Annotated in this window: 86 protein-coding genes and 7 pseudogenes (1 of these 93 running past the window's edge); 40 read left to right on the top strand and 53 right to left on the bottom strand. The window is 58.0% G+C overall.

Annotated features, from left to right (window positions below):
- Together JO965_RS13400 and JO965_RS13395 are read left to right on the top strand one after the other, a co-directional pair.
- Positions 1-941, top strand: partial view of an aspartate:alanine exchanger family transporter gene (locus JO965_RS13400; RefSeq protein WP_203439399.1) — the 3' portion only. It extends 628 nt beyond the left edge of the window; 941 of the gene's 1569 nt are visible here — the last part of the coding sequence; its start codon lies beyond the left edge, outside the window; its stop codon occupies positions 939-941.
- Between the two features lie 157 nt (positions 942-1098).
- Entirely contained in the window at positions 1099-2541 is a 1443-nt protein-coding gene (locus JO965_RS13395) for a porin (RefSeq protein ID WP_203439398.1), read from the top strand.
- A gap of 68 nt (positions 2542-2609) precedes the next feature.
- Here JO965_RS13395 and JO965_RS13390 read toward each other — a convergent pair whose 3' ends face one another.
- A complete protein-coding gene (locus JO965_RS13390) occupies positions 2610-5414 on the bottom strand; it encodes an SH3 domain-containing protein (protein WP_203439397.1) in 2805 nt (934 codons plus the stop codon).
- Positions 5415-5489: 75 nt separating this feature from the next.
- Positions 5490-6140 carry a hypothetical protein gene (locus JO965_RS13385; protein ID WP_203439396.1) on the bottom strand — a complete coding sequence of 217 codons (651 nt, stop codon included), beginning with the start codon at positions 6138-6140 and terminating at the stop codon, positions 5490-5492.
- Between the two features lie 254 nt (positions 6141-6394).
- Here JO965_RS13385 and JO965_RS13380 point away from each other — a divergent pair, with 254 nt between their 5' ends.
- Positions 6395-7393, top strand: a complete 999-nt coding sequence (locus JO965_RS13380; RefSeq protein WP_203444177.1) for an IS481 family transposase — start codon at positions 6395-6397, stop codon at positions 7391-7393.
- Between the two features lie 200 nt (positions 7394-7593).
- Here the strand turns inward: JO965_RS13380 and JO965_RS13375 are convergent, their stop codons facing one another.
- The 3 genes from JO965_RS13375 to JO965_RS13365 form a co-directional block, all read right to left on the bottom strand.
- Complete coding sequence (locus JO965_RS13375; RefSeq protein ID WP_246776546.1) at positions 7594-8415, bottom strand: DMT family transporter; 822 nt, start codon at positions 8413-8415, stop codon at positions 7594-7596.
- A gap of 86 nt (positions 8416-8501) precedes the next feature.
- The gene (locus JO965_RS13370) at positions 8502-10898 is read right to left on the bottom strand and encodes a PIG-L family deacetylase (RefSeq protein ID WP_203439394.1); all 2397 of its coding nucleotides are present in this window, start codon (positions 10896-10898) and stop codon (positions 8502-8504) included.
- Entirely contained in the window at positions 10888-12141 is a 1254-nt protein-coding gene (locus JO965_RS13365) for an ROK family transcriptional regulator (RefSeq protein WP_203439393.1), read from the bottom strand. Before JO965_RS13365 ends, JO965_RS13370 begins: the two co-directional genes overlap by 11 nt.
- Positions 12142-12308: 167 nt before the next feature.
- Between JO965_RS13365 and JO965_RS13360 the strand changes: the two genes are divergently transcribed.
- From JO965_RS13360 to JO965_RS13335, 6 genes are read left to right on the top strand one after another with little or no spacing between them, the layout of a single operon-like run.
- Positions 12309-13562: an extracellular solute-binding protein gene (locus JO965_RS13360; protein ID WP_203439392.1), complete on the top strand. Its 1254-nt coding sequence runs from the start codon at positions 12309-12311 to the stop codon at positions 13560-13562.
- Between the two features lie 25 nt (positions 13563-13587).
- Complete coding sequence (locus JO965_RS13355; RefSeq protein ID WP_203439391.1) at positions 13588-14514, top strand: carbohydrate ABC transporter permease; 927 nt, start codon at positions 13588-13590, stop codon at positions 14512-14514.
- Entirely contained in the window at positions 14514-15365 is an 852-nt protein-coding gene (locus JO965_RS13350) for a carbohydrate ABC transporter permease (RefSeq protein ID WP_203439390.1), read from the top strand. Before JO965_RS13355 ends, JO965_RS13350 begins: the two co-directional genes overlap by 1 nt.
- Before the next feature lie 5 nt (positions 15366-15370).
- Positions 15371-16879, top strand: coding sequence for an argininosuccinate lyase (argH, locus tag JO965_RS13345; RefSeq protein ID WP_203439389.1), 1509 nt, complete (start codon positions 15371-15373; stop codon positions 16877-16879).
- Complete coding sequence (locus tag JO965_RS13340; RefSeq protein WP_203439388.1) at positions 16879-17949, top strand: ABC transporter ATP-binding protein; 1071 nt, start codon at positions 16879-16881, stop codon at positions 17947-17949. Before argH ends, JO965_RS13340 begins: the two co-directional genes overlap by 1 nt.
- A complete protein-coding gene (locus JO965_RS13335; RefSeq protein ID WP_203439387.1) occupies positions 17946-18842 on the top strand; it encodes a carbohydrate kinase family protein in 897 nt (298 codons plus the stop codon). The genes JO965_RS13340 and JO965_RS13335 overlap by 4 nt, the downstream gene beginning before the upstream one ends.
- A 93-nt stretch (positions 18843-18935) precedes the next feature.
- On the opposite strand, the gene JO965_RS13330 is transcribed toward JO965_RS13335, so the two are convergent.
- Genes JO965_RS13330 through JO965_RS13320 form a run of 3 tightly spaced genes read right to left on the bottom strand, consistent with a single transcriptional unit; the run spans position 18936 to position 22072 of the window.
- Positions 18936-19760, bottom strand: coding sequence for a carbohydrate ABC transporter permease (locus JO965_RS13330; protein WP_203439386.1), 825 nt, complete (start codon positions 19758-19760; stop codon positions 18936-18938).
- Positions 19757-20701 carry a carbohydrate ABC transporter permease gene (locus JO965_RS13325; protein ID WP_371826786.1) on the bottom strand — a complete coding sequence of 315 codons (945 nt, stop codon included), beginning with the start codon at positions 20699-20701 and terminating at the stop codon, positions 19757-19759. The genes JO965_RS13330 and JO965_RS13325 overlap by 4 nt, the downstream gene beginning before the upstream one ends.
- 36 nt (positions 20702-20737) lie before the next feature.
- Positions 20738-22072, bottom strand: coding sequence for an ABC transporter substrate-binding protein (locus tag JO965_RS13320; RefSeq protein WP_203439384.1), 1335 nt, complete (start codon positions 22070-22072; stop codon positions 20738-20740).
- 140 nt (positions 22073-22212) lie between these two features.
- Between JO965_RS13320 and JO965_RS13315 the strand changes: the two genes are divergently transcribed.
- From JO965_RS13315 to JO965_RS13305, 3 genes are all read left to right on the top strand, one after another.
- A complete protein-coding gene (locus tag JO965_RS13315; protein WP_203439383.1) occupies positions 22213-23100 on the top strand; it encodes a dihydrodipicolinate synthase family protein in 888 nt (295 codons plus the stop codon).
- On the top strand, positions 23097-23771 hold the full coding sequence (locus JO965_RS13310; protein WP_203439382.1) for a GntR family transcriptional regulator: 675 nt from the start codon (positions 23097-23099) through the stop codon (positions 23769-23771). The genes JO965_RS13315 and JO965_RS13310 overlap by 4 nt, the downstream gene beginning before the upstream one ends.
- Positions 23772-23845: 74 nt before the next feature.
- Entirely contained in the window at positions 23846-24784 is a 939-nt protein-coding gene (locus JO965_RS13305; protein ID WP_203439381.1) for a PfkB family carbohydrate kinase, read from the top strand.
- A 63-nt stretch (positions 24785-24847) separates the two neighbouring features.
- On the opposite strand, the gene JO965_RS13300 is transcribed toward JO965_RS13305, so the two are convergent.
- The 6 genes from JO965_RS13300 to JO965_RS13275 all read right to left on the bottom strand — a co-directional run bounded on the left by JO965_RS13300 (position 24848) and on the right by JO965_RS13275 (position 35165).
- Positions 24848-29500, bottom strand: a complete 4653-nt coding sequence (locus JO965_RS13300) for an S-layer family protein (protein ID WP_203439380.1) — start codon at positions 29498-29500, stop codon at positions 24848-24850.
- Positions 29501-30034: 534 nt separating this feature from the next.
- Complete coding sequence (locus JO965_RS13295; RefSeq protein ID WP_203439379.1) at positions 30035-30931, bottom strand: NAD(P)-dependent oxidoreductase; 897 nt, start codon at positions 30929-30931, stop codon at positions 30035-30037.
- 60 nt (positions 30932-30991) lie between these two features.
- Positions 30992-32506, bottom strand: coding sequence for a tripartite tricarboxylate transporter permease (locus tag JO965_RS13290; protein WP_203439378.1), 1515 nt, complete (start codon positions 32504-32506; stop codon positions 30992-30994).
- A 25-nt stretch (positions 32507-32531) separates the two neighbouring features.
- Complete coding sequence (locus tag JO965_RS13285; RefSeq protein ID WP_203439377.1) at positions 32532-33011, bottom strand: tripartite tricarboxylate transporter TctB family protein; 480 nt, start codon at positions 33009-33011, stop codon at positions 32532-32534.
- 81 nt (positions 33012-33092) lie between these two features.
- On the bottom strand, positions 33093-34088 hold the full coding sequence (locus tag JO965_RS13280; protein ID WP_203439376.1) for a tripartite tricarboxylate transporter substrate binding protein: 996 nt from the start codon (positions 34086-34088) through the stop codon (positions 33093-33095).
- 57 nt (positions 34089-34145) lie between these two features.
- A complete protein-coding gene (locus JO965_RS13275; protein WP_203444176.1) occupies positions 34146-35165 on the bottom strand; it encodes a 4-hydroxythreonine-4-phosphate dehydrogenase PdxA in 1020 nt (339 codons plus the stop codon).
- 211 nt (positions 35166-35376) lie between these two features.
- Here JO965_RS13275 and JO965_RS13270 point away from each other — a divergent pair, with 211 nt between their 5' ends.
- From JO965_RS13270 to JO965_RS13245, 6 genes are all read left to right on the top strand, one after another.
- Complete coding sequence (locus tag JO965_RS13270; protein ID WP_203439375.1) at positions 35377-36066, top strand: GntR family transcriptional regulator; 690 nt, start codon at positions 35377-35379, stop codon at positions 36064-36066.
- A gap of 54 nt (positions 36067-36120) precedes the next feature.
- Complete coding sequence (otnC, locus tag JO965_RS13265) at positions 36121-36840, top strand: 3-oxo-tetronate 4-phosphate decarboxylase (RefSeq protein ID WP_203439374.1); 720 nt, start codon at positions 36121-36123, stop codon at positions 36838-36840.
- A gap of 4 nt (positions 36841-36844) precedes the next feature.
- Positions 36845-37654 (top strand): hydroxypyruvate isomerase family protein, encoded by an 810-nt coding sequence (locus tag JO965_RS13260; RefSeq protein WP_203439373.1) that lies wholly within the window; start codon positions 36845-36847, stop codon positions 37652-37654.
- Positions 37651-38916, top strand: coding sequence for a 3-oxo-tetronate kinase (gene otnK / locus JO965_RS13255; RefSeq protein WP_203439372.1), 1266 nt, complete (start codon positions 37651-37653; stop codon positions 38914-38916). The genes JO965_RS13260 and otnK overlap by 4 nt, the downstream gene beginning before the upstream one ends.
- Before the next feature lie 80 nt (positions 38917-38996).
- Positions 38997-40391, top strand: coding sequence for an NAD(P)H-dependent oxidoreductase (locus tag JO965_RS13250; protein WP_203439371.1), 1395 nt, complete (start codon positions 38997-38999; stop codon positions 40389-40391).
- Between the two features lie 24 nt (positions 40392-40415).
- Positions 40416-41408 carry a bile acid:sodium symporter family protein gene (locus tag JO965_RS13245; RefSeq protein ID WP_203439370.1) on the top strand — a complete coding sequence of 331 codons (993 nt, stop codon included), beginning with the start codon at positions 40416-40418 and terminating at the stop codon, positions 41406-41408.
- 31 nt (positions 41409-41439) lie between these two features.
- Here the strand turns inward: JO965_RS13245 and JO965_RS13240 are convergent, their stop codons facing one another.
- The 6 genes from JO965_RS13240 to JO965_RS13215 form a co-directional block, all read right to left on the bottom strand.
- Positions 41440-42303: a PPC domain-containing DNA-binding protein gene (locus JO965_RS13240; protein WP_203439369.1), complete on the bottom strand. Its 864-nt coding sequence runs from the start codon at positions 42301-42303 to the stop codon at positions 41440-41442.
- A 29-nt stretch (positions 42304-42332) separates the two neighbouring features.
- On the bottom strand, positions 42333-43136 hold the full coding sequence (locus JO965_RS13235) for an SDR family NAD(P)-dependent oxidoreductase (protein ID WP_203439368.1): 804 nt from the start codon (positions 43134-43136) through the stop codon (positions 42333-42335).
- A gap of 7 nt (positions 43137-43143) precedes the next feature.
- A complete protein-coding gene (locus JO965_RS13230) occupies positions 43144-43944 on the bottom strand; it encodes an SDR family NAD(P)-dependent oxidoreductase (protein WP_203439367.1) in 801 nt (266 codons plus the stop codon).
- 60 nt (positions 43945-44004) lie between these two features.
- Positions 44005-45630: an acyl-CoA synthetase gene (locus tag JO965_RS13225; protein WP_203439366.1), complete on the bottom strand. Its 1626-nt coding sequence runs from the start codon at positions 45628-45630 to the stop codon at positions 44005-44007.
- A 100-nt stretch (positions 45631-45730) separates the two neighbouring features.
- Positions 45731-47605: a TRAP transporter large permease subunit gene (locus tag JO965_RS13220; protein ID WP_203439365.1), complete on the bottom strand. Its 1875-nt coding sequence runs from the start codon at positions 47603-47605 to the stop codon at positions 45731-45733.
- A 111-nt stretch (positions 47606-47716) separates the two neighbouring features.
- Positions 47717-48736, bottom strand: coding sequence for a TRAP transporter substrate-binding protein (locus JO965_RS13215; protein ID WP_203439364.1), 1020 nt, complete (start codon positions 48734-48736; stop codon positions 47717-47719).
- A gap of 200 nt (positions 48737-48936) precedes the next feature.
- Here JO965_RS13215 and JO965_RS13210 point away from each other — a divergent pair, with 200 nt between their 5' ends.
- Positions 48937-49791 carry an IclR family transcriptional regulator gene (locus tag JO965_RS13210; RefSeq protein WP_203439363.1) on the top strand — a complete coding sequence of 285 codons (855 nt, stop codon included), beginning with the start codon at positions 48937-48939 and terminating at the stop codon, positions 49789-49791.
- An 885-nt stretch (positions 49792-50676) separates the two neighbouring features.
- The gene (locus tag JO965_RS13205) at positions 50677-51522 is read left to right on the top strand and encodes a calcium-binding protein (protein WP_203439362.1); all 846 of its coding nucleotides are present in this window, start codon (positions 50677-50679) and stop codon (positions 51520-51522) included.
- 62 nt (positions 51523-51584) lie between these two features.
- Here the strand turns inward: JO965_RS13205 and JO965_RS13200 are convergent.
- Both JO965_RS13200 and JO965_RS13195 read right to left on the bottom strand, forming a co-directional pair.
- A pseudogene (locus JO965_RS13200) lies at positions 51585-52552 on the bottom strand (IS630 family transposase).
- A gap of 130 nt (positions 52553-52682) precedes the next feature.
- A protein-coding gene (locus tag JO965_RS13195; RefSeq protein ID WP_203439361.1) for an IS630 family transposase occupies positions 52683-53737 on the bottom strand; the annotation gives its coding sequence in 2 pieces (ribosomal slippage) (positions 52683-53251 and positions 53251-53737; 1056 coding nt in all).
- Between the two features lie 197 nt (positions 53738-53934).
- Here JO965_RS13195 and JO965_RS13190 point away from each other — a divergent pair.
- A complete protein-coding gene (locus tag JO965_RS13190; protein ID WP_203439360.1) occupies positions 53935-54768 on the top strand; it encodes an IS5 family transposase in 834 nt (277 codons plus the stop codon).
- A gap of 15 nt (positions 54769-54783) precedes the next feature.
- Here the strand turns inward: JO965_RS13190 and JO965_RS13185 are convergent, their stop codons facing one another.
- The 10 genes and pseudogenes from JO965_RS13185 to JO965_RS13140 form a co-directional block, all read right to left on the bottom strand.
- Entirely contained in the window at positions 54784-55896 is a 1113-nt protein-coding gene (locus JO965_RS13185; protein WP_203439359.1) for a hypothetical protein, read from the bottom strand.
- The gene (locus JO965_RS13180; RefSeq protein WP_203439358.1) at positions 55893-56828 is read right to left on the bottom strand and encodes a hypothetical protein; all 936 of its coding nucleotides are present in this window, start codon (positions 56826-56828) and stop codon (positions 55893-55895) included. Before JO965_RS13180 ends, JO965_RS13185 begins: the two co-directional genes overlap by 4 nt.
- Positions 56806-57075: an acyl carrier protein gene (locus JO965_RS13175; RefSeq protein WP_203439357.1), complete on the bottom strand. Its 270-nt coding sequence runs from the start codon at positions 57073-57075 to the stop codon at positions 56806-56808. The genes JO965_RS13180 and JO965_RS13175 overlap by 23 nt, the downstream gene beginning before the upstream one ends.
- Positions 57076-57092: 17 nt before the next feature.
- Entirely contained in the window at positions 57093-58730 is a 1638-nt protein-coding gene (locus tag JO965_RS13170; protein WP_203439356.1) for an HAD family hydrolase, read from the bottom strand.
- 223 nt (positions 58731-58953) lie between these two features.
- Positions 58954-60246, bottom strand: a complete 1293-nt coding sequence (locus JO965_RS13165; protein ID WP_203439355.1) for an O-antigen ligase — start codon at positions 60244-60246, stop codon at positions 58954-58956.
- A 54-nt stretch (positions 60247-60300) separates the two neighbouring features.
- The gene (locus JO965_RS13160) at positions 60301-61482 is read right to left on the bottom strand and encodes a glycosyltransferase (protein ID WP_203439354.1); all 1182 of its coding nucleotides are present in this window, start codon (positions 61480-61482) and stop codon (positions 60301-60303) included.
- Complete coding sequence (gene asnB, locus JO965_RS13155; protein WP_203439353.1) at positions 61472-63436, bottom strand: asparagine synthase (glutamine-hydrolyzing); 1965 nt, start codon at positions 63434-63436, stop codon at positions 61472-61474. The genes JO965_RS13160 and asnB (JO965_RS13155) overlap by 11 nt, the downstream gene beginning before the upstream one ends.
- Before the next feature lie 593 nt (positions 63437-64029).
- Positions 64030-64213: pseudogene (locus tag JO965_RS47870) on the bottom strand (transposase); the annotation flags it as partial.
- Positions 64214-64430: 217 nt separating this feature from the next.
- Positions 64431-65272, bottom strand: a protein-coding gene (locus JO965_RS13145; protein ID WP_371826785.1) for an IS5 family transposase whose coding sequence is annotated in 2 segments (ribosomal slippage) — positions 64431-64903 and positions 64903-65272 — 843 coding nt in all. Because the reading frame shifts where the segments join, the coding sequence is not laid out codon by codon here.
- Positions 65273-65348: 76 nt separating this feature from the next.
- Positions 65349-65516 carry a hypothetical protein gene (locus tag JO965_RS13140; protein ID WP_203439350.1) on the bottom strand — a complete coding sequence of 56 codons (168 nt, stop codon included), beginning with the start codon at positions 65514-65516 and terminating at the stop codon, positions 65349-65351.
- A 338-nt stretch (positions 65517-65854) separates the two neighbouring features.
- On the opposite strand from JO965_RS13140, the gene JO965_RS13135 reads away from it, so the two are divergent.
- The 7 genes from JO965_RS13135 (at position 65855) to JO965_RS13105 (ending at position 73669) form a co-directional block, all read left to right on the top strand.
- A complete protein-coding gene (locus JO965_RS13135; RefSeq protein WP_203444173.1) occupies positions 65855-66841 on the top strand; it encodes an IS481 family transposase in 987 nt (328 codons plus the stop codon).
- A 307-nt stretch (positions 66842-67148) separates the two neighbouring features.
- On the top strand, positions 67149-67859 hold the full coding sequence (locus tag JO965_RS13130) for a class I SAM-dependent methyltransferase (protein WP_203439349.1): 711 nt from the start codon (positions 67149-67151) through the stop codon (positions 67857-67859).
- Positions 67860-68261: 402 nt separating this feature from the next.
- The gene (locus JO965_RS13125; protein WP_203439348.1) at positions 68262-68978 is read left to right on the top strand and encodes a nucleotidyltransferase family protein; all 717 of its coding nucleotides are present in this window, start codon (positions 68262-68264) and stop codon (positions 68976-68978) included.
- Between the two features lie 276 nt (positions 68979-69254).
- Positions 69255-70397 (top strand): DegT/DnrJ/EryC1/StrS aminotransferase family protein, encoded by a 1143-nt coding sequence (locus tag JO965_RS13120; RefSeq protein ID WP_203439347.1) that lies wholly within the window; start codon positions 69255-69257, stop codon positions 70395-70397.
- Positions 70390-71127: a sugar transferase gene (locus tag JO965_RS13115; RefSeq protein WP_203439346.1), complete on the top strand. Its 738-nt coding sequence runs from the start codon at positions 70390-70392 to the stop codon at positions 71125-71127. Before JO965_RS13120 ends, JO965_RS13115 begins: the two co-directional genes overlap by 8 nt.
- A gap of 98 nt (positions 71128-71225) precedes the next feature.
- Positions 71226-72692, top strand: a complete 1467-nt coding sequence (locus JO965_RS13110; protein WP_203439345.1) for a nucleotide sugar dehydrogenase — start codon at positions 71226-71228, stop codon at positions 72690-72692.
- Positions 72689-73669, top strand: a complete 981-nt coding sequence (locus tag JO965_RS13105) for an NAD(P)-dependent oxidoreductase (RefSeq protein WP_203439344.1) — start codon at positions 72689-72691, stop codon at positions 73667-73669. Before JO965_RS13110 ends, JO965_RS13105 begins: the two co-directional genes overlap by 4 nt.
- Positions 73670-73979: 310 nt before the next feature.
- On the opposite strand, the pseudogene JO965_RS13100 reads toward JO965_RS13105, so the two are convergent.
- The 4 genes and pseudogenes from JO965_RS13100 to JO965_RS13085 all read right to left on the bottom strand — a co-directional run.
- Positions 73980-74438 (bottom strand): annotated as a pseudogene (locus JO965_RS13100) (IS3 family transposase); the annotation flags it as partial.
- Positions 74439-74626: 188 nt separating this feature from the next.
- A complete protein-coding gene (locus JO965_RS13095) occupies positions 74627-76147 on the bottom strand; it encodes an IS66 family transposase (protein ID WP_203439343.1) in 1521 nt (506 codons plus the stop codon).
- 79 nt (positions 76148-76226) lie between these two features.
- A complete protein-coding gene (tnpB, locus tag JO965_RS13090) occupies positions 76227-76583 on the bottom strand; it encodes an IS66 family insertion sequence element accessory protein TnpB (RefSeq protein ID WP_203439342.1) in 357 nt (118 codons plus the stop codon).
- Positions 76580-76975: a transposase gene (locus tag JO965_RS13085; protein WP_203439341.1), complete on the bottom strand. Its 396-nt coding sequence runs from the start codon at positions 76973-76975 to the stop codon at positions 76580-76582. Before JO965_RS13085 ends, tnpB begins: the two co-directional genes overlap by 4 nt.
- 85 nt (positions 76976-77060) lie before the next feature.
- Here JO965_RS13085 and istA point away from each other — a divergent pair.
- Positions 77061-77624: pseudogene (gene istA / locus JO965_RS13080) on the top strand (IS21 family transposase); the annotation flags it as partial.
- A gap of 9 nt (positions 77625-77633) precedes the next feature.
- Here istA and JO965_RS13075 read toward each other — a convergent pair.
- The 4 genes from JO965_RS13075 to JO965_RS13065 form a co-directional block, all read right to left on the bottom strand.
- A complete protein-coding gene (locus tag JO965_RS13075) occupies positions 77634-79718 on the bottom strand; it encodes a recombinase family protein (protein WP_203439340.1) in 2085 nt (694 codons plus the stop codon).
- Complete coding sequence (locus JO965_RS47865; RefSeq protein ID WP_246776545.1) at positions 79708-79902, bottom strand: hypothetical protein; 195 nt, start codon at positions 79900-79902, stop codon at positions 79708-79710. Before JO965_RS47865 ends, JO965_RS13075 begins: the two co-directional genes overlap by 11 nt.
- Positions 79903-79999: 97 nt before the next feature.
- Positions 80000-80449: a helix-turn-helix domain-containing protein gene (locus JO965_RS47860; RefSeq protein ID WP_246776544.1), complete on the bottom strand. Its 450-nt coding sequence runs from the start codon at positions 80447-80449 to the stop codon at positions 80000-80002.
- A 190-nt stretch (positions 80450-80639) separates the two neighbouring features.
- Complete coding sequence (locus tag JO965_RS13065; RefSeq protein ID WP_246776543.1) at positions 80640-80852, bottom strand: DUF5372 family protein; 213 nt, start codon at positions 80850-80852, stop codon at positions 80640-80642.
- 122 nt (positions 80853-80974) lie between these two features.
- Here JO965_RS13065 and JO965_RS13060 point away from each other — a divergent pair, with 122 nt between their 5' ends.
- A complete protein-coding gene (locus JO965_RS13060; RefSeq protein WP_203439339.1) occupies positions 80975-81721 on the top strand; it encodes a transposase in 747 nt (248 codons plus the stop codon).
- 13 nt (positions 81722-81734) lie between these two features.
- Complete coding sequence (gene istB / locus JO965_RS13055) at positions 81735-82478, top strand: IS21-like element helper ATPase IstB (protein WP_203439338.1); 744 nt, start codon at positions 81735-81737, stop codon at positions 82476-82478.
- A gap of 213 nt (positions 82479-82691) precedes the next feature.
- Here the strand turns inward: istB and JO965_RS13050 are convergent, their stop codons facing one another.
- Positions 82692-83771, bottom strand: coding sequence for an IS630 family transposase (locus JO965_RS13050; RefSeq protein ID WP_203439337.1), 1080 nt, complete (start codon positions 83769-83771; stop codon positions 82692-82694).
- 417 nt (positions 83772-84188) lie between these two features.
- Here JO965_RS13050 and JO965_RS13045 point away from each other — a divergent pair, with 417 nt between their 5' ends.
- Together JO965_RS13045 and JO965_RS13040 are read left to right on the top strand one after the other, a co-directional pair.
- Positions 84189-85562 carry a lipopolysaccharide biosynthesis protein gene (locus JO965_RS13045; protein ID WP_203439336.1) on the top strand — a complete coding sequence of 458 codons (1374 nt, stop codon included), beginning with the start codon at positions 84189-84191 and terminating at the stop codon, positions 85560-85562.
- A gap of 30 nt (positions 85563-85592) precedes the next feature.
- The gene (locus JO965_RS13040) at positions 85593-86687 is read left to right on the top strand and encodes a glycosyltransferase family 2 protein (RefSeq protein ID WP_203439335.1); all 1095 of its coding nucleotides are present in this window, start codon (positions 85593-85595) and stop codon (positions 86685-86687) included.
- 171 nt (positions 86688-86858) lie between these two features.
- On the opposite strand, the pseudogene JO965_RS13035 reads toward JO965_RS13040, so the two are convergent.
- Both JO965_RS13035 and JO965_RS13030 read right to left on the bottom strand, forming a co-directional pair.
- Positions 86859-87210: pseudogene (locus JO965_RS13035) on the bottom strand (IS3 family transposase); the annotation flags it as partial.
- Between the two features lie 17 nt (positions 87211-87227).
- Positions 87228-88195: pseudogene (locus JO965_RS13030) on the bottom strand (IS630 family transposase).
- 1008 nt (positions 88196-89203) lie between these two features.
- Between JO965_RS13030 and JO965_RS13025 the strand changes: the two are divergent.
- On the top strand, positions 89204-90907 hold the full coding sequence (locus JO965_RS13025; protein WP_203439334.1) for a GNAT family N-acetyltransferase: 1704 nt from the start codon (positions 89204-89206) through the stop codon (positions 90905-90907).
- Positions 90908-91096: 189 nt separating this feature from the next.
- Here JO965_RS13025 and JO965_RS49345 read toward each other — a convergent pair whose 3' ends face one another.
- The 8 genes from JO965_RS49345 to JO965_RS12985 form a co-directional block, all read right to left on the bottom strand.
- A complete protein-coding gene (locus JO965_RS49345) occupies positions 91097-91915 on the bottom strand; it encodes a metallophosphoesterase (RefSeq protein ID WP_203439333.1) in 819 nt (272 codons plus the stop codon).
- 42 nt (positions 91916-91957) lie between these two features.
- The gene (locus tag JO965_RS13015) at positions 91958-92923 is read right to left on the bottom strand and encodes an ATP-grasp domain-containing protein (protein WP_203439332.1); all 966 of its coding nucleotides are present in this window, start codon (positions 92921-92923) and stop codon (positions 91958-91960) included.
- Positions 92924-95045: 2122 nt separating this feature from the next.
- Positions 95046-97043, bottom strand: coding sequence for an asparagine synthase (glutamine-hydrolyzing) (gene asnB / locus JO965_RS13010; RefSeq protein ID WP_203439331.1), 1998 nt, complete (start codon positions 97041-97043; stop codon positions 95046-95048).
- A gap of 71 nt (positions 97044-97114) precedes the next feature.
- Positions 97115-98158 (bottom strand): glycosyltransferase family 4 protein, encoded by a 1044-nt coding sequence (locus JO965_RS13005; RefSeq protein WP_203439330.1) that lies wholly within the window; start codon positions 98156-98158, stop codon positions 97115-97117.
- Between the two features lie 1045 nt (positions 98159-99203).
- Positions 99204-100309, bottom strand: a protein-coding gene (locus tag JO965_RS13000; protein ID WP_203439329.1) for an IS630 family transposase whose coding sequence is annotated in 2 segments (ribosomal slippage) — positions 99204-99889 and positions 99889-100309 — 1107 coding nt in all. Because the reading frame shifts where the segments join, the coding sequence is not laid out codon by codon here.
- Positions 100310-100694: 385 nt separating this feature from the next.
- Positions 100695-101966, bottom strand: a complete 1272-nt coding sequence (locus JO965_RS12995) for a polysaccharide biosynthesis/export family protein (protein ID WP_203439328.1) — start codon at positions 101964-101966, stop codon at positions 100695-100697.
- A gap of 205 nt (positions 101967-102171) precedes the next feature.
- Entirely contained in the window at positions 102172-103251 is a 1080-nt protein-coding gene (locus JO965_RS12990; protein WP_203439327.1) for an IS630 family transposase, read from the bottom strand.
- Between the two features lie 396 nt (positions 103252-103647).
- Positions 103648-104742, bottom strand: a complete 1095-nt coding sequence (locus JO965_RS12985; RefSeq protein WP_203439323.1) for an IS110 family transposase — start codon at positions 104740-104742, stop codon at positions 103648-103650.
- A 473-nt stretch (positions 104743-105215) separates the two neighbouring features.
- Between JO965_RS12985 and JO965_RS12980 the strand changes: the two genes are divergently transcribed.
- Entirely contained in the window at positions 105216-106106 is an 891-nt protein-coding gene (locus tag JO965_RS12980) for an aldo/keto reductase (protein ID WP_371826879.1), read from the top strand.
- Between the two features lie 398 nt (positions 106107-106504).
- Positions 106505-106852 carry a hypothetical protein gene (locus JO965_RS49340; protein WP_203439325.1) on the top strand — a complete coding sequence of 116 codons (348 nt, stop codon included), beginning with the start codon at positions 106505-106507 and terminating at the stop codon, positions 106850-106852.
- Positions 106853-107061: 209 nt separating this feature from the next.
- On the opposite strand, the gene JO965_RS12970 is transcribed toward JO965_RS49340, so the two are convergent.
- Complete coding sequence (locus tag JO965_RS12970) at positions 107062-107634, bottom strand: heparin lyase I family protein (RefSeq protein ID WP_203439324.1); 573 nt, start codon at positions 107632-107634, stop codon at positions 107062-107064.
- 675 nt (positions 107635-108309) lie between these two features.
- Between JO965_RS12970 and JO965_RS12965 the strand changes: the two are divergent.
- Positions 108310-109383: pseudogene (locus JO965_RS12965) on the top strand (IS630 family transposase); the annotation flags it as partial.
- Between the two features lie 331 nt (positions 109384-109714).
- On the opposite strand, the gene JO965_RS12960 reads toward JO965_RS12965, so the two are convergent.
- The gene (locus tag JO965_RS12960) at positions 109715-110809 is read right to left on the bottom strand and encodes an IS110 family transposase (RefSeq protein WP_203439323.1); all 1095 of its coding nucleotides are present in this window, start codon (positions 110807-110809) and stop codon (positions 109715-109717) included.
- 174 nt (positions 110810-110983) lie between these two features.
- Between JO965_RS12960 and JO965_RS12955 the strand changes: the two genes are divergently transcribed.
- The 3 genes from JO965_RS12955 (at position 110984) to JO965_RS12945 (ending at position 114861) form a co-directional block, all read left to right on the top strand.
- A protein-coding gene (locus tag JO965_RS12955) for an IS5 family transposase (protein WP_203439322.1) occupies positions 110984-111753 on the top strand; the annotation gives its coding sequence in 2 pieces (ribosomal slippage) (positions 110984-111296 and positions 111296-111753; 771 coding nt in all).
- 171 nt (positions 111754-111924) lie between these two features.
- A complete protein-coding gene (locus tag JO965_RS12950) occupies positions 111925-113193 on the top strand; it encodes a GNAT family N-acetyltransferase (protein WP_203439321.1) in 1269 nt (422 codons plus the stop codon).
- 702 nt (positions 113194-113895) lie between these two features.
- Positions 113896-114861 (top strand): polysaccharide deacetylase family protein, encoded by a 966-nt coding sequence (locus JO965_RS12945; protein WP_203439320.1) that lies wholly within the window; start codon positions 113896-113898, stop codon positions 114859-114861.
- Positions 114862-115343 lie beyond the last annotated feature (482 nt).

Raw genomic sequence — 115343 nt, 5'->3', positions numbered from 1 at the left:
CCGACATCAAGATCATCGCGGTGCGCCAGCACCATGTGAACGCGCCGCCCCTTGCAGGGACGAGATTACATGAAGGCGATGGACTGCTTCTGGTCGGCAGCCCGGCGAGCATCGAGCAGGCAAAGGCAGCCATGGGGCACGAGGACCCGGGGCGTATAAGCCGTGATCGCGCCAATTACGATGTCGTGCGTGTCTATGTTTCGAAAGCGGCCTTCGTCGGTAAGAACATGCGCGAAATCGCGCTTCCCGATTTTCCCGTCGTCATTTCGCATATCCGCCGGGGCGACGTCGACATTATGGCGTCATCCGATCTGACAATCGAGTTCGGCGATCTGCTCGTGGCTGCGGTGCCATCGGATCGGAAAACTGAAGTCCAGCGGCACTTCGGGGACAGCATCAAGGGCAATGCCGAGCTGTCCTTCGTTTCGATCGGCGTTGGGATCGCTCTTGGCCTTCTCCTCGGCATGATTCCCGTGCCTTTACCGGGAGGTGGCACCTTCAGCCTCGGCGTTGCTGGCGGGCCGCTCGTCATGGCGCTCGTTCTGGGCTGGCTCGGTCGCACCGGCCCCTTGGGCTGGAGAATACCGGTAGTCGCCAACCTGGTTCTGCGGAACCTCGGCCTGTCGGTGTTCATCGGCTCGGTCGCCATTGGCGCTGGAAGCCCCTTCGTCCAGACCGTGGCGACCAATGGGATTCAGATCCTTCTTGGCGGCGCTGCCGTTCTGTTCACGCTGGTGCTGATCGTGTTGGCAGGGGGATACCTGTTGCGCATTCCCTTCGACGACCTGCTCGGCGTCTGTGCAGGCTCGACCGGCAATCCCGCCATCGTGGTTGCGGCCGGACGTCTGGCTCCGACCGAAAGAACCGACATCGGCTATGCAATCTGCTTCCCGAGCATGACCATCGTCAAAATCATCGCCGTTCAGGTTCTGCTGAGTTGAAGAGCGCTCGGCGCCCGGCGGCATGATGCTTCTCGGCAACACGTCAGAGGATTAGGGCGAAGCCGGATAAGCGCCTTCTGAGACTCGCTTGACGGCCATTCGCCTGTCTGCACAATCTTTCATCAGCACGGCTAGGCTTTGTCTTGGAGCTTGTACCATGGCGTCAGTTCGAACTCTGTTGCTTGGAGGCGCGGCGATTATCAGCGGTGGCGCACAGGCCGCCGACCTGCCGGCCAAAACCGCAGCTCCCGTCGAGTATGTCCGGATCTGCTCTACCCATGGCGCAGGCTTCTTCTACGTCCCCGGCACCGAGACCTGCCTCCGTGTCAGCGGCCGCGTTCGCGCCGAGTATCTGTATGTCGAACCGGTTGATCGCTCGCAGGACACGATCGGGTTCCGAGGGCGAGGCCGTATCAACCTCGACGCGCGGACTGCCACCGCCTATGGCATGCTGCGCACCTATATCCGCATGGAGATGACCCGGAACACCGGTGCTTACGGCTTCAGTTCCACGACGCCTGAGATTTCTCAGGCCTTCGTCCAGTTCGGCGGCCTGACCGCAGGTCGCGCGGTTTCGTTCTTCACGAGCCCGGACTTGCCGACCCCGAACTTCGGCGACCTGCGCTTCGACGATCCGGCCAATGCCGAAGTGAACCTGTTCGCTTACACCTTCTCGTTCGGCAATGGCTTCTCCGCGACTTTATCGTTCGAGGACGGCACGGAGCGCCAGGTCAACAACGAGCTCGACTTCCCGCTGTTCGGGGTCGCCAGCCCGTTCCCGGTCTTTGCTCCGATCGCCTCCACCTATGCGGGCGAGCGCATGCCGGATGTCGTCGCCAACATGCGCTACAAAGGCACCTGGGGCGAAGTGCAGTTGTCCGGCGCCCTGCACCAGATCCGCGACGTGGCGGCCGGCCTCACGACGGTGGACGGTGTGACCGTCCCGGTCATCAACCCCATTACCGGCCTGCCCAATCCGACCCACGCGGACACGGATTACGGTTTCGCCCTGGCCGCCCTTGGCTATGCCAACGTGCCCGCCCTCGGGGTCGGCGATACCGTATGGATGATGGCAACCTATACGGACGGAGCGATCGGCTATCTCAACGCCGGCCAGGCTGGCCCGATCAGCAATGGGTTCATAGGCGCCGGTTCGCTCGCCATGCCCTTCACGGACGCCTTCGTCGATCCGTTTACGGGCGACTTCAAGACCAACAAGGCCTATGCCATTGCCGGCGGTCTCAATCACAATTGGACGCCAACCATCCAGACGAACGTCTTCGGGTCCTGGATGCGCTTCGATGCGCCGGGAGTTGCGCAATACGTGGTGCCTACGACCATCGCGACGATCGCTGCCGGAACGGCAGGGACAACCACGGGCCTCGTCGACTTCGACGAGTATCGTGTCGGCGCCAACGTGATCTGGACACCGGTGAAGGATCTCCTCATCGGCGTCGAGGCACTTTACATCAGGGTCGATCCGCGCGAGCGCGTGGCCGTTCCACTGACAACGGCTTCCGGCGATCCGACGGGAACATTCCGATCAACCGGATCGGAAGATACGTGGGAAGGCCGTCTGCGCGTCCAGCGCGACTTCTGAATGTTTGATGTGAGCGAACAGATTGTGAGATCGTGCGGACAAGTGACTCCGCTTGTCCGCAAAATGCTTTAGCGACGTCCTCCTCGTCCGCCCCCGAAGCCTCCGCCGCGCCCGCCTCCCCCGAATCCGCCTCGCGGACCCATGCTCCGTGACGGCCCAAAGGATGCCGAACGGGAGAACTGCGCCGGCGGCCGGGAAAACTGGCGGCTCGCCATCTGACGCTGATTGCCGACATGACGGGCCTGGACGTCACGCATGACGTTCGACGGCAGCTGCTGGCGGGCTGCGGGACGCTGTGCGGCAGGCCGCTGCGCCTGAGCCGGACGCTCCCGTGTCGCTTGCCGCTGCTGTGGTGCCGGCCGTTGCTGAGCGGCTGGGCGATCCTGCGTCGCGCGGCGCTGCTGAACTGCCTCGCGTTGCTGCTGTGAGACCTGACGCTGTTGCGTTGCTGGACGCTGCTGGGGCGTTTGGCGCTGCTGCGTCCGCTCGCGGATCGCATCGCGGTCGGCAGCGTCCCGCCGGACCTGCTCACCACCGCTCAGGCGCTGACCGAGTGCCGCGCCCGCCGCACCGGCGGCTCCGGCTCCGGCGAGACCTCTGAGCGCCTCTCCGCCGCCCCGCTCCTGGAACCGCTCGCGCGCTTCCGGCGAAAGGCCTTCGCGCCCCTCGCCACGCTGGAGCAGGTCTCCGCGTTCCGGCCGCGCCACATCCTGCCAGCCGCCATCGAAGCGCTGCCAGCCATCGCCGGTGTTGCGATAGACATTGCCGTCGCGACCGGCATAGAGGTCGCCACGCCGGCCCTCGCGGACGAAGCCTTGGCCGTTGGACGTGTTCCAGCGCAGCGACGAGCCGCCGGCCACGTTGTCGCGCGCCGTCACCCGCGCCCATTCGGATCCGCGCTTCACGCCGGCCGATTTCCACGCGCCGTAGACATTGCGACCGCCCGCGACAAACCCGCCCCCGTCCGTGCGTGGATTGTACGCACCGACAAATCCAGCCGAGCCGCGCGGCCCCCAGGCTGCTCCGGCTCGAGCATAAGTATCCGTGCGCGGGTTCCATGCCCGTGCGCCTGCAATCCCCCGATAAGGACCATAGGCATAACCATAGCGGCCATACATGCCTCGGACCGGATTGTAGTAGGCCCCGAGGCCCCAGGTGACGGGTCGGGGATAATAAATCGGGTAACCGTAACCCGCCCAATTGTACCAATACGGCGGATAGGGCCAGCCAGTTCCGTAAACATAGGTGCCCCAAGCCGGGAAGCCGTAGAGGTAGCCCATGGTGTAGCTGTACCAGACCGCATCGGGCTCGGTATCGTACACGCGCACATAGGTGGCATTGTAGACAGGGGAGGATGGCGGGATCTGGTAGATCGCTTCCGGTACTTCACGGGCAATCTGCCACGGGCCGTTCGGATTGTCGGCCACGAACCACACGCCATCCTGCAGCAGGAAGTAGCGCTCTCCGACCTTGATCACGGTCTCGGTCGTGTTCGTCGCATAGGCAAGATCGGTTGTTTCGATCGGCGCGAACTGAGCGTCTCCGGCATAGGCAATCGTTGGCGTGATCGAGCCGGTCTCGACCCGTGCCGTCGTGGGAATGCTGGCCTTCAGCCGCGCCTCCTCGCTCTCCGAGGTTCCCGGCACGGATGAGCGCACGGCATAATAGGGCGCGTCTTCCGGGATATTGCGAAAATCCGCCGGCAGGTCAGGGGTGGCAAACGTCCACGGCCCCTCCAGTGTCGTCGCGCGGAACCAGCGGCCGGACAGGAGCACGTACCACTGCTTCCCTGTCCTGTCGAAAAACACGTCGGACTCGCTGTTCGACGCCCATTGGAGCGCCGTCCCGGGAACATCCTGGAGAGCGGGCTCACCCTCGAACAGGATCAGCTCGGCTGGCTTGTCCGTGGTGATCACCTTCGGCATGGCACCGCCGGTGTAGGCCTCGGGCGGCATGGCGCCGCGAGCATCCGCCCAGTTGCCGTCGTCCGGCAGGTCCTTCAGCAGTGCGGGCAGTTCGGACACCGATGTCCACGGACCTGTCATGGCGCTCGCGCTCAGCCAATGTGTGTCGTCGCGCAGATAGAGGGCGCCACCGTCATCGATGCGGAAGAGATCCCAGTTCGTATTGACCACGAAGGAGAGCCCTGTTTTGCCCTTGACCGGCGCATAGGCAGTCTCACCATCGGTCTGCAGCAGGATCGCCGGAGATTTCGACACGAAGATCGGCGGCGGGTCGGCCTTAAGCCCCTGCACGTCGGTCATGCGCTTCTGTTCGGCGAGACTTGCCGTTATACGTGTCTCCGATACCGTGATCGGGCCTGTCGGCAGAATCTTGCCGGTCTCGACCGCAAGCGCCGTCAGTTCGTCGCGGTCGAGACCCGAGAAGTTCAACTCGGTAACGGTGATGTCAGTGATCACGACCTCACCGGCATCCTCGTCATAGGACGTCTTGCCCTTCAGTCCGATCACGCCGAACACCGGGTTGGCCTCGGGTGTTCTCAGGAATTGAGCCGCCACCAGTGCCTCAATGGACTTGAAGTCGTTCCATTCGGTGAACTGCGGCTGGTAGAGGATCATACGCCCCTTGCCGGTCTCGTACGACCGCGGCCAATCCTCGGATTCCTTGTTCTCCTGGAGGTAACGACCGCTGACGAAGCCGCTTCGTCCATCCACGGTGATGGCGCACCAGCTTCCCGCATCCTCGCAATCGCCGATATCGACGGCAGTGCCGGCCGGAAGGGTGCGAAGGGAGGAAAACTGCGTTCCCGGGCCTGAGCGGAAGTTGACGCTGGTCGTGGTGACGCCTGGAGCTGCAAGTCCCGGCACCGTGGTGACGATTGGGACGAGCGCGAGCGCGATGATCATTCTCATCGGTAATCAGTCCTCCCGGTATCGGCCGGCTTCCGCGAAATCACCGAAGGGATGACCCTTCGCGACCGGCAGCCTTCAATAATTGCAGACCTGTTGTCGCCGAATGACGACCCGTCCATTCGCATTGACGACACGGCGACGGACCCAATAGCAGTCCTCGGCGGCCGCCACGTCGTACGGATAAGCGCCGTAGTACGGGTAATTGTAGCCATATCCGTAATATGGGTAGCTCAAAGCGCCAAGCGTCAGTCCTGCGGCCAGTAATCCGCCGTAATACGGATAGCCGCGATAGTAGTTGCCATAATAGTTGCGATAATACGGGTAGCGGCCGTAGTTGCCCCGGTAGTAGGGCCGATAGGCACCTCCGACGCGGCCGTAATACGGGGCTCGGGCGCCAAAGCCGGGCCTCCCGATGGCGGCCATGCGAAAATCCCCTCGACCGGGCCGAGGAGCCGCAATTGCTCCGGTACGGAAACCACCGCCTCCGATCGCGACTCGGGAACCACCCATACCTCCTCGAGGAATGAACATTCGTTGGCCTCCGCCGAAGTTGCCACCTCTGAAGGCGCCACTGCCACGGAAACCTCCACCTCCGCCGAAACCGCCGCCGCCGATACGGGCGCCACCGCCGCCACCGCGGCCGCCGAACCGCTGAGCGTAAGCGTCACCCGGAATGAGAAGAGCGCTCACTGCGAGAGCGCAGATAGCCAAGAGAGTCCTGTTCACCGCCATCCTCCCTTTCGCCAGTTCGTGCACCCAAGGCATGAGCCCGGGAGTACAAGGAAGACATATTGTGATCACTTCCCGTGATCATGCTTGATCGTTTGGGACAAGCACTTGGCATTTTTGACGAACGGAATGGCGCGAGCCCGGTGTCTGGTGGCGGAACGTTGTTGGGACCAAGTGCGTTGCGCGATTGAGGAGTATGCTTGGCGCTTTGACGGCCTGCGGCGCCGAGCTCCTCATCGCAGGAGGACATGATGCACTCCCTTCATCCGCAAGCCCGCACCACTCCAGCCGTCCGCCAGGAGATTGCCCGCTCATCCGAGCCGACGGGCGTGCTGGCCCAGCGCTTCAGTGTGAGCACCGAGACGGTCCGCAAATGGCGCAAGCGCGGCCCCAAAGACTGTCAGGACCACAGCAGCCGGCCGCACAAGCTGCCCTGGAGGGCCACCGAGGAGGAACGCGCCATCGTCTGCGCCCTGAGGCAGGCCACCGGCTTTCCGCTCGACGATCTGACCTTCGTGGTCACGCATTTCCTGCCGCATCTCAACCGTGATGCGGTCTACCGCATCCTCAAGGCTGAAGGCTTAGGCCGCCTGCCACCGGCGCAGCAGCGCCAGCGCCGGAGCGGCACCTTCAAGGACTACGATCTCGGCTTCGTGCACATGGACATCAAACACCTGCCCAAGCTGAGAACCGCCAATGGCGAGAGCCGCAAACGCTTCCTCTATGTCGCCATCGACCGCTGCTCGCGCTGGGTGCACCTGGCCGTCAAAGACGACGAGCTGGCCATAAGCGCGATTGCCTTCCTCAAAGAAGCGATCCGCGCGTTTCCCTTCAAGGTCACCCACGTGCTCACCGACCGTGGCTCGTGCTTTACCGCTGATGGCTTCGAGGACGCCTGCCACCAGTTGAAGGTGGAGCATCGCAGGACCAAGCCCTACACGCCGCAAACCAACGGTCTCGCCGAGCGCTTCAATGGACGGGTGCAGCGTGAAGTGCTCGGCATCACGATCTACAGCCATGGGGATCTGGAGACGCTGCTCAAGGGCTTCAACCAAGCCTACAACAGAAGACGCCAGCGCGTGCTCAAGGGGCGATCACCGGACGAGGTCGTGCGAAGCCGCTTGGTCGCTGAGCCGAAGCTGGCCAATCGGCGCGCGAAGCCACCCGATCCACACGCTTTGCCTCAAGCCCTCCAGGTCGTCGCTCACGCCAAGGAGGTCTCGCATCCAGACACCCGGCATGGCAAATAAGTGGGACCGGGGTGTTGTGGGCGGGCCTCCCGGACCAGACGCAGCGGAGGCTGGCACTTGACCGTCGGGGCGGGTTGGCATGCCCCGAGCAGGGCTTCAGCTTGTTCGCGGATCAACGCAAACATCAACAGCGATCTTTCTCCCAAGCTCAGGTGCGGCAGCCCTGGCTGGGATAAGGAAAGTCGCTTCAATGAAGCCTTCTACGCCTCTTTCCTGTTCACGAGCCAGCGCTCAGTGGATGTGGCCAGCAGTGTGGTCAGGACCACGATGGCGGCGCCAATGCCGAGGGACAGGGACGGGATCTCGCCAAAGTAGAGCCAGCCTGCGAAGCCTGAAAAGAGGATCGACAGATAGCCGATCGGTGCAAGGAGGCGCGCCTCCTGCTTCTGATAGGCCTGCAGCCAGCAATATTGGCCGAGCTGCGCCAAGGCGCCGATGAGGATGATGTTCGGTGCCGCACTCCACGGGATCGGCACCCAGACGAATGCAGCCGGGATCGATGTCAGGATCATCAGACCGACCGTATAGAAGAGCATCAGGATGACAGTATTTTCGCCGGCAAGCCGCCTTGTCTGAACGACGGCGAGGGAGCCGAAGAAGACCGATCCGAAAGCTGCGAGAAGCCCCATGTTCCACGGAATCGCATCCGGCTGCACCATGATGATGACGCCGAGAAAGCCGAGTGCCGTGAAAACATAGCGCGTCCGGCTCACGCTCTCTCCCAGCATGATCGCCGCCATCACCAGCAGCATGAGCGGCCGGGTGAATCCGATGGCGGTGACCAGCGCCAGAGGCAAAGCAGCAAAGGCCGCGAAATTGAGGGTCAGCGCGGCGGAGTTGAAGGCGACGCGGGCGAGATGGCCGCGAATGTTCGACAGGTCAGTCAACTTCCGACGATGGCGCCACACCAGCGGCGCCACCGAAATGAATCCGATGAGCGAGCGCAGGAAGACAAGCTGGATCGCCGGATAGGTCTCGCCTTCGGCCTTGACGATGGCCTGCATGGTCGTGACCAGCGCCATGTCGAGCAAAAGCCATCCTGCGCTGATCCACAGAGGAACAGGAGGCGCGCTCGACCTGCTTTCCGGCTCGGGTTCCATGTCCTCTGTCAGACAGGCTGAACGAGATTCGCTAGAAGGCGGAAGGCACCGGGCACGAGTTTGTCCAACTGATGATGCAGCACGAGCGCCACATGCGTGTGCCGCCCTCGACCGATGCGGGCCGAAATCAGCGAACCTTTCAGCGGATTCTCGCCCGGATCGTTGAGCGACAAAAGCTCTTCATATGCAGGGTCGTAATCGGCCGCGAAATAGAGTCCCCTCTCCTTGTCCCAGCCCTGCCAGTCACTCGACTCAATCTTGTTCGGAGAGGTCAGCAGAGGACTATCCGGCTCCAGAACCGTCACTGGAGCGGATGGATCGGTGACGCGCCACCGCAGCGACGGCGAGCCGATAGCGAGGCGGCGAGGCGGCGTTCGATCCGGATCCCAGCCATCCGTCGGGCGATGGTAGAGCGTCACCAGATGGCCGCTCTCCTCTACGAACCGATGCAATCGGCCGGTCGCAGCCTGGAGGTCGCGCCTCAAGCCGAATGCGAAGATGCCGACGACGATGGTGGTGAATTCGGAGAGGGAACCTGCCTTAAGATCCGCCTCTGTCAGATCTGTCACATCGAGCCCGAGATGGCGCATATGTGTTCCGACATTGTCGCTGCCGCCGCCGACATATCCGATGCGCGCGCCTTTTGGCAGAGCTACGTCAAGGGCCAGAACTTTCAGCTCAGCCGGTGCAATGAACGCGGTCGGCCGGATGTGCGGATAGGCGATGGTCCGAATGGTGCTAGCCGGCCTGCCGTCGAGGATCGGGGTAAGGGTTGAAACGCCGGGATTTATCTCGCGCGGCGGGTCGATCATCCAATCGTTGTCCTGACGCCGGATGGTCCAGCCCTGCGGCATCTGCCAGTTGGTCGGCTCCGCCCCCAATGTCTGGACCCGGATGCCGGATGCCGGTGCATCGGTCCTCACGATCACGACGGCTGGATCGAGCGACAGGGACTGTTGCGGGCCGATCGTCAGAGGCACCTCGGGATCCAGATCGATCGTGGCTGTGCGGCCATGGATCTCGCCCAAAATGCGAAGGCCGGCCGGGCCATTGCCACCCATGGGATCGAAGGTCGCCGGGTACTGTCCTGTGTAAGAGGCCGTTTCAGGAATCGTGATCGCATAGCGGACACGTCCAGATTCGCGGGAAACCTCCGTCGCCTCGATCCCGTCGGGAAGCCGCGGCACGACCTTGAGGTTCGCAAGGCTGGGCGCATCGACGGCGACATCCAGCTCGACCCGTGCTCCCGGATGCCCAACCCCGTAGAGGACCGCTCTTGCAGTGTTAGCATTCGCTTCGAAGATCGCCGCATCGATCTCGCGAAGCTTGCGGTCGAGACGATGCCCCAGCAGATCCCTGGCTGAGCGATCCATGCCCGTCTGTGCTTCCTCGATTAACCGTGCCGCATGACCGAGTGTCTCGCTGATCGCTCTGCGATCAGGAAACGCCGCGATAGCAGCATCGATGTGCTCCTGAGCGTACCGCAGAGCAGCGCTCGCAGCTTCCGCTAGGCCCAGCGTGCCGGCGAGATCGCGAAGGTTTGCAGGCAGGTGATCACGGACGTCGCGCTCGTGGTCCGGCGAAGCACCAGCCTGGAGTTTCAGATGAAGGCTCCATTGATCGGTCGGATTGTCGCGCCATACGCCCATGCCCTGCGAAGCGTGCGCTGCGCGCGACCACTCGCCGAGCTGCTTATATGCCAGGCCGGTCACCGGATCTCCGCCGATAACCTGAATGCTGAGCGTTGCGGGCGGCGGAGGCAACTCGTCATCGTAGGCATAGCCAGCGCCCGACCATGCCGGCAGATAGAACTTCGAAACCTGCCACGACGTGAGGCCGCGTTCCGCATGTTCTGGAAAGGCCGCAGGATCGGCCGCCAAAGCCAACGCGGTTTCGGCGGCACGGGTCATCGCACGGTGATGGCCGTGCTGTCCCGGCACGTCTAGGAAGGTGGGAATCACGATGTCGGGCCGATATTGGCGATAGGCCTGCACGAGCCGCTCAATCATCCGCTGCTCGCCCCACCGCCGAAGGGTGGCGTCGCCGTTTTTGGAGAATCCGAAATCGTGAACCGGATCGTCCGGTCCATGGCCGAGCCAGGCCACATCGGCATCGATGCGGCGAGCGGCTTCCTCCATCTCGGCGGTTCTTAAAGCCCCGAGCGCGCCACCTCGCTCCGGCCCGAGCGCATTCTGACCGCCCTCACCCCGCGTCGAACACGCAACCACGATCCGCATGCCATAGGCAAAGCGCATGGCTGCCAGTATGCCGTTCATCTCATCGTCCGGGTGCGCTCCCGTGTTCATCACGGTCAGCACGGACGGGAGCCGGCTCAAGGCACGGTGCAGGCGGACCAGGGCCGGCTGATGAACGGCGCGGGCAAGACGGCTATGGTCATCCAGCAAGGGAGATCTCCTCGTTTGGTTGGTCACGTCGGGTCGCATGGGCGGTATCGAGACGCGGGGTCATCGCTTCCAGGAGCGGCAGCGCGGCAGCGCCGAGCGCTGCCGTGAGACGGCCGGTGCGCCCATGGATCAGGCGGGCGTCGCTCCGGTTCCTGCGCCGCGCGACCGATAGGGGAAGCGGCTGCATGGCTTGCACGAGATCCTCCAGCAGACCCAGCGGAAGAACGCCGCCAAGGACGATGGCCTCCGGATCGAAAAGGTTCTCGAGCATCGCGACCTGGGGTGCCAGATAGCCTGCAGCTTCCTCGATCCACGCCAGGACGACGGGATGCTTCTCCCGATGCAGGCGTTCCAGATCCGCGTATTCGATCTCGTGGATGCCAGCCTTTGCCAATTGCTGCGCGAGGGAATGGAACGAGGCATAGGCTTCGAGACAGCCATGCTGTCCGCACGAGCAAAGGCGTCCGCCTTTTTCGACCAGCACATGCCCGATCTCGCCCGCATTGCCGTTCGCCCCGCGAAACGGCCGGCCGTCGATCATGATGCCTAGACCCAGCCCTTGCCCGAAATAAATCAGGCAGAAATTCTTCAGGTCCTTGGTTGCGCCGTGCAGGCGCTCGCCGACGGCAGCGGCTGTGGCATCGTTCTCCAACGTGATGGGGACATCCAGCATGTCGCCGATGCTGGCGACCGCGTCGAAGTCCAGCCACCCGGACAATGTCGTCGGCCCGACCGACGTCATGCCCTCGACGTTGAATGGACCGGGCATCACGACTCCGACGCCGAGGAGTTGCGGGACAGGCGACTTCAATTGCGCCTGCGCGGCTTCGACCTCGGCCTTGATGACGGGAAGCACCGTTTCGGGATCGTTGCGCGGAATCGAGACGCTCCGCTGGGCGCGGACACGACCGCCGATATCGACCAGAAGCGTGGAGATATGGTCGGCAGCAATCTCGATTCCGGCGGTCATTCCGCCATTCGGATTGACAGCGAACTGGATCGGCGGCAGGCCACGACCCGCCCTGAGACGCCCCGTTCTGATCAGCAGTCCATCCGCGACGAGATCCTCGACGATGTTCGAGACGGCCTGGGTACTTAAGTGCGCATGGCGCGAAATTTCCATCCGCCCGACCGGCCCGAGCTGACGCACCACATCCAGCACAACACGCCGGTTGTGGGAGCGGTTCCGCTCCGGATTGCTTCCGATCGTCGATGGCGTCCCGGCTTTGGCTTTTCTCGGCATCTCCACCACTCCGTGCACAGGACGATGAACCGGAGCAATGAATAACTCAAGTGAATTATCTTATTGACAGTCTCATGACTCTAAGGGAGCCTTGGCCCCGGAACGGCCCTTTCGAAGGCCGCACCAGAGAAATGTCGGCGCCCCGCGCCAGAAGAATGGAGAGGGATATGCGTTTTCGTCACATGCTTGCGAGCGTCGCCCTAGGCGTCGTCACCTTGGCCACCTCCGGCGCGAAGGCCGTCGAGATCGAATACTGGCAGTATGTCTTTGACACACGCGTCAAGGCGATGACCCAGCTGATCGCGAAGTTCCAGGAGGCCAATCCGGACATCAAGGTCAAGCAGACCACCTTCCCCTATGCCGACTATCAGACGAAGGTCGCTGCTGCGATTCTCGCCGGTCAGGGACCGGATGTCGTGCAGCTCTTCTATGGCTGGACCGACAATTTCATCGCCGGCAAGATGATCCGTCCTCTGCGTGCTGAGGCTTTCCCGGCGGCGAATATCGAACGCGATTTCTTCCCGATCGTGAGCGCCATGAAGCGCGGCAACGACTATTACGGCCTGCCGACCGCTGTGCGGTCTCTCGCGCTCTTCTACAACAAGAAGGCCTTCAAGGACGCCGGCCTCGATCCCAACAATCCGCCGAAGACGCTTGAGGAGCTTGTCGCTGCCGCTGAAAAAACCACCAAGCGCGACGGCAGCGGCAACATCACCTCCGCCGGCATGACGCTCGACATGGGCGGGCAGGATCACCAATGGTGGCGCGAAGTCCTGATCCGCCAGTTCGGCGGCGTTCCCTACACGGAGAACGACACGAAGGTCGCCTATAACGACGAGGCGGGCCTGAAGGCCCTCACCTTCTACACGGACCTCCAGAAGAAACATAAGGTTGGTCAGACCGGCTTCATGGATGAAGGCCAGGCGGCCTTCCGCGCAGGCCTTGCCGCCATGACCATCGACGGCACGTTCCGCCTCGGCTCCTTCGGCACGATCAAGAGCTTCGAATGGGGCGTGACCGAACTTCCCGCCAACGCCCAGGGCGTGCGCAGCAACTATGCGAGCTATTTCGCTAACGCCATCACCACGAAGGCGGAGGGCGAGAAGCTTGCGGCTGCCGAGAAGTTCCTGACCTATGTCTCCTCGCCGGAAGCCATGAAGATCTGGATGGAGGTCGTGGGCGAATTGCCGGCACGGCGCGCTGCAGCTCTCACGCCCGAGAATGCCGCTCACCCGATCTACGGTCCGTTCCTCAAGGGGCTGGAATATGCCCACACGACCCTGTTCAAGGATGAGGCTGCCCAGCGTCAGGTCGCCATCGACATGGCGAACCGTGTCCTGATCGGCGGCGAGGACCCGAAGACCTCGCTGGCCAAGGCGGCCGAAGCCGAACAGGCGATTCTCGACCGCGCCAAGCGCTGAGCCATAGCCCGCGAGGATCGAACCAATGTCCGTTGTCGCACATCGAGAGGCCGCCTCCGGCGGCCTCTGGTCGAGGATGAGCCTCGGCCAGAAACAGGTGATATGGGCGTGGGGCTTCCTCGCGATTCCGCTGATCTTCTATGTGGTGATCCGCTTCTGGCCCACCTTCCAGGCCTTCTACCTGTCGGTCACCGACTGGACCATCACGAAGCCCGCCTCCTTCGTTGGTCTGGAGAACTACACGAGGCTGTTTGCGGATCCCCTCTTCTGGCAGGTGTTCCGCAACACCTTCCTGTACCTGATCCTCGGCACGCCGATCAGCCTACTGATCTCGTTCGTCGTGGCCTATTATCTCGACCGGGTGCGGTTCATGCACTCGTTCATTCGCGCACTGTACTTCCTGCCGTTTCTGACGACGGCAGCCGCGATGGCATGGGTGTGGCGCTGGTTCTACCAGCCCGTGCCCATCGGCGTGATCAATGACATCCTCGCTGGCTTCGGCATTCCGCAGCAGCCGTTCCTGCGCTCGACCACTCAGGCGCTGCCGGCCGTTCTCGCTCCGGCCGTGTGGGCGGGCCTCGGCTTCCAGATCATCATCTTCCTCGCCGGATTGCGCGCCATTCCGGTGACCTATTACGAAGCCGCGCGGATCGACGGCCTGTCGGAAGGTGCGATCCTGCGCAAGATCACCATTCCGCTGCTCAAGCCAACCCTCGTCTTCCTGGTCGTCTTCTCGTCGATCGGCTTCCTGCGCATCTTCGATCAGGTCTACAACATCAACACGAACGATCCCGGCGGTCCGTTGAATTCGACCAAGCCGCTCGTGCTGATGATCTATCAGACGGCCTTCAGCTCCTACGAGATGGGATATGCGGCCGCCCAGACCGTGGTGCTGTTCCTGATCCTGCTCGCGATCTCCCTCGTCCAACTGCGCCTCATGAGAGACCGCTGATGAAAGACGCTACCTCTTCTCAGGCTCTACCCATGGCGCGGATCCGGCCCGGCAGGATCATCGCCTGGACACTCCTGTTCATCGGCGGCGGCGTCATGGTGACGCCCCTCCTCTTCATGCTGTCGACATCTCTTAAAGATGCTTCGCAGGTCTACGATTTGCGCGTCATTCCGGCGGTGCCGACCCTCGACAACTATATCGAGATCCTGGGCGACGGCCGCTTCACGCGCTGGTTCATTAATTCGATGATCGTGGCGGTGATCGTCACCCTCTCGAACGTCTTCTTCGACAGCCTCGTCGGCTATACGCTGGCAAAGTTCAAGTTTCGCGGCCGGTACATCGTTTTCATCGCCATCCTGTCCACGCTGATGATCCCGACCGAGATGCTGGTGCTGCCCTGGTATCTCATGGCGAGCCAGTTCGGATGGCTCGACAGCTACTGGGGCATCATGTTCCCGGGCATGATGACGGCTTTCGGCACCTTCCTGATGAAGCAGTTCTTCGAGGGCGTGCCGGACGACTTCCTGGAGGCGGCGCGGATCGACGGCCTGAACGAGTTCACCATCTGGTGGAAGATCGCCATGCCGCTCGTGACCCCTGCCTTGTCGGCGCTGGCAATCTTCACGTTTCTCGGCAATTGGACGGCCTTCTTCTGGCCGCTCATCGTGACGACGAGCGCAGAGCTCTACACGTTGCCGGTTGGGCTCTCCAGCTTCGCGGTCGAGCAGTCCATCCAGTGGGAAAAGATCATGACAGGCGCGAGTATCGCCACCCTTCCCACCCTCCTCATCTTTCTGTTCCTCCAACGCTACATCGTCCGAGGCGTAATGCTGGCCGGACTTAAAGGCTGAAGCCGATGAATGCAGGCCCCTTCAACGACACATCCAAATTCCCGGATCCGGTCTACAAGGAGACCGTGCTGCGCCCACTGTTCGACGGCGCCAAGAATCATCACGTCGAGGGCTTCCGCCTCATCGACAGGGCGCATCTCGTCATGCTCCACGAGACCGGGATCCTGACCATCGAGCAGGCTCGTCCCATCGCTCAGGCATTAGAGGCCATCGACCGCGAGGTCGATGTCAGCACCCTGACCTATACCGGTGAGGTCGAGGACTTCTTCTTCCTCATCGAAAAGCAGCTTCGCACCCGCCTCGGACCGGACCTCGCCGGACGCCTGCATACCGCGCGCTCGCGCAACGACATTGACCACACCCTGTTCAAGCTCGGTCTTAAAGATCGGATCGATCCGTTGCTGGAGCGTCTGGTGCGTCTGGTCGAGACCCTTGCCTCCGTGGCGGAACGCGAAAGCAAGACGCTGATCGTCGCCTATACGCATGGCCAGCCGGCACAGCCGACCGTTCTGGGTCATTATCTCTCCGCCGTTCTCGAGACCCTGCTGCGTGACATCGCCCGCCTGGAGGCGGCGCGCGACATCGTCGACCGGAGCCCGATGGGGGCCGCCGCCATCACCACGAGCGGCTTTCCCATCGATCGCGAGCTGATGGCGCATCTGCTCGGCTTCAGTCGGCCGTTGCAGAATTCCTATGGCTGCATCGCATCCATCGACTACATCACGTCGACCTATTCGGCCATCGAGCTGATCTTCCTGCATCTCGGCCGCTTCATCCAGGATCTACAGTTCTGGACGAGCTTCGAGGTCGGGCAGATCTATGTTCCCAATGCCTTCGTGCAGATCTCCTCGATCATGCCGCAGAAGCGCAATCCCGTTCCGATCGAGCATATGCGCCACCTCGCCTCGCAGACTGTCGGCCGAGCGCAGGCGATGCTCACGATCATGCACAACACGCCCTTCACCGACATGAACGACAGCGAAGGCGAGAGCCAGGGCTTCGGCTATGGCGCCTTCGAGAGCGGCGGCCGTGTCCTCGATCTGCTAGCATCGCTGGTGCCATCGCTGCGGGTCGATGCCGACAGGGTCCGTCAGAACATCCGTCGCAGCTGCATCACCGTGACGGAACTCGCCGACAGCCTCGTGCGCCTGGAGGGATTGTCGTTCCGCGAAGCGCACGAGATCGCAGCAGAGGTCGCGCGCGCCATCGTTGCGATCGGCGGCAACATCGCCAGCGATGGGTTCGAGGCGTTTAAGGAGGCCTTCAACCGCTGTACGGGTCGCGGCACGAGCATCGCCCCCGCCCAGTTCGCCGAGATCGTCTCAGCCGAAAACTTCGTTGCCGTCCGCGACCGGTTCGGCGGACCAGCGCCAAAGGCACTGTCCCAGGCAATTACCGGTTACAGTCAGGAAATCGCGGGCTTCCGCACCCGGATGCAGAACGCGAAGAGCCGCACCGAGGCATCCGCCCAGGATCTTCAATCCCGTTTCAACGCACTGCTCGGAGACCGCTAATGGCGACCATCGAAATCGATCGCCTCGTCAAGAGATATGGGCAGACGGCGGTCGTCCATGGGATCGACCTCGCGATCCAGGACGGCGAGTTCGTCGTTCTGGTCGGCCCCTCGGGATGCGGCAAGTCCACGACGCTTAGGATGATCGCCGGTCTCGAGGAGATCAGCGGCGGCGAGATCAGGATCGACGGACGCGTCGTTAACGACCTCCAGCCCAAGGACCGGAACATCGCCATGGTGTTCCAGAACTACGCCATCTATCCGCACATGAGCGTGGCCGAGAACATCGCCTTCGGTCTCTACCGCTCGAAGCTCTCGAAAAGCGAGAAGCGCGCGCGAGTGGAACAGGTTGCACAGACCCTCGGTCTGTCGCATCTCCTGGAGCGCCGTCCCTCGGCCCTGTCGGGCGGCCAGCGTCAGCGCGTCGCCATCGGACGCGCAATGGTCCGAGATCCCGCGGCGTTCCTGTTCGACGAGCCTCTTTCCAATCTCGATGCTCAACTGCGCACCCAGATGCGCATCGAGATCAAGCGGCTGCACCATCGGCTCGGCACCACATCCGTGTTCGTGACTCACGATCAGGTCGAAGCCATGACCATGGCCGACCGGATCGTCGTGATGCGCGACGGCCGAATCCTGCAGGTCGGCTCGCCGCTGGAGCTCTACGAGAAGCCTGTCGACGTCTTCACCGCGCGTTTCATCGGCAGCCCGACAATGAATCTGCTTCCCGCTTTATTGAAGGAGAAACAGGCCAATCTGTCGATCGGCGGTTCCGTCAAAGTTCCATCCTTGTCGCCATCGACCGCCGAGATCCTGGTCGGCATTCGTCCGCAGGACCTCGTACCGGCATCTTTTGGAACGCCGGGCCTGGCCGTGTCGGGTGCCGTGGTCGTCGTGGAAACGCTTGGCTCCGAGACCCTCGTACACATCGAAAGCGGCAACCAGACCATCATCGGCTCGGCGCCCGGACGGCAGATTCCGAAAATCGGCGAGCAGCTGACCCTGCACGCCCCACCTGAGAGGCTCTATTACTTCGACAAGGCGACAGAGAAGGCATTGTCTGCCCAATGATCGGGACGACTCATGAGCGGAACAAGGTTCTGTGCCTTGGTCGGATCTATTGCGACATTATCTTCACAGGTCTGCGCGACATGCCGGCACTTGGTCGCGAGCGCTTTGCTGAGGACGTAACGATCGTCGCAGGCGGTGGCGCCTATATTACCGCGGCGCATCTTGCATCTCTTAGCCGTCCTTCAGCGCTGCTCACACGCCTTGGAACCGATCCTCTCTCACAGAGTCTCAACCCGGAGCTTGAAGGCAGCGGGATTGATCTTGCTTTCGTCGAGCGGTTCCACGATGCCGGGCCTCAGCCAACCGTTGCTCTGGTGAAGGATGGCGAACGGGCCTTCGTGTCCCGCCGCGCCGGCACGTCCCGTCCGGCCTCGCTCGAGAAGGCCCTCTCGGCACCTGAGATCGCGCATCTGCACATCGCGGAATTTGCCACTCTCAAGGACAATCCCGATGTAATCGCGATGGCGAAGGATAGGGGTCTGACGGTCTCGCTCGATCCGAGCTGGGACGATCAACTGATCCGTCAGGATGCCGGCTTCTTTGAGGCGTGTGCAGGAATTGACGTCTTCCTCCCGAATGTCGAAGAGGGAGAGGCGCTGACCGGCGAAACATCGGTCAAGGCCATCCTGCGCGTTCTGCAGCAGCATTTTCCCCTAGTGGTGCTGAAGCGCGGCGAGTATGGCGCTATGGCATCCCACGCGTCGACCTGCGTTTCGGCAGAAGCACTCCCCGTCAAAGTGGTTGATACCACCGGTGCGGGCGACGCCTTCAATGCAGGCTTCCTACATTCCTGGCTCGGAACCTTCGATCTCAGGAAGAGTCTGGCGGCCGGCATCAAGGCAGGCGCCCTCTCCGTTCAGTCAGCGGGCGGAGTCCCACCACGACAGTTGTAAGAAGAGCCCCTCGGACACGGCTCTTGATTCGCCTACATTGAGGTAATCGAAAGCACTGATCTTGCGCAGGGAGCCTGCCACTCAGGCTCCTTATCATCCACCCTTCACGGCGCCGGCTGTAAGGCCCGCCACGATCTGCCGCTGTGCAATGATGGTCAGAATGAGGACCGGCAAGGTGACGATCAGTGCCGCAGCGGCCAAAGGCCCCCAGCTTAGCTGCTCGAAAGAGAGCATGTTGTAGACTGCGACCGGCAGGGTTCTGGTTTCCCGGCCTGCCAGCACCACGCCGAAGACGAAGTTGTTCCAGGAGAAAATCACCGCGAGGATGAAAGCGACTGTGATGCCTGGCTTCGCAATCGGCAGTGCAATGTGGCGAAAAACATCCCACCGGTTGGCCCCATCGATGACAGCAGCCTCTTCGAGCTCGAGAGGAGTTGTCTCGAAATAGCCGATCATGATCCAGATGACGATCGGGACCGTGATCACGAGGTGAGCGATGATCTGCGGCACGAGCGTGCCCATCAGACCCAGCCACTGAAAGAGCAGAAAGAGCGGAATCAGATAGGACAGTCCAGGGGTCATGCGCGCGATGAGAACGACCACGGCCGCCTTGGTCGCCTTCATGCGAGCGATCCCGTAGCCGGCTGGAACGCCGATGAGGAGGGCGAGCCCGGTCGCGGCACCGGTCACGATCAGGCTGTTGATGAAGAAGAGGCCGAAGCGGTTCGTTTCGAACACGCCCGTATAATTCTTCCAGGCAAATCTTTCAGGGATCAGGATCGGCGGATAGGCGGCATTGTCGACCTCGAACTTCAGCGAGAGCGAAATCATCCAAAGGAAGAACAGCACGGCCGGCGAGACCAGCACGAGGCCGACGAACAGCATGCCGAGCGAATTAGCGGCTTTCCGGAGGTTCATGCACCACCCTGAAGATCGGTCCACTTCGTGCGCTGGCGAAGATGGAGCATGAGAAGGGACAGGACGATGACGATGGCAAAGAACACGACCGCGATCGCCGATCCGTAGCCCACGTCGTAATAGGCGAAGGCGACGCTGTAGAGATAGAGATTGATCGTTTCCGATGCGGTGCCCGGACCGCCCTGGGTGATGGCGTAGATGATATCGAAGCTCTTCAGGGCATCGATGGTTCTGATGATCACAGCAACCATCAGGAACGGTGCGATCATCGGCAGCGTGATGTAGCGAAACCGCTGCAGGATGGTTGCTCCGTCGATGGCGGCGCTTTCGTAAGGCTCCGTCGGAATGGCCGCGAGTCCACCCAGGACGATCAGCATGACAAGCGGCGTCCACTGCCATGTTTCGACCAGAACCAGCGACGGGATCACCGTCGAGGGATTGAAGACCCAGGCCTGCGGGCCGATACCGACCAGAGACAGGAGATAGTTCAGCACCCCCAGTTGTGGATGGAACATCATTGTCCAAACCAGGGCGATCGCGACGGGCGTGGCCATCATCGGCATGACGAACACGCCGCGCAGGATGCCTCGGAACGGCAGGCGAGAATTGAAGATGAGGGCCGCCAGAGTACCGAAGATCAGCGGCAGGATCACGGCCAGGAACGTGTAGACGAGCGTATGGCCGACGGAGGTCAGGAAGCGCTCATCCGACACAAGACGCATGTAGTTGGACAAGCCGGTGAAGCGCCGGGCTCCACCGACCGTCCATTCCTGCAGGCTCATCCATATCGTAAAGGCCCACGGGAAAACGATCACCGATCCCACCACGGCCACGGCGGGAACGACGAAGGGCCAGTAGATGCTTTTCGGGCGAGCGTCCGTAGCGGACGCTGCCTTTGTCAGCGGGGCGACCTGGTGTTCAGCGATGGTGGCCATGGACATGCTCCACCATGCTGATCTTCTCCCGTGCGAACCGCATCAAGCCTTCTCGCTGCGCTCGAGGATAGGCCTGAACTGTTCCGTCGCCTTCTTCATCTCGGCGGCCGGGTCCCCTCCTCCCAGAAGGTTCGTCAGGCCGATGCCGATGATATCGCGGAACTCCGTCACCGGCTGGATGACGGGAAGGCCGAGCTTGCTGATCTTGCCCGAGTCCACCACCGCGTCGATCCAGGCCGGCGGCATCTTCACGCCCTTACGGGTTTCTGCATCGCTGAGGATCGACTGGCGGAACGGAACGCCGCCGCCTGCCTGCAGCAGACGTGCGCCCATCAGTTTCGAAACCGCCCATTGGCAATAGAGATAGGCGGCTTCCTTGTTCTTGCTGGCGGCGGTGACGCCGATCCCGTCGCCGAAGGTTGCGGAGGCCTGAGCCTTCGGTCCGCGCGGCATGACGCCGTAGCCAACCTTGCCGACGACCCTCGACTTTTCCGGATCTTCCAGCGGAGGCGCAAAGCCGACGCCATCGAGCCACATGCCGATCTTGCCCTGCAAGAAGGCGGATTGGCATTCCGACCAGTTGAAGCCGGCGACACCCGTCGGTGCAGACTTGGTGAGCAATCGCTGATAGAGTTTTGCAGCCTCGATCGCCTCGGGTGAATCCGTCATCAGATTGCCGTTGGCGTCGACAGGGTCGATGCCGTAGCCGAGCAGGAAGCTCGTCCAGACGGGAACATTAGCGTTCTTCAGACCGCGTGCGACGAAGCCGTAAGTCCCCTCCTTCGAATCCGTCAGCGCCTCCGCGACCTTCACCATCTCCTCGAAGGTCTGCGGATAGGAAAGGCCCTTCTTCGCAAAGAGGTCCTTGTTCCAGTAGACCATCCAGTAATCGACCGAGAACGGCAGCGACAACATCTGTCCCTGCGGATTCTTTGCATAGAGCAGGCCAGCCTGCGAGAAGTCGCTTTCGGTCAGGCTCGCTTCCGTGAGTTCCGGGTTCTTCATGAACGCGCTGAGATCGGCCAGCCAATTGGCCTTCTCGAACTGGCGCTTCTGAACGTGATAGCTGATATGAACCACATCGAAGCTCGGGCTACCTGAGTTCAGCTCGATGACTGCTTTCTGCCGTTGCTGCTGCTCCGGCGTCTGCTCGGATGAGACCTCAATGCCAGTCAGGTCGGTAAATTCCTTCTCGTACTTTTGAAGAACCTCACCGCGCGGGCTCTTGACGAGATTCACTCCGATCTTCGTGCCGGCGTATTTCTTCCAGTTCACATCCGCAAAGGCAGGCATTGTGCCGCCGAGGCCATATGCGGCAGCCGCCGCTGTGCTTGCGAGAAATGTACGACGCGTAACCGATCCGACTGTTGCAGCCATTGCCCATTTCCTCCGTGATGTAATGTAACGGTCCTTTCGGACTCTTTTCAGAGCTTGCAACCGATTAAGCACCATGTAACATGTTAGTGTCAACACAGCACTTGCTCGGCCCGGCGCCGAAGCTGTTACCGGAGGCTCTCTTGTCGCTCAGCTTTGGCATCAGTCCCGCCCTTGTCACCCCCTTTCTGGATGGAAAGGTCGACGTTCAACGTCTGGTCATACACGCCAAAGACTGCCTCGCTCGCGGGTGTCGGACGGCGACGCTGTTCGGGACGACCGGTGAAGGTCCCTCCGTCGGCGCAGCCGAGCGCGAGCGTGTCGCGGCCGAAATCGTCAATCTTGGCATCCCGGCGGAAAAACTGGTGGAAGGCGTGATCGCCTGTTCGCCTGAGGAGGCTTCTATCAGCACGAGCCAAGCGTTGCGCCGCGGTGTCCATGCCGTCCTGCTCGCGCCGCCCTTCTACTTCCGCCCAGCTCCGGACGAAGCCGTGTTCGGCTGGTATTCCGCCGTGTTCGATTCCGTTGGGAGCGATCTTCGCGATGTCATTCTCTATCATATCCCCGCCATGACCGGCGTGCCCCTGTCACACACGGTCATATCGCGCCTGAAGGATCGCTATCCGGGTGCTATTAGAGGCGTCAAAGATAGCGCCTGTGATCCCGACGCGACATTCGCCCTGATCAAGGCCTTCCCCGATCTCGATATCCTGGTCGGCGATGAAACCTATCTTGGTCGGGCGTGTGCCGCAGGTGCCGCCGGATCCATCTGCGGAGTCGCGAATATTCTGCCGGAAGCCGTGATTGCCCTTGCGGAGAGTGGCCGGGACGACCCGCGCGTCGTCGAATTGGTCCAGGAGATTTGCCGTCACCCGATCATTCCCATGGTGAAAGCGCTCGTGGCTCATGTGCGCAGAGACCCTGTTTGGGCGGTTGCAAGGCCACCGCTTCCGACACTGGACGAACAAGCCGCGGCACGAGCCGTCTCACTGCTCGAGCCATTCGGAAAAGTCATTAAGGCTGTTGCATGAACATGGCCCGCCACGCGCCCCGCTCGGAGCTCAAGCTGCGTGAGCGGGCCTATGACGCCTTCACCGAACAGTTATTGCGAAGTGAGATCAAACCCGGTCAGTTCGTGACCCAGCGGGAATTGGTCGCCCTCACAGGACAACCTCTTGGCGCAATCCGTGAGTTGATCCCGCGATTGGAGGCGGAGGGGTTGATCGTCACCGTCCCGCAGCGCGGATTGCAGATCCTGCCCCTCGACATCACGTTGATCCGAAACGCATTTCAGTTTCGGCTTATCCTCGAGCGCGAAGCAATCGCGTCATTCAGCCAGGCAGCCAGCGATGCCGCAATCGAGCGGATTGAAGCTGCGCATCAATCCATTGTCGCTTCCGCTCAGAACGGGCTGACGGAAGGACTCGTCGCGGAGGCTCAGCAGGTGGACCGGGAGTTCCACGAAAAGATCATTGACGACCTCAACAATGATATCATCTCGAAAGCCTACCGCGTGAACTGGATCAAGGTCCGCCTCATTCGCCAGAACGAGACGAGCCTCGACGAGGATCTCGTGATCCCGGTCATGCGAGAACACCTCGCCATCATCGCGGCCATGAAGCGGCGGGATACCCCGGCTGCCGTGGACGCTGCAATTGCGCACATCATGAACGCTCGTGCGCGGGCGCTCAGGCTTGAATAGCCACCTTCCCTCCTCCAATGTGCCGATCGGCGGTGCGATCTGACCCAGGGTGAGAATCGATATTGATGAAAGCGATGAACCAGAAGCCGGTGATCTGCCTCGGGTGCGCTTTCTGGGACACCATCTTCAAGATTGACCGGATTCCGGGACATGGCGCCAAGGTGCTGCCGGAAAAGGCCGTCCAGGCAGCCTCCGGGATGGCGACAGCCGCGGCAGCTACCATCGCTCGCCTCGGGGCCAATGTCGAACTCTGGGCACGCGTTGGCAACGATTCAACCGGCGACAGTTTTCTACGCGACCTGTCCCGTGAGAGTGTGCGCATCGACCGGATCCGTAGGATCCCGGATGCCCGTACCGCCTTCTCGACCATTCTCGTCGACAGCGCTGGTGAAAGGCTGGTGGTGCCGTACACCGATCCGTCACTCGATTCCGATCCGAGTTGGCTCCCGCTTCACGAAGTCGCGAATGCCGCTGCCGTTCTCGTCGACATGCGGTGGCTTGAAGGTGCAAAGGCTGTGCTGACGGAGGCACGTCGTCACGGTGTTCCAACCATCCTCGACGCCGACGTTGCACCTCCCGAATTGCTTCGCGAGATGATCGCTCTTGCAGACCACGTTCTGTTTTCGGAACCTGCCCTGGTCTCCCTGGCTCCAAGCACCTCGCCCCGAGAGGCGTTGATGGAGGTCGCAGCGCGCCTCGAAGCAAACGTGGTCGGAGTGACTCTCGGCGCGGCAGGCGCATTGATATCGCAGAGGGGAAGTGCAGCAAGCGCACTGTATGAATTCCCGTCGGTCCCCATTCGTGCTGTAGACACCTTGAACGCTGGCGACGTCTGGCACGGCACCTACGTCTATGGTCTCGTCAACGGCTGGGGCCTGTCACGGACCATTCAGATGGCCAACGTCGCGGCCGCCATGAAGTGTGAACATTTCGGGGGCCGCCTCGGCTCACCTCGGCTCCCGGACTTGTTGGAACGCAGCCGCGGGCTCCTTCCGGATAATATCGGGAACTGAGAGTTCAAACGGCCAATCGATCCCCTTTCCATGTTCAGAAAGGGGATCGCCATTGGAACCGGCTCAGATGATGTAGAAATCTTTCTCCGTCATCTTCAGATTCTTCGACAACTTAGCAAAGGCGATTTGCGCCTTCGACCCGGAGCCGTCGCTATCGTAGTAGAGAATGCCCTTCTTACTATCATAGATGATGCGGTCATCCTTATCGGAGGCTCTGGAACCGATGTGGAAGGCATCCGCGTCCAGCCAGCCGCGACCACCAACCTTCGTGAAGATCGCGTTCTCAAGCCGGATAGTGTCCGGACCGACATTAAAGTTCTTGATCGTGTCTATCTCGCCCTTGCCGAGCCGTGTGTTGAACACGAACGTGTCGCGCCCATAGTTGTCCTCGAGCACGTCTGCTCCGAGTCCGCCATAGATCACATCGTCGCCGAAGCCTCCGAAGATGCTGTCCCGGCCATCGCCTCCGATCAGGGTATCGTTACCCGAACCGCCGGATAGGGAGTCGTTTCCGGCACCACCGTCAAGGCGATCCCTGCCGGAAGAGCCAGTCAGATAATCGTGACCGTCCCGCCCATAGACCCTATCGTTTCCGGATGAACCATGGAGGCGATCATCGCCCTTGCCGCCGTAGAGGGTGTCATTGCCGCCCTGGCCATAGAGGCGACTGCCCTGGTCTGTGCTGCGGAGGACGTTGTTCAGGCCGTTGCCATAGCCGAAGAGGGCACCATCCGAGAGCGTGAGGTTCTCAACATTGACAGCCAGGCGGTGATTCACCGATGCGAGCACAGTGTCGGTGCCGGCTTTGGCAACTTCCGCGATTCGATCGCCTGCATTGTCGACGATATAGGTATCGTTCCCCCGGCCACCGATCATCACATCGGTGCCAGTTCCGCCATCGATCCGATCATGGCCGTCGCCGCCTTCAAGTCGATCGATACCGGCACCGCCGAAGAGGAAGTCGTTACCGACACCGCCGGAAACGGTGTCGTTGCCATCGTCGCCGTAGAGCCAGTCATTGCCACTAAGCGAGCCGACATAGTCGTCGCCTGCTCCACCATGAAGTGTATCGTCATCCGCTCCAAGCACGATAGACTGGCTTGAGCCGTCGCCGTAAACCACCTGCGAACCAGCGCCGCCGGTGACTTGCACGCTGCCGATGACCGTCGCGAAGGCGATATCCTGAAGCTCTATGACAGTTCCTGCGGCGAGGCCACGGGCGTCAATCACAAGCGCAGTCGCTGGGGCATCTGGATCTTTGCTGCCGCTGATGACGAGGGGCACGCCGGAAGTGGCGCCACTCTGATTTGCGACGATGCTCTGCACAAGAAGCGGTCTGTCGGTCGGAAGGCTCGCGAGAAAGCCCGATCCGCCGCCGGTCAGGGATGTTTGGTCGGTCGATCCCGCGGCCGTGTGGGACTGAATCTCGCGAATCAGATCATCGAGCGATGAGCCAGCCGTCTTCGGAGCGGAAAGCCCGGTGACGGTCAGGCCAATACCGACGCCGAGCTGAGCGGTCAGCAGGTTGCGCCCGCCGACATTCACGAGCGGGATGTCGGCGTACTGTCCGTCACCGTCCGTCTCGCCTCGACCACCGGTTACGACAGGGATCGTGATGACCTGCGAGAACGTGCCATCGCCGTTGTCAACCTCTGTCCGCACTACGTCCACGCCGTCGATCACATCGGCATCCTGAGTGCCGTTGACCGTGATGGTAACGATTCTTTCGGTTCCGTCCGATGATTTCACGGTGAAGGTGTCGTGCTTTACCTCGCCCTCCCGCAGAGCCTGGACTGCGCTGAGGGCGTTGTCGAGTTCGTAAGTCCACGCACCCGTCAGATGATCGAAAGAGAAGGTACCATAGGTGCCCTGCACGTCAGCCATGGGAAGGAACGCATCCTCGCCGACATCTATATCGGCCACCGTCAGCACGCCGGAGGCAGTCGTGACGGCGTCCTCCTTGACTGATCCTCCGAGATCGCCGCCGATGACTGCTGCGTCGTTCACCGCAGTCACGTCGATACGCATCGCGTAGGGAATGGATGTGTTGCTGCCCCCGTTCGCCGCGCCACCATCGTCCTTCACCCGGAACGTGAAGCCGCTGTACTGGGATCCCGCCCCGTTTTCATTGGCACCGGGCGTGAACACCAGCTTGCCGATATCGTCAAAGTCGATTTCGCTTCCCGCCGTGACCATGGCACCATCGAGCGTCAAGGTGCCGCGCGCCGGCAGGGTCTCGATCACGATGGACATGAACGCATTGGACGGAGGAGCGTCGCTCGGATCGGCGAAGGTGAAATCCCCGGCCTTGAACGTGTACGACGTGTCCTCGAGCAGGGTCACGGCACTGTCGGCGGATGTCGGCGCGTCGTTGACCGGGATCACGTCAAGGGTGATGACGCCGTCCGCCGGGCCGGTTCCAGCCGCATCGCGGATCTGGGTCGTGATCGTGACGTCCTGGCTCCAGTTGGCCGCCGGCGAGAAGGCCACGGCGGCAAGCGCCGCGTTGACATCGGCGACCGATCCGGTGACGGTCCAGACACCCGTCACGGCGTTGTAGGTCGCGGTCGCAGCTCCGAACGTGCCTACCGACAGGCTGCCGGCGGCTGAGTGGCTCAGGGTGAGCGTCGCGGTGACGGTCTCACCGGTGTCGACATCGCCGACCACGATGTCGTTCAGCGCGATGCTGGCGCCGGAATCCTCCGTGTAGCTTACGGTCCGGATCAGATTGGTGGCGGTCGGCGCATCGTTAACCGGAGTAACGGTGACCGTAATGATGCCGTTGGCAGGCCCAGCTCCAGCAGCATCGCGGACCTGAGTCGTGATCGTCACATCCTGGTCCCACTTAGCTGCAGGCGTGAAGGCCACGGCGGCCAAGGCCGCGTTGACATCTGTAACCGATCCGGTGACGGTCCAGACACCCGTCACGGCGTTGTAGATCGACGTGGCCGCGCCGAAGGTTCCGGTCGACAACCCACCTGCGGCCGGGTTGCTCAGGCTCAGGACTGCGGTGACGGTCTCGCCGGTGTCGACATCGCCGACCACGATGTCGTTCAGCGCGATGCTGGCGCCGGAATCCTCCGTGTAGCTCACGGTCTGGACCAGATTGGTGGCGCTCGAGGCGTCGTTGACGGGGACGACGTCGAGGGTGATCGTGCCATCGGCCGGACCGGTCCCAGCGGCATCCCGGATCCGCGTCATGATCGTGACGTCCTCAGCCCAGTTGGCCACAGGCGTGAAGGCGACGGCGGCGAGCGCGGCATTGACGTCGGCAACCGATCCGGTCACCGTCCAGACACCCGTTGCAGCATCGTAGGTCGACGTGGCCGAGCCGAAGGTCCCGATCGACAGGCTGCCGGCGGACGGAAGGCTCAGGGTGAGCGTCGCGGTAATGGTCTCGCCCGTGTCAGCGTCGCTGACCACGATATCGGCCAGCGCGATGCTGGCGCCGGAATCCTCCGTATAGCTCACGATCTCGGCCAGATTGGTGGCGCTCGGCGCGTCGTTGACCGGGGTGACGTCGAGGGTGATCGTGCCATCGGCCGGACCGGTCCCAGCGGCATCCTGGATCTGGGTCGTGATCGTGACGTCCTGAGCCCAGTTCGGCGCAGGCGTGAAGGCGACGGCGGCGAGCGCGGCGTTGACGTCATTCACGGACCCGACAACGGTCCACACGCCGGTTACGGCGTTGTAGGTCGCGGTCGCGGCCCCGAACGTGCCGGTGGATAGGCTGCCGGCGACTGGGTTGCTCAGGGTGAGCGTCGCGGTGATGGTCTCGCCGCTGTCGACATCCGTCACGACGATGTTGTCGAGAGAAATCGCTCCACCATCTTCCGCACCGTTTTTGGATTGGGTCAGATTGGTGGCCGTCGGCGCATCATTGACGCCCTCGACGGTGAAGGTCGCAGTGGCAGTATCGGACCGTCCGGTCGAGTCCGCTACCGTATATACGAAGGACGTGGTGCGTGTCTGTCCTGCCCTCAGGTCGGCAAAGTCGCCGTCATCGGAGAACTGCAAGGTGCCATCCGCATTCAGCAGAGCGCGCCCGCCACCAGCCAGATTGACCCATTGACCGACACCGGCCGCGGATCCATTGATCGCAGTAATCGTCTGCAAATCGACGACACCAAGCGGACCGCCATTGTCGAGGTCCGTGTCGTTCGCGAGAACGTTCTTGCCCGTCAGCAGCACACCCGCCGTGGCATTGAACGCATCATTGACCGCGTCCGGGGCATCTTCCAGAAGATTGTCATAGAAGACCGTCTGATTGACATTCGTTCCGGGCTGGAACCCTAGGAAGTACCAGTCCAGATCCAAAGTCTTGGTCTCAGCATCATAGGTCGGGGCGTAAACCGTGTTGACGCCACTCATCGAACCTTGCTGGGCAATCGTCCCCGGAGCCACGCCTGCTGGCGCCAAGCCTTCGATGGTGATGTTGAATCCGGCCGCTTGAGCCGTTCCTTGGAACTGGGCGAAGACCTGATTGCCGGAAATGTCTATAGTGACGGTGCCACTCAAAAGGCCGTTCGGCCCTTGAACCGGCTCCATGTCGCCGTCTCCATCCGTGTCGGACAGGATCCTTGCGGATAGCGGCACAACGAGTTCAGCCCCCTGACCGACGAGTACTGAGGTGAACACGTATGGAGGCGCACTTTCGAAAAATCCCTGTAAAGTCAGGGTGATCTTAACCTGGATTCCCTCGAGACTACCTGCCATGTCATGCCCCCTGGCCGATCACAAGGTCTGGAGCCCTGGATGGCCGTGCCGTCACGCGACACTATTGATCGTTATCGTTGAGGTGTTCGGCAGTCCCCGCCTGAAACTGCTGTCGCGAGGGCAGTAATAAGAATTGGTGCCTACAGGTCGAGTCGTTTTACTGTGGATTTCTATTTTATTAACCTATGTTACCCTACGGCAACATAAATACTAAAAGTTGAGCTCGACACGCAACCTGTTTGGCTTGATGAGGTCGGAGGCCTGGAATGTCTGCGATTTAACATCAACATCATAGACATCAGCCGTAGAGACGGGCTGATGCCTCAAAACGGTTCAAAGCATTGATTTTGACTTAGGGTACGGTCCAGTCAGCAAATCAGTTGGGCAAAGCTCGTCCAGATCAAACCAGAGCCCCCCTGTCGTTAGAAACATCTAATCGTTCTTGCTTGAACACATACTCGGCTTATTTCAGCGAGGCGCCACAGCGGACGACAAAACCAAGTATTTTGTCGTGACAGGTCCGCTCATCGGTTCTCAACCTGAGGGCAGGATGTTGTTTCTATGTTCGAGCTCGACAAGTAGCCCGCTGTGATCGAGATCACCGGCATTCGCGATCAGACCTCGGAACAAATCGGCGGTCAGTGTGGTGTAAGGCAGCGCATTCAAGTCGATCTTCTCGGCCGCATCCAGGGCGTTGTCGAGATCTTTAAGATGCGTGACCGAACGACCCTTCGTGACGAAATCCCGCTCGACCATGCGCTGGCCGTGCAATTCGAGGATGCGGCTTTCGGCGAAGCCTCCCCGGAGAGCCTCACGGACCTTGGCTGGATCGGCACCACCACGCTGCGCTAGGAGGAGAGCTTCGGCAACGGCACCGATAGTCACGCCGACGATGATCTGGTTGGCCAATTTCGCCAGTTGCCCTGCCCCGTGCGGGCCCACATGAACAGGCCTGCCCATGATCTTCAGAATTGCCTCGACACGGGTGAAGACACCTGCATCACCGCCAGCCATGATCGCCAAAGTGCCCTGCTCTGCGCCGGTGGTCCCCCCGGAAACAGGCGCATCGATGTGATGGACGCCACGCTCCGCGAGATGCTTCGCGTGCTCCTGTGCCTCGGCAGGCTTGATGGAGCTCATATCGACCAGGATAGCACCCGGCCTCAGGGATTCCGCCACACCTTGCGAGAACAGTACATCAGTGACGATCTTGCCGTTCTCCAGCATGAGGATGACAACATCGGCACCGCTCACTGCTTCAGATGCCGTATCCACGACACGCGCGCCGAAGGGGGAAAGCGCCTCGGCCTTCTCGCGCGAGCGGTTCCAGACCGTTAACGCGTAGCCGGCTTCGAGCAATCGTTTCGCCTGGCGCGATCCCATGAGACCAATGCCGAGGAACGCAACTGTGCCTGATGTGGACGTCGGCATTGGATTTTCCTCGCAATATGGCCCGCGCCATATTCGGAATGAGTCTTTTGAATGTCAGCTTCAGGCGACAGCGGATGAGGCCTTGGGCTTCACCATGCGGCTCAGCAGGGTGCTCAAGAGCGGACCAAGAGCGAGCGCAAGACCGATCAGCATGAGCGTTGCCACGAGGCTGTTCGACCAGAAGATCGAGAGCGATCCCCGCGACATGATCATGGATTGCCGGAAGGCGTCCTCCGCCTTGTCGCCAAGCACCATCGCCAGAACGAGTGGCGCGATCGGGTAATCCAGCTTCTTGAACAGGTAACCTACCACACCGAAAGCCAGCGCCAGCCAGAGATCGAACGGACGGCCTGCAACGGTATAGGCGCCGATGAAGCACACGACCACGATGACAGGGCCAATGATGGCGAAGGGAATGCGCAGGATCGACGCGAAGAGCGGAATGGTTGCAAGCACCAGAAGCACGGCGACGATGTTGCCGAGATACATGCTGGCGATCAGGCCCCAGACGAAGTCCGGCCGTTCGATGAACAGCATCGGTCCAGGATTCAGGCCCCAGATCATCAGACCGCCCATCATGACGGCTGCGGTCGCAGAACCGGGAACGCCGAGGGCGAGCATGGGCAGGATGGCGCTGCTGCCAGCGGCGTGGTCCGCTGTCTCCGGAGCCACGACGCCCTCCGGCTCACCCTGTCCAAAGCCTTCCTTGCGACGGGAAAGGCGCTTGGCGAGACCATAGCTCATGAAGGAGGCTGCGGTCGGCCCGCCCGGCGTGATGCCCATCCAGCATCCGATGGCGCTGCTGCGCAGCAGCGTCACCCAATAGCGCGGCAGGGTTGCGATGGTCTTGAATACGTCGCGCACCTTGACCCGAGCCCGGATGCCGTCGAAGCGCAGCCCCTCTTCCATGGTGATCATGAGTTCGCCGAGGCCGAAGAGGCCGATGACCGCGATGAGGAAGCTGATGCCGGACAGGAACTCATTGAAACCATAGGTCAGGCGCAAACCACCCGAGACCGTGTCCATGCCGACAGCTGCAAAGGCGAAGCCGAGGCCCATGGACACGACCGTCTTGAACGGCGATGCAGCACCAAGTCCGATGAAGCTGGCGAAGGCCAGGAAATAGACGGCGAAGTACTCCGGCGAGCTGAAGCGAAGGGCGAACTTGGCGACCCAGGTCGACAGAACGGTGATCAGGATCACGCCGACGAGAGCGCCGAACCCGGCCGACAGGAACGCGAGAGTAAGCGCCTGCGTCGCCTGTCCTTGCCGGGCCATGGGATACCCGTCGAAGGTTGTCGCGACGGATGACGGTTCGCCTGGAATGTTGAAAAGGATCGAGGTCGTCGAGCCTCCAAAAAGCGCTCCCCAATACATGCTGGTAAGCAGAATGATCGCGGCAACGGGATCCATGGTGAAGGTCAGCGGCAGCAGCAGCGAAACACCATTGGGCGCACCGAGCCCTGGCAGAACCCCGACGAGGATGCCCAGCAGGACGCCGACCATCATCAGCATGACGTGATAGGTTGTCAGCGCGACGCCAAAACCATGAAGGAGTGATGCGAAATTTTCCACGACCTGTCTCCGTCAGGATTGGAGCTTAGTAGAGGCCCAGCGCGGCTTCGAGCGGCCCCTTCAGGAGCGGGACCTGGAAGGCGACTTCGAGCACGAAATAGAAGATCACGGCAGCAACGAGGCCAGAGGCGACGGATATGACGAGCCGGTACTTGCCCTGCGTCCACATGACGAAAGCGATATAGAGCGCCGTTGCCACATAGAGACCGAGGAGACGCGCCACCACCACGAAGGCGAGCATTGGCAAGAAGAACGATGCGACACGCTTGGCCTCTTCCTTATGCAGGAAAACCGACCGCAATCCGTGTCGGCCGATAGTGGCCTGGACCAAGGTGCCGATGCTGGCGGCAACAACCAACAAACCTATATAGAAAGGAAATGCGCCGGGCTCCGGTCCTGCATCTCCCCAGCCGATCCCGAACTCCAGAGCGCCGACCACTGCAGCGAGTCCTAAACCCGCCGTCAAAGTCGCAGTTCCGACCTCAGCTGTATAACGAGAAATCATGGCGTTCGTCCTGGTTCGATGAATGCCTTATAGAATAAGGGCTGGCGGAGCCATCCTCCGCCAGCCACAAGATTGTCGTGATTAGCGAACGACCCAGCCTTCCTGTTCGAAGACCTTGCGGTTCTTGGCGTCATCCGAGGCGATGAAGGTCTTCAAATCCTGACCCGCCAGGAAGCGGTCGGTCTGGGACGTGCGCTCGATGTATTCTTTCCACTCGGGCGTAGCGCTCACCTTCTTGAGGACATCGGCGTAGAACGCTACGGCCTCGGCAGGGACGCCACCCGGTAACCATACCGTACGCGGCATCTGGAACTGGTCGATCGGGATGCCAGCTTCCTTGCAGGTCGGAATGTCGGACCAACCCATCGTGGCCGTCACCTTGACCCCACCCTGCAGGCGTGCCGGGCTGAAGACGCAGAGCGGAGTGATCGCGCCGGCCTTCCACTGACCTGCGTTCTCGTTCGGATTGTTCGTGTTCGAGTCGATGTGACCACCGGCGAGCTGCACACCGGCCGCGCCACCACCTTGGAACGGAACGTAGATGAACTTGGCGCCCGTCGCATCCTGAATCAGGCTGGTAAGGGTCTGATCCGTGTCCTTCGACTGGCTTCCGCCCATCTTGAAGCTGTCAGGCTTCGCCTTGACTGCTTCGATGTAGCTCTTGGCATCCTTGTAGGGGGCGTCCGCTTTTACCCAGAGGAGGAACTCGTCGAGGGCCATGGCTGCGACAGGGGTCAGCTCATCGGGTTTGTAGGCGAGTTTCGCCACATATGGCAGGAGATAGGCGTTGTTCGTGCCGAAGGTGAGCTTGTGGCTATCGCCATTCGCAACCTTCGTATAGATGAAGCCTTCCGCACCGCTGCCGCCACCCTTGTTGGTGACGACGATGGGTTGTTCCATCAGCTTATGCTTGGAGATGATCGACTGCACGACGCGAGCGAAGTTGTCGGTGCCGCCGCCGGGGCTCGATGTGACCACGAACTCGACCGGTTTTGTCGGCTTCCAATCCGCCTGTGCCATGCCACCGAATGTCGCCGCGACGGCTGTGGCGACTAAAAATGAAGTCTTTTTAAGCATCGTTCTTCCTCCCTGTGATGTCTCCAACCGATGGCGTCGGTTCTCGGAACTGACTATTTAGGAATTGACGGCCGACAACCTGGGCATTTCAGCCTGAGATCGGCGGGCCCGCACCTCGGCGCCCATACGAATGGCAAGCGAGAGTGCCTCGCGGCTGGCACCGAGATTGGCGATACCACGGCCTGCGATCTCGTAGGCCGTGCCGTGAGCGGGCGTGCAGATCGGGAATTCGAAGCCGCCGATCAGCGTCACACCACGATCGAAGCCCATGAGCTTCATCGCGATCTGGCCCTGATCGTGGTACATCGTCAGAACGGCATCGAAGTCGCCATTCTTGGCGCGCAGGAATACGGTATCCGACGGGAACGGACCTTCGACGGTGAAGCCCTGCGCCTGCGCTTGACGAACGGCCGGTTCGATGACCTCGATTTCCTCGGTGCCGAAATTGCCGCCATCGCCCGCGTGCGGATTGAGACCCGCCACCGCAATGCGCGGCGGATTGAAGCCCGCAGCGCGCATGCACTGATCGGCCAGTGTCAGCGACTTGAGGATCGACTTCTCGGAAATGGCAGAGGCTACCTGCGACAGCGGGATATGCGAGGTGACACGGGCATTCCAGGTCCTGCCCAGAACGTTGAACTCGCTCGCGGCGACAGACGTCTTGAGAACATCGCGCACAAAGCGAATTTCGTCGTCATATCCGTCATAGGCGAGGCGCATTGCCTTCTTATTGAACGGTGTGAAGAACACCGCACCCGCATTGCCCGACTGGGCCAGCAGCAAAGCACGCCGGAAGTTTTCGGTCGCGAACAGGCCGCCTTCGAGCGTGGCGGTGGCAGGCACGACCTGATCCGGTTTCAGATTCTTGAGATCGACGAAGACGGGACGGGTCGAGTGCTCGGGGATCGCCTGCTCGGACGCGACAACCTCCACATCAATATCAACACCCGCGACCTTGGCGCCCTGTTCCAGAATCCGCAGATCGCCAAAAATCACGAGGTCTGCACCAGAGCGGAACTCATCGGATGCAACGAGCTTGGCAGCAAGCTCCGGGCTGATGCCTGCCGGGTCGCCCATCGCGAACGCGACAGTCGGCTTTGCTGACGGGGTCGATAACGTTTGAGCGTTCACGGCAACCTCTTCTCGGGATAACGCAAGGACAGTAACAGCGCTTAATTTCGTACACAAGTATGCTGCATACAGAATTTTGTTTGCGAGGAGTCGGAGAAAGGTTGTATAGAGAGGCCAGTCCCGTCAGGACTATGGAAAGACGGCAATGGAACGAGCTATGGCATCTGAGGCTGCAGCCCAGCTGGTCGACGAGTTCGATTCGCGCGGCCCAATCGTCCGCCCGACCCTTCACGATGCCATCGTGGCGCGTGTGCGCGACATGATCATCGAGGGTGAACTCGTCCCAGGAACGCGACTTCACGAGGGCAACCTGGGCAAAATGCTCGGGGTCTCCCGGACACCGTTGCGGGAAGCTCTCAAATTTCTGGTCAGCGAGGGATTGCTGGAGCTATCGCCCGGTCGAGGCGCCGTGGTGCGGCAGTTCTCCGCGAAGGATGTTCATAACAGCCTGATCGTCCTCGGCAATCTCGAGGGCCTCGCAGGACGACTGGCCTGTGAGCATGCCACGGACGCCGAAATCCGTGAGGTCCGGCAACTGCATGATCGCATGATGGACATGTACGAGAAGCGCGACCGCTTGCCCTATTTCAAGCTGAACCAGAGCATTCATTCGGCCATTCTCCGCATCTCCAAGAACGAAGCTCTGGTCTCGGTTCACAGCGTTCTGCAGGCCCGTCTGAAACGGATCCGCTACATCGGCAACGAAGGGCCGGAAAAATGGGCCGGGGCCGTCGCCGATCATGAAGAGATGATCAGTGCTCTGGAAGCGCGCGATGCCGAACGCCTGTCGAAGATCCTGACAGCTCATATGGAAAAAACTTGGGATCGCGTCAAAAACGCGATCTGACATTTTCTGCCACTCGGCTTCCTTTTGGATACCTGAGATTTCAAAGGCTTGGACATGAGCGATGAGAGCCAGATTCGTGAGATGATCTGCCTTTTCGGGCACTCTCTCTTCGAGCGTGGTCTGACGGCAGGATCATCCGGCAACATTTCGGTTCGATTGAGCGACGGGGGCTGGCTGACGACACCGACTAATAGCTCCCTCGGCTTTCTCGACCCAGCCCGCTTGAGCAAGCTCGATGCCAATGGCGGTCTTGTTTCGGGTGATGCGCCGACCAAGGAACTGCCTCTCCACTCAGCCCTCTATGCAACCCGCAAGGACGCAGGTGCAATCGTCCATCTGCATTCCACCCATTCCGTCGCGGTCTCCATGCTGCCCGATGTCGACCCAGCCAATGCTCTGCCGCCCATGACGGCCTATTATGTCATGCGTGTCGGCCGAACGGCTCTCGTTCCTTACTATCGGCCGGGAGATCCGGCAGTTGCGGATGCGATCCGTGGGCTCGCAGGAAAATACAGCGCCGTCCTTCTCGCCAACCATGGCCCCGTGGTGGCCGGCCGGGATCTGGAAGCTGCTGTCTATACCACGGAAGAACTGGAAGAGACCGCGAAACTGTGCCTTCTCCTCCACGGCCTCAACCCGCGCCTGCTGACGCGTGCGCAAGTTCGGGATCTGGTAACGCATTTCAAGCTGGACGAGGCGATTACCGAGGAGACCTCCGATAGCGTTCAGGAATGTTGTTCCACCCCTCATCACCATTCACACAAGTGCGGATGAATCGATGCCTCGTTTCTCAGCCAATCTAGGCTTTCTATTCACTGAGTACTCTGAAATCGAACGGGTCGCAGCCGCAGCCGCAGCGGGCTTCAAAGCCGTCGAGATGCACTGGCCCTATCAGGTTCCTGCCGCCGAGATGCGCAGCGCCTTGAGCCGCAGCCAGGTCACCATGCTCGGATTGAACACACCGGTCGGCAACGTCGCGGCAGGCGACTTTGGACTTGGAGCATTGTCGGGCCGAGAGAGCGAGTTTCAGCAGTCCGTCGATCAGGCCGTTTCCTACGGGCATGCCATTGGTGCCACGGCGGTGCACTGCATGTCCGGGCTGGTTTCTCCGGATGCCGTTTCAGTCGCCGAGCAAACTTTCGTGGCGAACCTGAAGCTTGCCGCCGACAAGGCTGACCAAGCCGGTATGACGCTCCTGATCGAACCGATCAACCATCGAGACAAGCCAGGATATTTCCTTCACACCATTGAGCAGGCTGCATCGATCATCGGTCAGGTAGGGCGCCGCAACCTAAGGATCATGTTCGACTGCTATCACACTCAGATCATGCAGGGCGATCTGACGCGGCGGCTTAAAGATTACCTTGAACTGATCGGCCATGTGCAGATTGCTGCGGTCCCCAGTCGTGCCGAGCCCGATGAAGGCGAGATCGATTATCACGAGATCTGCCGGTCCCTCGACAGTATCGGATATGGCGGCTGGATTGGAGCCGAATACAAGCCTCGCGGTCGGACGGAAGACGGCCTCGGCTGGCTTTCAACGTGGTCTCAAGGTCAATCCTCAAACGACCGTGGAGCTGTGGCATGAAGCTCGGATGTATCGCCGACGATTTGACCGGAGCGACCGACCTTGCTCTCATGCTGGCCCGGGAAGGGCTTAGGACCATCCAGACGATCGGCGTACCGCGTGCAGACCTCGACTTGTCCGGCGCGGACGCTGTTGTCATCGCCCTGAAGTCCAGGACCAACCCTGCTCAGGAAGCCATCGAGCAATCGCTGGCCGCAGCCAAGGCCCTTAAGAAATCCGGCGCGCAACACTTGTTTTTCAAGTATTGCTCGACCTTCGACTCCACAGACGAAGGCAATATCGGACCGGTTGCAGAGGCTCTTCTCGCCTTCACCGGAAGCGATTTCACTCTTGCCTGCCCGGCCTTTCCGGCCAATGGCCGCACGGTCTACAAGGGTCACCTCTTCGTGAACGGAGTGCCGCTGCACGAAAGCAGCATGAAGGATCATCCGCTGACACCCATGCGCGATTCCAATCTCGTGCGGGTTCTGCAGCGTCAGACGAAGCTTCCGGTGGGCCTCGTCTCCTATGAAGATGTGGAAGCAGGGCCAGACGCCATCCGCTCCGCCTTCAAGCGCGAGAAGGCTGCGGGGCATCAGATCGTCATCGTCGATGCCCTGAGCGACATTCATCTCCGGGCAATCGGCCTCGCAGCTGCCGATTTTCCTGTCATGACCGGTGGCTCGGGCGTCGCCATGGGTCTTCCTGTAGCTTACCGCGACAGCGAGCGCTCGACTGCTCCCGTCTCCGCGACAGTTTTCAATGCTCCTGCCGGCCGCAGCATTATCCTCGCCGGATCGTGCTCAAGTGCGACGAGGGGCCAAGTCAAGGCGGCCCTTGATGCAGGCATCCCTGCCTTCCGGCTCGATGCGTTGGGTCTTGCTTCGGGGACAATGAATGCGCAGGTGGCTCTCGATTGGCTGAAGTTGCAGCCTGCAAACGGACCAGCCCTGATCTACTCCACAGCAACGCCTGAAGAGGTCCAGGAGGTCCAAAGCAAGCTCGGACGCATGAATGCCGGGGAGATCGTCGAGAACACCCTTGCCGAAATTGCTAAGGCGCTCCCATCTCTTGGTTTCACCCGTCTCATCGTGGCCGGAGGCGAGACCTCCGGCGCAGTCGTGAATGCTCTCGATGTCGATGCGCTGGCCATTGGGCCCGAGATCGACCCCGGCGTGCCTTGGACGCGCTCGGTTGCGGGGATTGATCTCGCACTCGCGCTCAAATCAGGCAACTTCGGAACTCCCGACTTCTTCCTGAAGGCCTGGAGCATGCTTCGGTAGAGCTTCCATTCAGAAAACCTATGCACTCAGCGACACAATAAGCCGATGGTGACCGCCCATCGGAAGGGGAGATATGCGCGATGAACTTTCATGATTACTACGCAAAAGCGGATCGCCCCGTCGAAACCTGTGTTGTCGGCACCGGCGGTTTCGGTCAGAGCTTCCTCGCCCAGGCGCAGCGGGTTCCTCTGATGAATGCGCGGATAGCCGTCGATCTCACTGCCGAGAGTGCGGTATCAGGATTGAAGGCCGCTGGCATCGATCCGAGAAAGATCCAAATCTGCGAGTCGGCGCGCGAGGCGAAGGTCGCATGGGAGCGCGGAGACTACATCGCGACTAAGGATCTCGCGCTCGTGTCGGATCTTCCTTTCGATGTCATCGTCGAAGCGACCGGGCGGCCGATAGCGGCAGCCTGCCATGCCGTCATCGCTGTGGAGGCCGAAAAGCACCTTGCGCTTGTCACGAAGGAACTCGACAGCGTCGTGGGGCCCGGTCTCAAAGCGCTCGCGGCTGAGCGTGGCCTCATCGTCACGACAGTCGATGGTGACCAGCCGAGCTTGCTCATTGGTCTCGCCACCTGGGCCGAGGTGATGGGCTTCCATATCGTTGCCGCCGGCAAGTCAAGCGAGTACGATTTCGTGTTCGATCCTGCGACCAGCCGCCTCATCAGCAATGAGCGGTCTGCAGGCAACGTGAATTTGGGGCCTCATTGGGCTCTCGGTGGACGCGATGTTAGCGAAATCCTGGCTGCCAGAAGCAACGCCATCGCCGGTTTCCCGCAGCGAGCCGTACCGGATTTGTGCGAGCTCATGGTCGTTGCGAATGCCACAGGTCTGCAGCCGGATCGTTTCGATCTCCACGCGCCTCTTGCGCGCATCAATGAAGTTCCTACGATTTTCTCGCAACGCGAGAATGGCGGCATCCTTTCCGGAGACCGACGCCTCGACGTGTTTCACTGCCTGCGCAAGCCCGACGAGATCAGCTTCGCAGGCGGCGTCTTCGTGGTCATTCGCTGCGACGATGCGAAAAGCTGGGACATGCTGGCCCAGAAGGGGCATATCATCAGCCGGACGGGTTCAACCGCCATGGTATTCCTACCGCGCCACCTACTTGGGCTTGAGGCAGCCACGAGCATCCTCGACGCCGCGATTCATCAGACCTCCAGCTATGGCTCCGACTATCGCCCGCGTTACGATCTGGTCGCTGTCGCCACCGAGGACTTGCCAGCCGGCACGACCCTCTCCATGGGAGGGCATCACCATACGATCTCCGGTGTCACTGCCGAGTTCCGACCCGCTGGGTCGCTGGCTGCGACAGCCCCTGCCCCGTTCTACCTCGCTGCCGACTGCCGGCTGACGGCACCGATCTCCAAGGGGCAGGACATCCGGATGAGCGACCTTGAGATGGATGAAACATCGGCGCTGTTGAGGCTCCGCCGGGAACAGGATACGCGCTTCTTCGGACATCGGGCCTAAGAGCGGCCCAGGAGTGTATGTTCGATGGCTTTCCTCTCCCTCCTTCGACCCGACCGCTTCACCATTGCCCTTGTGGCGACGGCCATCATCGCAACGGTTCTGCCGGCGACGGGAGCTGCCGCCCCTATTCTCAAGATGGTCATCGTCGGCTCGATCGCGCTCCTGTTCTTCCTTCAGGGAGCCCGCCTTTCGCGGCAGGCCATCATCCAGGGGGCTATCCACTGGCGCCTTCACCTGATGGTGTTTGCCGCGACTTTCATCCTGTTTCCAATTCTGGGGCTGCTCACAAAGACCTATCTGCAATCATATCTCGCGCCCTGGATCGCCTTGGGCATTCTTTACCTTTGTCTTCTCCCATCCACGATTCAATCTTCAATCACGTTCACATCGCTCGCCGGCGGCAATGTCGCGGCTGCCGTATGCAGCGCGTCGGCGTCGAATGTCCTAGGAGTTTTCCTCACCCCTCTCCTCATGGGTCTCTTCATGCAGACGCAGGGAGGGGTATCGTTCGAGGCCATCGGCGAGATCGTCCTGCAGATCCTCGTGCCGTTCTTGATCGGCCATCTCATGCGTCCCTGGATCGGTCGATGGGTGGAGAAACAGCGAACACTCACCGGTATCGTCGACCGCGGCGCAATCCTGTTGGTCGTGTATTACGCCTTCGGGGAAGCCGCCATTAACAATCTATGGCACCAGCTGGAGCCGAAGGACATGATCCTGGTCGTTGTCCTCAGCTGCGCGCTCCTTGCTACGGTTCTGGTGATCACAACCATGGCAAGCCGCCTCTTCGGCTTCTCGCAGCGGGATGAGGTCGCCATTGTATTCTGCGGCTCCAAGAAGAGTCTCGGCAGCGGCGTTCCGATCGCCAGCATTCTCTTTCCCGCCAGCATGATCGGGGCGATCATCCTGCCTCTGATGCTCTTCCATCAGATTCAGTTGCTTGTTTGCGCGGTCCTGGCGAGAGCCTATGCGGAGCGAACTGGTCGGGAACCATCCACTACGGAACCTACCGGCTAGGCTAACCGGCAGTATACAAAGCCAGATGGGATCAGTCTGACTTCGGTTCGATGACTAGCTCGAAGGTGACGCAGACTGGATTGTCGCCTCGCACGACCTCACCTGCGAAGATCCTACCCTGCATGTCCACGACGTCGATATCGAGGCTTGCCCTTGGTGATCCGTCGATGGTCGTCACCGTGCCCGTGCGGATTAGCACCTCGGTAGCATGGGAATCGACACGGGCTCCATTATTGAAGCGGACCTCGTTCAGGCTGCCGACTCCATAGAGACTTGCCGCTTTGATGCCGTGTTGCAGACAGATGGCTTCGATGGCGAGGCAGACATCCGTATTCGGCCTGACTTTTGCCAGCAGCACATGAGGATGTGATGCCGTTGCCGAGTCTTCGAAGACCGGCACCGGTTCGAACAATGTGAAGTTCGTCTCAGCATCCGGTAGCGCCTTGAAGGCAGCGGTTCGTGATCCGATTCCGGTTACGATGATCGGCTCCGCTACAATTGTAGCTGGTCCCAGCATGTGGCCCATTTGGCGGCCGTCGCTGGAATTCCAGATCCCGTGACAGTGAATGAACGACTTGCCGTCACGCCAGCCGACGATGGCACAGGCGCGCTCGATATTGACTGGACCGGGAGGTGCAAATGTTTCGCTGTACCAGGCGGCATGAAGAGCGTCTGGAGATGCAGCCGGCATGACGAACTGAAATGGCTCGCATCGCCCACCGTTGAATTCCACGAACCCGCCGACGCACCCGAAATCCGAGAATCCCCTGGCAATCGCTACATCGACAGGATGACCCGGCTCAAGGGTGAATTTCAGCGGGATGGACGACCCGGCAATGGCGGCTGTGCGCTCGGGAGATATGGGGCCCGGGTGGCGAATTGCTCTCAATGTCATACCTTACTCACGGGCAACATGCGTAATCGTCAACGAAACTCCGATACGGCGCAACTCTGACCGCCGTCCACAGGCAGACAGACGCCTGTAATGAACTTCGCCTCGTCGGATGCCAGGAAGACAGCAGCATTCGCAATATCCCAGGCCGTTCCCATTTTCCCGAGAGGAACAGCTGCGTCACGAGCAGTCACCATCTCTTCTACGGAGGCATATTGCCCGGAAATCTGCTTATAGATCAGCGGAGTATCGATGAGACCAGGCATGATGCAATTGGCCCGGATGCCTTGACGGGCATACTGCATGGCAATGGCAACGGTTGCCTGGTTTACCGCCGCTTTTGTCGCGGAATAAGCGAAATAAGGATAGCCGGTCCATCGGATCGCTGCGAGCGAGGATAGGTTGACAATCGCACCTCCGCCCCGGCGCAACATGTGCGGAATGACCGCCTTGGAGGTTCGGTAGATCGGCCCGATGTTGAGATCAAGCGCAGCGGCAAACTGTTCCTCGCTTAACTCGACGGGGCCGCCCATATGGGTCACTCCGACATTGTTGTGAAGGATGTCGAGCCTACCGAACTCCGCAATCGCCTTTTCGACCGCATTATTGATCGAGTTCAAATCCGTAACGTCGGCCGATATGGCCAGAGCGGTGCCGCCCTCGCTGCCGATGATAGCAGCTGATTCCTCCGCGGCGGCCTGGATGAGATCGATGCAGACAACGCTAGCGCCCTCCCGGGCATAGGCAACGGCGGCCGCCTTTCCATTTCCCCATCCCGGCCCGGACGATCCTGCCCCGAACACGATGGCAATCTTGTCCTTTAGACGCTCACCCATCTTGACCTCATCCATGCCCATTACCGAGGGTAGCTGAAGGGCTTGGTCCTGGATCAAGAATGCCTGCGATGGAGAAGCCGCCATCGACACAGATCGTCTGTCCGGTGATGTAGCTGGACTTGCGCTGATCGAGCAGGAAAACCGCCGCCCCGGCAATCTCATCCGGCGATCCGTAGCGGCGCTGAGGCACGATCGTCATCCAGGCCGCGCGCACTTCGGGAGTATGAACCTCCTGAACGAGCGGCGTTTCAATTGGGCCGGGTGCGATAGCATTCACGCGGATCCCAAGAAAAGCCAGTTCGACAGCCATGACCCTCGTCATGGTGATGACACCGCCCTTCGAAGCGCCATAAGCTACGCGCCCCTTGTTACCCATGACGCCGGACACGGACGCAACATTGACAATGGAGCCCCCTCCCCGTGTCTGCATCAGCTTTGCGGCTTCGCGTGACACGACGAAACTCCCGATCAGATTGACCTCCAGCATCTTCCGGAACAGCTCGACGCTGGTATCAAGAACAGGCACGTCCCGACCGATTCCAGCCGAATTCACAACGCCCGTGATTGGTCCGAACTCGGCCTCGCACGCCGCAATGGTGCGGACAACCTCATCTTCGTCCGCGACATCCATCCGCTCGAAGCGGACGCGGTTATTGGACGGTGAGAGAGTATCCCTGCAGCGGTCGAGATTCTTACGTTCGAGATCCGCCACGATGGCCCGCCAACCTTCGGCCAGAATAGCTTCAACGACTGCAAGCCCGATGCCAGAGGCCCCTCCAGTCACGAGCACCGTCTGCTGCTGAGCCATGCTTCCCTCTCTCCTCAGGATCGACAAACACTTTTCTGTGGCGCACCAGATGCCTTGATCTCAGGTCGTGCCCGATAATGGCAGGCAACCGCGAGCCTCCAGCTCCGCCCGAATATCTTTCTTGGTGATCTTGCCGTAGGCTGATCTCGGCAGGGCTTCCCAAAAGAACACACGCTTTGGAAGCTTGTAGCGAGCGACTTTGCCCTCCATCCAAGCCAGGAGCTCGTTCTCGCCGACATCCGCTGCCGGTTTCAGGACGCAGACGGCTACGCCGACCTCACCCCAGGTCCTATCCGGCACGCCCAAGATGGCAACCTCCGCGATGTCAGTGTGTGTCAGGATCTTCTCTTCAATCTCACGCGGATACACGTTCGATCCGCCCGAAATGTACATGTCCGAGGCGCGACCGGTAATGTAGAGATAGCCTTCTCTGTCCACATGCCCCAAATCGCCTGTCCGGAACCACCCATCTCGGAAGGCTTTCGCATTGGCCTCCGGGTTATTGTAATACCCCGCGAATACGGCCGGACCGCAGACGCAGATCTCTCCTGTCTCGCCGGATGCCAACTCATGTCCCTGCTCGTCCTGGATCGAAACCTGCATACCGGTCCGCTCGTAACCGCAGGTCCCGACCTTTACATCCGGACCATCGTCGGGCTCGTGGAGCGCCGGCGGAAGCACGGTGATGCTTCCAGTGACCTCGCCGAGGCCGAAATACTGGACAAGCACCTTTCCCAGCTTCTTGAGGGCATGCTTCTGGTCCTCCCGGTACATGGGGGCCCCGGCATAGATCACATAGCGGAGAGATGAGTGATCGTATTTGTCCACGGAGGGATGCTCGGTCAGCATCTTGACGATGGTGGGAACGGTAAAAAGATTCGTAATCTCCCACTGCTCGATGAGCCTCCAGGCTTCATCGACATCGAACCGCTCGCTCGAGAGGAGCACGGTTTTGGCTCCGCGCGCCACCTGAGTGAGTTGATGAACACCCGCACCGTGTGACAACGGTGCCACCACAAGAGATGAGTCCTGATGCGTGGTCCCTGGCATCAGATCGCAGAGATGGTTCGTCACCACGAAGGCCATCTGGCCATGGGTGAGAACGGCGGCTTTGGGGCGTCCGGTCGTGCCGGACGTGAAAAAGAACCAGCATGGATCATCATGCCTAACCGACGCTATCGGCGCACTCTCGCCCGAGTATCGTGCGACAAGTGCATCATAGTCGTCACCGAACTCCGAAGTCCCGATGGAGACCACGGATCGAATACTAGGAACCGCCTCTCGCACTGCTGCGACATGCTCGGGGAAGTCACGATGGCAGATCAAGACCGAAGCGCCACTTGACTGAGCGAGATAGGCCACCTCATCTGGGGTTTGGCGAAAATTCGTCGGCACCCAAACGGCGCCCAACTGGAAGCATGCGAACATGGACTCAAACATCTGGTTGCAGTTTTTGGACTGCACCAGAATGCGGTCACCTTTGCCGATTCCTTCTGCGGACAAGGCCGCCGCCATGGCGTTGACACGGCGGGCCAGATTGCCCCACGTCCAGGCCGCATCGCCCCAGACGAAACCAATCTCGTTTCCGTGACGTCGGGCGACCTGATGCAGGAAATTGGACAGGTTCATGACCCGGTTAGACACGCGTCCGACCCCTCCTGCGGGAACCTCAGTAGAAGCAGTCATCTATGGTGCTCCCTGAGACAGACAATGACAGCACGTGCCATAGTTGTATTCCCTTTACCGAACACGTTGAGCGCTCTTCCTCACGAGTCTGAGGAGGCAGTCAGAGGAAGGCCGTCGAGATCCACGGTACGGTGGCAATGATCACGAGACCGATAATGAGCGCCACGAGATAAGGCCAGATCGCGCCGATAGCCTCGTCTGGCGAGACATTGCCGATCTTGCAGGCAAGATAGAACCCGATGCCGATCGGTGGCGTCATCAGACCGATATTCATCGCGGTCACGATGACCATGGAGTAGTGAATGTCGTTGATCCCAAGGCTCTTCGCGATGGGGAACATGAGCGGAGCCATCAAAACGATAGCCGGAAGCCCTTCAAGCACACAGCCCAGGACTATGAAAACGATGATGGTCACGGCCATGAAGGTGATCCGGCCGCCAGGTAGCCCCGTCATGAAGGACGCAAGCCCCTGAGCGACGCCCGCCTGTGTGATCGCCCAGGCCATGGCAAGGGCGGTTCCGAGGATCAGCAGGATCGATCCGGTGAGCGCTGCGGTTTCGACCAGCATGCCGTAGAGCTTGCGCCAGCCGATGCCTCCGTAGAGAACGATGCCCACGAACAGTGCATAGATGACAGCAATGGTCGACACCTCGGTTGCCGTCGCAATACCACCGGCGACCGTGCTCCGAATGAGAAACGGCAAAACCAATGCAGGGGCGGCGACGAGCAGCGTGCGACCGATCAGAGAAGCCGGTGCCCGACGAACACCTTCCATGCTCTCACGACGGGACTTCCAGCGCGCCAGAATCGCGAGGACCGCGAGCAGAACCATGGCGACAACGAAACCGCTGGTGAAAAGACCGGCAATGGAGACCCCTGCGACAGAACCCAGAACGATCAGGACGATGCTGGGCGGAACCGTATCGGCCATAGCCGCGCCGGTCGCGAGAAGCGCGATCATCTCCCGCGGGCTGTGCCCTCGCCGCTTCATCTCCGGGAAAAGTGCCGGAGCGACTGTGGCCATGTCGGACACCTTAGATCCTGAGATACCAGACACCACGAAGAGTGAGCCGAGCAGCACGTAGGACATGCCGGCACGCACATGACCGAGAAGCGACGCGAGAAAATCGACGATGGCCTTGCCCATCCCTGTCGCATCGAGGATGCAGCCAAGCAGAACGAAAATCGGGACCGACAGAAGAATGATGCCGGACATGCCTTCATCCATCCGTCCGATCATGACGAAGGTCGGGACCTGAGTGGCGAAAGCCAGATAGCTCAAAGTGCCTATGCCGAAACAGAAGGCTATGGGCACACCGGCCGCAAGGCAGACTGCTACGAACACGACCAGGAACAGAAGGATCTTAGAGCTACCCAGCCTCAGGAGGGACGGTGAAAAAAACCAGAGCGCAGCGGTGATTGTGGCGATCAGGAGAGCCGCGATGACGAGGTCGCGCCATAATGAACTTTTCAGCGCATACATAATTACGATTCCGAGCATGGCTACCATTCCGAAGGGAATAGCAGCCACGCGGAAGGTATTTGGAATATTCAGTGCAGGCGACGTGATGTACCACTCCTCTAGAGCATAGTCGAAGGCCGGAACCATCAGGAAGAGAAGGAAGGTCGCGATCACCAGGAGGGCAAAAGCCTCCATGAATCCCTGAACCCGTTCAGGCATCTTGTGGAGGAACAATGTCAGCCTGAGATGCTCGTTGCGGTCGAGCGCGATGGCCGATCCCAACATGGCAAGCCACAGGAAGCAGATCGAGGCAACCTCATCGATCCACACAACCGGGAGTGAAAAGATATACCGGGATGTCACTCCGGCCAGCAGAAGTGTCACAATAATGACCAGCAGGCCGGATGCCACTATTTCAACAGGCTTCAGAAAGCGCGACCCCGCGCGAACCTCGTCACTTTCGGCAATGATGAGCGGTTCTGAGGCAGGGATAGCCTGTGCGGAGGATGTCATATCCAAACATTCCCTACGAGTTCCTATGACGTTGCGCGACCGAAGTAGCTATCCGTCATGGAAATTTCCGGGGCTCCTTCACTCCACGCGCGGAACCCCGGTATCCGAGCTTTAGGCTAGGGTGCCGACGGCACGCTCCAGCAGAGCCCATGCCTCGTCACCATACTTACCCTTCCACTCCGAGTAGAAGCCGGCTTTGCGCAGCTTGTCGCGGAAGGGTACAGGATCAGGCTGGTTGAATATCACGCCCTTGGTGGCGAGTTCCTGCTGAAGACCACCGTTCAGCTTGGCCACATCCTCACGCTCTTTCACGCCGGCCGTATTGATGTGCTTGGCAACAATCGTGCGTACATCCTCAGGCAGTCGCTCCCATGCACGCCTGTTCGCCAGGAACCAGAACCCATCCCACATATGGTTCGTCAAGGAGCAATACTTTTGGACTTCGTTCAGCTTCGCCGTGGAGACGATGGCGAGGGGATTTTCCTGACCGTCCACCACCTTGGTCTGAAGTGCCGTATAAACCTCGTTGAAGTTAATCGAGGTCGGGGCGGACTCGAAGGCCTTGTACATCGATGTCCAGAGGGGAGAAACCGGCACTCGGATCTTGAATCCCTTTAGATCATCGGGCGTATTGATCGGCTTCGTCGAGGACGTCGTCTGCCGGAAGCCGTTGTCCCAGATCTTGTCCATGGCGACGAGGTTGGCCTTGGCGATCTGCTGCCGGACATAGGAGCCGAGCTCACCGTCCATCGCTTTCCAAACCGTCGCGTAGTCCGGAAATGCGAACCCGATTCCGTTTATGGATGCCGCCGGCACGAGCGTGGACAGGATCAGGCCTGATAATGTGAAGAACTCGACCCCGCCCGAGCGCACCTGGCTGAGCGTATCCGTATCGGATCCCAACTGGCTGCTCGGGAAGATCTGGAGATCGAAACGGCCATTCGTCTCGGCCTTGATCGCAGCCGCCATTTCTCGCGCCCGGGCGTTCATCGGGTGCGAGTCCGGCAGGTTGTTCGCATATTTGTAGGTGAACTCAGCCTGCTGGGCCCGTGCAACAAACGGCGCTCCGATGACAGCACCGGCAAAAGCGGTCGAACCGACAGTGAGCAGCCGGCGGCGAGACAAGATCATGTAACCCTCCTGGTTGGGGCTCTTGGGATCCCCATGCTTCCTCAAAAATCAGGTCCACATCTCGGACCTTCTGTTATTAGTGGCACGCCACTTGCAGGGCGTTTTCGTTGGCTCCTAAGGAGGCACTCTGATAGTCTCTGTTGTCAATGGAAAATTGCTCTTTGGGAGCGATCCTCAACTCCCGGCCATTGAAGGTCCATATGTTGGAATATGGGAAGACGATTTCAGCCAAGATTGCGATCCAGGGGATCGACAGAGCGATCTCCAATGGAGCACAGGCGATCCACAGAGCTGCGACGCTCCTTCTGCTCGTTGGGAGAGCCGGGCCTTCCGGCGCTCGATTGTCCGAGCTGGTTGAACAGTGCGAACTTCCGAAGCCGACCGTCCGCCGCATGCTTCTCGCGCTGATGCGTGCCGGTCTTCTCGACCAGGATCTGGAGAGCAGGCGCTACTATCTCGGGTTGGAAATTCACGTTCTCGGAATGCTGGCGAGCACCCGTTTCGGCATCCACTCGATCTCTCTCCGCTCCCTTGTCAGACTCAGTCAACAGACCGGCGACACCGCCTTTCTCTCCGTGCCACGCGATGTCTACTCCATCTGTGTCCATCGCGAGGAAGGTCCGTATCCGATCCGTGTCCACGCTCTTCATGCCGGAGACCGCCATCCTCTCGGCGTAGGAGCAGGAGGCTTGGCTTTGCTTGCCGCGCTGCCAGACGAGGAGGTGGAGGAAGCTCTGACCGCTAACGCGGAGGTTCTCGCAGACAAGTACCCGCCCTTCTCGCCTTCTGTTCTCCGAGCCCTCGTTCAAGACACCCGCGCAAGAGGTTATGCTCTCAACCCAGGCATGCTCCTTTCCGATTCCTGGGCGATCGGCGTTCCGATCTCCGGATCGGATGGCCGCCCGATTGGCGCTCTTTCCATCGCGGCAACAGAAAGTCGACTGAGTGAGAAGCGCCAACGCGAGATCGCTCCGCTTCTCAAAAAAGAGGCCGCCTTGATCGAGGCGCGGCTATATGAGACCGACAACGGCGAAAAACAGTCGAGGGTCCGGTGAAACTATCGATAACGGCGTAGGATCTTCGCAAAGTTCTATAGGTCTTATAGGCCTCATCACGGAACCAGATCTCAAGGAGTGGCCAACGGCTGCCCTTAGCGATCTCTTCCAGACGCGTTGGGAAGTCTCTTTAGAAGCACCATGGCCGCTTCGCTCTTGGCATGATGGTGCAGCTGAGCCGAGATCTCACGGAAGTTCAGAACCCGCAGTTCACGACTGAGCCTCTTCTTGGAGATCTTGATCCGGTATTCGTCTCAGAACTACTGCATCAGGTCGGCCAGACACCATCATACTACGCCATGGATGGGTCGGGATCGACCGTTCTCAATCATCTTGCTCAGATGCTGACGATACCTGTCGCTCAAAATCGAAGGTTGGCCTGACGCCTTCCCGTCGAAAAGCCCATTGGACCCTCAAGCATTGAAGCGCAGCACCCAATCACGCATGGTCTGCACGCTCGCCCCGCCGCCCTCGGCCGTTTGGGTGCGGAGCATCCTTGCTTTGGCGCGCAAGATAACGCAGGCGAGTGGCATCGTAATTGATGCCAGAGGGCGACTGGAATGGACATAGCCCTCTCTCAGCAGAGCCGTAGAGCCTTCCCAGGACTGACAGTATTGAAGCGACAATTTAACATGGGTAAGTATGAGTTCTGTTTTTATGATCGGTAGAAATATATAGTTCGCCTGCCAATCGAGGTATCAGGTCGCACCCTATATTGAGGTAGTGGTTATATCCTATTGAGCGTTATTGCTTCTCGCTCAAACGTACCAATATAGTTTCTTGGATTATATATTGAGGGCGAACCAAGAGGTTTTTCCCGGGAGAATGCTTACGCTCGATTAGCTTGCCGAACCCTCTGGCTCGATTCTTAGCGAGATTGGTATCATGCAGCATCTCAATTGGAACGGCACCTTCATACTCGACACATGGAACGATGCTGGCAGCCCGGGTGACCCGCCAACCACGGCAGCAGGGGGGCAAGTACAGGGCATCAACAATACTGATACCTGGGGTGATGGACTCAACGTTTATGCGCTTTTCGGCACCGCGGATGCCGATATCATCTTTTTGGATAAATCAGGCTATGACACCCCGCGGTTAATCAATGTCACGCACATCAGCAGTGGCAGTGGGAACGATTTGATTGACCTGACGTCCACGCGCTTCACGTATGGAGCGGTGACACTCAACGGTGGGACCGGAAACGACTGGCTTCTGGCGAACTCGGGACGGGACCGTCTCTTCGGCCTGTCCGGAAGCGATCGACTGAAGGGTTATGGCGGCAACGATTACCTGAGTGGCGGGATCAACAACGATCATCTCTATGGCGGTCGAGGGAACGACAAGTTGATTGGAGGGTCAGGACACGACTATCTCATGGGCCAGTTCGGCAAGGATATTCTCTCGGGCGGAAGCGGCAACGACAGATTCGTTTTTGATGTCGCCCCCACCACGGCGAACAGGGACACGATTACCGATTTCTCCGTGAAGCACGATAGCATCCATCTCGCTCATTCAATCTTCACCAAGGCAGGCTCGAAGGGCAGTCTAAAGGCCAAGGCCTTCTGGAGCGGATCGGAAGCGCACGATGCGAGTGACCGGGTCATTTACAACGATGAGACCGGCTATCTCTATTATGATCCTGACGGAACAGGTGGCGCTTCCCAGAAGGCCATCGCGAAGCTTTCGAAGGACCTTGCGATCACGCACAAGGACTTCTTCGTCGTCTGAGTGGAAGAGCATCACTTATGATACTACATGTAGCAATTGAAACTCACTAGAGCGGATTTGCTTTAGGTAAACTCATATCCGCAGTTGCTGAGGTAGTTACGACATTCCGCAGCCGGGAAGCTATCGAGCAACTCGCCAATGGTGATCCAGAGCGCGTCCTTCGTTCAGGCGGCGGCCTTGCGCAGCAGCGCTTTGAGTTTGGCAAACACCTCCTCATCCTGAGCCTGTCGAAGGATCGATTGGGTTGAGGTCGGGCGAGTACGGCGGCAGGTAGAGCAGGCTGGCGCCAGTTGCCCGGATCATCTCCCGGATGCCCGCCACCTTGTGCGCGGCCAGATTGTCGAGCACCACCACGTCATCCGGCGAGAGTTCCGGAACCAGGACTTGCTCAACATGGGCGCGGAACACCTCCCCCGTCATCGGGCCGTCGAGCACCATCGGGGCAATCACGCCGCTCGCGCGCAGGCCCGCCACAAAGGTCGTGATCTTCCAGTGCCCCCAGGGCGTGGCGTCCACTACCCGCTCACCCTCGGGCCCCCAACCATAGCGGCGCGTCATCGTGGTTGTGGTGCCGGTCTCATCGAGAAAGACAAAGCGGCTGGGGTCCATATAGCGCTGCCACACCCGCCAACGCTGGCGCTCGCGCGCGACATCGGGCCGGTCCTGCTCGGCCGCCCGGAGTGTCTTTTTTGTGCCGCAGGCCGAACCGGCGCAGGGTGAGCAGGATGGTGGAGAGCGCCGCCACCACGATCCCGCGGGCTCTCAGTTCGGCTTGGATCTCGGAGAGCGTGATGCCGGACTTCGTGGCGATCAGGCTACGGAGCAGGTCCTCATGCGGCTCCAGCATCGGGCGACGACGCCCGCCAATCCGGTCAGGGGCGAGAGAGCCGGTCTTGCGCGCCCGCTGCATCAGCTTCACGGCAGCCGACGGGCTGACCTCGTAACGCGCAGCGGCCTGGCGGATTGAACTGCCATTGACCACAGCCCGGGCAATGCGCTGGCGAAGATCCTGAGAGAGCGGTGTCGTCATGGTGAGCCTCGCTGCTCACGCCCCCAGACACCACGGAATCAGACACGCCGATTCCGTTCAAGCCAAATCCGCTCTAGCATTCACGTCTGACAATATCCTTCATAAAGTTACTTATACCAAGTCCCCCTGATCAGAACCCGTATGCCCAATCACGCAAGCCGATGGACATGATGGTCCAAGGCTGGTCGACGAGCTTGGTCCAGGCCGCGCAGCAGTGATCGAGAATATCCGTGTAGGATGTGAAGATCCGGTTGGAGATCCAGTTCTCCCTCAGATACTGCCAGATATTCTCCACTGGGTTCAGCTCGGGCGCTTTCGCCGGCAGCGGCACCAGAGTGATGTTGGCCGGCACCTGCAGTTTGCGCGAGACATGCCAGCCCGCCCGGTCCAACAGCAACACAGCGTGTGCCCCAGGCGCCACCGCCTGCGCGATCTCGGCCAGATGCAGTGTCATCGCTTCGGTCGTGCAACGGGGCAGCACCAGGCCGGCTCCCTTGCCTTGCGCCGGGCAGATCGCCCCGAAGATGTAGGTGGAGGCGGTTCGCAGATCCCGCGGGGCCGAGGGACGGGTGCCGCGCTTGGCCCAACGCCGCGTGATCTTGTTCTTCTGGCCGATGCGCGCCTCGTCGGCAAACCAGATCTCTAGCGGCTTGCCGTTGGCCTCGTGGGTCGCGATTTCCGCCACACGCGCGGGGAAGTCTTTTTAAAAGCCGCCACAGCGGCATCGCTCTTGGCGTGATGACGCGGGCGGGTCGACAGCTTGCGATAGCCGAGCGCGCGCACTTCCCGGCTCAGGGTCTGCTTGGAGATCGGTACGCGGTGCTCATCCCAGAGCCACTGGATCAGATCGACCAGCCGCCAGCGCACCACCCCATGCACGGCCGGAAGCGGCCCGCTTTCGATCGTGGCGGCGAGGGCTGATCGATGGGCATCTGTGAGCCGGGAGGGCTGGCCCGGCGGCTTGCGGTCGATCAGCCCGGCCGGTCCCTGAGCATTGAATTTGAACACCCAGTCGCGCACGATCTGCAGCGTCACGTCTCCGACCCGCGCCGCCGCGGTGCGCGAGGCGCCCTCGTAGATGGCCGCGAGTGCCAGAAGCCGCCGTGCCTGGGGAGCATTCTTCGTCTTCCTGGCAAGCACCCGCAACTGGGGCGCATCGAAATCAGAGCGGAGTGGAATTGGCATGGCGAACCTCTCTGGTTCGCTAAACTGAATCACACCCGCCCCAGTCCGAGAAGTCACGAACGAGTCAGCCCTTCAGGGACTTGGTATTAGAGGCTGGTGAGCAATTTTATTGCTCGATCCAAGTGTTTGATTCAGAATCGGTTTGGTGCTGGGCCGCGGAGGCGGATGCGGGCTGTTTCACGATCGAGGCCCGTGCCATGGATGTCAGTTCCTACGCCAGTGATCTCACCGATGCCGAATGGGCGCTGCTGGAGCCGCTGATCGCCCGCAGTCATCCCGCCGGGCGACGACAGACCTATCCCTTACGCCGCATCGCCGACGCCATCTTCTACCTGCTGCGGACAGGAGCTCAATGGCGGATGCTGCCGCACGAATATCCGCCACGCGACGCCGTCTTCTACCATTATACGCAGTGGCGGGAGAACGGCACGTGGGAGCACATCACTCAGGCGCTGCGCGAGAGTTATCGGCGCACGATCGGCCGGTCTGCTCAACCGAGTGCGGCGATCATCGACAGCCAGTCAGTCAAGACCACCGAGATGGGAGGGCCGCGCGGCTATGACGGCGCCAAGAAGGTGAAGGGCCGCAAGCGTCATCTGCTCGTTGATACGCAAGGCAATCTGCTGAAGAACAAGGTGCAGCCCGCCGACATCCATGACCGCGCCGGAGCTGAGGTCTTGTTGGAGGGTCTGCAGCATCTGTTTCCGGCCATCGAGCTGATGTGGGCAGACACCGCTTATCGAGGTTTGCGGGACTGGCTTCAGAAAGCCCTGGGCTGGAGATTATCCATCCCGCAGCATTGGTGGAGCGGCGGAACCTGGATGCGGATTGACGCAGAGCCACCGACGCGCCCGAGCGGCTTTCAGGTGCTCGCACGCCGATGGGTGGTGGAGCGGACCATCGGCTGGCTGACCACCAATCGTCGCCTCGCCAAGGACTATGAGCGCTTCGTCGAAACCGGCGAGATGCTGCTCTATCTCGCGATGAGCCGCATCCTGCTGCGCCGTCTCACTCGCAAAGGCGAAAGATAATTGCTCACCAGCCTCTTACAGATGGATAGGGCCATCACCATCACCGCGGTTGAAGTGACACGAGCCGAAATCTGTAATCTCGGAAGCTAGCTGCTTTGAGCAGGCGATGGCGAAATTCGATGGGCCTTGAATAAAACCGGCTCCCCTAAGAGCCCGCTGCCATTCCGATGACGATTGATTGGAGACAATGAGATCAACATTGTGTCGTTTAAGCGTCCGAATTGCGTGATCGACGACGTCACCCTCATATCCTGGAATGGTTAGCACATCCACAAGGCTACCAACCTTCATATCTCCAAACTGCTTATGACCCTGCATCTGTGTCGCCAAGACAACTGCCCAACCAACTGGACCTTGTTTGTTTTCAACTAGCACACGGATGAACCGTGAGTCACTTACAGGATAGAGTTGTGCCAAGGCTGCACGATCTCTAACTCCAATGAACTCGTAGATAGGCGACGCCTTCCGGAATATAGTGTCCGCCCATTCCCCGAATTCTAGTGCTTTACTAGAAGATGTGCGTCTAGCAGCGATTCTCACTGAACAGACTATTGCGCTCAAAGACATCCAAGCTTTCAGACTGATATAGCCCACACCCGTCAATCGAAGAAGATCAAGCGCAGCCCGGTATTTTGGATATTGCCGAAGAAAGACAATGCCTTTTAGGAATGCTTGAGGATGGACGATGTGGAAGAAAAAAGGAACGAGGTCTACTCGCCATCCCATCTTCCTAAGCATGACTGGGAGAGGCCGTTCGAGCCCTCCCATTCCCAAGCAATACAAGCGAGGCTGACGTGCAAGGCAGTCTAGGAGAATCTGGATACCTACCATTCCGTACGCGGGATTGATGGTCCCTTCGGAGAGCGGCAATTGATAATTGCCGGCAATGGCATCCTTCCCACAGCGTTGATAGGGGTGCCTCTTCAAGACATATCCCCCGCGCATAGTTCCATCCCGTTCAAGCGCAAGGTAACATTCACGCTTGAAGATCTGCGGATCTTCTTCAGTTTGTTCGGAGACTTTGTCTTCAGGAAAGCGAAAATTTATTCCTCCCGCGCGAATGCGTTCGTTGAAAGCATGCACCGCGGGAATGTGGGTGTTTTCATAGGGAACGACTTTAACGCTCACGTCGTCCCCCCGACGCAGATCTTGTGCAAAAGCCAGTTGCGCTCCAAACGAGACCGTTCAAAATCCGTGAGGATATGGTCGCCTTGCTGCTGCCGAATATAGTCAAGCAGCGTTCCAACAGGGACAAACCAGCCGTTTTTCTTTGCAAGGCGTCTGATCAGATGTTGAAATCGTGGGCAGACTTGTCCATGCGGATCCTCAAAATTGAAGGCGAAATGGGCATACATGATGCATGCGCCCCCTTCTTCCTCCAAGCAATCCTGATTCTTTTCCGAGATAGTTTGAACAAAGGACTTTACGTTCGAACCTTCCGACGATGAGAACCACTGCCTCACATAAGGTCTCGCCGGGTCGTGATAGGTGATTTGTGGAAAGGATTTGAGAGTGTTGATATGAGAGGTCACGAAGTTGCGGACATACACGATGCGATCCCGACAAAGATCACCCCAGAAGTAGTCACTTCCCTCGCAATGGCCGAAAGACCGATGCGGATTACGACCACTCATCAAAATATTATAGACTAATTTTTGGGCACCGGTCAGTCTCGCGGCGCCCCAATACATATTCTCCGCCAACCCGGTGTGATTGGCCATGGTTTTGGGATAACTCCCGAACAAATCCCGAAAGCGGTCCAGCCCACGTTCGATCTCAGGACGTTTCATACTGTGATAAGTGGTGCCGTGGAAACCAATCTCGAACCCTTCCGTCTGGAGTTCAAGCATATGCGCGAGATATTCCGGATCTTCGCAAGTTGCACCGCCATTTACAGGGATACCTTTTCCTTTCAGGGGCCAAACCGATTTCGTTGTTCGAAGACCATTATCACGCAAAAGTGCGTAGACGCGCTCATAGTTGCCTGGGACCGCAGAGTCCGTGTCGTCAAACACGGTAAATGCGAACGACTTTCCCTCAGGCCAGATGATCCCGCCCATCTTGCCCCTCCTGCGTGAGTGCAGATTTTATCTTTTCAAGCGAGTCAAGTTGCGGGATGTGTTCCATCTTAAATCTCACCCCAAACGCCTCCTCGAGGCCAAAGATAAGACTGAGATGTCCTACCGAGTCCCATCCAGCAACATCTTCCATCTTAAGGTCAGGCCTGTACTCATGATCAGAGATATCAAGCAGCGCCATAACCTTGCTCTTGAACTTAGAGTCGTCGACTACGACTGATCTACTCATTACTCCTCCTCAATCAACTAATAAGCATCTTCTTCGATTGATACATATGACTTGGGTATTAAGGTATCTGCCTGGTTTAGGGGCAGTATCCACCTACCAGTCTTCTCATCTTTGCGGAATCCTGCACGCGATAGAAATTCGGCGGCCACTTGGTTTCGTCCGCTCGGCACAAAGGACGCGATCAGCTCGCGGGCACCGGATGCCTGCGCTTTCTCAGCAAGGTAGCGGATGAGGCCATATTCGACTGTGCGTCCGATGACCCGGCAACTCAAAAGAAGGTTGTCGACTTCCCACTGATCCCGGCCCGTCGTAACAACAAGCACTCCGGTCAGCCCACTCTCACCAAGCCTATCCGAGAGATGAAGGGTAAGAATAATGACATCGTCGGAGGCCATCATTGAAAGCAATTCAGGCTCTTGATATCGCTTGGTCGTCAAGTTGAATTGATTGGTCTTATGGATAAGTTGTTGGACGCGCGCAAGGGTTACGTCCGTTACCACAGAAACCCGCCCCCGCATTTCTAATGATCGATAAACCTCTTCGAGGGAACCCATCTGACTCGCTAGTGAGCGGCGTTGCCTATCCTGAAAATACTGGTGGGATCGCTTGCGGTCCTCATCGGTTACGCGGAACATGTCGAAGCCGGGGTAAACTGCAAGCGCCCTGACAAAATCGCTGGGATCCTTTGGAGCCTCTAACACGTCGACGTCAGGAAGAAGTTGGCGGATGCTTTCGCATTCGAACGGGGAGTCGTCGAACAGGACCAAACTGTCCAACCCGAGGTTAAGCTCCTCCGCAATGCTGCGGAGGTTCTCACTCTTGGGCTTCCAGTTGATCCTATGCGTAACAAAATCGTTGATCCTGAGCTGCATATCCGGATGTTGCGCTATCGCCCGCAATGCATCTTCTTCTTCATTCTTACTGCAGATTGCCAGAAGTATCCCGTTCTGCTTGAGAGTTTCGAGCGTGCGCTGGAAGCGGGAAAATGCGTAGCCAAGTCCCTCGCCACCCACCCTGATACCAGTAATCCCATCCTCCCCGAGAACTCCTCCCCATAGGGTGTTGTCGAGATCCAAGACCAACACTTTTTTAGGAGGCCGAGTGAGAGCCAACGTAGCGCGCTCAACGGCTTCGCCGAGCAGTCTCACACCCTTCGGAGAATAGTACATACGTCCCAACATCTCAAAGCGAGGGTCGGTGAGGGACGCGATACCATGTGTCATAAAGAGCGCGGCTTGATCAATTAGATTGAACCAATTGTGTGCTTCCATGAACAGACGCAGCTTGGCGTTGATGTCATCTGCTCTCTTCTGAAGACGAAGCGTCTCATACAAGGGTTGCACTTGGAACGGATCGACGACGAGCGTTGTACACAGAACTCGTGTCATGCCTGCCAGATGCTGCAATCCGGACAAGAATTCTTCGAAGACATTCTCTGCATCTGGCAGATCTGTCAGGATGCGCGGAGAAAGAATGTATATCAGAAAGTCTGTTGGTTCGCGGTGAAAGGATGATTGAGGATCGACCGCCTCGATTCGCCAGGAGTTGAAATTTGCCTCCTTTACAATCCAAGACGACTTTGCGCCGAATTGTTTTTGAAGTGCTCGACCAATTCCGGAAAGCGTCGTGTCACCCGTGAGTAGCATGCTACCCATGCTCGCATCGCCTTTTCTACTTGCTGAAGAGAGGCTCTTGACCAGCCGTAAACGCCAAGTCCAACACTCTAATCCTATCACCTTGGACAACTCACTCGACAGTCACTCTTCTGGGTTGCACCTTAAGAGATCTTGTTGCGGCGACGGGCCTAACGGCGCCATTCCGGGCGCTGAAGATTATAAGTTCAAAGAGAATAGCGGCTCGCGTCGTGGCTTGAGGAGCTCAGCATACCTGCCCGGATAGAGATAAGTTCCTTACAAAGCCCTGCCTCGAGGAAACTGCTAGTGCGATCGCAATCGCCAATACAGTATCTGCATAGCGAAGCATGAGTATATGATGCCCGGCAGATAACTCAATCATGAATACTATTGTGAATCCCCAAATTATGTCACGATATTGCGACCTTCTTCCAGCAATCATCAAGCAACATAGGAGAATCAATAGCATCATAAATGGAATTACGCCCCCCTCCCCGAGGATTGTCAGGAAAGTATTATGAACACCCAGCCATCTGGTTGTCTCTATCCCGCCAGATGATACCTTGCGGATGCTACCTTCCATCGCGTGCAATTCGCCTAGGCCTGCCCCCCACGGAAAAACTTCTCTGATTTTCTCAACGCCATATTGCAGGAGAACATTGCGCATCGTTGTCGTCCTATCCGTGATCTCGCCACCTGCAAGGTTGAGAACATCGGCCAATCTCTCGCGTTGTTCTATCGAAAAATGGAACAGATCTTGTTCATATGCGAACCATAAAATAATTACGCCAGTGAGGAACGTTAGTAGTACTGATATCTTGGCTCTTAGAGATCTTTTTGTAAGCAGGAAGGCCGCCGTAAGAATGATGGCACCGAGCATTGCGGCCTTGGAGAAGGTCATTACAAGTGCGACAAACGCCACACCGCACTGAAATAATTTTCCAAGCCCATACTTCGATGGCAAGGCCACGACTAAGACGAGGCAGTATAGAGCGACTGCAGCTGCCTCATTCGGGTTTTCAAAGGAGCCGCTGGCGCGATCCCTTCCGTCCTCTAACTGGGAGCTATATGCAGCACTGAGTTCATGGACAACTTCGTATGGCCGCAAAAATTCCGAAAGAATAATAAATACACATGCAGTTATCAGGATCCACTTGAATGCATAGAGAATCTGGAGCCGCCCACCTTCATCTTTGCTGACAATCCAAAAATAAACTGCCGACATCAAAATAATACTTGTTGTATAAAGCGATAAATACTCTACTTTTATCTCTCCTCTCGTTAAGGGTGGAATCGAACCGGCAAACAAGTAGACACATATTGTCGCGAGCGCAAAAAAGTAAATATATCGCACACGCTCGATTCTCGCGTATTTGATGAGCAGAATAAGCGTCAGAACAAGCGCTATTGGAGAAAATAGCGACTCTCCGCCGATAAATTTGGCGCCGATACCGTTTAAATTAAGGCCTGTAAAAAGCAGCAGACACAAGCCCAGGGGATCAAGAGATCTTTTCGGTATATGGGCGGAGCTTGACATTCGCTTTCTTAGCCAATCCAAGATTTATCAGATAGTGGGTGCCACGAAACCGGATCATTGGTCGTTTGATAAGCTAGACGGCGCTTCAACGGGAGGACTGAGACTCTTCATTTGGGAGCGCATCCGGTGCTGACGATCGAGAAGATGGGTTTCAACAAATACCCGCTCATAATGCGCTACAATATGCTGCACATCGAAATTTCTGACGGCATCAGGACGTACCCTACAGCGCCCCTGATTTACGAAAAGATCTATTGCCTTGGCGAGAGCGTCTGGAGTGCAATCCTCAGAAAGAAGACATTCCGGGATCTTTTCGAGAACACTTTCTAATCCAGCTACAGGCGTTGCCACAATAGCTGTCCGACAGGCCAGCGCTTCGAGAACCACGTTTGGAAAACCTTCAAACCTAGAGGACAGCAGAAATCCATCAGCTTGGGAATAATATGGATAAGGATTGTGGATATAACCAAGCAACCTCACCCTATCCTGCACCTTCTGTTTAATAATAAGACTTTCTAAAGACTGACGCAAAGATCCGTCCCCAAGAATAGTCAAATTGACATTGCCATTGCGGGTTAGCGCAATAGCCTCTATAGCGAGGTCAAAACCTTTCTGCTCTTCTAGCCTACCGGCTGCTACAAGATTGAATTTGCCTGGGTCAAGTCCGGTGTTTGCAGGCTCGAGAATCCCTCTCTGTATAAAAGTGAAGTCGAGTGGGTTATGAATGACAGCCGCAGGCCCATCATGCCAATTCAACGAGCGGCGATAATCCTGCTCCATTGCTGTTGATTGAAACACCATCAAGTCAATGTGAGGGAGAACAAGTCTATTCACTGCGCGCCATAAGCCAGGTCTGCGGCGCATTCTAAGGTCCGCACTAAAAAGAATCGTAGGACGAGCAATCAGGCGGGTATGCCGTGGCCAGAATGGACGGGTAAACCCAAGCGCAACATTTAGATAGTCGAGGGTTGAAAACACGATATCGGGTTGGAGCCTCCACAAATGCTCTAGAATTTTGGTAAGCCCAAGACGCAGACGTCGAGCCTTTATATCGAACACCTGGATGTCGGATGGAACCTCATCAACGAGTACAGCATCATTATTGCTGACAATCAACAACGCGACATCGAACTTATCCCGAGATAAGTTCCGCAACAATGTCAAAACAACACGTTCAGCTCCTCCAGCGGTAAGCGATGGAAGAATGAACAGGATACGTATTGTTCTATCGCTCATATCGCATCTGCCACGCACGGAACATCAGGACACGCCATAAGTGCTCTGCGTAATCCCATGCTCCAGACTGATGGTCGCGCCATATTCTCTCGATTAGCTTCTTGTCCAAAATATCGTCACGAGAGTTCCCCAACAGAAGCAAGTCTGCGGCCCATGACCGGAGCGGCCCCCTTAGCCAGTCGCGAATGGGAACACCAAAACCCATCTTCGGCCGATCGAATAAACCGGATGGCACATATTCACGGAGTATCTGCCGCAGTGGCCATTTGCTCTCATTATTTCGTACTTTGAACGATGAAGGCAATGAGAATGCGAACTCGACAACACGATGATCAAGGAATGGAACTCGTGTCTCAAGGCTGACCGCCATTGCGGCCCGATCAACTTTCGTTAGAATATCTGTTGGAAGATAAGTTGCGGTATCAACTGCCGATACAAGCGAAAGTATGTCCCGTGCCGCGGCCGTCTTTGTGCCTACAGCCTCTAACCGGCACTCTGAAACTCCTCTGACCATTCTATCGGAAAATTCCGAATCGTACGAAAACGCCATGTAGCGCTCAGCGGGATCATTGTAGGTAAAAACATCCGAGAGAATCGCGAGGCGGCTTGCAGCAGTTTTGGGGCCGAGTCCTAAAGGCAGCGAGCGGAGATGCATTTGCATCCTCGGTGAATTGAATGCAAAGAGCAGAGCTCCAACGAGGTTTTTTGCCGGAATTCGCTCGAGGGCGGCTGCCGTGAGTTGTCTCTTGTAGCCACAGAACAATTCGTCCCCGCCATCGCCGCTAAGAGCAACGGTCACGTTACGTCGCGCGAGAGCTGTCAGGATAGCGGTCGGAATCTGGGAACTATCAGCAAAAGGTTCATCCCAGATATCCGGCAAGCGCGGGATAATGGTGAGTGCTTCTGATGTAGTGACAGTAAGTTCGGTATGATTTGTACCCAGGTATTGAGCTATGGCGGCGGCATACGGGCCTTCATTGAAGGAATTCTCTTCGAAAGCCATTGTATAGGTCTGGATGGTCCGGTTGGACAGTGACTGCATGAGAGCGACAACTGTAGCGGAATCGATTCCACCAGACAGAAATGCACCAACAGGTACATCAGCCACCATTTGCAGCGAGATAGCTTGCTTCAGAAGGCGGGCGAGTTCCTCTACCGCATCATTAGCTGTACCACGAAATGCATCAGCTTTCAGGGTCTCTTCGAGGGACCAATAGTTCTCTATCACGACGCGACTGCGACCTAAATCACTCCCGATGTGGAGAGTAAGGATCTGACCTGGCTCAAGTTTACGAATTCCCTCATAAATGGAGTATGGTGCAGGAACAGCTCTTTGGCAGAAATAGTGCCACAGGGCCGTCTTATCGATTGCAGCTGAGAAACCGGGCATTGAATGGAATGCTTTCAACTCAGACGCAAAGATAAACATTCCATTTGACCATCCGTAATACAGAGGTTTCTCGCCAAGACGGTCGCGAACAAGCGTTAAGGTATGTTCGGCCTTGTCCCATAAAGCTACTGAGAACATGCCGACACATCGCATGAGGGCACCATTCACTCCCCACGCATCAATTGCAGCAAGGAGGCTCTCTGTGTCCGATGTACTCCTCCATTTCCCTCTGACAGATGTTGATCCGGTACATGTGTCAGAACATCTATACTCTCCATCCGAAGTATCGAGTTCTCGGCGAATTTCGAGATGGTTATAGATCTCACCATTAAAAATAAGAACATAGCGTCCACTAGCGGACATCATCGGCTGATGACCGGCTGGTGAGAGATCGATGATGCTGAGACGGCGATGACCGAGTGCGACACCGGTAGCCATGTCGATCCAATGACCCTCATCATCAGGTCCTCTGGCAACTAAGGCATCCGTCATCTTCTGCAGAGTGTCGAAGATTTCGTCATGATGATACTTAGTCGGGAATAGGAATCCAGCAATGCCACACATAACATTCCTTCGCAGGAAGCATCGCTCGCAAAAAGTATTGTCAACATCTAAACTCTTGGTGCACGAGCAATACCAGAGCAGGGTCAGAGTATCATCAAGATAGGTTTTTCCCGACAGAGCTATTCCAGCTAAGTGGCCTTAAATTGGAGTACCTCTGCCGAATTATAACGACCCTATCTGGCGATTTCCCCGGCGTTATAAATTTTGGTGACAGAACCCTCAAAAATTCGCTTCTTAATATTGTTCAAAACGCCTCAATTGCGGCATCGCAACATGGTTCAACACGGCTGAGATGATCTTCTCGGCGTCGACCAATCACGGCCGCAGCGTGGCGACTTTAGCTCGTCGAGCAATCTGCAGTTGGCCGCTAACCGCCACATCGCCGAGCACTATAGCAGGCCGCGCGCTTTCGTATGGATCAAAACAGGCAGAGCCATCCTGGCCTGTGTGGACCTGCCCCTGGATGTGATCCACCGTCTGTGTAACTTTCCGGGCCTAGTGAGTTTGTTAGGAAGGCGTTCAGGGTCAAGCCGCCGAGCGCCATATGCGGCCTCGTCTCATCGGAATCTCTCCTCCACTTTCCGCTTCGTTGGATCCGCCACGAGCTTCTTAAGCCGGGTGTCTTGTCCTCAAGCATCTTGAGGCGTCGGATCTTGGCTACGCCCATGCCAGCAAACTGCTTCTTCCAGCGATAAAAGTTCCGCTCGGTGATGCCCATCTTGCGGATCGCCTCACCACTGGAGTGCCGCTTTCCGCTTCGCGCAACGCAAGGACGATCTGCTCTTCAGCGTAGCGCTATTTCTTCATGGCACTGCCCTCTCCTCAGGCTTCGCGTGCCCGAAAAATTTGCCCTCCGAATGGACCAGTTTGAAGGATCAGGACCACACGGTCAGCCATCAGCCTGAACCTTCCGACCGAGACAGTATACTAGGACATTACTCTAAACTCTGGCTTCATCGGGCTAACCGCGTGACTTAGAGTCGGTCCGAGCGATTCATGAGCTTTGACAAAGCCTTGCGATCCTGCGGGTCATGAGCCGGATCATGGCGAGTTGCACGAATGCCAGCTGCGTGCGCGTGAGGTTCTCAAAATCCTTGACCAGCCGGCGGCAGCGACCGAGCCACCCGAAGGTTCTCTCGACAATCCACCGCTTCGCGACCACCCCGAAGCCTTTGGCTGCCTCCGAGCGTTTGACAATCTCCAGAACCACCTTGCCGGTCCGTTTCGCGGCCGCGGCTGTTGCTGTGCCGCTGTAGGCGCCATCGGCAAACAGGCGCTCCAGGAACACGAACACGCGCCGCACACTCTTCAGAAGCGGCAGAAAGCCATCCCGATCCTGCACATCGGCCGGTGTCACATTCAGCCCGAGCATCAGGCCCAGCGTGTCGACGATAAGGTGGCGCTTCTTGCCCTTGACTTTCTTGGCCGCGTCATAGCCGATCGGATCGATGCGCCTCCCCCTTTTTCGGCGCTCTTGACACTCTGGCTGTCGACGATCGCGGCGGTGGGACTGGCGTGGCGTCCCTCAAGCTCGCGGACCTGCTGGTAGAGCGCGAAGTGCAGGCGGTCGAGCACGCCATCGCAATGCCAGCGCACGAACCAGCCGTGCACGGTGCCGCGCGGCGGCAGATCTTTGGGCAAAGCCCGCCATTGGCAGCCTGTGCTCAAGACGTACAGAACGGCATTGAGGATCTCGCGCAAGCGCTCCGGGACTGGCCCGGACCTCGTGCGACGGAGCAGAAATGGTCGCACCAGATCCCATTCGGCATCCGTCAGGTCGCTCGGGTAGCGCAAACCTGTGCGAGCGTAGAGACCTCGGCTCTCTGGGGTCCACATGGGCGCCTCCGCAAATCGGCGCCAACCAGTGAATCACAAGTCATTGCTCGGATTCAACTTTCACTCGGACAGGCTCTTAGATCGTGCGGACGGATTTGATCAGGATGAAACTGAGAGCCCAGGCGACGAACGAGCCGAAGCTCTTGGCGGTCTTGTCAGCGCATAAGGTGACGCGTTTGAAGCGCTTGCGCTTGCCGGAGGTCTGCTCGATGCGAGCTCGCCCACGATCGAGCGCCTTCGGCAAGAAAGCCGGCGGGTTCTTGTGGCCTTGGCTTTGTGCGAAATGGCCGGCGCACGCCCGCGAGCGGCCGCTCGACCGGATGATGCGGGGGGTGAGGAAGGGCTCAAGCTAGGACTGAAGTTCATGTTCCCAAAAAATCAGGGTGCTCATGACGACCTCCCGCAGAAAAATCCTTCAATGGCAGAAGTCGGCAGCGCTCGCCCAGTTCCTCATACCTGCCAAAGTAGTGCTAGCTGTCTGGTGGCGGAACGTTGTTGGGACCAAGTGCGTTGCGCGATTGAGGAGTATGCTTGGCGCTTTGACGGCCTGCGGCGCCGAGCTCCTCATCGCAGGAGGACATGATGCACTCCCTTCATCCGCAAGCCCGCACCACTCCAGCCGTCCGCCAGGAGATTGCCCGCTCATCCGAGCCGACGGGCGTGCTGGCCCAGCGCTTCAGTGTGAGCACCGAGACGGTCCGCAAATGGCGCAAGCGCGGCCCCAAAGACTGTCAGGACCACAGCAGCCGGCCGCACAAGCTGCCCTGGAGGGCCACCGAGGAGGAACGCGCCATCGTCTGCGCCCTGAGGCAGGCCACCGGCTTTCCGCTCGACGATCTGACCTTCGTGGTCACGCATTTCCTGCCGCATCTCAACCGTGATGCGGTCTACCGCATCCTCAAGGCTGAAGGCTTAGGCCGCCTGCCACCGGCGCAGCAGCGCCAGCGCCGGAGCGGCACCTTCAAGGACTACGATCTCGGCTTCGTGCACATGGACATCAAACACCTGCCCAAGCTGAGAACCGCCAATGGCGAGAGCCGCAAACGCTTCCTCTATGTCGCCATCGACCGCTGCTCGCGCTGGGTGCACCTGGCCGTCAAAGACGACGAGCTGGCCATAAGCGCGATTGCCTTCCTCAAAGAAGCGATCCGCGCGTTTCCCTTCAAGGTCACCCACGTGCTCACCGACCGTGGCTCGTGCTTTACCGCTGATGGCTTCGAGGACGCCTGCCACCAGTTGAAGGTGGAGCATCGCAGGACCAAGCCGTATACGCCGCAGACGAATGGTCTCGCCGAGCGCTTCAATGGACGGGTGCAGCGTGAAGTGCTCGGCATCACGATCTACAGCCATGGGGATCTGGAGACGCTGCTCAAGGGCTTCAACCAAGCCTACAACAGAAGACGCCAGCGCGTGCTCAAGGGGCGATCACCGGACGAGGTCGTGCGAAGCCGCTTGGTCGCTGAGCCGAAGCTGGCCAATCGGCGCGCGAAGCCACCCGATCCACACGCTTTGCCTCAAGCCCTCCAGGTCGTCGCTCACGCCAAGGAGGTCTCGCATCCAGACACCTAGCGGGCAAACCTTAGTATGCCCTTCTCAATTTACATAGTAGAATGCTGAGTCATATGATGCTCAGCGAGTCTTATTGACTGCCGAGTGTGAAGGTGCTGCAGAGATGGGCTGCGGGACTACTTTATGAGTTGCGAACTGACACATCCCTATTCGGTAATTCGAATGCAGCTCTTATCTCCGCTCGCTCTGTACGGTTCAGTGAGCAAGTGGTTCTGTATCCTTACTCGCCGTAAAGATAAAAATCACGTACGTTCGGGCTAAGCATGGCGGTTTGTGAGGTTTTTATCTAATCATCTGAGGCATTAAAATGGAAAGTTCTGAGATCAAGCGCATCCGACAAGTCTATGCAGAGTATCGTCAACAGGGAAGATGGAGCAGTCTCAACCCAGGCCGAGAGCACATAGAGGCTGAACGACTCAGGCAATTGAGTGCTACTTTAAAAAAGCAAAATCACTCGCTGTTTCGCTATAAAATTCTGGATATCGGGTGCGGAAGCGGTGATTTGCTTAATTGGTTTCATCAGGAAGGTGCTAAAGCTGAAAACCTCTTTGGTGTAGATCTGCTCCCTGACGAAGTCGATTCAGCTCGCCGCAAATATCCGAAATTAACATTCACTGAAGCGAATGCAGAGAACCTCGAGCTTCGAGATAACTCTTTCGACTTGATCTCAACCTTTATGGTTTTTTCGTCTATCTTGGACGAGCAGACGTCCAAGAACGTTGCAAAAACAATCACGCGCCTACTCAGGCCTGGCGGCGTAATTGCATGGTACGATCTCAGATATCCTAACCCAAACAATCCGAGCGTGCGCGCTATGACGAAGACCAGGATTCGTCAGCTATTCCCAAACTTTCACCTAAAGCTCCACTCGACAACTCTGCTTCCTCCAGTAGCCGAGAAACTTGGGCGACACACGGACCTGATCTACCCTTTGCTTGGAAAAATTCCTGTCTTCCGCTCCCACTACGTTGGCTTACTTGAGCAAGGATATAGCGCCCCCCTGTCTGGCAGAGGCTAATATATCGTGGCCGCATACCTTTATATTCATAAACAACCTCAAAAATAGTTATATAATACACAATCGATATAATATAATAAGCCTCATTGATAGATAATTTATTGCAGTATGATAATAATTGCGCGGCAATAACATATATAACATCAACACGATTACTCCATTATCTCACCCCTTTCACCGTCCCATCTCTGGGAGTAACTCATAATATAGGCAGATGTCCGCTTTGCCTTGCAAAAGGCCAGTGCTATTTTCATTTAGGTCATACAAGCATTCGGTATGGCAAACTCTAGCATTAACGTGAGTGAAGCACCCACACGCAGACCTATCAGAGCGTAATGTCATCGAGGCACGACCTCATCCCGAGAAAGGTGCCTGAGCGCCGCATCATAACAGGAGACATGGATGAAAGCCGTGATCCAATCAGGTGGCAGAGGAACTCGCCTGAGGCCTTATACTTCCGTCCTGCCGAAACCATTGATGCCGATTGGAGCTAAGCCGGTCATCGAGCTCCTTCTCAAGTGGCTTCGGCGGAACGGTATCGAGGACATCTATATCACGACCGGATATCTGGGCCACCTCATACGCAGCGTCTGTGGAGACGGCAAGCAATGGGGCATGAATATAAGCTACACGCAGGAAGCGGAACCGCTCGGTACAATTGGCCCTTTGACCCTCCTGCGAGACAAATTGGATTGCACATTCCTAGTCCTTAACGGTGATGTACTAACCGATCTGAGCTTGAGCGCTTTCACTTATCATCACCGCAGCCACGGACATCCACTCACAATCGCCACAGCAACCAGAGAAACAAAGATGGATTTTGGTGTCGTTGACGACATGAGTGGTGTTGTGACGCGGTTTCGAGAGAAACCTACCTTATTGAACTGCGTCAGCATGGGTGCGTACTGCATGGAGCCGGAGGTTCTTCAGTATATCCCCTCAGGCATGCCGTTCGGTTTTGATGACTTGGTATTTTGCATGATGGAAAGAGGCGTTCCGATACATACCTACAAGCACCAAGGTCTCTGGCTCGACATCGGTCGGGTCGAAGATTTTCATAAAGCGCAGGAAATTGATTGGGATGAGCAAGTTCCATCATTTGCAGCAAGCGCAGTTTAGAGTGTGGATGAACAAAAATTCTTGCAGTGGGAAAGGTCAGCATCCTCACATGGCACTGATTCACTTGAACATACCGACTAGGGCTTTCCTATAGCCAAGGTCGGATAAACCTCAGCCCCGCCTTGAGGCCAATCCAAGCAACCGGCTAAAGCTGGCATGGACACCTTCTGAAGGAAGATCACAAGACCTAAATACAGGTTGCAAAAGAAGGTCGCACATCAGGCTACGCATGTTCAATGAGCTATCTTACAAGATCGAAAAGGGAAGGAAGTTACAATGCTGTTCGTCGCGGAGCCAACCCTTGGAGAGGAGGAGAAGCGCGCACTATCGGAAGTGATTGATCAGGGCTGGATCACTATGGGCGAACGTGTTTCGCGTTTCGAGCGTGAATTTGCAGAGAAGCACGAGATGCAAGATGCCGTCGCAGTCAGCTCATGCACTGCTGGTCTTCACCTCGTAATGTTAGCTCTCGGAATTCAGCCGGGGGACGAAGTATTGGTTCCCGCAATGACGTTCGCCGCCAGCGTTAACTGCGTCTTATATGTCGGGGCAAGACCTGTATTCGTAGACATTGAGTCGCTTGATATGCCGCTGATGTCGATCGATGATGCTACCGCAAAATGCACGGAAAAAACCAAAGCAATTATACTGGTTCATTACGCTGGGTACTTGGCTGATCGATCCCGTTGGCGCACTTTTGCCGCCGAACGAGGCATAGTTCTTATTGAAGATGCCGCACATGCAGCCGGTATGGTCGGCGCGGGCACTATTGGAACTGCGGGTGTTTTCAGCTTTTATGGCAATAAGAACCTTACCACTGCAGAAGGCGGCATGGTGGTCTCTGAGGACTACCATCTCCTTGAGCGGATCCGGCAGTTGCGAGCACATGGTCTCACAGCGAGCACGTTCCAAAGACACCTGAACCAAGGCATTACTTATGATGTTACGATGCTTGGCTATAACTACCGTATGGATGAACTGAGAGCTGCACTTGGACTAGTTCAACTGAAAAATTTGGACACTTGGAATAAAAAAAGGCGAGATCTTTCACTTCTATACCATAAAATTTTACCGCGCGACTGCCCTGAGATAAGGATTCCTTTCTATGGTCATCCTGGTGGTTCGGCTCATCATATAATGCCTGTTGTCCTACCGTCTGACTCAAATCGACAACAGGTGATGTCGAAACTATACGGAATGGGAATTCAAACTACAGTTCACTACCCGCCAGCCCATAAGCTCTCGCTCTATCGAGACTTGCTTGGTCCTACACGACTGCCATGGACAGAGAAGTTTGCCTCTCATGAGCTGACACTTCCTCTCCATCCGCGGATGACAGAAGCTCAAGTCGAGCAAGTCTCAGAGGCTCTTGCAGAGGCACTCGCTCAGATCTCCCAACAGGAGCTCGCTGATGGATGAAAATAGAAGTGCTGCCTTATTGTTTAAGGATGGCAATCCGTCTGTAGGAAATTTGATCAGGCGCTCCATAGATTTAACGCTTGCAGGAACGGCGCTGGTTATCTTCATCCCCCTGATGATACTTGTAGCGGCAGCTATATGCTGTGAAAGTGGCACACCATCCATCTTCTCACAGCCAAGACTTGGCTTAAGAGGCCGCGTGTTCTGCATGTATAAGTTCCGGAAATTTCGCCGGGACTGCGGTACGAATGGCAGCCCTCTCACCATGGATAACGACGAACGACTTACATTGATTGGAAAATTTCTGCAGAAAACGAAGCTCGATGAGCTTCCTCAGCTCTGGAACATCATCATCGGTAACATGTCGATCGTTGGGCCACGGCCCGAGACATTACACTTTAAGGACTGCTTCAATGGCGACTACGAGGAAGTTCTTGACTATAAGCCGGGAATCTTTGGACCAAGCCAAGTGTTGTTCCGAAACGAGAGCTCGCTCTTTCCATCGCACGTTGACCCGACCGAATTTTATCGCTCTACGATCTTTCCAGCCAAAGCTAAGATAGACTTGGCCTATTACCCGAGACGCACCATTGTATCGGATCTTTGTTGGATCTTACGGGGCATCGTAGCGGTTTTTGGTTATGTCCCCCCTCTTTATCTGAACGCTCCGACCGAAAGCGAAGGCGCAACGGACAGAAAAATCGAGAGCTGCAGCGCAACGCCACCCTGAGGAGTGAACAACAGCGAGAAATCGCAGCTGCTGATCTCGAATCTTCGCTTGAGTGATGCCGCATCTACCTTAAGTCTCTGAAGCTCGTGTGGGTTGACATGAATACGCAATCACTCATTCAAGATCCGGAATTGGCTGATCTCTCCGCTGACACAAATCGTTCTACAATTTTCGCACAAGACATGAAAACTGTGTGCGTGCAAGGACTGGGTTTCGTAGGAGCTGCGAATGCTGCCGCCATTGCTTCAGCCCGAAACCATTCAGGACAGGCACTCTATAGGGTAATCGGACTCGATCTCGATAATGAGGTTGGACGGAAGCGGGCCTCTGCAATTAATGAAGGAAGAGTTCCGTTTCCGACAACCGATCTGTCTCTGGTCCGCGCGATGATGACAGCGAACGAAATTGGAAACCTGTTTGCTGTTACCGACAACAGTGCACTCTCCAAGGCCGATGTGATCATCGTCAATGTAGGTGTCGATGTCGAAAAGCTTGGTAACGTCCCCAGCGCGAGACTAGATCCATTTCGGGCGGCTCTTACGGTAGTGGGCGAGAACATGCGCCCTGACGCTCTCGTTCTTGTTGAAACCACTGTACCACCCGGCACCTGTGAACGGGTGGTTGCCCCCTTATTGGAGAGGTGTCTTGAGCTTCGAGGCTTCCGTCCGGATCAGCTACAACTTGCCTATTCCTATGAACGCGTGATGCCAGGTGGAAGCTATCTTGCAAGCATCACCGATATGTGGCGAGTATATGCAGGTTTCACATTTCACGCTGCGGAAAGGACAGAGAAGTTCCTGTCAAGCTATGTTGATGTTGCACGGAAGCCTCTCTTCCGTTTGCCTAACATGCGCAGCGCCGAGATGGCGAAGGTACTTGAGAATACCTATCGCGCGGTCAACATAGCCCTCATAGATGAATGGGAACGGTTCGCTCGCAGAATTGATGTGGATCTCTTTGCCGTTCTGGATTCAATTCGAGTTCGCCCAACACATAGCAACATCCGCTTTCCCGGTCTCGGTGTCGGAGGATATTGCCTTACGAAAGACCCTCTTTTTGGACCCGCCTCCGCACGCGATATATTTGGTTACGATGATCTTGATTTCCCTATATCAACCTTGAGTGTCTGCATCAATGATGCGATGCCACATGTCACTGCCATCACGCTCGAAGAGCGCTTCGGCGGAGAGCTTGGAGGCAAGCGTATCCTTGTGCTCGGGGCTACCTATCGTGCCGACGTTGGGGATACCCGTTTGTCTCCAACGATCACGCTAGTATCTGCACTACTCGAAAGGGGTGCAGCCGTTGAAGTGACAGATCCGCTAGTCGATTCGTTCGATGAAGTTGAGGTCCCATTCTATAGCGATCTACCAAGTGCAGAGAAATATGATGCCGTCGTTATTGCCGTGGGACATTGCCAGTATAGAGAATTGGATTTCTCTCGTTGGATAGGAAATTCTCGCCCTCTCCTCTTCGATGCCAACGGCGTTCTTTCGCGTGAGCAAATGATGACGTTGAGTGACGCGGGGCTGGAGGTCGCAGCAATCGGCAGGGGTGAGCTATGAAGAAAGTGCTTATAACGGGTGGGGCAGGCTTCATTGGGCTTCATATCGCTAGAGCTCTTGTTCGAACAGGTGTGCATGTCGATCTCGTCGATAATTTTTCGCGAGGCCAGAGTGATTTTGAACTTTCTGTTGTCAGCAGTAGCCGCCATGTACGCACAATCGAGTTAGACATGAGCGTCGCAAACGCGACTGATATACTCGATTCCGACTACAACCTTATTTTTCACCTTGCTGCAATTGTTGGCGTCAAGAATGTTGTAAGCCGCTCCTACGACACGCTCGCACTCAACACGGCCTTAACGATTGAAGCGTTGAGACTTGCGAGAAGACAAAGAAATATATTTGCTTTCATTTTCGCTTCGACGAGCGAAGTTTATTCAGGAAGCGAGTTCTCTGATCTTCTTGCATTTCCAACCATAGAAGATTCCATACTCACTGTGCCGCCCTTATCGTCACCAAGAACGTCCTACATGCTCTCTAAGTTATACGGTGAGGCATTGGTGCTTCAATCTGGTCTACGATCCGTGATTGTGCGACCACACAATGTTTACGGTCCCCGCATGGGACGAGATCACGTGATCCCTGAACTTATGAGACGCATCCATAACACAGAACCGGGGGGCGAGCTCGAGGTCTATTCTCCCACCCACTCAAGAACGTTCTGCTATATCGATGATGCAGTGGCAATGATCATTCGCCTCGCCAGAAACCCGGCGGCAATAGGTGGCACCTGGAACATCGGCACGGAAGCACCTGAATATTCAATTATGAGAGTAGCCGAGATCATACGTGATACTATGCATGCCGACGTGAAGCTCGTTCCTGGGCATACCACGTCTGGATCACCGACAAGACGATGTCCTTCAATGATACGCACCGACGCGATGACAGGATACTATGAGCGGACAAGCCTCGACGATGGTGTTTCGAGCACGTTTGGGTGGTATAGAGAGCATGACTTAGTAACACCTCTTTGACAGGAGCAATGTTACTTGAACCAGCTCATGTTGCCCCTTCCCGATGGGGGCGGATGCGGCGTGATGAGCGCCGGGCGTGGTAGGGCTGCAACCGGGATGGGTCGGATCGATGGTGCGGCCCGACAGGACCGGGTCCGTCATGCTCCTGGATGCAGGGCGGCAGACCTCCGAGGAGCCCCGTCAGGCCCTGGTGCCGCGCCGGGTCAGGCCCTGTGCCGCGAAAGCCCTGAGGTCACCGCCGCCGGCTGGTTGCGAGCCAGGCGCGGGTCGACATGGTCTTGCCTCGCTTTTGTGGAGAGCGGTTTAGTAGCTATCCGGCCAGCCTTTCGAACTGAACCGGGCTGACATAGTCCAGCGTCGAATGACGCCGGACGGGATTGTAGAATCCGTCGATGTAACGCCCGATCACCGCCTTGGCCTCGGCACGCGGCTGGAACACCGTGCGCCAGACCAGTTCGGACTTCAAGGTCTTGAAGAAGGTCTCGACTACCGAGTTGTCGTAGCAATTTCCCTTCCCGGACATCGAGATCCGGATGCCGTGCTTCCTCAGCTCCGCCTGATACGCGGTTGAACAATATTGACTGCCGCGGTCGGCGTGATGGATCAGGCCCTCACCGGGTCTTCGGATCGCCAGAGCCTTGCGCAGCGCCTCGAGCGCCAGTTCCTTGTGCAGCCGATCACTCACCGCCCAGCCAACCACGCGGCGAGCGAACAGGTCGAGGATTATGGCCAGGTACAGCCAGCCTTCACCCGTCCACACGTACGAGAGATACTGTCGGCGAATTCTCTGTTGGCTATTCAGCAAGAGGAAGAATCCATGAGCCTTCATCCCGAGCCGATTGGTGAGATTCCGGCCGAGACCGTGCGAGTTGCCCAGGCAGCTTTCCCTAAGGGCAACATTGTGACCCGGCTCCGGGATGAATTTAGCAGCCTCTACCAGGATGGTAAGCGCTGTTCTCAGGCCACGGCCTTGAGGTCTGGCGTAGTGGCATAGGCCCACGGCAGTAGATCATCGATGCGGGTGTTGAGATGACCGGTGGCGATGCGGCTCAACACGTCGGCGAGATAGGCCTGCGGATCCACTCCGCACAGTTTGCAGGTCTCAACTAGCGAGGCGATGATCGCCCAGTGCCCGCCACCGCGGTCCGAGCCAGCAAACAGTGCGTTCTTGCGCGTCAATGCCAAGGGCCGGATCGCCCGCTCGACCACGTTGGAGTCGATCTCAATGCGCCCGTCGTCGACAAACCGCGTCAGCCCGTCCCAGCGCGAGAGCGCGTAGCGGATCGCCTCGGCCAGCTTGCTCTTCTGGCTGATCAGACCGAGCTTGGCGCGCAGCCACGGCTCGAGAGCCTCCAGAATGGGACGGCTCTTGGCCTGACGAATCCGGCATCTCTCCGCCGCACTCATGCCACGGATGTCGCTCTCAATCCGATACAGCTCCGCGATGCGCGTGAGGGCTTCGCTGGCGATCGGCGCCGCGCCGGCCGCAGCCAACTCGTAAAAGCGCCGCCGCACATGTGCCCAACAGAATGCGAGGGTGACCTGATTGCCTCCCGCCAGGGCTCGGTAGCCGCTGTAGCCGTCCACCTGCAGCACACCGGCAAAACCGGACAGATGCTCGATCGGCCGTGCTGCCTTGCGATCGGGCGCATAGACGTAGGCCACTCCGGGCGGGTCCGTGCCGCCCCAGGGCCGATCATCCCGGGCATAGGCAAACAGCTGACCCGTTTTGGTCTGGCCGCGGCCAGGGTCGAGCACGGGCGCCGTGGTCTCATCGGCAAACAGCTTCGACGAGGCTTTCAGCTGCGCCAGCAGCCGTTCATGCACCGGCCGCAGGTGCCAGGCGGCCCGTCCGACCCAGTCGGCCAGGGTCGAGCGATCCAAGCTGATGCCCTGCCGGGCATAGATCTGCGCCTGCCGGTAGAGCGGGAGGTGATCGGCGTATTTCGACACCAGCACCTGCGCGACCAGCGCATCGGTGGGCAGGCCGCCCTCGATCACACGGGCCGGAGCCAGGGCTTGCACCACTCCATCTTCGCAGTGGCGGCAGGCGTATTTGGGCCGGCGCATCACCAGCACGCGCAGTTGCGCCGGCACGATGTCGAGGCGTTCAGAGACATCCTCGCCGATGCGGTGCAGGAGGTTGCGGCAGCAGGGACAGGCCGGATCGTCGATGTCGATGATCGTCTCGATGCGCGGCAGATGCGCCGGCAAGGATCCACGGTTCCGGCGCCGCTGGGCCGCGCGGCTTTTACGCTCGGCCGGATCCGCTTGCTCGTGTTGGGCGTCCTCAGCGGCCTCAGTCTGTTCGGCCTCTTCCAGGCCCAGCAGCAGCTGATCCTCGGGCAGGCTCTCGGCGCGGCGGCCGAAGCGGTGACGCTGCATCGCCTTGATGATCTGCTCCAGCCGCTCGGCCCGCGCCCGCTCGGCCAGGAGCATGGCTTTGAGCAGGTCAGGATCATCCGGGAGAGCTGGCATCGCGCTGGTCACAGGACGAAGTGAATCATGCTTTGCGGTGGGCGACGACTGCTCTTACGGGGTGGGACTGACGGTGTGATCAACTCGCCGCCGACGGCACTGTGATCTGGCGCGCCTCATGCACGCGGCGCCAGTCCAAACCTTCGAGCAGCGCTGAGAGTTGAGCGGCCGACAGGTGAAGGCCACCATCTTGCACCTTGGGCCAGCGGAACTCGCCGTCCTCCAACCTTTTGGCCACGAGAACCACGCCCGTACCGTCCCAGAACACCAGCTTGACGCGATCCGCGCGTTTGGCCCGGAAGACATAAACAGTCCCGGAGAACGGATCCGCTCCCATGGTGTCGCGCACGAGCGCAGCGAGGCCATCCGCCCCTTTGCGGAAGTCAACGGGCTTGGTCGCCACGAGAACGCGGACGGTCCCGCTCGGCCCAATCATCGCAGGCTCTTGAGCGCGTGCAGCACGCGGGCCAGTGTCGCTCCATCGACACCGGGCGGGACGCGGATGACGACACCCTCCACGACAATCTCGATGATCGCCTCACGGCCAGCGGCCGGCGTGGGCTGCGGCGTGTCAGGGCTGACCACAACTGGGGTAAAGGTCAGAGGATGAGTGTCGGCCTCTCGCTTGGCCTGCCGGCGCCAGGTGAACAGGTGCTGGGGCGACATGCCATTGCGGCGGGCCACGTCGGACACCACCGCGCCGGGAGCCATCGCCTCCTCCAGGATCCGCGCCTTCTCAGCGGCTGACCAGCGTCGGCGTCCGCCAACTCCGGTGATCACTTCCAGGCGCCGCACCAGCCGCGGCGGCTCAAGCATATGGTCAACCATCGACACAAAACGATCCCAAATCAGAGATCGTTAGTCTCGCCGCTCAGAGACACGGACGTAAGGTGGGTTCAGAACACCGCTTACGCTCTATCCGCCGCCCTCCGATCTGCCCACCGAGCAACGCAGCCAGCCCGACTGGACCCTGGTTCATCGCGAACTGCGCCGGCCGGGCGTGACGCTCATGCTGCTATGGGAGGAATACTGCGACAGCACGTCTGATGCCTTCAGCTATTCCTGGTTCTGCGAGCACTACAAGGACTGGGCCGGCCGGCTCAAACCCACTCTGCGCCAGGTCCATGTCGCCGGCGAGAGGCTGTTCGTCGACTATTCCGGCCACACCATGGAGGTGATCGACGGGCTCACCGGCGAGGTCCGCCCGGTCCAGATCTTCGTCGCCGTGCTCGGCGCCTCCAACTACACCTATGCCGAGGCCAGCTTCACCCAGAGCCTGCCGGACTGGATCGGCTCGCATGTGCGTACCTTTGCCTTCCTGGGCGGCGCCACCCGCCAGACGGTCAGCGACAATCTCAAGGCCGGGATCACCAAGGCCTGCTTCCACGAGCCGATGGTCAATCGCACCTATGCCGACGCGGCCCGCCACTACGGCACCGCCATCGTGCCGGCCCGGCCCTACAAGCCGCGCGACAAGGAGCAGGCATCACGATGCACCTTGTTGGAGTGGTTGAGCGACAATTAATCTGGGCGGACGACCACCATATCGGCTGCCGGCACCTTTTTCGAGTCTGACGTTGCCCGGCGGTTCGTACAAGTATCGATGGTTGGTGGCGTATCGATGGCGCTTGAGAATGCCCTTCCGCCCGAGTTGGTGAACGGTCGAGACGCACACGCCGAGCTGCTGGGCTACTTCTTCGCCGGTGATCATGCCGCTCTCCCGCAGCCGTTCGTACCGGCTCTTCAAGCCATAGGTGCGGCGCACCAGCATGACCTTCTTCAGCGTGAAGGGTTCGCCGCGCCAGTTGCGATGCCCGAGTTCATTGAGACGGGCGGCGATCTGCCGGTCGTTGGCGATCTCCAGCAGCTCGTTCATCAACGCCACGACCTTTGCCGGCGTCTTGCGTATCACTGACATAGGCCGTGGTCTGGCCACCGACAGGCTCTGCGTGCGCCCGCCGCGCCAACGGATATGGATGTTGACCTGCTCGTCGACGAGCAGCGTCACGTCATCGATGAGAAGGCCGAGCATGCGCTTGCGTTCGACGGCACCGGTGCGCTCGTCATTCCAGATGCGCGGGAAATCGGCGGCCAGCGCCCTGATGCGCTCCTGCGCTGGCTCGTCCAGCAGCGAACAGTCGGCCTCGTTCTGGCGCTCGTGCGTGCGCTGGAGTGCGTCGAGGTCACGCAGCCGTGCGTTCCAGTCGGCTTCCAGCGCGTCGGCGACCAGACGGTTGTCCGGATCGACCTTCAGGTAGCGCCGGCGGGCCAGTTCAGCTTCATAGCGGGCGCGTTGCAGCTGCGTGCCGCGCAGCGCCGCAGCCTGCTCCACGCGCTGGGTGATCTCCTGCTGCACGGCGAGCGCGACATCGATCGCCGCCGGCGCCATCGCCTCCAGCAGGAGCGTGCTCACCGCATCATCGACCGGAGCGCCGCGCACCCATTGGCAGTGCTTGCCGGCGTGTCGCACGACCGCTTCGTTGCAGACATAATACGGGCGCAGCCGCCCCTCGAACGGCTCATAGTGGACCCGCATGCGTGCACCGCAGCGGCCGCACAGCAGCCGTCCCTGCAACAGACCGCTGCCTTGGCGAGGCATGCGTCCACGCAGGCCAGGTGAAAAGCCGGCGGCGTTCTGTTCCAGGGCTGTCTGATTGCGCTCGTACTCGGCCCAGGGAATGTAGCCCTCGTGGGCTTCGGGTATAAGCACCTGCCAATCGGATCTCGCCACGCGCAGCTGCACGGACTTGAGCTTGGCATTGTAGGCTGTGCGCGTGCGCCCATAAGCGAACGCGCCGGCATATCGCGGGTTGTGCAGAATCTGGAGTACGCGGGAATGGTCGATCTCGCTCCACAGAACGTCGCCCTTGCCGATGCCGCGGCGGATCCGCCGGGGGAAGAGGATCTGCTCACCCCGCAGGCGGCGCACGACAGCGCAGGCTGAGCCGGTCTCGCGGAAGGTATCGAACAGGAGCCGCACCGTGTCCTGGATCTGCCGGTCGGGATCGAGCACGACCCGCGCGTCAGGGGTGTAGACCAACCCGATCGGCAACGGCATCTCGAGCTCGCCGCGGCGTGCCTTGTTGAGAATGCCGCCTTGCAGCCGCGACTTCAGGATGTGCAGTTCGGCCTCGCTCATCGTGCCCTTCAGCCCGAGCAGCATGCGATCGTTGAAATAAGCCGGATCGTAGACGCCGTCCTCGTCCATGATGAGCGTGCGCGACATGGCAGCCAGCTCAAGGAGACGGTGCCAGTCGGCATTGTTGCGTGCCAGGCGCGACACTTCCAGCCCCAGCACGATCCCTGCATGCCCCATCGCCACTTCGGTCACCAGGTGCTGGAAGCCGTCGCGGTCCTGCGACTGCGCGCCGGAGAGACCCAGGTCGCTATCGATGACATGGACACGTTCGATGGGCCAGCCTAGCGCCACGGCGCGATCGCGCAAGGCGTATTGCCGCTTGGTGCTCTCGGTGTTCTCGAACACCTGACGAAGAGAGGACTGACGCACGTAGAGGAACGCATCACGCCGCAGATGGTCGGCGCCAACCTTCATGGCAATATCAGTAGACATGATTGCCTCGCGTCTCTGCTGCCAGCACCATGTTGGCGAGCATATGCACGAGCTGGCGATCGTGCACTGCCGCCGAAGCCGTGGGCGGTGGTTCCGGCCGCCGATGGATCGGCGGGGGAGGCTGAGGAGCCGCGATCAGCACCGCCAGCCCTTGCCAAAAGCCATGAAAAACGATGGCGCCCATGTCCTTGACGCAGGCCTGACCGCACAAGACGGCGGCGCGCAGCGTCTCATAGCAATCCTTGCAGCCGTGCGGCAGTGTCGGGATGCGCGCATGGGTCTCACCGTTTTTTTTTACGGGCGATCGCGCGCTCGATGCTGCGGGGATGGACACTGATACCGAGCGTCGAATGCAGCAGTTGCGCCAGGGATCGTGCCTGCAACGGGGCCCCCGCGTGCTGGTTCTGCTCGATGAGCTGCATAACCTCGGCGGTGAGCTTGTGGGCTGACTTTGGTCCCCGGGGGCGTGGCAGCAGGCCGGTGATGCCCTCGCGTTCGAACGCGGCCTCGGCCTGATAGTAGGTTGGCCGCGACAGACCGAAAAGCGCGGCGGCATCGGCCTTGGTGACGCCGTCCTCCTGGACGTAACGCAGCATCTCGTACTTCACCTGCACGAGATCGAGAGGATCGAAGAAGCTGGACTCACGAAACCAGGGTGCGCGGACAGCTTCGGGACGAGGGTTGAGTGCTCCGAGATGGCGCAGTCGATCGCGTTTGGTCTCGTTGGGCATGGTATAGCCTCTTCCCTCTATGTAAGCCAAATTACGCCTTAGCAGAGAACGTGTCAATCTAATGAAGGCTGCTACCATACGGAACGAATGCCGGAAATTAACGCAAACCAGAGGCCAGGGCCGACGGCAACGTCTGCATGCAGCGGCATAATTAGCTTGACATATGCGGCATAAATTGCCTGACACGCGGTCAGCCGCCATGGCTGCGCTCGATTTGCGCGATCAACGCCGCCAAGGTTGCCAGATCATCGGGACGCACAAACGACCTGCCGGCCGCGACCTGAATGAAAACATCGGGTCCGGCGACGTCCGTCCATGACGCAAGCAGCGAACGAAGCCGTCCCTCCGCGTCGTAGAACATGACGCGGTCCTCACCCCAGTTCTGCTTGCGGGTCGACAGCACGAAGCGCTGGCCGCGCCACGGATGGAACGGGTGCGTGACCTCGAACTCTATACGCGCTTGAGTGTCAGCACGAACTGCAGTCCTGGACTTGAAAGAAGGCGAAGGTCGAGGTCGGCGTTCAGGTGGTCGGACGCTGGATCCTGGCCCGCCTGCGCAACCGCCGCTTCTTCTCGCTGCCGGCCCTCAACGACGCCATCCAGAATCTGCTGCGCGACCTGAATGAGCGGCCGTTGCGCGGTTGGGGCCGCAGCCGGCGCGAACTGTTCGAGGCGCTGGATCGCCCGGCGCTGCTGCCGCTGCCGGCCGAACCTTACGAATATGCCGAGTGGAAGCGCTGCCGCGTCGGTCTCGATTACCACATCGAGATCGCCAAGCACTACTACAGCGTGCCACACAGCCTCGTGCGCCAAGAGGTCGAGGCGCGGATCACGGCCACGACCGTCGAGATCTTCCTGCGCGGCAAGCGCGTGGCCTCGCATGTGCGCTCCCATCGTCCGCATCGGCCAACCACGGTGGCCGAGCACATGCCGAGCTCGCATCGGCGCTACCGCGACTGGACGCATGAGCGCATCCGCCGCGAGGCCGGCAAGGTCGGACCCGACGCCGCCACTTTGATCGACGTCATCCTGCGCTCCCGGCCGCATCCCGAGCAGGGCTTCCGCTCGGCAATCGGCATTCTCGGCTTGGTCAAGCGCTATGGAGCCGAGCGGGTCGATGCGGCCTGCGCGCAGGCTCTGGCGATCAACACCCGGTCCTACACCTCTGTTGCCGCCATTCTGAAGAGCGGCACGCACAAGGCCTCCCAGCCGGCGCAGGACGCGCCGGTTCTCGTCCACGCCAACATCCGCGGCCCCGGCTACTACCACTGATCAGGAGATCCTCATGCTGCTTCATCCCACCGTCGAACGCCTGCGGGCCCTAGGCCTGAGCGCCATGGCCGACACGCTGCTCGAGTTGCAGACCAACCCCGACGCGGCCGCGATGCCCCATGCCGACTGGCTCGGCCTTCTCGTCGATCGGGAAGTCACGTTCCGCGACAACCGTCGTCTGGCGCGCCGTCTCAGCGCGGCCAAACTGCGCCAGAGCGCCACGGTCGAGAATGTCGACTACCGCACCTCGCGCGGTCTCGACCGGGCCTTGTTCCAGGCGCTGGCGACCAGCCAATGGGTGCGCGATCACAATCACCTGGCGATTGTCGGCCCGACCGGGACGGGGAAGAGCTGGCTCGCCTGCGCGCTCGGCCACAAGGCCTGTCGCGACGGCTTCTCGGTTCTGTACCGCCGGGCGCCGCGCCTGTTTGCCGATCTGGCCCAAGCCCGCGGCGAAGGCCGTGTGGCGCGCCTGATGAGCACCTTGGAGCGGACGGATCTGATCATCATCGACGATTGGGGACCGGAGCCGCTCACCGCCGAGCAGCGCCGGGATCTCCTCGAGATCGTCGACGACCGCTACGACAAGGGCTCGCTGCTGATCACCAGTCAGGTTCCCGTGTCGCACTGGCACGATGTGATTGCCGATCCCACTCTCGGCGACGCGATCCTGGATCGCGTCATTCACAATGCGCATCGGATTGAACTCAAGGGCGACAGCCTGCGCCGCCGGGCCGGCGACAGGAGTGTGGCATGATCCGATCAATCTTTGATCGCCGGCGCCGGGCTTGACCCAACGCCTGTTTCCAGACCACCTTACAACTGCCAGCGGTACCAACCGCTTCATTGCCGCTCAGCGGACCGCCAGGTCAACGCTGACGGTGATCACGATCACCAGAACGAGTGATCATGATCGTGTGGAACTACTGATCACCATCCCTGGAATGCGCATATCACACCAGCGATCATCCTAGTGGATAGAATCTAACGCTTGGTGCCCACGCCTGACGGCAGCGATGATTTCATCCGGATCAGCCGTCCACGTGAAAGGCTTGGGACGAGCATTCGTCTCGGCAACGTATCGGTTGATGGCGGCCTGAAGATCAACCACTGAGTGGAAGACCCCTCGCTTGAGCCTCTGCCGGGTCAGTTTGGCAAAGAAACCCTCAACCGCGTTGAGCCACGAGCATGAGGTCGGGGTGAAGTGAAAGGTGAAGCGCTCGTGACGATCGAGCCAAGCGCGAACCTTCGGGTGCTTGTGAGCCGCATAGTTGTCAAGGATCACGTGCACGGCCTTGCTCGCCGGCACCTGGGCTTCAATGGTGTTCAGAAAGCGGATGAATTCCTGATGCCGGTGGCGCTGCATGTTGCGGCCGATGACAGTGCCATCCAGCACGTTCAGGGCGGCAAACAGCGTGGTGGTGCCATGGCGCTTGTAGTCGTGCGTCATGGTCCCGAGGCGGCCCTTCTTGAGCGGCAGCCCGGGCTGGGTGCGGTCGAGCGCCTGGATCTGGCTCTTCTCATCGACGGAGAGCACGATGGCATGCGCCGGTGGATCGACATAGAGCCCGACCACGTCTCTGAGCTTCTCGGCGAACCGGGGATCGTTGGAGAGCTTGAATTGGCGATAGCGATGCGGCTGGAGGCCATGCGCTCGCCAGATGCGTCGTACTGCACTGGCGCTGATGCCACTCTCCTTGGCCATCAGGGCGGCAGTCCAGTGGGTCGCCTCAATCGGTGGGTCGGAAAGCGTCAGGTTGACCACCCGCTCGGCCATGTCCGGGCCGAGCGGCTTGATCCGGGAGGGGCGGGTCTTGTCGCGCAGCAGTCCGTCGACACCCTCGTGCATGAAGCGCTCCTGCCAGCGCCAGACACAGGTCTTGGAGGTGCCGGTCCGACGCACGATCTCGGTTGTGCCGATGCCGTCTGCGCTCAGCAGCACGATGGCGGCCCGCCAGACGTGCTTCTGAGCTGTGTTCCGGTTGCTGATGAGCGCCTCAAGCCGAAGTCGGTCGGACGAAGTCAGGGTGATCGAGATGCCAGTGCGCATGCCACAGCTTCGCATGCACACCGGCCGAGGGGAATCCGCGATCGGACTCTTCCGTCAGGCGCAAACCACTAGCCTGCTTGGTGTGCACATTTTGCCATGCCGTTTGATCGGCCAAAGGCGAGATTAGTACATGCGCTGCTTTGGGAGCATAAGTCCAAAGCTCCACTTTTGCGCTGAACACTGACACAAAGGAGCTATATTCACTAGAGGCCCTCTGACATAAAATTTATGAATTGCAGCTGTCCAAGTGTGGGCTGGATCAGTAAGCGCGCCCATAAATTGACTTATCCGGCTCGAACTTGTCGCCTTTTCCTCCCAATCGGGGAAAGGCGCTGCCTTTCACGGAGCAGAGGCATCGAACGCAGCGTCAAGTAATATGCGTTTTGATCCCTCAAGAACAAGGTAATTCTATCTATTATGGAAAAAAATATAGGCAATAGAGGAGGAGTGCACGAAATATCTGATTACAGCGGCATGCTTACACCGCTGCAACGGATACGCTTACTAAAATCATATAGTTTCATCCGCAGCGCTACTGTTGCAATCAGTGGAGCGGCTACCGCTCAATTAATCACAGTCGCATTTTCTCCGCTGATTACGCGCTTATATGGCCCGGAAGCCTTCGGCGTCGTGGCTGTATTCTCAGCTGCTGTAATGATCATAGCGTCAGTCTCAGATCTTATGTATGGAGCTGCAATTGTTTTACCACATTCCGATCAGGAGGCTCGAAGCCTCTTCAAACTTTCTATAATCACATGCCTTATAGTGGCCCTTATTTCTTTTATCGGTTTTGGTATATTCAGGGAGCAGGTAGCCCATGCGATTGGCTTTACAGCATCACCGGCATTGTTGATGTTGGGTCCGCTTCTAGTGCTGCTGTCAGGCTTCTGCCAACCTTTGCACCATTGGCTTTATCGGGTTCAGAGATTTGACGCGATTTCCAGAATCAGTGTTGTAGAAGCTATTGCCAACAATACATCCAAAGTCACGGTTGGACTTATAGTAGCAACAGCTCCAACTCTTCTGATTTTGGGAGTTATGTCTCAAATTTTGCAGACAGCTCTACTATGGATTGGCGCGAAGCCTACTCTAACATGCCGCGACACTGCAGGCAAAGTAGATGGCGCACCAAACTCTAGCATTACCATCAAGGAAGTTGCCTACCGTTTCCGAGACTTTCCGCTCTTCCGCGCTCCGCAAAAATGGCTGAGGCAATTATCTTACAACATCCCGTCGCTTTTGCTTGCCGCCCTTCTAGAGCCAGCGGCAGCAGGTTTCTATCTGCTTGCAAATCGCGTCATTCGTCTTCCAAACACCGTCATTGCCGAAGCCGCGGGTCCTGTCTTTTTGGCACGCATCGCCGAGGCAAGCCACCAATCGGAGAGCCTGCGGCCAATTTTAGTGAAGGGAACCGCAGCGCTCGCAATACTAGGTCTAATACCGTTCGGACTGATGGCAATCGCGGGACCATGGCTCTTTGGTCATGTCTTCGGTAGCGAATGGCGGGTCGCTGGAGTGTATGCCCGCTGGCTGTCACTATCCTCATACTTCGCATTTCTGGCTGTGCCGACCCTGGCTGCTATCCCAATTTTGGGGCTACAGGGCCAATTTCTGATCTACGAAATTGCCGTCACCGTAATTGGTATCGCATCTTTAGTATTCGGCGCGCTATTATTGCAGAGTGAAATTGCGGCGATAGCTTTGTTTTCAACAATGAGTGCTCTCGCGATCATCCTGCAGATCGTTTGGTGCCTCATATGCTGTGACAGCCGTACTCGGCATAACGAATGAGCATCTGAACATCAAAATGGGTAGCATAAAATGGGATATGTTGATCATTTATCGGCTGATGAAGCGTCCAAGGAGACGTGTTCTTCGCGCGCAAATCATCCTGTTTATGTTAGCATCGTGATGCCTATTCGAAATGAGGCCAAGTTCATTGAACGAAGCCTCAGAACGATATTAAGCCAGGATTATCCTCATAATCTGCTCGAGGTACTCATCGCAGATGGTATGTCAACCGATGACACCAGACAGATTATTGCTCGCATAGTCGCATCATGGCCGAGCATAGAGGTCCGGATCATCGACAATCCAGATTTGATTGTTTCCACAGGCCTCAATCTTGCCCTTAAGCAAGCACGTGGTGATGTGATCATCCGGGTTGACGGGCATACTTTCATCGAGCCAGATCACGTTCGTCAGTGTGTCTCTGCACTCCAGAAATCAGGCGCCGACCACGTAGGTGGACGAATGGTAACAGTAAGCGAGGGGCGCTTCGGCGAGGCCGTATCCTTAGCAACCAGCAGTGGCTTTGGAGTAGGACATGGGCGTTTCAGCTCTTCTGAACGCGAGGAATGGACCGACACCGTCTCGATGGGCGCGTGGCCTCGCCAAATTTTCGAGCGTATCGGGCTATTCGACGAGGAACAGATCCGCAATCAAGATGACGAGATCAATTACCGCCTACTCGAAATGGGTGGAAAGATCCTGATCAGTCCAAATATAAAATCCAGTTATTACAATCGAAGCACACCCCGATCATTGTGGCGACAATACTATCAATACGGCTACTGGAAAATCAGAGTTATGCAGAAGCACCCTTCGCAGATGAGGCTTCGGCAGTTTATTCCGCCCCTCTTCATGGCATCTCTCATTCTCGCGCTTTTTCTTGCCCCTTTTTCCACCTATGGACGGTGGGGCGTTCTTCTGATAGCCGGTAGTTATATAGGAGCAAATTTCGTAGCCTCTGTTCTGACAGTACGTCGAGCAGATTGGCATCTCATACCGCGCGTCGCTTTGGCTTTCGTTATACTACATTTCTCTTATGGATTAGGCTTCTTAGTGGGCTTAGCTAAGTTCTGGAATAGGTGGCATCATAAAGGACAAAGGATGATGCTTGAGCAGCGGCGATAATCGGCCTTGTGAACGATGCATAGCCTTATGTTTACCTAGAGGCTGTTATAGATTTGGCTTGAGGTTATGGCCGTTGGGACGCGATCACTTCAACTCGTAAACCTTATTGCTCGGATGTCTCCGATGAGGAGAAAGTTATGATTCACTCGCCTGCTGCTTTGGCCACGAACTCGGCCCGTTGTCGGAGCGAATGTGACCTCGAACACCGCGCAGGATGAACAGTTCCGAGAGCACATCGATGGCTTTGAGTTTCCGGCTTACCCGGATGGCCAGGCATTCCCGAGCGAACTCATCGATGACGTTGAGCATGCAGAACTTGCGCCCATTGTACGTGCGGTCCTCGACGAAGTTGTCCGACCAGACATGGTTGGGATCTCCAGCCACACAGCCGGATGCACAAGCCATCGTTGAGCCAGAGCTGACCTTTCTTCGGTTGCTCTTGCGGCACTTTAAGTCCCTCCTGTCGCCAGATCCGCGCGGCCAGCTTCTTGTTCACGAGCCAGCCGGCGTTTCGCAGCAGAGCCCTAGAGCATTTTCGGTTTACACGGGTTTGTAGCCGCAGTTGCTGAGGTAGTTACGACATTCCGCAGCCGGGAAGCTATCGAGCAACTCGCCAATGGTGATCCAGAGCGCGTCCTTCGTTCAGGCGGCGGCCTTGCGCAGCAGCGCTTTGAGTTTGGCAAACACCTCCTCATCCTGAGCCTGTCGAAGGATCGATTGGGTTGAGGTCGGGCGAGTACGGCGGCAGGTAGAGCAGGCTGGCGCCAGTTGCCCGGATCATCTCCCGGATGCCCGCCACCTTGTGCGCGGCCAGATTGTCGAGCACCACCACGTCATCCGGCGAGAGTTCCGGAACCAGGACTTGCTCAACATGGGCGCGGAACACCTCCCCCGTCATCGGGCCGTCGAGCACCATCGGGGCAATCACGCCGCTCGCGCGCAGGCCCGCCACAAAGGTCGTGATCTTCCAGTGCCCCCAGGGCGTGGCGTCCACTACCCGCTCACCCTCGGGCCCCCAACCATAGCGGCGCGTCATCGTGGTTGTGGTGCCGGTCTCATCGAGAAAGACAAAGCGGCTGGGGTCCATATAGCGCTGCCACACCCGCCAACGCTGGCGCTCGCGCGCGACATCGGGCCGGTCCTGCTCGGCCGCCCGGAGTGTCTTTTTTGTGCCGCAGGCCGAACCGGCGCAGGGTGAGCAGGATGGTGGAGAGCGCCGCCACCACGATCCCGCGGGCTCTCAGTTCGGCTTGGATCTCGGAGAGCGTGATGCCGGACTTCGTGGCGATCAGGCTACGGAGCAGGTCCTCATGCGGCTCCAGCATCGGGCGACGACGCCCGCCAATCCGGTCAGGGGCGAGAGAGCCGGTCTTGCGCGCCCGCTGCATCAGCTTCACGGCAGCCGACGGGCTGACCTCGTAACGCGCAGCGGCCTGGCGGATTGAACTGCCATTGACCACAGCCCGGGCAATGCGCTGGCGAAGATCCTGAGAGAGCGGTGTCGTCATGGTGAGCCTCGCTGCTCACGCCCCCAGACACCACGGAATCAGACACGCCGATTCCGTTCAAGCCAAATCCGCTCTAATGTGCAGGCATATAGTTTCATAGATCGACATCCCCTTTCGAGGTGCTGCAATTGAAGATCTAGGATGTCGCATTAAGGGAAACATGAACAAAACAAATAGCTTCGTATTTACCAGGATTGACTATGTCTCTCGCCTCCTGCGACATATATACGACCCGCTCCCATTTGATCACGTTAAGTGAGATCTAAAGGATTATTCGAGGTGGATATCTTTGGGAGAAGTTTTAGATATTGCGCTTGGTTCAGCGTTCTCCTGCTCGCTTTCCTATCACTCATTCCCGGAGATCTTCAGGCCAGGACAGGCGCGCCAAGTCAGCTTGAACATTTCTTCGCATATTCAGTAACGGCTATGATATTCATGATAGGTTACCCTCGGAACGATATTCCGATAGCTGTCGGTCTTATGACCTATGGCGGCTTTCTTGAATTACTTCAACTTCTTTCACCAAGTCGGTTTCCCAGTGCCATTGATGCAATTGCGAGTATAGCAGGTGCAGGTTTCGGAACTATCGTTTCTGCACTGATCTTGAACCAACTCAGGAATTAGGCCATGCGGGCGAATTTGATCAGGATGAAACTGAGAGCCCAGGCGACGAACGAGCCGAAGCTCTTGCGGCCGTGCCGCGGACGGTCGGATGCGAGATGGGGCGACTCATGCCACATCAGCGATCGCCCCACCCTGCTTGGTGTGTACACTCTGCCATGCCGCCCAATCGGCCAAAGGCGAGATTAGTGCTAGCTCCTAATATCCAGGCTATACCAATAATTGGCTTTGCCTTATGGTAATCATAGTGAAATACAAATCACTTAATGAATGTACTGGGCGCAATTGGCCTAACAATGAATATTAATGTGATAAGCTCTGAATTCAAACTAAAGTGCTGGAAATTCATCTTGAAGCGGTACGCCCTTTCGCAATCAGGTTGTTACCATGCTGGACCCTGGAGACGCACGCTGCAAACCCAAATTAGAGCTTGCTCGTACAGATACTGCTTGGGATCTACTTCGAAGCATTGATTTTCGTGAGGCTTGGTCAGAACTTGCTCGCATCTGCCCATGGAGTACCGCATGTCAGTCTTGGGAATTTGCTGACGCGTGGCTTTCAGCATATCAGGGAACCTATGAGCCACTGCTGGTCATCCAGTATAACGAAATAGGCCGTCTCATCGGGCTTCTTCCCCTTGCCGTTAAAAGAGGAAGAGAGACCATCGAACATGTTGGCGCTCATCAGGCCGAATATCAGGTTTGGCTCGCGACAGAAATTAACGCCAGTAGCTTCATTGAATTAGCTCTGGATGAACTTTCCAAAGCCTATCCCGGGCGGCGATTGCAGCTCCAGTATCTTCCCCCTGGATCTCCGATGGACTGGTGTACACCGCAGAGTCGCTGGGGATCGAGGTCGATCCTCCAAAAGAAAAGGCGTCCACTCTTGACTCTTGGCTCTGGCAGCCCAGCCGAGATATCGCTGCGAAAGAAATCCAACAAGAGCCGCATCAGCCGTCTTAAAAAAAATGGGCGCCTGTCCTTAGTAACTTTGGAAACCAAAGAGCAACTCGAAGGTGTTCTGAGCACCATCGCAGATTACTGCGATCTTCGGCAAGGTGCGATCAATGCCTCATTGCCCTTCAAGAATGATCCTCTGAAGCGGGAATTTTACCTGCGGTTGATGGAAAAGTCGGGTGTAGTACATGCATCGGCCTTGATGGTTGGTGGTACGCTTGCGGCAGCCAATATTGGACTAATCAATCGTGCGTCTGTCGATTTGGGGGTTGTCGTACACTCACCCTTTCTGGCAGAACACTCTCCAGGGAAAATACTTATTTTAATGCTGGCGCAAGAACTTGGGCGCCAAGGCTTTAGAACTCTCGATCTTACCCCTGGCGGGGAAATGTATAAAGATCGCTCAGCCGACCAATATGATCAGGTCTATGTGCTTAGCATCTACTTTGACAGGCTTAAACATGCTCGGGATGCGCTACTATCGAGCATTCGCATTGTGGCTAAAGAACTTCTAGGCAAGCGGAGCCAATCTGTTGCGACCATAATCAGTCACGTTAGGCGTCTTGGCCTGCGCCATATTCTTATCAACACAGTTCGGTCCAGCCTCCGCAGCATTCTTGGCACCAATCATACAATCTACTACGCCGTTTCCCGTGAAGAAGCCAACAGAGCACAGAGTCAATCAATTTTCCGAGTAAACTGCATTTCGGATCTCTTGTGTTATGAACCAGCAAGTCACGCTGAGTGCAGCAAATCTGAATTTCTTATGAGTGCATCACAGCGGCTTCAAGAAGGTGATTGTTCCTACACCCTGGTAGAAAATAATATTCTCTTACATTGTTCTTGGATTAGTCCACATAATAGTTGCAGAATCGAAATTCGAAATCCAAGCTCGGATAGCTTATCGAGTTCCTGTCTAATTTGGGATGACTACACTCATCCGCAGGCATCTGAACGCAACCTGTCTAGACTTTCTCTGGAGCAGAGGCTCCATGATGCCGTGGCGCTTACCACCGCTCAAAATATTATTGTTCAGATAGGTGCACGCAAGGAGAAGATCAAGGATAACTTCACGAATGCTGAAGGCAATACAGTAGGATTCACCGCTATGAGAACTAGGGCACCCGAAGCCTGAAAGGTGGATGTGCCGTGGATGGTCTGAGATCTCAGACGTCTATGCCGGTGGGGATTCTCAGAGCAGGCAACTCGTAGAAAGCATTTGAATTAAGCGCATTGGCCTGACGACAGCCAAGCCAATCTACCTCAATCCGTCAATGCCATCCTGAACCGCTTCTCGACCTCGATGCGCCAATACTTTCTGCTGTTAAATTCCGACAGTCTTTATGATCCATTTGAGAGTATTTCGGATGGGTCTAGGAAGACGTAAAAGTGAATCTCGAACGAACTGAGGGAGGAAGGCCCAGATCGGAAGTATGGCTATCGTCCGTGTTTTAGCGAATGGGACAGACGTGTCGTAGTCGATGCGATGCACCGTTAGTCTCTTATCTATTGAATCGAAAACGAGGAATGTCGCTCTGCGATCGGCCACCCTCGGCTGCCCAACTGTTCCAGGATTAATCAAGTACCATCCATCATCCTGCAGAACGATTTGGTCGCCTTTCAGCTGTTGCACGAAACCATCCCGAAACTCAAATATTCCGAGTTGATGTGTGTGTCCGAACGCACAGAGCCGAGCTCGCGATGGATGCACAACAAGGGCTTCAAAACTCAACCGTCGGCACTCGTCATTATTGAGGCGCACTATCTCCTTTCCACTCTCTGGATGAAGCGCCCCATGCACTGCGACGAGATGGTGGTCGATGCTTGCTTCTACGGGAAGTGTCCTAAGATATTCAAGGGCGTCACTGCTGAGGTTCCGACGCGTCCAGCGAATCGCCTTTGCCGCAGTGTAGTCAAATCCTTCCATCGAAAGCTGTCCAGTGACAGCTCGGTCGTGATTGCCGGCAACGCATAGTGCGTTTAGCTCTCGCAGCAGGTCTATGCATTGAGCAGGATCCGAATTGTATCCAACAATGTCCCCAAGACATATAATATGATCGATATTTTGGGTTGATATCTCTGCCAATGTCGATCGCAAGGCTTCTACATTCGCGTGAATGTCCGAGATGATGGCTAACCTCATATTAGCTTCCGTCGGCGTGGGCACCCACGATAAGCACCATATTCACGAGGTTGCGTAAGGCTCATTCTGCGCTAGCGCCCCTCGCGAGCGAGGTATCCTCGCCAGCACCTTCTTCACAATAGGCATAGGATCATCCCATGCAATGCCAGCCTTTGCTTCGCAGTGGAGCAACCACCACAACCACGTTGTGATCGGGATCCCGCTTTCTTGAGCGGCACGCATATCTGCCCATGGTGCAACCCAGCGAACTCCAGCGCGCGCGACGCGGCCGACTGGCCGAGGCAATCCTGTGAGATCCGCGTAGACCAGTCCCGGCAGGTTTACTCCAGCGACGGCGCCGAGATGGTGCCATAGATTGAAGCGCGGGTTGATCTCCAAAAGATAAAGATTACCTTTTAAGCATCGCTTAAAATCTAGTTTGGCCACACCACGCAGATCAAGCTTTTGCACGATATCTCGACCGATTTCTCTTACGTCCGCAGCATCGGTTGTTTCGACCGCAGTGCTGAGCCCACAGGTAACTGGTAGAGTGCGAATTTTTCGACCAGTAAACTCAGCCACAATGGCACCCGTTTGGTCTAAGTAGACATGGTAGCTCTCAATGCGATTCTCGGGCCCAAGAATAGCTTCCTGGAAAAGAAGATCGAGATTAGCCGCGACAAAATGAGGCCAAAGCACTCGAAGCGTCTCCGGCGTCTCGACCAGCAATGCCTTATGCGAACTGGCGATCAGCTTCCACGCGACCATATCGCGTTCGGCGTGTTGCACTGGCTTGACGATAATTGGGAAGTTTAAGCCGATTTCTTCGGGATCGTTCCCAGTTGGGCAAATCCGACGAGCCGCTGGTACCGGCAACTTCATACGCTCTGCTAAATCCTGGAACTTAGCTTTGTCGAGCAGAGACTCAACTAAAAGAGGTTCAGCGAGTACAAAGCGGAAGGCTTGGGCCAACCGATCCCGGTGTCGCGACACGAGCCGCAACTGCGAGTCCGATTGATAAAAAAGCACGGGCGGCTCCGGCTGCGCAGCTCCGTAGCGGATCAGGGCGTCGAGACGCCTCTCAGCGTGCGGTTCGGTGTCTTCCCACGAGAGTTCCTTGCGAGTGAACCGCGAGTGAAAGACCGGGTCGCCAGGGGGACCCGCTACGACACAGCTAATACCAGCCAGTCCGAGTGGACGCACCAAATTCATGTCACCCATAACGCACGCCTGCGCGTGTTGCTGACGTGGGGGCATTGCTTGTTACCTTCCTGCTATTCCCATTTTCGAGGCAGTATTCCTCCAGCGAGGAGGATGCCTTGAGGGCGAGATGAAAGGAGTAAGAAAAATCAGGCCCAAAGCTTGGCAATAGACGTAACGCAAATTGCTGCCCGTGCTATCTGGGTTTGCGCTCTAGAACGATACCGGCTTTCGATCTCGTGCACTTAACAGTCGCGGTTGCTGCCTATTCGGGAGACTTTCAGTGGCCCTAATTCCCTAATATGTCATGTCAAGGATCACCCGATCCCGAATATTAATCAATATCAAATCAGGATACCATACAAAAGTTCATTCTAGAATTTATTGTTTTTTGAAGAAAGTTATCCTGACCCATCACCTTCAGTATATCCGGAAGCCAAGAAGTTCTGGGCATTATAGGACCAAGCGGACCTTGGTAAAAGCAAATGCGCACCGGATCGAGGACACGTCAGCAGCCGCACCAAACACAGATTCAAGAAAGCATCTTGTGCACAGCTTTGGTGCACACATCACCTCATCGGCTCTGAGAAGGAGGACCGTGGGCTTACGGATATACTTCGCCCGCCGCTGCGTCTCATGTACACAATTGCAATGCCAATGGAGTTCGCGCAAGCGTTGTTCACTGACTTGAACCTGGCATCGAACGAGCCAGCATTTTACGGCGCGGCGTTCCTGCTCATTGCGGTTATTGAGGTGGCAATTCAAGCGGATCCGGATCGGGCGCAGCATCCATCTTGACTGATTCCACAGCAGGCCTGTCATGCCGCCGGACAGAATTGATCCGTGACTGATTTGACTACATCAATGATGACCTATCCGGGTTGGCCACCCAGTTTTCACGGCTCGTCTCATACCTCGTCTTGGTTCTGCAAGGTAAGCACATGGTGTGGGGCCTCGTGTGAGCGCCGTGCGTGCGCGTGAGGCTCCGAGCCTACGGCTCGCCTGAAGGTCGGCAGGCCGATGCAGATGGGTGGCTCTCGGGACAGGGCGCCGGCGGCGCTAGAGCGTTCAGGACAAGCCGTTTGCCTTTCGCGGCTCACCCCGATCCGCGTCCCGGCCCGTGCGCGAGAAGTTCCGCCGTGCAGCGTGCGAGACGATCGCCGGACGCCCGCTCCCTTCCAGGCGCTTCCGCATGGCCGCGCGCTCCTGTGCGACTGGACGGAAGCGATCGCGGCCGCGCGGGCGATCCGCGGGTTGGCGGCCGGGCGCAGGACCTCGACGCTTGCCGGCTCGGGGGCGACCTCAGGGCTTTCGCGGCACCAGGGCCTGGGGGCTCCTCGGCGGTCTGCCGCCCTGCATCCAGGAGCACGACGGACCCGGTCCTGTCGGCCGGATCATCGCTCCGGCCCTTCTGGTCGGGCCGATCGAGCCCATCAGGGAAAGGACAGCTCGTCGATCCTGTCGCGATCAATCTCCATGACGGCAGCTTACCACACAACTGCCTAAGATCCGCCAGTCGTCAGTCGATGCATACTCCGCGAGCTCAAGCTCTGGGCGAGATAACATCGAATAGGACGTTAATGCATTGGAGCGTTTCAGATCAGCCAAGCGCGCCCGAGAATTTCTCGCCGGTTATGACTAAGTGGAAAATCTCTTCCGCCAATGTCCAAACTCAGCGCCGCCGTCATCAAAAGCCGCGAACTCAAGTCTTCATAGCCTGGGTAAACATCACTGATATGGTGACGGCCTACTGCCCAATGGCCTAGCACATTCGGGCCGATCTCAGCTCGTTAAGTTGACGATACTCGATGGCGTGCAACCAAAATTCTTTTCTCCACCGGTGCCTTGAACTGCATGCTGGAGCTTAGACGCCTGAAGTCTACTCTTAATGCCTAAACGAACGCACGGGCAAACTCAATACGCTTATAAGCCGACTAATACAAGGTCGCCTTCATGAAACATTAAACACGCGCATCCATGTCTCAAGAGACATAACTCTGAACAATCCTAAGTACGATTCTGTGTTGGCCCTTTCAGCCTTGGCTGACTTATACCACTGTCGCAGCGCAGATGGATCAATGTATTTTTGGCATCGCAGGTTGCTTTCGATCAACTCGCCCACCTGTGGCCGCAGGTCTCGCGACAACCAAATGCGATCGGGAGCCGCAAATCCTAACTTGCTCTTGCGTAGCCGGACCGGTTCAGGCATTAGTCCTTGCATTGCTTTCCGAATTGCGAATTTACTCCAACCATCTCTTACTTTCAGGTTATCCGGAAGGGAGATACCATGCTCAACCAGTTGCCGATCAAGTAGCGGTACACGCGCCTCAATTGAAAACGCCATCGAGGAGCGGTCTTCAAATCTCAATAACTGTGGCAGAGTATCGATGAAAATGTCGTCGATCTGAATGCGCTGCATCATCGTGCCAAGATTGCTAAGGCTGCTATCCTGCGAACCTGAAGCATTGAGCCACCAACGTGTAGCCGGCGTACTCCGGTCCGATACAACTTTGTCCCAGTCCGTTCTAATTGTATCTTTTAAGGCAGAATCGACATTGAACAGTCGACGCAGGCTCTTGGGGAGGTAACGATAGCCGTTCCGCAGATCGAGCACATATCTGTCACCATGCCGCACCATCGCAGCAGCTTCGCCTATCAATGTTGGAAAGCGACGCGAACGGAGTAAGGATACTAGATACGCATAGCGAAATTTGGCATAACCGCCAAAGACCTCATCGCCACCCTGTCCGTCGAGCAACACTTTAACTCCGGCTTCTTTCGCTGCCCTCATTACACGCCATTGAGCATAGAAGCTAAGACCGCCACTTGGCATATCTTGGTGCCACGCGAAGCGCTCAAAATCCGTCCAGAAATCTTCAGCTGATGGAAATACAAGTTGGGGTTCAGCTCCGACGGCATCGGCAACGGCTAGAGCATAATTCCGCTCATCAAGCTCTCGATACTCATAGCATGAAGTGAAGGTGCGAAGCTTGTCTCCTACTGCACTTGCTGCTTCAGGATAATTCCGGCAGATGTTCCCGATCAGCGAGACAACAGCTGATGAGTCTAGCCCACCACTTAGGCAGCTACCAATCCGCACATCACTGATCAGATGTTTGCGTACTGTACCGACCAAAAGCTCCCGCAGTCTCTCGATCTGCTCATCATCTGAGAGATTACGTACCATCGTTGGTTTTAGTTGATAGTAAGATCTCTGCAGAAGCTTATTTGAACGAATTTCTATACTAATGCAGTTCGATGCCGGCAAAGCCTTGACTCCACGAAACATCGTCCGTTCGCCATAATCACAGTTGCCATGAGTCAGGAAGCTAAGGACTGCTTCATCATCTGCAACAGCGCCGACTCCTGGGAATGCGAGCAGTGCTTTTATCTCCGACGCGAAGACGAAATAGCCGTTCACCATAGCATAATAGAAGGGCTTAATTCCAAATCGATCACGAGCGCAGAACAATTGCCCTCGTCTCCCATCCCAGATGGCGAAGGCATACATTCCTTCAATATGCGACAAGCAATCCTCACCCCAGTGCCGATACGCCTGCAAAAGAACTTCAGTATCCGTTCGGGTTGTAAAGGTGTATCCGCAGGCCTCCAGCTTCGTCTTCAATTCCAAATGATTGTAAATCTCACCATTGAAGACAATCCAGATTCGCCCCTCCCCTACAGTCATCGGTTGCAGCCCACGATCCATTAGATCCAGGATCGCCAGACGGCGGTGTCCTAGGGCAATTTCTACCCTGTTATTCCGCTCAAACTCTGCAGTGTTCCGGACCAAGGCCTGCTCTGTTTTGTCTCCATTGAGCCAGCCCAGCAAGAACCCCTCTCCATCGGGCCCCCGATGTGATTGCAAATCGTTCATACGCTGCAAAACGTTCACATCAATTGGTTCGCCACTAAGGCTAAAAGCCCCTACGATGCCACACATCAGCATCACCTCCGAGAATGGTTACAAGTTTTCTTGCGCGGTAGCGGTGCACACACTGGTTTCATCACCTAATTGCGCTACCGGCTTCTGCTGGAGGCGAGCGAGTGGTCCTGCATTTTGATGGCAGGTTTCGATCGTCCTATGATTGACTGATAGATCCTGATGAGTTTTTCCGTTAGGACTCTCTCGTCCAGTTCCTCAACAGCCTCGCGACCTCTGATCCGTCCATCGTGGCGCAAGGCTCTTTCGAGTGCTGCAGCAATGGTTTCAGGTTTATCATCAGCCACCACTTCACATCCATCGATGTCCTTTAGACGCTCAACCACATCACCAACGACAACTGAAACGACTCCGAGGTTGCACGCGAGAGCCTCTTTAACTATCGTTGGAGATCCCTCTTGCAAAGAAGTTACTACGAGCACATCACAGGCGTACATCAATGCGATGATATCTTTGTGCGGTTTACCCCATCCTATTATGAGCCTAGCAGGCAGTCTGCTATTAAGGACATCAACAGCCTCGCGCGCCCGACTGCTGCGCTTGCGCGGATCGTTAGGGTTGCCAACGAATAAAATCAGGCGCTCGTCGAGCGAAAGCCCTAGCTGGCGTCGAGCCTCTTCCCGTGTCAGGCAAGGCATTGAAGCGAGATCTACGCCCGTCGGCAGCATGTGCAGCGGAATCGAAGCAGGCAGATTCCGCCTCATCTCGTTTGAGACAATGAGCACCGCATCAGCGAAATGTGCCACCATCTGCCCCAGCCATACCAGCAACTTTCCTTGCAGTGTCATACGCCCTGTGTGCGACAGGTACCCCAACATGTCTACACCATGGAAAGTTATCACGAGGGGCAATCGCTTTGGCCAGGGAATAAGCGCTGCCTGTCCAAACTGCGCGTGAACGAGATCGAACTCGTTCCATCTATATTTGTACTGCCGTTGAAGTCTCCGCCAGGCTTTAAAATAATTAATCGGGTTTTTAGCGCCACGAAAGTAGAATACCTCCACTTCCACGCCTGCACGCTTAAGGAATTCGACCTGTTGCACAAGAAACGGCACGGCAAATGGGATTTCTTGGGTGGGCCATTCGGAGGTAATCATCAAGACCCGGATCGGCGCTTCCATGATAAACTCCCATATAAGGGCGTTCTGCTTAGGTGATTAGACAAGCTGATATCGAGCACGCAACATAGATGTGAGCCGATATTGGATCTGACCAATACGATGCTAATGCATGGCTGCAAATATTCATAGATATTTCACCTTCTGCTCAGGTGGTAATCGTAAAGAGGCACTGATGAAATAAAAACACACATAGTCTCGTCGATTCCAACAACCGATTTCCACGTGACGGAAGCGGAGCAGATGGTGGTTGCGGCAACAACCGCATTGATCCACCGCCCATGAGCGAAATGTCTCGACCATAGGCCAAATAGATCATCTAGCCATCACGATAATCACTCAAACGATCCTCTAGGTATTGTTAGCACTTGGGTCGATCTAGAGTGGCGGCGATGCAGAGCACCTGATGAATGACGATGCAGCCCTCTCGTAGCGGGTTGTACCGGCGCGTCACTCCTTAAGCCTGACCCAGAGGCGCTCGACCACATTGCGATTGTTCTAGATCCAGCGTCCGGACGGGCAACCGGCGCCTCGTGGCGCTACTGCAGGATTGCCGGCTTTGCCCTTATGCGTCAGACATGCTCGAGGAAGCTGCTGGTATACCCGCGGTCGGTCACCAGCCACGGCAGGATATCCGCTAGGCTCTCCAGCAGCAGGAGGATTTGCGGCAGTTGACGTGAGCCCCGAGCTTCTTCTACCGCTGGTCAATTGATGCCCTTTGAGAGGGTTAGTGGCAACCGGGAGGATCGGTTCTTCCGACTGCCTTGTGGCGTGCTTGACCAAGTCGATTGGAGCCATCCCTTTTAAGGCTGAACGCGGGCGAATGGTGTTGTAATCCGTCCGCTGATACTTCGAGAACTTACCGGGTATGATGCAACGGGGTGAACAGGGTCCCGTTGAGGCACTCATCGCTCAACCAATCGCTGAAACCCTCGATCAGGGCGTTCTGCCGGGCTTTCCCATTATCAAGAGGTGGGCGAAAGACTGGCCTAAGAAGTGGCTCAAATCCGCTTCCGCGCCCGGTTCACCTAGTCCTTGGCCACAGGGATCATGCAGGGTAGAGCCGCCGTAGTTTGGCGCGAGCCTGTGTTGTGGTGAACTGCCAATGTGCCTTTGCTCTGGCCCGATTGCGTTCGGCTTCCCAGGCGGCGATCTCGCAGCGGAGCACAGTTCGGTTCCGAAGATGCCGATGCAGGCACTGACGGCTGAGGATGGCGAACTCCAGTTCCGCCATGTTGAGCCAGCTCCCATGCTTGGGCGTGTAATGGAATTCCAGCCGCTTGACGAGACGCCGAGCCTCGGCCGGCGAGAAGGTCTGGTACAGAGCCGCCGGAGAGTGTGTGCTGAGATTGTCCAGCACGACCGCAATCACCGCCGCCGCGGGATAGTACTCATCCGCGAGAGCCCGCATCTGCTCGGCAAAATCGCGATTGGTCCGGCGCGCGGTGATCTCGACATGCCGCCAGCCGGCCAGCGGTTCAAAGCACACGAACAGGTTGGCGGTGCCCTGCCGGCGGTACTCATAGTCCATCCGTGCGGCGCGACCGGGAGCCATCGGCTGGGACGCCCGTTTGTCGGCGAGCAGCTGGAACGGCAGCTCGTCGAAGCAGACCACCGGCCGATCAGCAGTGTAGGGCTCGGCATAGAGGTCGAGCACATCCTCCATGCGCCAGACGAAGTCTGCTCCCACTGACGCGATGCACCACTGCTTGCGGGCCCACGGCTTCAGTGTGTTTTTTTGAGCGCGCGGCGCACCGTCTCGTCGCTGATGGTTTCCACCACCCCGAGCTCCACCAGGCGGTCGGCCAGCAGCTGCATGGTCCAATGGCCGCGTCCTGACGGCGCATGGCTGCAGGCCAGTGCCACCAGGAACGCCTCCTGCTTGCGATCGAGTAAAGGCCGGCCGCCGGGCCGCGGTTTCTCGTGCAGGGCGCAGGCAGCTCTGCCTTCGACAAAGCGCCGCCGCGTGCGCTCGACCGTGGCGGGATGGACATGCAGGCTAGCCGCGATCTCGGCATCGGTCTTTTGCTCATCCGCAGCGAGCAGAATGCGGGCGCGGGTGAGTGTGCGGGCCGGGGCAATGCCTTTGTTGAGCAGGCCAAGAAGTTCTGTGCGCTCGTTACGAGTGAGGTCGACGTGGTAGCGCTTGAGCATGGGAGCAGCCCTCCCTCAGAATAGCCCAGTCTACACCCGCTTGACCAATCCCGCAGCTCCCCTGTGGCCAAGGACTAGATGGACGATCACTCTCCGCACTTCACTGTCGGAATGCGCCGCGCATTCAGCGTGACCACGATCTCCCGCAGCGAAGACATCCTAATAGCTCGGGAATCAACCATCAATGTGATCGCCGCAAAGCGGGTGAGCTGCTCTAGCATAGTTGTGTCTCTTGGCGGGAACGAACCAGTCTACCAATCGTCCGCTTCGCCGTTCCTGCGCTCCGAACCACCCGCCGAGCTTGTCAAAGTCGAGCTAAGAAATACGGTTCATGTGCCTCTAATCAAGAATAAACCTTCATATATCAAAGGAGAGGTCGAGTGAATCATTGAGATGCTTTCAGTGAATTTCGCTGCAGCGCGATCTCTACAACATCCCCAGGCATGAGCTCCATTTCAAATTCAGCCTCGTAGCTCTCCCAAGTATTCGCAATCCTTCTAAAAACCTTGAGATTTGGCTTGCCTCCGGAATCTTCTAGGAGTTGCGACTTCAGAACTCCAGCATAAGCCAGTTTGCCGTCCGTTCCTTGAATTCTGGTCCGCAGCTCTGAAAGTCTGTTCTCTGCTCCCTCCAGCTCACGCATAAGCCTCAGACGCCGTTGATCCTCTGCCTTCTCTAACTGGCGCCTTTGCTCTTCGCGGCCTCTTTTGGCCACTGCAAGCTCTGCCTCTGTTTGCAGCAATCTCTCAGATACAAAACTGAGAGCTCGCTGCTCCTCGGAAATCCTTGCTATTGGGGCCAACCCTTTCTCAAAATTAGCCTTCAGGCGGGCAACTTCATTCGCCTGCTGCTGATAGCTTTGCATCAACTCCTCACGCATACGCCCGAGTGTAATAATCTGAGATTCAGTTTGTTCTATGAACCTTCCCAATGATCCGACCTCTTTTCGATGATCCTCCAAGGAGAGTTCAAGTTCTTCCGTCTGTGCCTTCTGGATCTTTGAGATGCCCTCAGCGGGTGGGATGTTATCCGCCTTTTGGCTATTCTCCGGTCCTCTGTTCAATTCACCTAATAATCTAGAAATAATAGCCTTCTGGCGCAGGTACTCGGTACGGAGAAGTTGACTTTCCAATTGCAAATCCATCTCTTGGAGAGCTGGATCGCCAGTCCGGAGGCGCATGACATCTAGGCCTCCGGAAAGTGCGACTGCTTGTCGAATGGTCATTCCTGGACGGAAGGCCAGCTCTCCTGGTTTTGATACGTCTCCGTTGACGTAGATCGGTCTGTGTTCAACGATTACAGCCGAAATCTCTTCAGGATAGATATAGATGGCTCTCTCACTTCCATCAGACGCTCGGCTGCGGACGGATTTGTTGGTAAGTTCATTCTTTAGTTTATGCTGAAGGTCGCTTAACGAAAGCCCAGCGACATTCAAGGTGCCGATTAATGGGTATGATACTTGGCCTTCGATGTTAACGACGGCTCTCTGACGAAGCTCAGGTAGGCTCACTACTGAAATCTCGATTACGTCGCCCGGTGCTATGAGATAGTTCGCTGAGACTCCTGAAGAGCCGAACGACAGCAAGGTCAAGGCTATCGTCATTGCTTTCTTGATCGAAGGGAGACTGGAGTGCTGAGATTTATAATAGAATGACATGAAACCTCCTCTACTAGGTTCGTAGCGGATCTTTTTCTATGAGGACATTCTTCAGTTTCTCGGAGGTTGCCTCAACGCACAGCCTATCCAGCCATCAGTAGGATCAATGCCTTGCAGCTTATAGAAGACTCCTTCAATAAGAGATACTACACGAAGGAGGTAATACGACTAAACCAGGAGTTAGATTGCTGAGATTTCCTACTAACTAGTGGACGGAATCTAACGCTTGGTGCCCACGCCTGACGGCGGCAATGATTTCATCTGGATCAGCCGTCCACGTGAAGGGCTTGGGACTGGCATTCGTCTCGGCAACGTACCGGCTGATGGCCGCCTGAAGGTCAACCACCGAATGGAACACGCCGCGCTTGAGCCGCTGCCGGGTCAGCTTGGCGAAGAAGCCCTCCACCGCATTGAGCCACGAGCATGAGGTCGGGGTGAAGTGGAAGGTGAAGCGCTCGTGGCGATCCAACCAGGCTCGAACCTTGGGGTGTTTATGAGCCGCATAGTTGTCAAGGATCACGTGCACGGCCTTGCCAGGTGGCACCTGGGCTTCAATGGCGTTAAGGAAGCGGATGAATTCCTGATGCCGGTGGCGCTGCATGTTGCGCCCGATGACGGAGCCATCCAGCACGTTCAGAGCGGCAAACAGCGTGGTGGTGCCATGGCGTTTGTAGTCGTGCGTCATGGTTCCAAGCCGGCCCTTCTTCAGCGGCAGACCGGGCTGGGTGCGGTCGAGCGCCTGGATCTGGCTCTTCTCATCAACAGAGAGCACGATGGCATGAGCAGGCGGGTCGACGTAGAGCCCGACCACGTCCCGCAGTTTCTCGGCGAACCGGGGATCGTTGGAGAGCTTGAATTGGCGATAGCGATGCGGCTGGAGGCCATGCGCTCGCCAGATGCGCCGGACGGCACTGGCGCTGATGCCAGTCTCCTTGGCCATCATAGCAGCGGTCCAGTGCGTTGCCTCGACCGGTGGGTCGGCCAGCGTCAGGTTGACCACCCACTCGGCGATGTCAGGCCCAAGCGGCTTGATCCGGGAGGGGCGGGTCTTGTCGCGCAGCAGGCCGTCGACACCCTCCTGCATGAAGCGCTCCTGCCAGCGCCAGACGCAGGTTTTGGAGGTGCCGGTCCAACGCATGATTTCGGTTGTGCCGACGCCATCGGCGCTCAGCAGCACGATGGCAGCCCGCCAGACGTGTTTCTGGGCCGTGTTCCGGTTGCTGGTCAGTGCCTCAAGGCGATGCCGGTCGGAGGACGTCAGGGTGATCGAGATGCCAGTGCGCATGCCACAGCCTCGCATGCACACCGGCTAAGGGGAATCCTTCAAACGGACTCTTTTGTTAGGCGGAAACCACTCTCATGTTCGCCATTTCAAGCAGCAGGCAACAGAAAAGTTCTGGCTTATCTGGCCAGCGGTTGAGGACAGCTGCACCCGGGCAAAGCAGGAGGCACGATCCTGAAACGACGGTTGATCATCCTCTGATACGCGGATCAAAACCGCAGGACCTGATGCGTCGCGGAGCTGCCTCGGTCTAGGAACCAGCGTCGGAGTGGATCCGGCTGGTAGTGGGTGGCGAGGGTTCTCCTGCCGGGATCGCACCTCCGGCCTTGCTCGGCTGCAGATGATGTTAATGAGCGCGGCGCACCTCCCTGAGTTGGATTGGCAGCGGATCAGCGGGGCCTACGCCTGCCGGGCAATGGCCCAGACAAAGCCAGCCAGTTCGCGGGCGATGGCGGTGGTCACCACAGTCGGCAGCTTGCCGGCTTGGGACAGTCGGCGATAACGCCGGCACAGCCGCAGCTGGGCCTTCCAGGCTGTGTCCCGGATCGTGGAAGCCAAGCCCTCCTGCCGCAGCAGCAGCTCGCGGCTGACCCGCGCCGGAAAGCGGTAACACCAGGCGGCTTCGATCAACAGGCGCCGGGCCGCCCCATTCCCGGCTTTGGTGATCCCACCCTGGCGTCTCCTCTGGCCGCTGGACTGTTCAGAGGGAACCAGCCCAAGGTAAGCCATCAGATGCCGCGGGTTGGCAAAGCGCGTCAGGTCACCGAGTTCGGCAATGATCGTGGCCGCGTTCACCAGGGCGATGCCGCGCAAAGCCTGCAGGGCTCGGACGACCGGAGCCAGAGACCAGGTGGGCAGGACCATCTCGATCTGACGCGTCAGCCGGTCCCGTCGCTCTGTGGCAGCTTCGACCGTCGCGATGAGATCCTCCAGCACAACGTGGTGGATCTCCTGGTCAAAGCGCAGTCCGGCCAGCCAACGCCGGTGCATCAGGGTCCAAGCCGGTCGGTTGTAATGTCGCCCATGGCGCAGGAGAAAGCCCGAGAGCTGCTGACGGGCTTGGCGCAAGGCTCGCACTGCCGCCAGACGGGCCCGAACCAGATCGCGCAGGGCCTCATGAGCCGGATCAGGAACCCAGACGGAGGTGAGTTCGCCGGCCCGATGCAGCCTGGCCAAGTTGCTGGCATCGCGCCGGTCGGTCTTGATGCGCTCGCCTGGCTTGCGCGGGATCAGTGAGGGAGCCACCACCACACACACGTGCCCGGCCGCCGTTAGTTGACGCTGGATGCCATAGCCGCATGGACCCGCCTCGTAGCAGAACCGCAGAGTGCGGCCTGTGCATCCCAGCTTGTCCACCAGCTTTTTGAGATCTGCAGGCGTGTTGGCGATCCGGCCATACTCGCGCACTTCGCCGCGCTGGCCCTCTTCAGCCAGCGCCACCGTGATGGTGTCTTTGTGCACATCCAATCCGACAAAGATGATAGGCTCACCCATGACCCGTCTCCGATGCATGAGGCTCGGCGCCGAACCATCCGGCGCAATCCTCGAACACCTGCATACTGTGAGACGGGTCGCCCCAATCTCAGGCGAACATTTGGTCTAGGTGGTCGGCAACACTGTACTCTATTGTAATCCAGCAGTACCAGCAGCACCTAGCTGGCCCTTGCGAGGATAATGGCTCTACTCCCAGCCGCAGGCCGTCTCGACCGAAACAACAGTCCTGACCGCGTAGTCTGTCTGGGACTTGATATCCTGACGCAGCTACGCATTAATTCCACGAAGCTGCTACTAGAGCTGTTTCCATTCGCGTGGAATAATGTCTTCTCTTTGCTGTGCTGCATTCTTGACGGTAACCCGGATCCGCTTTGTCAAAAATGCTCTAATTTCATTGAAACCATCTACGCCGACGCGGGCAAACATTCCTGTGAATGTCGCCAAGCAATGCATCGGGAGGCGCCATGACACCAGTGCCATTCGTCGAGGCCAATGGAGCCCGCATTCCTGCCCTCGGACTTGGAACTTGGCCCCTGCGCGGCGAGGTTTGTTCAAACGCCGTGCAATGGGCGCTGGAGATGGGTTACCGCCACATCGATACAGCAGCCATGTATGACAACGAGGCGGCTGTGGGAGCTGGCCTGAAGGCATCAGGTGTGCCACAGGACGAAGTCTTCATCACCACCAAGGTCTGGCACAGCGATCTTAAGCCGGATGATCTCCGGCGTTCGGCCGAGGCCAGCCTCCGACGGCTTGGTCTCTCCTCCGTCGATCTTCTCCTAATCCACGGGCCGAACAAAAATATCTCTCTCGCGGCTACCATGCGTGCGTTAAGCGACGCCAAGCGGCAGGGGCTGGCGCGCCACATTGGTGTCTCCAACTTCTCAGCCCCGCTGCTGGAGAAAGCCGTGCAGTTGGCGGGCGAGCCGCTCGTAATCAACCAGTGCGAATACCACCCCTATCTCGATCAGAGCCGCACGCGAGCGGCATGTCAGAAGCATGGGATAGCCTTTGCATCCTATTCTCCGCTTGGCCAAGGCGGTCTCACGGAGCGCCGCATTATTCGAGCGGCTGTATCGGCCCTGGGCAAAGGTTTTGTGGCCCCCTTCGTCTGGGGCACAGCGCTCCTTCTTGACAGAAACGCTCTGCTGATAGATCCGACTATCCTGGCGATTGCATCCGCCCATGGCAAGACAGCGGCCCAAGTAGTGCTCCGCTGGCATCTGCAGCAGCCGGCGACCATTGCAATTCCTAGATCTTGCAACCAGCATCGCATTGCCGAAAATCTGGACATCTTCAATTTTGAGCTGTCCGACCAGCAGATGGAGCGGATCTCTGCCCTCAGGCGCCTGGACGGACAGTGAGCCTTCCTAGAGCAACGGCGGCTCTAACTAGATCGGAGGCTATGAGGCATGAGGCCTTCGTGCTTCATTCATCTCAACCCTCTCCATTGGAGGAGATGAGCGATGATCCTCTCCTGAATGCGTGGACACTGGGTTAGCCCGTTTTCTGCTCAGCCTGTTCGCGTGTGAGAGAGCTGAGTGACGAGTGGATATGCTGTCGATTGTAGTAGCCCTCGCTGTCGCCGTACAGATCCCGCTTTGCCTCTTCGCAGGCGGCCCAGCGGCGCTGGTGACCTAGACCTTTTTCCGCCAATTCCAAGTCAGAGGGGCTTCCGCTCTGAGCTCTGGTGTGGCCTGCTTGTCTGCAGACATGGAGGCACGGCATTGCATGCGCTTCCAGTCAGGATCTGCGGGGCCGCGTGAACAAGGCAGTCTTGGGTGGCATCTCCGCTTGCTATGGGGTTGGCATCTCAATCGCCGTTCTGTGGGTGCGCCGCGCTCCATCCGGTGAAGTGTCCACCCACCGTCAGGGTCACCCCAAGGGCCCCACGCTCGATGCGCATGCGGCCTTTCTCCTGGAGCTGATTGATGGCTTCTCGCATAGCAGCCTTCACGAGATGCAGGCCCGCTTGGGGGAGAAGCGCGGCGTCTCCGCCGACATAGGCATGCTCTGGCGCGGCTTCTGCGCACCGGCGATGCCGGTCAAAAAAGCGCACGCCTGCGAGCACGACCGGTCCGACGTCAGAGCCGCGCCAAGCCTGGTTTGACGGACAGCTTGATCTCGACCCGGAACGGCTGGTGTTCATCGACGAGACCGGCGCCTCGATCAGGATGGCCCGCCGGTATGGACGTTACGCGCGAGGGCAATGCCTACGGGTCGGCATTCCACATGGGCATTGGAAGACCTCCACCTGCGTCAGGACCGCCGGTTATGAACGGGGGTAATCAGAAATGGCTCTAGCAGCCACGAGAAATATCAACGGCTTATGATATCGGAGTGTCCGCTGGCGCCGTAGGTGAGGTCGACATCCTTGTAGTTGACGGCGAAGGTCTCGCCGCCGGACGGCGACTTGCGGTAGACGCCCATCTCCCACCAGGCCTGGGTCGCGTTGGTGTAGCCGATCTTGCCGTTGTAGTTGGCGATCTGGGTGCCGTCGCGCCAGACATAGGCATGGCCGTTGTTGCCGGCGGCATCGAACTTGACGTCGACTTCCATGTCGTACCACTTGCCGCGCTGGATGTCGGCGCTGTCGAGGTAGACGGTCTTCTCGACCGGCGAGCTCGAGGTGCCGTTCTTGATCACCACAGCCATCTTGTCGTTGCCCATGAACTTGATCTCGAACGGCGGGGTGCCGCCGGTGAAGAGCTGGCCGGTCACGAGCCACTGGGCGGTGTTCTTGGCGCCCGGTTCGATCATGAACTTGTAGGTGGCGTGGAAGTGGTTGTCCATCGAGGACAGGGAGTGCGGGTTGGTCTCGCCCATCTCCGAGCGCTCGACCCCGACATCGTCCGTCCACGAGGACGAGCTGTAGCGGTCGCCCTTGCGCACCTCAAAACGGAACGTGTTTCCAATTCTTCGGAAATTGTGTGGAGCTGAGGCTGCGATCCTATAGACTGACCCTTGATGCAGAATAAGATTGTGCTCAAAAGCTGAAGCGGCCCATTGTAGAAGTGGAAACCACAGGTTGGCGGTCGCAACGCTCACCAATGACTGCTGCCTGAGGACAACCGGAACGGCGCCTGCCAAGCAAGTAATTAAGATAACTATTGCAAGGGCTTTTAAAAAGCGATTTCGCCGAATTACCATTGGCAACTACGCCCTAGCATTAAGCAACTCCACGGTCTCTGGTTCGACGGGACTCCAAAGAATCTCGTTATGCGAACTCGATCGATTGGGTACATTACCTCATGCTAATTTCTTCTACAAAACAGTATATTGGCTTGACCTGTGTAAATTACCCCATGCAAAAGGGGTAAGCAGGAGACGATGTCCAGCTTGATTAACGGTCACGGTTCGCAACAATATGTCGATAAAACAGGGCGTGACGTGAGTAGATGAATATTTAAAGGCCTATAATTCAAGATGTTGGATTGTGTCGCGCATCCCTCCTAGTTTGCGAACAAAGTATGTATCCGCTTTATAACACCAAGCTAGTGGTTTCCGCCTAACAAAAGAGTCCGTTTGAAGGATTCCCCTTAGCCGGTGTGCATGCGAGGCTGTGGCATGCGCACTGGCATCTCGATCACCCTGACGTCCTCCGACCGGCATCGCCTTGAGGCACTGACCAGCAACCGGAACACGGCCCAGAAACACGTCTGGCGGGCTGCCATCGTGCTGCTGAGCGCCGATGGCGTCGGCACAACCGAAATCATGCGTTGGACCGGCACCTCCAAAACCTGCGTCTGGCGCTGGCAGGAGCGCTTCATGCAGGAGGGTGTCGACGGCCTGCTGCGCGACAAGACCCGCCCCTCCCGGATCAAGCCGCTTGGGCCTGACATCGCCGAGTGGGTGGTCAACCTGACGCTGGCCGACCCACCGGTCGAGGCAACGCACTGGACCGCTGCTATGATGGCCAAGGAGACTGGCATCAGCGCCAGTGCCGTCCGGCGCATCTGGCGAGCGCATGGCCTCCAGCCGCATCGCTATCGCCAATTCAAGCTCTCCAACGATCCCCGGTTCGCCGAGAAACTGCGGGACGTGGTCGGGCTCTACGTCGACCCGCCTGCTCATGCCATCGTGCTCTCTGTTGATGAGAAGAGCCAGATCCAGGCGCTCGACCGCACCCAGCCCGGTCTGCCGCTGAAGAAGGGCCGGCTTGGAACCATGACGCACGACTACAAACGCCATGGCACCACCACGCTGTTTGCCGCTCTGAACGTGCTGGATGGCTCCGTCATCGGGCGCAACATGCAGCGCCACCGGCATCAGGAATTCATCCGCTTCCTTAACGCCATTGAAGCCCAGGTGCCACCTGGCAAGGCCGTGCACGTGATCCTTGACAACTATGCGGCTCATAAACACCCCAAGGTTCGAGCCTGGTTGGATCGCCACGAGCGCTTCACCTTCCACTTCACCCCGACCTCATGCTCGTGGCTCAATGCGGTGGAGGGCTTCTTCGCCAAGCTGACCCGGCAGCGGCTCAAGCGCGGCGTGTTCCATTCGGTGGTTGACCTTCAGGCGGCCATCAGCCGGTACGTTGCCGAGACGAATGCCAGTCCCAAGCCCTTCACGTGGACGGCTGATCCAGATGAAATCATTGCCGCCGTCAGGCGTGGGCACCAAGCGTTAGATTCCGTCCACTCTCTCATGTTCGCCATTTCAAGCAGCAGGCAACAGAAAAGTTCTGGCTTATCTGGCCAGCGGTTGAGGACAGCTGCACCCGGGCAAAGCAGGAGGCACGATCCTGAAACGACGGTTGATCATCCTCTGATACGCGGATCAAAACCGCAGGACCTGATGCGTCGCGGAGCTGCCTCGGTCTAGGAACCAGCGTCGGAGTGGATCCGGCTGGTAGTGGGTGGCGAGGGTTCTCCTGCCGGGATCGCACCTCCGGCCTTGCTCGGCTGCAGATGATGTTAATGAGCGCGGCGCACCTCCCTGAGTTGGATTGGCAGCGGATCAGCGGGGCCTACGCCTGCCGGGCAATGGCCCAGACAAAGCCAGCCAGTTCGCGGGCGATGGCGGTGGTCACCACAGTCGGCAGCTTGCCGGCTTGGGACAGTCGGCGATAACGCCGGCACAGCCGCAGCTGGGCCTTCCAGGCTGTGTCCCGGATCGTGGAAGCCAAGCCCTCCTGCCGCAGCAGCAGCTCGCGGCTGACCCGCGCCGGAAAGCGGTAACACCAGGCGGCTTCGATCAACAGGCGCCGGGCCGCCCCATTCCCGGCTTTGGTGATCCCACCCTGGCGTCTCCTCTGGCCGCTGGACTGTTCAGAGGGAACCAGCCCAAGGTAAGCCATCAGATGCCGCGGGTTGGCAAAGCGCGTCAGGTCACCGAGTTCGGCAATGATCGTGGCCGCGTTCACCAGGGCGATGCCGCGCAAAGCCTGCAGGGCTCGGACGACCGGAGCCAGAGACCAGGTGGGCAGGACCATCTCGATCTGACGCGTCAGCCGGTCCCGTCGCTCTGTGGCAGCTTCGACCGTCGCGATGAGATCCTCCAGCACAACGTGGTGGATCTCCTGGTCAAAGCGCAGTCCGGCCAGCCAACGCCGGTGCATCAGGGTCCAAGCCGGTCGGTTGTAATGTCGCCCATGGCGCAGGAGAAAGCCCGAGAGCTGCTGACGGGCTTGGCGCAAGGCTCGCACTGCCGCCAGACGGGCCCGAACCAGATCGCGCAGGGCCTCATGAGCCGGATCAGGAACCCAGACGGAGGTGAGTTCGCCGGCCCGATGCAGCCTGGCCAAGTTGCTGGCATCGCGCCGGTCGGTCTTGATGCGCTCGCCTGGCTTGCGCGGGATCAGTGAGGGAGCCACCACCACACACACGTGCCCGGCCGCCGTTAGTTGACGCTGGATGCCATAGCCGCATGGACCCGCCTCGTAGCAGAACCGCAGAGTGCGGCCTGTGCATCCCAGCTTGTCCACCAGCTTTTTGAGATCTGCAGGCGTGTTGGCGATCCGGCCATACTCGCGCACTTCGCCGCGCTGGCCCTCTTCAGCCAGCGCCACCGTGATGGTGTCTTTGTGCACATCCAATCCGACAAAGATGATAGGCTCACCCATGACCCGTCTCCGATGCATGAGGCTCGGCGCCGAACCATCCGGCGCAATCCTCGAACACCTGCATACTGTGAGACGGGTCGCCCCAATCTCAGGCGAACATTTGGTCTAGGGTGTGTTGTCGCTTGAACTGATTGGATCGACTTGCGTTTTGCTCCCCCGTGATGAGGAGGAGCCATGCTCAGCGACGGACAATGGGCCCTGCTGGAGCCCCTGATTGAAGCGTGCCGACCGAAAGGCAAGACCCCGCCGCAGGACCTGCGGCGCACCCTGTCGGCCATCCTCTGGCGGCACCAGAACGGCGCCAAGTGGCGTGCGGTCCCGGAGGAGATGGGCCCCTGGTGGCGCGCCGCCCAGATCTTCATCCGCTGGGCACGAGCTGGCGTCTGGGAGCGCTTGCTGAACCTTGTTCAGGAATGTGGGATCCAGCTCGGGATGGTGTTCCTCGATGGCACGAGCGTGCGGGCGCACCAGAAGGCGGCAGGGGCTCGCCGAAAGGGGGATCTCAAGCTGAGCGAGATGATCGTGAAGCACTTGGCCGCTCTCGTGGCGGCTATGGCACCAAGGCCTGTGTGATCGCCGACGCCTCTGGCCACGCCATCGCGTTTCGGATCGCGCCTGGGCAGGCGCATGAGCTGCCCCATGCCATCCCGCTGCTCGAGCAACTGCCGGGAGTGCCAACGTGGGTGGTCGGAGATCGCGGCTACACCAGCCATGCCTTTCGTGAGCACATCTGGAGCATCGGTGCGAAGCCGGCGATCCCGCCGCAGCGCCACGAGGCGCCAGTCGCTTGCCCAGATTGGATTTACAATAACCGCAATGTCGTCGAGCGGCTCTGGGCCAGATTGAAGGAGTGGCGAGCCGTTGCAACTCGCTACGAAAAGACCACCTCATCTTTCATGGGCATTCTCTGCCTCGCCGCTACACTCGATTGGATCAAGCGATGACACGCCCTAGGTCAAACGAGTGCTGGAACGATCTTGATTTGCTCTTCTTAGGTAGTGCTAATGCTCAGGACAGGTCCTGAGAGCAATACTTCTGCAAATTCCAAATCTGATCTAAGATCCGATCACAATGTAACGGTCGTAATCGGACCTAATAGGACTAGTTCTCAGCCAATGCGCGATACAGCATCAGCCTTGGGGAGCAATATTGGATATAATCATAATCCTGCACCTTCGAGTCGGCCCGAGACTTTTCATGTAGATTTGCGCACCGTCACCGTTCGCGATGTCGATGCTCTCACCATGCACCGAGTCGCCTGGGATCGCCTCGCCTGGGAAGCTCCTCAAAAGCTCCCTTTTTTGCTATCGGGATGGGTTAATGCTTTCCTTCGCCACAGACTGAAGCCGAATGAGCGATGGTTCTGCAGTTTTATCTACGCAAGCGAAAGGCTCGTGGGCGTATTGCCCGTCATCGTTACACCGCATTCACTCTTCGGCTCATCGAGGCCCACCCTGCGCACCCCGTATGACGCGCACACGCCATCCGGGGACGTCTTACTGGCTCCAGACTGCGCGCTCGCCGCGTTTCAGGCCCTACTGGCCGAGGTGGGACGCCAGGAGCCGACCCATCTCGGTTTCGATTTCAAAGCTGTGCGGCGGAACTCTCCCTTATGGGCGGGCCTATCAGACGAGTGTCAGGATTATGTCATGTGCCTCGGCCTGCGCTCGATGTTTTCATTCCTCGATGTGCGCGGGGACTTCGAGGATTATCTCGCTAGTTTAGGCAGTATCCCCAAGAACCTCAGGCGTTACCGTAAGAAGCTGGAAGGTCGAGGACGCGTCTCAGTGGAGGTCCAGACAAGTGCGGCGCCGAGTGAAGAGTTCCTGGCCGAGTATCTGGCTCTTGAGGCTTCAGGCTGGAAGGGTCGCAACGGAACCGCGATGAGGGACGATCCAAATACAATCGCATTCTACGAGGCCTTGGTCCGAAACTTCACAGCACAAGGCTGGTGGGAGTGGCATGCAGTACGGGTCGATGATTGCCTTGTTGCGGCGAGAATGGCCATTCGGTGTGGCAGATCGCTTCTACTTCCAAAGATTGCCTTTAATGAAGACTTCGCTGACTGTCGGCCAGGTATGATCGTGACCGGAGAGGTCTTCCGGGACGCATTTTCCCGGCCAGATCTCGACGAGGTCAATCACATCAGCGACGCGGATGCACATCGTCTCTGGCACATGCCGCGTGACGAGTACGTTGATGTTCATCTCATCCGCCGCGCTGCTCTTCCCATGCTATGCTCTCTTCCTCGCATCCTGATGCAGTCTGCATATCAAAAATATGTACGGCCTCACATTCCCGTTGCCGTGAAGAGGGTCTATCGCAAGTTCGAGCGTAGAGGAGACCGCAAGCCTCGCCGGGCTTCAGATGCGAGACGCCAATAACATAGTAGCGTCCGGTGGAATAAATCTTCCGCAGCCCGCCTTCGCATTTTAGATTTGGACTCCCATGCGACTGTACGAGGTTGAGAGTACGATCATCGCTCACTGGATGGCCTGCCCTACTCCCGTTGGCGCTACGCGGACAATATCCAATATCGTCGATCGTGATTGATGATAAAGGCCGTTCCGATCACAATGCTGGATCAGCGCAGTTCGCCCTGAATCTCGATCCGTGAGATGGCAGCCTTGGCGCCATGGTGGCACTATTTGCTTATTCGCTGGAGCGGTCCTAGGCGCTGACCTTGATATCGCGGCAGCGCCGGACCTAGCGCATAGTGCGGCCCCAGAGGACCGCGTCAGCTCAGAGAACGAGCATCGGATAAATCCTAAAAGTGGAGTCCACCGGTTAATGAGCAGCGCATACAAAGCTGCGAACCCGCGCTGCAGCGATACAAGGTGCGTGGCGATCTCACTGAGAGGCTGCATCAGATGATCCGCGCTCACCCAGGCTTCCAGATCAATATAGGAGAACAGCTCGCTCGTCCGATCGTCCCACGTGCGCATTCAATTCTCTAACTGGTCACCAGAACGAACCATTGGAGTGACTGCGCCGCCGCAGTTCTTTAACGACCTACAACTTCCTGTTTTAATAGACATGCGGAAAATTTAATGCTGTTATGTAAATCTTAATTAAAGAATTCTCTGATGATCAGTCAAAGCGATTGGCTCACGGTTCTTTGCTATCATAGGATCGGCAATCCCGATCAAGATAGCTCTTGTAGCTATAGACCTAATTTCAGTGCCTCAATCGAGAATTTTGCTCGGCAAATGAAAATTGTAAGCACTCTCTTTACGCCTGTATCCCTTCGAGAGGTCGCGCAGTCTCTGGCAACCGGGGCGTCGCTCCCTAAAAGGCCCGCACTGATTACCTTTGATGACGGCTACAAAGACAACGGCTATGTGGCTTGGCCCATTATGCGTGATCTTGGAATTCCTGGCGTGGTATTTCTCGCGACCGATCACATTGGAACAGGCAAGCCTTTTATTTGGGACTATGCGGCCTACTGCATCCAGAATGCATGCGCTGATCGTGCATGCATTCCGCTACTTGGATCAAGAAATCTCTCTAGCCTCCAGGATCGATATGCCTCTACAATCGCCTGGGTTGAGGCATCTAAACGATTGCCAGCCGAGCAACGCTGGCCTGCTGCCGAGGCGCTTGCATCGGCGCTCGGTATTTTACCGCCGCAGAGTGCCTTCTCAGGCCTTTATCTGAGTTGGGATGAAGTAAGGCAGCTAGCCCGAGAGGGCTTGGAATTTGGTGGCCATACCTGCTCACACCCAATCCTCACTAGACTTCCAGTCGCAGCGGCAAGAAAAGAAATCATTGAATGTCAAGAACGTCTCACCGCCGAACTCGGTAGACCCGCTATTGGCTTTGCGTATCCAAATGGCTCCACCAAAGACTATGATGATGGACATGAATGTGCAGTTTACGAGGCTGGCTTTGCCATAGCATTCACGCTGGAACCCGGACCATCCAGACTCTATGAAGTTTCCGAAAGGCCAACGGCCGTGCGAAGAATTGATGTAGGCTCAAAGGACAACATCCCTCGCTTGATGGCAAAGTTTGTTGGCGCTGCTCGCCTTGCTTCATCTTGGAAACATTAATGCAATAAATTCCACTTCATCATAGAACTTTTTAGACTCAGCGACACCGCGCCAGTCAGATTTATCTGAATATATCCAACAAATGCGAGCAGTTTGAGAGCTTCTTTGGAAATCCATAAACTTCCACTGAAGCTTCACCAGTGGCGATGCGAGCCTAAACAGCTTATACGCCGTGTGGCGCGACAGGGGTAAGTGGCCTGTCCGCAGGGGCTGTCCACGGCGCAGCATGACGATGTCTTGTGGTTCGTAGGCCGTTGGAATCCTGGTAGGCGTCTGTAGCCTAATGAGGAAGACCTCTCCAGACCGGCGCCTGTCACACATGCCAGCGCGTGCGCACTCCGCAGCCATCGGGGACTTTTACATGTGAAGCCGGATCGGCTGAGCATCCACGGTTTGCTTGGACAATTTAAGCTCTTCGATCCGGTGCTCCGCGCATCAGATCAGAATTGCATTCGAGGTCAGTTTCGTGCCGATTATGGTGG

Source organism: Microvirga sp. VF16, assembly GCF_016864375.1.
Taxonomy (GTDB): Bacteria; Pseudomonadota; Alphaproteobacteria; order Rhizobiales; family Beijerinckiaceae; genus Microvirga.
The sequence above is the reverse complement of the archived record's forward strand: the minus strand, read 5'-3'. Positions and strand labels throughout refer to the sequence as shown.

What these genes read in the sequence shown, in the direction of transcription:
- JO965_RS49345 (WP_203439333.1), bottom strand. Translation starts at nt 91,915, where the DNA reads ATGAGGTTAGCCATCATCTCGGACATTCACGCGAATGTAGAAGCCTTG.
- JO965_RS13320 (WP_203439384.1), bottom strand. Translation starts at nt 22,072, where the DNA reads ATGGCTGCAACAGTCGGATCGGTTACGCGTCGTACATTTCTCGCAAGC.
- argH (WP_203439389.1), top strand. Translation starts at nt 15,371, where the DNA reads ATGAATGCAGGCCCCTTCAACGACACATCCAAATTCCCGGATCCGGTC.
- JO965_RS13210 (WP_203439363.1), top strand. Translation starts at nt 48,937, where the DNA reads ATGTTGGAATATGGGAAGACGATTTCAGCCAAGATTGCGATCCAGGGG.
- JO965_RS13235 (WP_203439368.1), bottom strand. Translation starts at nt 43,136, where the DNA reads ATGGGTGAGCGTCTAAAGGACAAGATTGCCATCGTGTTCGGGGCAGGA.
- JO965_RS13025 (WP_203439334.1), top strand. Translation starts at nt 89,204, where the DNA reads ATGCTGGACCCTGGAGACGCACGCTGCAAACCCAAATTAGAGCTTGCT.
- istB (WP_203439338.1), top strand. Translation starts at nt 81,735, where the DNA reads ATGCTGCTTCATCCCACCGTCGAACGCCTGCGGGCCCTAGGCCTGAGC.
- JO965_RS12990 (WP_203439327.1), bottom strand. Translation starts at nt 103,251, where the DNA reads ATGCGCACTGGCATCTCGATCACCCTGACGTCCTCCGACCGGCATCGC.
- JO965_RS13360 (WP_203439392.1), top strand. Translation starts at nt 12,309, where the DNA reads ATGCGTTTTCGTCACATGCTTGCGAGCGTCGCCCTAGGCGTCGTCACC.
- JO965_RS13300 (WP_203439380.1), bottom strand. Translation starts at nt 29,500, where the DNA reads ATGGCAGGTAGTCTCGAGGGAATCCAGGTTAAGATCACCCTGACTTTA.
- JO965_RS13085 (WP_203439341.1), bottom strand. Translation starts at nt 76,975, where the DNA reads ATGGTTGACCATATGCTTGAGCCGCCGCGGCTGGTGCGGCGCCTGGAA.
- JO965_RS13125 (WP_203439348.1), top strand. Translation starts at nt 68,262, where the DNA reads ATGAAAGCCGTGATCCAATCAGGTGGCAGAGGAACTCGCCTGAGGCCT.
- otnC (WP_203439374.1), top strand. Translation starts at nt 36,121, where the DNA reads ATGAGCGATGAGAGCCAGATTCGTGAGATGATCTGCCTTTTCGGGCAC.
- JO965_RS13310 (WP_203439382.1), top strand. Translation starts at nt 23,097, where the DNA reads ATGAACATGGCCCGCCACGCGCCCCGCTCGGAGCTCAAGCTGCGTGAG.
- JO965_RS13285 (WP_203439377.1), bottom strand. Translation starts at nt 33,011, where the DNA reads ATGATTTCTCGTTATACAGCTGAGGTCGGAACTGCGACTTTGACGGCG.
- JO965_RS13355 (WP_203439391.1), top strand. Translation starts at nt 13,588, where the DNA reads ATGTCCGTTGTCGCACATCGAGAGGCCGCCTCCGGCGGCCTCTGGTCG.
- JO965_RS13115 (WP_203439346.1), top strand. Translation starts at nt 70,390, where the DNA reads ATGGATGAAAATAGAAGTGCTGCCTTATTGTTTAAGGATGGCAATCCG.
- JO965_RS13075 (WP_203439340.1), bottom strand. Translation starts at nt 79,718, where the DNA reads ATGTCTACTGATATTGCCATGAAGGTTGGCGCCGACCATCTGCGGCGT.
- JO965_RS13005 (WP_203439330.1), bottom strand. Translation starts at nt 98,158, where the DNA reads ATGGAAGCGCCGATCCGGGTCTTGATGATTACCTCCGAATGGCCCACC.
- JO965_RS13305 (WP_203439381.1), top strand. Translation starts at nt 23,846, where the DNA reads ATGAACCAGAAGCCGGTGATCTGCCTCGGGTGCGCTTTCTGGGACACC.
- JO965_RS13390 (WP_203439397.1), bottom strand. Translation starts at nt 5,414, where the DNA reads ATGAGAATGATCATCGCGCTCGCGCTCGTCCCAATCGTCACCACGGTG.
- JO965_RS13180 (WP_203439358.1), bottom strand. Translation starts at nt 56,828, where the DNA reads ATGGGCGGGATCATCTGGCCTGAGGGAAAGTCGTTCGCATTTACCGTG.
- JO965_RS13365 (WP_203439393.1), bottom strand. Translation starts at nt 12,141, where the DNA reads ATGCCGAGAAAAGCCAAAGCCGGGACGCCATCGACGATCGGAAGCAAT.
- JO965_RS13120 (WP_203439347.1), top strand. Translation starts at nt 69,255, where the DNA reads ATGCTGTTCGTCGCGGAGCCAACCCTTGGAGAGGAGGAGAAGCGCGCA.
- JO965_RS13380 (WP_203444177.1), top strand. Translation starts at nt 6,395, where the DNA reads ATGCACTCCCTTCATCCGCAAGCCCGCACCACTCCAGCCGTCCGCCAG.
- JO965_RS13040 (WP_203439335.1), top strand. Translation starts at nt 85,593, where the DNA reads ATGGGATATGTTGATCATTTATCGGCTGATGAAGCGTCCAAGGAGACG.
- asnB (WP_203439331.1), bottom strand. Translation starts at nt 97,043, where the DNA reads ATGCTGATGTGTGGCATCGTAGGGGCTTTTAGCCTTAGTGGCGAACCA.
- JO965_RS13170 (WP_203439356.1), bottom strand. Translation starts at nt 58,730, where the DNA reads ATGGGTAGCATGCTACTCACGGGTGACACGACGCTTTCCGGAATTGGT.
- JO965_RS47860 (WP_246776544.1), bottom strand. Translation starts at nt 80,449, where the DNA reads ATGCCCAACGAGACCAAACGCGATCGACTGCGCCATCTCGGAGCACTC.
- JO965_RS13260 (WP_203439373.1), top strand. Translation starts at nt 36,845, where the DNA reads ATGCCTCGTTTCTCAGCCAATCTAGGCTTTCTATTCACTGAGTACTCT.
- JO965_RS13335 (WP_203439387.1), top strand. Translation starts at nt 17,946, where the DNA reads ATGATCGGGACGACTCATGAGCGGAACAAGGTTCTGTGCCTTGGTCGG.
- tnpB (WP_203439342.1), bottom strand. Translation starts at nt 76,583, where the DNA reads ATGATTGGGCCGAGCGGGACCGTCCGCGTTCTCGTGGCGACCAAGCCC.
- JO965_RS13205 (WP_203439362.1), top strand. Translation starts at nt 50,677, where the DNA reads ATGCAGCATCTCAATTGGAACGGCACCTTCATACTCGACACATGGAAC.
- JO965_RS13215 (WP_203439364.1), bottom strand. Translation starts at nt 48,736, where the DNA reads ATGATCTTGTCTCGCCGCCGGCTGCTCACTGTCGGTTCGACCGCTTTT.
- JO965_RS13135 (WP_203444173.1), top strand. Translation starts at nt 65,855, where the DNA reads ATGCACTCCCTTCATCCGCAAGCCCGCACCACTCCAGCCGTCCGCCAG.
- JO965_RS13095 (WP_203439343.1), bottom strand. Translation starts at nt 76,147, where the DNA reads ATGCCAGCTCTCCCGGATGATCCTGACCTGCTCAAAGCCATGCTCCTG.
- JO965_RS13395 (WP_203439398.1), top strand. Translation starts at nt 1,099, where the DNA reads ATGGCGTCAGTTCGAACTCTGTTGCTTGGAGGCGCGGCGATTATCAGC.
- JO965_RS13350 (WP_203439390.1), top strand. Translation starts at nt 14,514, where the DNA reads ATGAAAGACGCTACCTCTTCTCAGGCTCTACCCATGGCGCGGATCCGG.
- JO965_RS13175 (WP_203439357.1), bottom strand. Translation starts at nt 57,075, where the DNA reads ATGAGTAGATCAGTCGTAGTCGACGACTCTAAGTTCAAGAGCAAGGTT.
- JO965_RS13270 (WP_203439375.1), top strand. Translation starts at nt 35,377, where the DNA reads ATGGCATCTGAGGCTGCAGCCCAGCTGGTCGACGAGTTCGATTCGCGC.
- JO965_RS12945 (WP_203439320.1), top strand. Translation starts at nt 113,896, where the DNA reads ATGATCAGTCAAAGCGATTGGCTCACGGTTCTTTGCTATCATAGGATC.
- JO965_RS13165 (WP_203439355.1), bottom strand. Translation starts at nt 60,246, where the DNA reads ATGTCAAGCTCCGCCCATATACCGAAAAGATCTCTTGATCCCCTGGGC.
- JO965_RS13220 (WP_203439365.1), bottom strand. Translation starts at nt 47,605, where the DNA reads ATGACATCCTCCGCACAGGCTATCCCTGCCTCAGAACCGCTCATCATT.
- JO965_RS13325 (WP_371826786.1), bottom strand. Translation starts at nt 20,701, where the DNA reads ATGTCCATGGCCACCATCGCTGAACACCAGGTCGCCCCGCTGACAAAG.
- JO965_RS13050 (WP_203439337.1), bottom strand. Translation starts at nt 83,771, where the DNA reads ATGCGCACTGGCATCTCGATCACCCTGACTTCGTCCGACCGACTTCGG.
- JO965_RS13045 (WP_203439336.1), top strand. Translation starts at nt 84,189, where the DNA reads ATGGAAAAAAATATAGGCAATAGAGGAGGAGTGCACGAAATATCTGAT.
- JO965_RS13160 (WP_203439354.1), bottom strand. Translation starts at nt 61,482, where the DNA reads ATGAGCGATAGAACAATACGTATCCTGTTCATTCTTCCATCGCTTACC.
- JO965_RS13280 (WP_203439376.1), bottom strand. Translation starts at nt 34,088, where the DNA reads ATGCTTAAAAAGACTTCATTTTTAGTCGCCACAGCCGTCGCGGCGACA.
- JO965_RS13340 (WP_203439388.1), top strand. Translation starts at nt 16,879, where the DNA reads ATGGCGACCATCGAAATCGATCGCCTCGTCAAGAGATATGGGCAGACG.
- JO965_RS12960 (WP_203439323.1), bottom strand. Translation starts at nt 110,809, where the DNA reads ATGGGTGAGCCTATCATCTTTGTCGGATTGGATGTGCACAAAGACACC.
- JO965_RS13330 (WP_203439386.1), bottom strand. Translation starts at nt 19,760, where the DNA reads ATGAACCTCCGGAAAGCCGCTAATTCGCTCGGCATGCTGTTCGTCGGC.
- JO965_RS13110 (WP_203439345.1), top strand. Translation starts at nt 71,226, where the DNA reads ATGAATACGCAATCACTCATTCAAGATCCGGAATTGGCTGATCTCTCC.
- otnK (WP_203439372.1), top strand. Translation starts at nt 37,651, where the DNA reads ATGAAGCTCGGATGTATCGCCGACGATTTGACCGGAGCGACCGACCTT.
- JO965_RS13245 (WP_203439370.1), top strand. Translation starts at nt 40,416, where the DNA reads ATGGCTTTCCTCTCCCTCCTTCGACCCGACCGCTTCACCATTGCCCTT.
- JO965_RS13250 (WP_203439371.1), top strand. Translation starts at nt 38,997, where the DNA reads ATGAACTTTCATGATTACTACGCAAAAGCGGATCGCCCCGTCGAAACC.
- JO965_RS13130 (WP_203439349.1), top strand. Translation starts at nt 67,149, where the DNA reads ATGGAAAGTTCTGAGATCAAGCGCATCCGACAAGTCTATGCAGAGTAT.
- JO965_RS13375 (WP_246776546.1), bottom strand. Translation starts at nt 8,415, where the DNA reads ATGGCGCTGGTCACGACCATGCAGGCCATCGTCAAGGCCGAAGGCGAG.
- JO965_RS13230 (WP_203439367.1), bottom strand. Translation starts at nt 43,944, where the DNA reads ATGGCTCAGCAGCAGACGGTGCTCGTGACTGGAGGGGCCTCTGGCATC.
- JO965_RS13240 (WP_203439369.1), bottom strand. Translation starts at nt 42,303, where the DNA reads ATGACATTGAGAGCAATTCGCCACCCGGGCCCCATATCTCCCGAGCGC.
- JO965_RS12985 (WP_203439323.1), bottom strand. Translation starts at nt 104,742, where the DNA reads ATGGGTGAGCCTATCATCTTTGTCGGATTGGATGTGCACAAAGACACC.
- asnB (WP_203439353.1), bottom strand. Translation starts at nt 63,436, where the DNA reads ATGTGTGGCATTGCTGGATTCCTATTCCCGACTAAGTATCATCATGAC.
- JO965_RS12995 (WP_203439328.1), bottom strand. Translation starts at nt 101,966, where the DNA reads ATGTCATTCTATTATAAATCTCAGCACTCCAGTCTCCCTTCGATCAAG.
- JO965_RS13275 (WP_203444176.1), bottom strand. Translation starts at nt 35,165, where the DNA reads ATGGGCGACCCGGCAGGCATCAGCCCGGAGCTTGCTGCCAAGCTCGTT.
- JO965_RS13295 (WP_203439379.1), bottom strand. Translation starts at nt 30,931, where the DNA reads ATGCCGACGTCCACATCAGGCACAGTTGCGTTCCTCGGCATTGGTCTC.
- JO965_RS47865 (WP_246776545.1), bottom strand. Translation starts at nt 79,902, where the DNA reads ATGGGCGCCATCGTTTTTCATGGCTTTTGGCAAGGGCTGGCGGTGCTG.
- JO965_RS13105 (WP_203439344.1), top strand. Translation starts at nt 72,689, where the DNA reads ATGAAGAAAGTGCTTATAACGGGTGGGGCAGGCTTCATTGGGCTTCAT.
- JO965_RS13190 (WP_203439360.1), top strand. Translation starts at nt 53,935, where the DNA reads ATGGATGTCAGTTCCTACGCCAGTGATCTCACCGATGCCGAATGGGCG.
- JO965_RS13225 (WP_203439366.1), bottom strand. Translation starts at nt 45,630, where the DNA reads ATGACTGCTTCTACTGAGGTTCCCGCAGGAGGGGTCGGACGCGTGTCT.
- JO965_RS12950 (WP_203439321.1), top strand. Translation starts at nt 111,925, where the DNA reads ATGCGCGATACAGCATCAGCCTTGGGGAGCAATATTGGATATAATCAT.